Origin of the sequence: Nonomuraea cavernae, assembly GCF_014646355.1 — a bacterium.
GTDB classification, from domain to species: domain Bacteria; phylum Actinomycetota; class Actinomycetes; order Streptosporangiales; family Streptosporangiaceae; genus Nonomuraea; species Nonomuraea cavernae.
This window is the reverse complement of sequence record NZ_BMNH01000013.1, coordinates 111,551-205,469: the sequence shown is the minus strand read 5'-3', so window position 1 is coordinate 205,469 and position 93,919 is coordinate 111,551. Positions and strand designations below refer to the sequence as shown.

Annotated in this window: 94 protein-coding genes and 1 tRNA gene (1 of these 95 only partly in view); 54 read left to right on the top strand and 41 right to left on the bottom strand. The window is 71.3% G+C overall.

All coding sequences use genetic code 11. The features are described from left to right. Nucleotides 1-66: 66 nt before the first annotated feature. Together IEY82_RS21955 and IEY82_RS21950 are read right to left on the bottom strand one after the other, a co-directional pair. On the bottom strand, nt 67-837 hold the full coding sequence (locus IEY82_RS21955) for a hypothetical protein (protein ID WP_189126053.1): 771 nt from the start codon (nt 835-837) through the stop codon (nt 67-69). 11 nt (nt 838-848) lie between these two features. Continuing rightward, nucleotides 849-1,103 carry a helix-turn-helix domain-containing protein gene (locus IEY82_RS21950; protein ID WP_189126052.1) on the bottom strand — a complete coding sequence of 85 codons (255 nt, stop codon included), beginning with the start codon at nt 1,101-1,103 and terminating at the stop codon, nt 849-851. 98 nt (nt 1,104-1,201) lie between these two features. Between IEY82_RS21950 and IEY82_RS21945 the strand changes: the two genes are divergently transcribed. Together IEY82_RS21945 and IEY82_RS21940 are read left to right on the top strand one after the other, a co-directional pair. Continuing rightward, on the top strand, nt 1,202-2,317 hold the full coding sequence (locus IEY82_RS21945) for a helix-turn-helix domain-containing protein (protein ID WP_189126051.1): 1,116 nt from the start codon (nt 1,202-1,204) through the stop codon (nt 2,315-2,317). Continuing rightward, nucleotides 2,314-3,975 carry a tyrosine-type recombinase/integrase gene (locus IEY82_RS21940; RefSeq protein ID WP_189126050.1) on the top strand — a complete coding sequence of 554 codons (1,662 nt, stop codon included), beginning with the start codon at nt 2,314-2,316 and terminating at the stop codon, nt 3,973-3,975. Before IEY82_RS21945 ends, IEY82_RS21940 begins: the two co-directional genes overlap by 4 nt. Here the strand turns inward: IEY82_RS21940 and IEY82_RS21935 are convergent. Next, nucleotides 3,973-4,046: transfer RNA gene (locus IEY82_RS21935), tRNA-Ile, on the bottom strand. The genes IEY82_RS21940 and IEY82_RS21935 overlap by 3 nt on opposite strands. A 195-nt stretch (nt 4,047-4,241) precedes the next feature. Here IEY82_RS21935 and IEY82_RS21930 point away from each other — a divergent pair. Beyond that, nucleotides 4,242-4,769 (top strand): histidine phosphatase family protein, encoded by a 528-nt coding sequence (locus tag IEY82_RS21930; RefSeq protein WP_189126049.1) that lies wholly within the window; start codon nt 4,242-4,244, stop codon nt 4,767-4,769. 112 nt (nt 4,770-4,881) lie between these two features. Here the strand turns inward: IEY82_RS21930 and IEY82_RS21925 are convergent, their stop codons facing one another. Both IEY82_RS21925 and IEY82_RS21920 read right to left on the bottom strand, forming a co-directional pair. Further along, complete coding sequence (locus tag IEY82_RS21925) at nt 4,882-6,321, bottom strand: S1 family peptidase (RefSeq protein ID WP_225263540.1); 1,440 nt, start codon at nt 6,319-6,321, stop codon at nt 4,882-4,884. A gap of 85 nt (nt 6,322-6,406) precedes the next feature. After that, nucleotides 6,407-7,342, bottom strand: a complete 936-nt coding sequence (locus tag IEY82_RS21920; protein ID WP_189126048.1) for a LysR family transcriptional regulator — start codon at nt 7,340-7,342, stop codon at nt 6,407-6,409. Nucleotides 7,343-7,439: 97 nt separating this feature from the next. Between IEY82_RS21920 and IEY82_RS21915 the strand changes: the two genes are divergently transcribed. Further along, nucleotides 7,440-7,664, top strand: coding sequence for a DUF6158 family protein (locus tag IEY82_RS21915; RefSeq protein ID WP_189126047.1), 225 nt, complete (start codon nt 7,440-7,442; stop codon nt 7,662-7,664). Further along, the gene (locus IEY82_RS21910) at nt 7,664-7,909 is read left to right on the top strand and encodes an IclR family transcriptional regulator (protein ID WP_189126046.1); all 246 of its coding nucleotides are present in this window, start codon (nt 7,664-7,666) and stop codon (nt 7,907-7,909) included. Before IEY82_RS21915 ends, IEY82_RS21910 begins: the two co-directional genes overlap by 1 nt. Nucleotides 7,910-7,919: 10 nt before the next feature. Here IEY82_RS21910 and IEY82_RS21905 read toward each other — a convergent pair whose 3' ends face one another. After that, a complete protein-coding gene (locus IEY82_RS21905) occupies nt 7,920-8,852 on the bottom strand; it encodes an NADP-dependent oxidoreductase (protein WP_189126045.1) in 933 nt (310 codons plus the stop codon). A gap of 91 nt (nt 8,853-8,943) precedes the next feature. On the opposite strand from IEY82_RS21905, the gene IEY82_RS21900 reads away from it, so the two are divergent. Next, nucleotides 8,944-9,363 carry a winged helix-turn-helix transcriptional regulator gene (locus IEY82_RS21900; protein ID WP_189126044.1) on the top strand — a complete coding sequence of 140 codons (420 nt, stop codon included), beginning with the start codon at nt 8,944-8,946 and terminating at the stop codon, nt 9,361-9,363. A 74-nt stretch (nt 9,364-9,437) separates the two neighbouring features. On the opposite strand, the gene IEY82_RS21895 is transcribed toward IEY82_RS21900, so the two are convergent. Then, nucleotides 9,438-9,887 (bottom strand): DUF3592 domain-containing protein, encoded by a 450-nt coding sequence (locus IEY82_RS21895; protein WP_189126043.1) that lies wholly within the window; start codon nt 9,885-9,887, stop codon nt 9,438-9,440. Between the two features lie 331 nt (nt 9,888-10,218). Between IEY82_RS21895 and IEY82_RS21890 the strand changes: the two genes are divergently transcribed. After that, nucleotides 10,219-10,998, top strand: coding sequence for a putative hydro-lyase (locus tag IEY82_RS21890; RefSeq protein WP_225263542.1), 780 nt, complete (start codon nt 10,219-10,221; stop codon nt 10,996-10,998). On the opposite strand, the gene IEY82_RS21885 is transcribed toward IEY82_RS21890, so the two are convergent. Next, nucleotides 10,995-11,555, bottom strand: coding sequence for a P-loop nucleotide/nucleoside kinase family protein (locus tag IEY82_RS21885; RefSeq protein WP_189126042.1), 561 nt, complete (start codon nt 11,553-11,555; stop codon nt 10,995-10,997). The two genes, IEY82_RS21890 and IEY82_RS21885, sit on opposite strands and share 4 nt — an antisense overlap. 532 nt (nt 11,556-12,087) lie before the next feature. Further along, nucleotides 12,088-13,005: a phosphotriesterase family protein gene (locus tag IEY82_RS21880; RefSeq protein WP_308015997.1), complete on the bottom strand. Its 918-nt coding sequence runs from the start codon at nt 13,003-13,005 to the stop codon at nt 12,088-12,090. A gap of 139 nt (nt 13,006-13,144) precedes the next feature. Here IEY82_RS21880 and IEY82_RS21875 point away from each other — a divergent pair, with 139 nt between their 5' ends. Next, a complete protein-coding gene (locus IEY82_RS21875) occupies nt 13,145-13,609 on the top strand; it encodes a TIGR02611 family protein (RefSeq protein WP_189126041.1) in 465 nt (154 codons plus the stop codon). Between the two features lie 48 nt (nt 13,610-13,657). After that, nucleotides 13,658-14,566 carry a TolB-like translocation protein gene (locus IEY82_RS21870; RefSeq protein ID WP_189126040.1) on the top strand — a complete coding sequence of 303 codons (909 nt, stop codon included), beginning with the start codon at nt 13,658-13,660 and terminating at the stop codon, nt 14,564-14,566. 61 nt (nt 14,567-14,627) lie between these two features. Here the strand turns inward: IEY82_RS21870 and IEY82_RS21865 are convergent, their stop codons facing one another. Beyond that, a complete protein-coding gene (locus tag IEY82_RS21865; protein ID WP_189126039.1) occupies nt 14,628-14,948 on the bottom strand; it encodes a GroES family chaperonin in 321 nt (106 codons plus the stop codon). 96 nt (nt 14,949-15,044) lie between these two features. Between IEY82_RS21865 and IEY82_RS21860 the strand changes: the two genes are divergently transcribed. Next, complete coding sequence (locus IEY82_RS21860) at nt 15,045-16,298, top strand: ArgE/DapE family deacylase (RefSeq protein ID WP_189126038.1); 1,254 nt, start codon at nt 15,045-15,047, stop codon at nt 16,296-16,298. A gap of 12 nt (nt 16,299-16,310) precedes the next feature. Here IEY82_RS21860 and IEY82_RS21855 read toward each other — a convergent pair whose 3' ends face one another. Genes IEY82_RS21855 through IEY82_RS21845 form a run of 3 tightly spaced genes read right to left on the bottom strand, consistent with a single transcriptional unit; the run spans nt 16,311 to nt 19,263 of the window. Next, a complete protein-coding gene (locus tag IEY82_RS21855) occupies nt 16,311-17,138 on the bottom strand; it encodes an ABC transporter ATP-binding protein (RefSeq protein ID WP_189126037.1) in 828 nt (275 codons plus the stop codon). Continuing rightward, nucleotides 17,138-18,187 carry a FecCD family ABC transporter permease gene (locus tag IEY82_RS21850; protein ID WP_189126036.1) on the bottom strand — a complete coding sequence of 350 codons (1,050 nt, stop codon included), beginning with the start codon at nt 18,185-18,187 and terminating at the stop codon, nt 17,138-17,140. The genes IEY82_RS21855 and IEY82_RS21850 overlap by 1 nt, the downstream gene beginning before the upstream one ends. Continuing rightward, nucleotides 18,184-19,263, bottom strand: a complete 1,080-nt coding sequence (locus tag IEY82_RS21845; RefSeq protein WP_225263544.1) for a FecCD family ABC transporter permease — start codon at nt 19,261-19,263, stop codon at nt 18,184-18,186. The genes IEY82_RS21850 and IEY82_RS21845 overlap by 4 nt, the downstream gene beginning before the upstream one ends. A gap of 85 nt (nt 19,264-19,348) precedes the next feature. Here IEY82_RS21845 and IEY82_RS21840 point away from each other — a divergent pair, with 85 nt between their 5' ends. Beyond that, a complete protein-coding gene (locus IEY82_RS21840) occupies nt 19,349-20,362 on the top strand; it encodes an ABC transporter substrate-binding protein (RefSeq protein WP_189126035.1) in 1,014 nt (337 codons plus the stop codon). Here IEY82_RS21840 and IEY82_RS21835 read toward each other — a convergent pair. Then, nucleotides 20,346-22,754 carry a helicase-associated domain-containing protein gene (locus IEY82_RS21835; RefSeq protein ID WP_189126034.1) on the bottom strand — a complete coding sequence of 803 codons (2,409 nt, stop codon included), beginning with the start codon at nt 22,752-22,754 and terminating at the stop codon, nt 20,346-20,348. The genes IEY82_RS21840 and IEY82_RS21835 overlap by 17 nt on opposite strands. Before the next feature lie 76 nt (nt 22,755-22,830). Beyond that, complete coding sequence (locus IEY82_RS21830) at nt 22,831-23,334, bottom strand: ATP-binding protein (RefSeq protein WP_189126033.1); 504 nt, start codon at nt 23,332-23,334, stop codon at nt 22,831-22,833. A 177-nt stretch (nt 23,335-23,511) separates the two neighbouring features. Here IEY82_RS21830 and IEY82_RS21825 point away from each other — a divergent pair, with 177 nt between their 5' ends. The 3 genes from IEY82_RS21825 (at nt 23,512) to IEY82_RS21815 (ending at nt 24,970) form a co-directional block, all read left to right on the top strand. Continuing rightward, nucleotides 23,512-24,378 carry a Sco1979 family transcriptional regulator gene (locus IEY82_RS21825; protein ID WP_494862704.1) on the top strand — a complete coding sequence of 289 codons (867 nt, stop codon included), beginning with the start codon at nt 23,512-23,514 and terminating at the stop codon, nt 24,376-24,378. Continuing rightward, complete coding sequence (locus tag IEY82_RS21820; RefSeq protein ID WP_189126032.1) at nt 24,379-24,615, top strand: DUF397 domain-containing protein; 237 nt, start codon at nt 24,379-24,381, stop codon at nt 24,613-24,615. 88 nt (nt 24,616-24,703) lie between these two features. Further along, the gene (locus IEY82_RS21815) at nt 24,704-24,970 is read left to right on the top strand and encodes a hypothetical protein (RefSeq protein ID WP_189126031.1); all 267 of its coding nucleotides are present in this window, start codon (nt 24,704-24,706) and stop codon (nt 24,968-24,970) included. Between the two features lie 58 nt (nt 24,971-25,028). On the opposite strand, the gene IEY82_RS21810 is transcribed toward IEY82_RS21815, so the two are convergent. The 6 genes from IEY82_RS21810 to IEY82_RS21790 all read right to left on the bottom strand — a co-directional run bounded on the left by IEY82_RS21810 (nt 25,029) and on the right by IEY82_RS21790 (nt 30,675). Continuing rightward, the gene (locus IEY82_RS21810) at nt 25,029-25,619 is read right to left on the bottom strand and encodes a histidine phosphatase family protein (protein WP_189126030.1); all 591 of its coding nucleotides are present in this window, start codon (nt 25,617-25,619) and stop codon (nt 25,029-25,031) included. Between the two features lie 323 nt (nt 25,620-25,942). Then, entirely contained in the window at nt 25,943-26,602 is a 660-nt protein-coding gene (locus tag IEY82_RS21805; protein WP_189126029.1) for a M15 family metallopeptidase, read from the bottom strand. 100 nt (nt 26,603-26,702) lie between these two features. After that, a complete protein-coding gene (locus IEY82_RS39275; RefSeq protein ID WP_225263546.1) occupies nt 26,703-27,188 on the bottom strand; it encodes a tetratricopeptide repeat protein in 486 nt (161 codons plus the stop codon). After that, complete coding sequence (locus IEY82_RS21800) at nt 27,151-29,703, bottom strand: AfsR/SARP family transcriptional regulator (protein WP_225263548.1); 2,553 nt, start codon at nt 29,701-29,703, stop codon at nt 27,151-27,153. The genes IEY82_RS39275 and IEY82_RS21800 overlap by 38 nt, the downstream gene beginning before the upstream one ends. Further along, nucleotides 29,667-30,047 carry a hypothetical protein gene (locus tag IEY82_RS21795; protein WP_189126028.1) on the bottom strand — a complete coding sequence of 127 codons (381 nt, stop codon included), beginning with the start codon at nt 30,045-30,047 and terminating at the stop codon, nt 29,667-29,669. Before IEY82_RS21795 ends, IEY82_RS21800 begins: the two co-directional genes overlap by 37 nt. Before the next feature lie 370 nt (nt 30,048-30,417). Beyond that, nucleotides 30,418-30,675 (bottom strand): hypothetical protein, encoded by a 258-nt coding sequence (locus IEY82_RS21790; RefSeq protein WP_189126027.1) that lies wholly within the window; start codon nt 30,673-30,675, stop codon nt 30,418-30,420. Nucleotides 30,676-31,044: 369 nt separating this feature from the next. On the opposite strand from IEY82_RS21790, the gene IEY82_RS21785 reads away from it, so the two are divergent. From IEY82_RS21785 to IEY82_RS21735, 11 genes are all read left to right on the top strand, one after another. Beyond that, nucleotides 31,045-32,019: an ABC transporter substrate-binding protein gene (locus IEY82_RS21785; protein ID WP_189126026.1), complete on the top strand. Its 975-nt coding sequence runs from the start codon at nt 31,045-31,047 to the stop codon at nt 32,017-32,019. 104 nt (nt 32,020-32,123) lie between these two features. Further along, complete coding sequence (locus IEY82_RS21780; RefSeq protein ID WP_225263595.1) at nt 32,124-33,110, top strand: FecCD family ABC transporter permease; 987 nt, start codon at nt 32,124-32,126, stop codon at nt 33,108-33,110. Beyond that, a complete protein-coding gene (locus IEY82_RS21775) occupies nt 33,107-33,880 on the top strand; it encodes an ABC transporter ATP-binding protein (protein ID WP_189126024.1) in 774 nt (257 codons plus the stop codon). Before IEY82_RS21780 ends, IEY82_RS21775 begins: the two co-directional genes overlap by 4 nt. Continuing rightward, nucleotides 33,877-34,548: an adenosylcobinamide amidohydrolase gene (locus IEY82_RS21770; RefSeq protein WP_189126023.1), complete on the top strand. Its 672-nt coding sequence runs from the start codon at nt 33,877-33,879 to the stop codon at nt 34,546-34,548. The genes IEY82_RS21775 and IEY82_RS21770 overlap by 4 nt, the downstream gene beginning before the upstream one ends. Before the next feature lie 3 nt (nt 34,549-34,551). After that, on the top strand, nt 34,552-35,178 hold the full coding sequence (locus IEY82_RS21765) for a Uma2 family endonuclease (RefSeq protein ID WP_189126022.1): 627 nt from the start codon (nt 34,552-34,554) through the stop codon (nt 35,176-35,178). Nucleotides 35,179-35,505: 327 nt separating this feature from the next. After that, nucleotides 35,506-36,996 (top strand): hypothetical protein, encoded by a 1,491-nt coding sequence (locus tag IEY82_RS21760; RefSeq protein ID WP_189126021.1) that lies wholly within the window; start codon nt 35,506-35,508, stop codon nt 36,994-36,996. Further along, entirely contained in the window at nt 36,996-38,507 is a 1,512-nt protein-coding gene (locus IEY82_RS21755; RefSeq protein WP_189126020.1) for a serine/threonine protein kinase, read from the top strand. The genes IEY82_RS21760 and IEY82_RS21755 overlap by 1 nt, the downstream gene beginning before the upstream one ends. A 70-nt stretch (nt 38,508-38,577) precedes the next feature. Beyond that, the gene (locus IEY82_RS21750; protein WP_189126019.1) at nt 38,578-39,234 is read left to right on the top strand and encodes a response regulator; all 657 of its coding nucleotides are present in this window, start codon (nt 38,578-38,580) and stop codon (nt 39,232-39,234) included. A gap of 87 nt (nt 39,235-39,321) precedes the next feature. Beyond that, nucleotides 39,322-41,382 carry a DUF6421 family protein gene (locus IEY82_RS21745; protein WP_189126018.1) on the top strand — a complete coding sequence of 687 codons (2,061 nt, stop codon included), beginning with the start codon at nt 39,322-39,324 and terminating at the stop codon, nt 41,380-41,382. Further along, nucleotides 41,379-42,008, top strand: a complete 630-nt coding sequence (locus IEY82_RS21740; protein WP_189126017.1) for an SDR family NAD(P)-dependent oxidoreductase — start codon at nt 41,379-41,381, stop codon at nt 42,006-42,008. Before IEY82_RS21745 ends, IEY82_RS21740 begins: the two co-directional genes overlap by 4 nt. Then, nucleotides 42,005-43,051, top strand: a complete 1,047-nt coding sequence (locus IEY82_RS21735; protein WP_189126016.1) for a threonine aldolase family protein — start codon at nt 42,005-42,007, stop codon at nt 43,049-43,051. The genes IEY82_RS21740 and IEY82_RS21735 overlap by 4 nt, the downstream gene beginning before the upstream one ends. Here the strand turns inward: IEY82_RS21735 and IEY82_RS21730 are convergent. Further along, complete coding sequence (locus IEY82_RS21730; protein WP_189126015.1) at nt 43,048-44,469, bottom strand: phytoene desaturase family protein; 1,422 nt, start codon at nt 44,467-44,469, stop codon at nt 43,048-43,050. The two genes, IEY82_RS21735 and IEY82_RS21730, sit on opposite strands and share 4 nt — an antisense overlap. Nucleotides 44,470-44,471: 2 nt before the next feature. Continuing rightward, the gene (locus IEY82_RS21725) at nt 44,472-45,092 is read right to left on the bottom strand and encodes a DUF305 domain-containing protein (RefSeq protein WP_189126014.1); all 621 of its coding nucleotides are present in this window, start codon (nt 45,090-45,092) and stop codon (nt 44,472-44,474) included. Between the two features lie 122 nt (nt 45,093-45,214). Here IEY82_RS21725 and IEY82_RS21720 point away from each other — a divergent pair, with 122 nt between their 5' ends. Continuing rightward, nucleotides 45,215-45,916: a thioredoxin-like domain-containing protein gene (locus IEY82_RS21720; protein WP_189126013.1), complete on the top strand. Its 702-nt coding sequence runs from the start codon at nt 45,215-45,217 to the stop codon at nt 45,914-45,916. A gap of 129 nt (nt 45,917-46,045) precedes the next feature. Here the strand turns inward: IEY82_RS21720 and IEY82_RS21715 are convergent, their stop codons facing one another. Then, nucleotides 46,046-46,774, bottom strand: a complete 729-nt coding sequence (locus IEY82_RS21715; protein ID WP_189126012.1) for an aspartate/glutamate racemase family protein — start codon at nt 46,772-46,774, stop codon at nt 46,046-46,048. Nucleotides 46,775-46,837: 63 nt separating this feature from the next. Here IEY82_RS21715 and IEY82_RS21710 point away from each other — a divergent pair, with 63 nt between their 5' ends. After that, on the top strand, nt 46,838-47,470 hold the full coding sequence (locus tag IEY82_RS21710) for a helix-turn-helix domain-containing protein (RefSeq protein ID WP_189126011.1): 633 nt from the start codon (nt 46,838-46,840) through the stop codon (nt 47,468-47,470). 7 nt (nt 47,471-47,477) lie between these two features. On the opposite strand, the gene ald is transcribed toward IEY82_RS21710, so the two are convergent. Continuing rightward, on the bottom strand, nt 47,478-48,593 hold the full coding sequence (gene ald / locus IEY82_RS21705) for an alanine dehydrogenase (protein ID WP_189126010.1): 1,116 nt from the start codon (nt 48,591-48,593) through the stop codon (nt 47,478-47,480). A gap of 170 nt (nt 48,594-48,763) precedes the next feature. Between ald and IEY82_RS21700 the strand changes: the two genes are divergently transcribed. Next, the gene (locus tag IEY82_RS21700) at nt 48,764-49,693 is read left to right on the top strand and encodes an excalibur calcium-binding domain-containing protein (RefSeq protein ID WP_189126009.1); all 930 of its coding nucleotides are present in this window, start codon (nt 48,764-48,766) and stop codon (nt 49,691-49,693) included. A gap of 3 nt (nt 49,694-49,696) precedes the next feature. Here the strand turns inward: IEY82_RS21700 and IEY82_RS21695 are convergent, their stop codons facing one another. The 3 genes from IEY82_RS21695 to IEY82_RS21685 are packed head-to-tail and all read right to left on the bottom strand — an operon-like array spanning nt 49,697 to nt 53,543. Beyond that, entirely contained in the window at nt 49,697-51,082 is a 1,386-nt protein-coding gene (locus IEY82_RS21695; RefSeq protein WP_189126008.1) for an NCS2 family permease, read from the bottom strand. Nucleotides 51,083-51,135: 53 nt separating this feature from the next. After that, on the bottom strand, nt 51,136-51,369 hold the full coding sequence (locus IEY82_RS21690) for an EF-hand domain-containing protein (RefSeq protein WP_189126007.1): 234 nt from the start codon (nt 51,367-51,369) through the stop codon (nt 51,136-51,138). Between the two features lie 17 nt (nt 51,370-51,386). Continuing rightward, a complete protein-coding gene (locus IEY82_RS21685; protein ID WP_189126006.1) occupies nt 51,387-53,543 on the bottom strand; it encodes a molybdopterin cofactor-binding domain-containing protein in 2,157 nt (718 codons plus the stop codon). Between the two features lie 94 nt (nt 53,544-53,637). Between IEY82_RS21685 and IEY82_RS21680 the strand changes: the two genes are divergently transcribed. The 5 genes from IEY82_RS21680 (at nt 53,638) to IEY82_RS21660 (ending at nt 59,957) form a co-directional block, all read left to right on the top strand. Next, nucleotides 53,638-55,119 carry a PucR family transcriptional regulator gene (locus IEY82_RS21680; protein ID WP_189126005.1) on the top strand — a complete coding sequence of 494 codons (1,482 nt, stop codon included), beginning with the start codon at nt 53,638-53,640 and terminating at the stop codon, nt 55,117-55,119. 317 nt (nt 55,120-55,436) lie between these two features. Then, nucleotides 55,437-56,720 carry a helix-turn-helix domain-containing protein gene (locus IEY82_RS21675; RefSeq protein ID WP_189126004.1) on the top strand — a complete coding sequence of 428 codons (1,284 nt, stop codon included), beginning with the start codon at nt 55,437-55,439 and terminating at the stop codon, nt 56,718-56,720. A gap of 44 nt (nt 56,721-56,764) precedes the next feature. Beyond that, on the top strand, nt 56,765-57,388 hold the full coding sequence (locus IEY82_RS21670; RefSeq protein ID WP_189126003.1) for a copper resistance CopC family protein: 624 nt from the start codon (nt 56,765-56,767) through the stop codon (nt 57,386-57,388). Continuing rightward, on the top strand, nt 57,385-59,361 hold the full coding sequence (locus IEY82_RS21665) for a bifunctional copper resistance protein CopD/cytochrome c oxidase assembly protein (RefSeq protein WP_225263550.1): 1,977 nt from the start codon (nt 57,385-57,387) through the stop codon (nt 59,359-59,361). Before IEY82_RS21670 ends, IEY82_RS21665 begins: the two co-directional genes overlap by 4 nt. A gap of 203 nt (nt 59,362-59,564) precedes the next feature. Beyond that, entirely contained in the window at nt 59,565-59,957 is a 393-nt protein-coding gene (locus tag IEY82_RS21660; protein ID WP_189126002.1) for a sensor histidine kinase, read from the top strand. Here the strand turns inward: IEY82_RS21660 and map are convergent. Then, nucleotides 59,944-60,792, bottom strand: a complete 849-nt coding sequence (map, locus tag IEY82_RS21655) for a type I methionyl aminopeptidase (protein ID WP_189126001.1) — start codon at nt 60,790-60,792, stop codon at nt 59,944-59,946. The genes IEY82_RS21660 and map overlap by 14 nt on opposite strands. Before the next feature lie 23 nt (nt 60,793-60,815). Between map and IEY82_RS21650 the strand changes: the two genes are divergently transcribed. Beyond that, nucleotides 60,816-61,001 (top strand): hypothetical protein, encoded by a 186-nt coding sequence (locus IEY82_RS21650; protein ID WP_189126000.1) that lies wholly within the window; start codon nt 60,816-60,818, stop codon nt 60,999-61,001. Nucleotides 61,002-61,026: 25 nt separating this feature from the next. Here IEY82_RS21650 and IEY82_RS21645 read toward each other — a convergent pair whose 3' ends face one another. Further along, nucleotides 61,027-61,278, bottom strand: a complete 252-nt coding sequence (locus IEY82_RS21645) for a CBU_0592 family membrane protein (protein ID WP_189125999.1) — start codon at nt 61,276-61,278, stop codon at nt 61,027-61,029. A gap of 73 nt (nt 61,279-61,351) precedes the next feature. Between IEY82_RS21645 and IEY82_RS21640 the strand changes: the two genes are divergently transcribed. Continuing rightward, on the top strand, nt 61,352-62,293 hold the full coding sequence (locus IEY82_RS21640) for a LysR family transcriptional regulator (protein ID WP_189125998.1): 942 nt from the start codon (nt 61,352-61,354) through the stop codon (nt 62,291-62,293). A gap of 14 nt (nt 62,294-62,307) precedes the next feature. Here the strand turns inward: IEY82_RS21640 and IEY82_RS21635 are convergent, their stop codons facing one another. Further along, complete coding sequence (locus IEY82_RS21635) at nt 62,308-62,886, bottom strand: hypothetical protein (RefSeq protein ID WP_189125997.1); 579 nt, start codon at nt 62,884-62,886, stop codon at nt 62,308-62,310. A 225-nt stretch (nt 62,887-63,111) separates the two neighbouring features. Between IEY82_RS21635 and npdG the strand changes: the two genes are divergently transcribed. Both npdG and lgt read left to right on the top strand, forming a co-directional pair. Further along, nucleotides 63,112-63,765: an NADPH-dependent F420 reductase gene (npdG, locus tag IEY82_RS21630; protein WP_189125996.1), complete on the top strand. Its 654-nt coding sequence runs from the start codon at nt 63,112-63,114 to the stop codon at nt 63,763-63,765. Nucleotides 63,766-63,856: 91 nt separating this feature from the next. Beyond that, nucleotides 63,857-64,735, top strand: coding sequence for a prolipoprotein diacylglyceryl transferase (lgt, locus tag IEY82_RS21625; RefSeq protein WP_189125995.1), 879 nt, complete (start codon nt 63,857-63,859; stop codon nt 64,733-64,735). 109 nt (nt 64,736-64,844) lie between these two features. Here the strand turns inward: lgt and IEY82_RS21620 are convergent, their stop codons facing one another. Beyond that, nucleotides 64,845-65,531 carry an alpha/beta fold hydrolase gene (locus IEY82_RS21620; RefSeq protein ID WP_189125994.1) on the bottom strand — a complete coding sequence of 229 codons (687 nt, stop codon included), beginning with the start codon at nt 65,529-65,531 and terminating at the stop codon, nt 64,845-64,847. Nucleotides 65,532-65,713: 182 nt separating this feature from the next. Between IEY82_RS21620 and IEY82_RS21615 the strand changes: the two genes are divergently transcribed. Both IEY82_RS21615 and IEY82_RS21610 read left to right on the top strand, forming a co-directional pair. After that, nucleotides 65,714-66,886, top strand: a complete 1,173-nt coding sequence (locus tag IEY82_RS21615) for a trans-sulfuration enzyme family protein (protein ID WP_189125993.1) — start codon at nt 65,714-65,716, stop codon at nt 66,884-66,886. A gap of 69 nt (nt 66,887-66,955) precedes the next feature. Continuing rightward, complete coding sequence (locus IEY82_RS21610; RefSeq protein WP_225263552.1) at nt 66,956-67,645, top strand: pyridoxal-phosphate dependent enzyme; 690 nt, start codon at nt 66,956-66,958, stop codon at nt 67,643-67,645. Between the two features lie 48 nt (nt 67,646-67,693). Here the strand turns inward: IEY82_RS21610 and panB are convergent, their stop codons facing one another. Continuing rightward, on the bottom strand, nt 67,694-68,524 hold the full coding sequence (panB, locus tag IEY82_RS21605) for a 3-methyl-2-oxobutanoate hydroxymethyltransferase (protein WP_189125992.1): 831 nt from the start codon (nt 68,522-68,524) through the stop codon (nt 67,694-67,696). Nucleotides 68,525-68,659: 135 nt separating this feature from the next. On the opposite strand from panB, the gene IEY82_RS21600 reads away from it, so the two are divergent. From IEY82_RS21600 to IEY82_RS21575, 6 genes are all read left to right on the top strand, one after another. Further along, complete coding sequence (locus IEY82_RS21600) at nt 68,660-69,874, top strand: MFS transporter (RefSeq protein ID WP_189125991.1); 1,215 nt, start codon at nt 68,660-68,662, stop codon at nt 69,872-69,874. 93 nt (nt 69,875-69,967) lie between these two features. Continuing rightward, complete coding sequence (locus tag IEY82_RS21595) at nt 69,968-71,536, top strand: MFS transporter (protein WP_189125990.1); 1,569 nt, start codon at nt 69,968-69,970, stop codon at nt 71,534-71,536. Nucleotides 71,537-71,543: 7 nt separating this feature from the next. Further along, on the top strand, nt 71,544-72,146 hold the full coding sequence (locus IEY82_RS21590; protein ID WP_189125989.1) for a TetR/AcrR family transcriptional regulator: 603 nt from the start codon (nt 71,544-71,546) through the stop codon (nt 72,144-72,146). Between the two features lie 124 nt (nt 72,147-72,270). Continuing rightward, nucleotides 72,271-74,373 (top strand): right-handed parallel beta-helix repeat-containing protein, encoded by a 2,103-nt coding sequence (locus tag IEY82_RS21585; protein WP_189125988.1) that lies wholly within the window; start codon nt 72,271-72,273, stop codon nt 74,371-74,373. 92 nt (nt 74,374-74,465) lie between these two features. After that, nucleotides 74,466-74,849 (top strand): cupredoxin domain-containing protein, encoded by a 384-nt coding sequence (locus IEY82_RS21580; RefSeq protein WP_189125987.1) that lies wholly within the window; start codon nt 74,466-74,468, stop codon nt 74,847-74,849. Then, nucleotides 74,846-76,078: a hypothetical protein gene (locus IEY82_RS21575; RefSeq protein WP_189125986.1), complete on the top strand. Its 1,233-nt coding sequence runs from the start codon at nt 74,846-74,848 to the stop codon at nt 76,076-76,078. Before IEY82_RS21580 ends, IEY82_RS21575 begins: the two co-directional genes overlap by 4 nt. 69 nt (nt 76,079-76,147) lie before the next feature. Here the strand turns inward: IEY82_RS21575 and IEY82_RS21570 are convergent, their stop codons facing one another. From IEY82_RS21570 to IEY82_RS21560, 3 genes are all read right to left on the bottom strand, one after another. After that, complete coding sequence (locus IEY82_RS21570) at nt 76,148-77,920, bottom strand: NAD+ synthase (RefSeq protein ID WP_189125985.1); 1,773 nt, start codon at nt 77,918-77,920, stop codon at nt 76,148-76,150. 52 nt (nt 77,921-77,972) lie between these two features. Further along, nucleotides 77,973-79,424 (bottom strand): BTAD domain-containing putative transcriptional regulator, encoded by a 1,452-nt coding sequence (locus tag IEY82_RS40165; protein WP_189125984.1) that lies wholly within the window; start codon nt 79,422-79,424, stop codon nt 77,973-77,975. 202 nt (nt 79,425-79,626) lie between these two features. Beyond that, on the bottom strand, nt 79,627-80,823 hold the full coding sequence (locus IEY82_RS21560) for an MDR family MFS transporter (protein ID WP_189125983.1): 1,197 nt from the start codon (nt 80,821-80,823) through the stop codon (nt 79,627-79,629). A gap of 63 nt (nt 80,824-80,886) precedes the next feature. On the opposite strand from IEY82_RS21560, the gene IEY82_RS21555 reads away from it, so the two are divergent. Next, nucleotides 80,887-81,846 carry a DUF5937 family protein gene (locus IEY82_RS21555; protein ID WP_225263554.1) on the top strand — a complete coding sequence of 320 codons (960 nt, stop codon included), beginning with the start codon at nt 80,887-80,889 and terminating at the stop codon, nt 81,844-81,846. A gap of 27 nt (nt 81,847-81,873) precedes the next feature. Here the strand turns inward: IEY82_RS21555 and IEY82_RS21550 are convergent, their stop codons facing one another. Next, the gene (locus IEY82_RS21550) at nt 81,874-82,836 is read right to left on the bottom strand and encodes a terpene synthase family protein (RefSeq protein ID WP_225263556.1); all 963 of its coding nucleotides are present in this window, start codon (nt 82,834-82,836) and stop codon (nt 81,874-81,876) included. Between the two features lie 8 nt (nt 82,837-82,844). Next, entirely contained in the window at nt 82,845-83,390 is a 546-nt protein-coding gene (locus IEY82_RS21545) for an EF-hand domain-containing protein (RefSeq protein ID WP_189125981.1), read from the bottom strand. Between the two features lie 152 nt (nt 83,391-83,542). Here IEY82_RS21545 and IEY82_RS21540 point away from each other — a divergent pair, with 152 nt between their 5' ends. Beyond that, nucleotides 83,543-84,904 carry a glutamine synthetase family protein gene (locus IEY82_RS21540; protein ID WP_189125980.1) on the top strand — a complete coding sequence of 454 codons (1,362 nt, stop codon included), beginning with the start codon at nt 83,543-83,545 and terminating at the stop codon, nt 84,902-84,904. 17 nt (nt 84,905-84,921) lie between these two features. On the opposite strand, the gene IEY82_RS21535 is transcribed toward IEY82_RS21540, so the two are convergent. Next, nucleotides 84,922-86,247, bottom strand: a complete 1,326-nt coding sequence (locus IEY82_RS21535; protein WP_189125979.1) for a WXG100-like domain-containing protein — start codon at nt 86,245-86,247, stop codon at nt 84,922-84,924. Between the two features lie 3 nt (nt 86,248-86,250). Beyond that, nucleotides 86,251-86,580 (bottom strand): hypothetical protein, encoded by a 330-nt coding sequence (locus IEY82_RS21530; protein WP_189125978.1) that lies wholly within the window; start codon nt 86,578-86,580, stop codon nt 86,251-86,253. 313 nt (nt 86,581-86,893) lie between these two features. Here IEY82_RS21530 and IEY82_RS21525 point away from each other — a divergent pair, with 313 nt between their 5' ends. From IEY82_RS21525 to IEY82_RS21495, 7 genes are all read left to right on the top strand, one after another. After that, on the top strand, nt 86,894-87,463 hold the full coding sequence (locus IEY82_RS21525; RefSeq protein ID WP_189125977.1) for a hypothetical protein: 570 nt from the start codon (nt 86,894-86,896) through the stop codon (nt 87,461-87,463). A gap of 6 nt (nt 87,464-87,469) precedes the next feature. Continuing rightward, complete coding sequence (locus IEY82_RS21520) at nt 87,470-88,684, top strand: SRPBCC family protein (protein WP_189125976.1); 1,215 nt, start codon at nt 87,470-87,472, stop codon at nt 88,682-88,684. A gap of 42 nt (nt 88,685-88,726) precedes the next feature. Continuing rightward, nucleotides 88,727-90,172 carry a hypothetical protein gene (locus IEY82_RS21515; RefSeq protein WP_189125975.1) on the top strand — a complete coding sequence of 482 codons (1,446 nt, stop codon included), beginning with the start codon at nt 88,727-88,729 and terminating at the stop codon, nt 90,170-90,172. A gap of 11 nt (nt 90,173-90,183) precedes the next feature. Beyond that, nucleotides 90,184-90,441: a hypothetical protein gene (locus tag IEY82_RS21510; RefSeq protein WP_189125974.1), complete on the top strand. Its 258-nt coding sequence runs from the start codon at nt 90,184-90,186 to the stop codon at nt 90,439-90,441. A 313-nt stretch (nt 90,442-90,754) separates the two neighbouring features. Beyond that, complete coding sequence (locus IEY82_RS21505) at nt 90,755-91,468, top strand: PaaI family thioesterase (protein WP_189125973.1); 714 nt, start codon at nt 90,755-90,757, stop codon at nt 91,466-91,468. Between the two features lie 179 nt (nt 91,469-91,647). Then, the gene (locus IEY82_RS21500; RefSeq protein WP_189126064.1) at nt 91,648-92,505 is read left to right on the top strand and encodes an acyl-CoA desaturase; all 858 of its coding nucleotides are present in this window, start codon (nt 91,648-91,650) and stop codon (nt 92,503-92,505) included. Nucleotides 92,506-92,688: 183 nt separating this feature from the next. Next, nucleotides 92,689-93,372 (top strand): type 1 glutamine amidotransferase, encoded by a 684-nt coding sequence (locus IEY82_RS21495; protein WP_189125972.1) that lies wholly within the window; start codon nt 92,689-92,691, stop codon nt 93,370-93,372. A gap of 68 nt (nt 93,373-93,440) precedes the next feature. Here IEY82_RS21495 and IEY82_RS21490 read toward each other — a convergent pair whose 3' ends face one another. Beyond that, on the bottom strand, nt 93,441-93,919 hold the final stretch of the coding sequence (locus tag IEY82_RS21490; RefSeq protein WP_189125971.1) for a hypothetical protein. 481 nt of this gene lie beyond the right edge of the window; only the last 479 of its 960 coding nucleotides appear in the window; the start codon falls outside the window, past its right edge; its stop codon occupies nt 93,441-93,443.

Sequence of the window (93,919 nt, the reverse complement as noted above, 5' to 3'; positions counted from 1 at the left end):
GCAATTCGGGAGAGTACTGCCTCGGCTTCTTCGCCACTACCTTGCCTTCCGGGTGTCACGTAAACCCTACTTGGGTCCGTGTCCGGAAAGATCGGGGCACCCCACGGGCATGAGGTTCGCCACGATCGCCTTGGCGTGGTCGCGGCCGGCCTGGTCACGGTCGGCGACGATGGAGATGTCGGCCCCGTGGAAGTAGCGCGCGAAGTCCGGTTGCCACTTTCCGGCGCCCATGGCGTTGCAGGTGGCGGTGATGCCGGGGTGGGCGCGGAGGGCTTCGACGTCCTTCTCGCCTTCGGTAATCATCACGACCCGGGATTCGCGGACTGCGGTGATGACTTCGGGCAGGTGGTAGGGGACCAGGCGTACGGCCATCGTGCCGTCCTGGCCGTATAAGCTCCAGCGTCGGCCGGTGCGCTTGCTGAGGTCGGGCCTCCACTGGCGGAAGCCCTGGCAGCCGTTGCCTTTGCGGTCGCATCGGGCGACGCCGTACAGGATGGTGCCCTGCTCGTCCCGGTAGAGGTAGTCGGCCACCCGATGGTGGCCGCAGGGCATCCAGTGATCTGGGCGGTGCCGCTGGGACGGCGGGGTGTGCGGAGAGCCGGGCCAGAGGGCGGACATGGGGAGCCCGAGAGCTTGCATGACATCCTCGGTAGGGCATCGGGGCCCGCCGTGGCAGGTGATCATGACGACGCCCGTGCTGGTGACGCCGACCGACAGCGATGGGTGCCGGTCGTCGTGCGCGGGACAGATGGCGCTCTTTTGAGTGGCGGTGCCGCGCGGGGCGTGGCCGGTCCTGGCGTAGAGCGCTTGCAGGATCAGGGCGAACGGGGTGGTCATCAGGTGACCTGTCAGGACGCGAGGTCGGTGGCCTGGGCGGTCGGCGCGGGCGTAAGCGCGGGGTCGTCGATGTCGAGACAGCGCAGAAGGGCGGCGCGGCCGACGCGGTAGGTGTGGCCGACTCTGAGGACGGGGCAGGGGAACTGGCCGCTGCGGGCGAGTTCGTGGGCTTTGGTCCTGCCGATGCCGAATGCTCGTGCGGCGGTGACGAGATCAACGGTGACGGGCAGGGCGAGCAGTTCCGCGGTGGTCAGGGCTTGGGCCATGAGGGCGTGCCTTTCTGAGGGGGTCCGCCCGGACCATGTCGAGGGCGCCGAGCGGTTCATCACAAATGGGATTAGATTTCGCTCGCGATCAGGATGGCATGGACGATGACAGATCATCAACCCTAGAATTGGCAGTGTTCCATCCCGTCGGGATGAAGTGGGCGATGTCAAGGAGTGACGCAATGTCGGCGGCCGAGAAGCGACACCAACCCGACCACGGCAGCCTGGGTGCTCGCGGTCTCAGCGAGGAGAACGTCGCCCTGCGGATCGCCTGGGAGATGCGCCGACGCGGCTGGTCACAGGAACGCATGGCCCAGGAACTCACCAACGCAGGGTGTCCGACGCACCAGTCCGCCATCTCCAAGATCGTCAACCCCAAGCCCGACGGCAGCCGCCGTGCCATCAGCGTGGACGAGGCCATCACCCTGGCCCGCGTATTCGGCATCGCCCTCGAAGAACTCCCGCTCCCCCTGGACGACGCCGAAGGCCGGGACCTGCACGACCTGACTCGAACGGTCACCCATGAAGGCAGGAACGCCAAAGATCAGTACGCTCACTTCCTCCTCGCCTGGGCCCGCCTGCGCCACCGCTTCGGCCGGGAGAAGAGCAGGACGGCATACGAAGGTTTCCTGGCGCAGAGGAAGGTCGACGCCGCCACTGCCGGACAGGCGATCTCCTTCTGGATGGATGCCGACTCCTGGCGGGAGGCGACGGTCGGGTACGACACGCTGCAGCGGATCTTGCGGGCCATGGGTGAGGGCCGCGATCTGACCCCGCCGGGAGAAGATTCCCGCTGGCGCCACAGCGTCGTGGCCGACCTTGTCCGCCTGCGCGAACTGTTCGCCACGAAGATCCCGGGCGCTCCGGTACGGGTGGTGCCGGACCTCATCTACCACGTCGCCGAGGTGCTGGTGCGAGCTGGGATGCATGAGGCCGCCATCGGTGTCATCGACGCCTACGATCGCGGCACCGCCCACCCCACCGACGCGGTGGTGGAGGAGATCGACCGCAGACTTCAGCAGATCAGTGACCGGGAGCCGGAGGATCGCCTGGATCATCTGGAGAACCTGGCCGCCCGGATAGCCCTGCACGAGCGCGGCCGCGACCCCCGGCAGCCACTCCAGGAACGGGCCGCCGAGCTGGGAGTGAGCATCGAGGACTACCAGGAAGCCAGGAAGGTCGCAGGCATGCACCGCGAAACCGGAATGAGGTGAGCCATACGTTGACTGGTAACGGATACAAACGATGTAAGTGCCGAGAGAACGGCCGTGAGCTCGGCGCCAAGTGCCCGAAACTGCGCCGGAAGGGCGGCACGTGGAATCCCCATCACGGCACCTGGCACGGCAAGGAAGAGCTGCCGGCCGGGCCTGATGGCAAGCGCGTTTACCTGAGGCTGGGCGGTTTCAGGAGTGAGACCGAGTTGTCCGCCTTCTATCAGCAGGCGGGGCGCTTGCTCGACATCCCGGACCCGGGACCGGAGGGGCACGAGGCGCGGATGGAGATCCTGGAGGTGATCAAGGAGGCGCACCAGAAGCACACACCGCTACCAGCGCATGAGGAACTGCATCGCAAGTACCGGACAGGCCAGCCACTACAGGCGATGACCTTCGGTGAGTACTGGCAGCAGTGGAAGGAACGGCGAGAGCGCCTGAAAGACATCCGTGAGAGCACCCTGCTCGGCTATGTCTCTCACTACGAGACGCATATCCGAGAGGTGCTTGAAAAGGTGCGGATGGACAAGGTGTTCGTGCCGACCGTTGAGCGAGTGTTCACCCGGATCGACGAGAAGAACACCGCGTTGTTGGCTGCTCGAACGTCCGACGATCCAGCGGTGCGCGCTTCGGTACGCGGAAAACGGATCACCGGACCGGTGACCAAGCAGCGGGTTCGCGCGACGATCCGGACGGTGCTCGCGTCGGCTGAGCGAGAGCACGTTGTCTCCTTCAACGCCGCGGCGCTCGTGAAGCTGGACCCTGGCAGGAAGGCGAAAGGGGTGATATGGACAGGTGCCCGGGTGAAGGCGTTCGACGCGGGCTACGAGGAGCGGCTGGCAACAGAGCGTGCGGCGAAGTTCCGGCCGAAGAAGCGGCTGGAGAGGTTCAAGATCTGGCTGGCGACGCCGCGCCCTTCCCCTGTGATGGTTTGGACGCCCGCTCAGCTGGGCGCTTTTCTGGACCACGCAACTACCGACCGGCTGTACGCGCTCTACCACTTGATCGCTTTCCGAGGCCTACGCCGCGGCGAGGCGTGCGGCGCACGATGGGTCGATTGTGAGCTGGACGAGGGCACTCTGGCGGTGTCCACGCAGTTGACGAATGTCGGTAAGAAGGTGCGGGAGGGCGCGCCGAAAACGGAGGCGTCTGATGCGATCATCGCTCTTGACCGGGGCACGCTGAGGATCCTGCTCGCGCACCGTGAACGTCAGCTTCAAGAGAGGGCGGCGTTCGGGGCGTCCTGGATCGACACCGGGCGGATGTTCACCTGGGAAGACGGCTCGGAGCTGAAGCCGGATTGGGTCAGTGAGCATTTCGAGCGGCTGGCGTTCGCGGCCGGGCTACCCCCCATTCGGCTGCACGACCTACGGCATGGAGCGGCCACGCTGTCGCTGGCGGCGGGAAACGACATGAAGACGACGTCGTCGATGCTGCGCCACTCCAGTCAGTCGATCACTTCCGATATCTACACGTCAGTGCTCCCGGAAATAGCGCACGCGGCCGCGGAGGCTAGTGCGGCTCTGGTGCCTCGCAGAGCGGTTGCGGAGGAGGTGTCCGCGACTGGCGGTCTCCCCTCGGTCTCCCAAGCGGCTCCTGCCCGCCCCGAGGCTTCACACGGATCAAGTGACACCATGGATGACCTGGGGATTCAGAAGTAGGGCGGGTGGGACTTGAACCCACGACCCACGGATTATGAGTCCGATGCTCTGACCGGCTGAGCTACCGCCCCTGGATTCAGTTGTCCCCCGCGCGCCGGGATCACCCGCGCGCTTCCGCGCACGCTAAAGGCTAAAGCATGGGACCCCCGCTCGCCGCCAGCCGCGTGGAAGGCGCCCGCACATCATTCCATGCCCGGGCGAGTAGATCGAGCGTTCGGGTCGTACGCTCTGCGCGTACGCCGTGAGCGGCTGGGTAGCGTCGGGGGATGTCCGTGAGACTGATCTACGAAACGCATTCCATCACCGTGGACAACGAGACCGGCATCGCCACGGGATGGCTGCCCGGCGAACTGTCCAGGGCGGGCCGGGGGCTGGCGGCCGAGTTGGGGGCGCGGCGGCGCGACGTGGACGTCGTCTACGCCTCCGATCTGCGCCGGGCCGTGGAGACCGCGGAGATCGCCTTCGGCGACAGCAAGGAGATCAGGCTCGACCAGCGCCTCAGGGAGTGCGACTACGGCATCTACAACGGCCGTCCGGTGAGCGAGGTGGCGATGTTGCGCGCCAGGCACATCGACACGCCCTGGCCGGGCGGGCAGAGCTACCGGCACGTCGTGGCCGAGACGGCGGCGTTCCTGGAGGACGTGATGAAGGAATGGCAGGAGTGCACGGTGCTGGTCATCGCGCACTCGGCCAACCGGTGGGCACTGCGCAACCTGCTCGAAGGAGTGCCGCTGGAGGATCAGGTCGACGCGCCTTTCGACTGGCGGCCCGGCTGGGAGTACATCCTGGCTTGACGAGGCCGAAGAGGAGAGCGGAGAGCCGCGAGGCCAGGGAAAGCGTGGCGCGGCCGGGAGGCGGGGGTGGACTCCCGCCTCCCGGCCGCCGTCGAAGGTGGTCAGAGCACGGTCACGGGCGGTTGACGCCCAGGGTGTAGGAGCCGGAGCCGCTGTAGGCGTGGACGCGGTAGCGGTAGTAGCCCGCGGTCCCGCTGTAGCTGATCGTCTCGTCGGGGTTGGCGGTGATGCCCTGCGCGACGACCGACCAGGAGGAGCCGTTCCACTTCTGCAGGTACAGGTCGAAGTCGGTGCCGTTGGGGCCGTCCAGGCAGCCGGCGTGCGTGCCGGAGGTCGTGGACTGGTAGTAGGAGCCGTTCGGCTGGTAGACGCTCTGGCCGGAGGTCAGCGAGCCGCTGTAGGTGGAGCTGTAGCCCTGGCAGCCGGTCGGGGGCTCCTGGCCGCCGCTGGTGACCAGGGTGAGGCCACCCGCGGAGAGGATCTCGCCCACCGGCTGGAAGTACGTGGTGCCGCCGCTGGTGCAGTTGCCGGAGCCGCCGGAGGTCATGCCCTGGGCCTGGTCGCCGGAGATGAACGAGCCGCCGGAGTCGCCGCCCTCGGCGCACACGTTGGTCCGGGTGAGGCCGGAGACGGTGCCTTCGGGGTAGTTGACGGTGGAGTTGAGCGCCTGGACGGTGCCGCAGTGCCACTGGGTGGTGGAGCCGGAGCGGCAGATGGAGCCGCCGGGCTGGGTGACGGCGGAGCCACGGACCGGCAGGATGCCCGAGCCGTAGGCGTTCACCACGCCGGGGGCGGTCCAGTTGGCGTTGGTCGAGATCCAGGAGTAGTCGTTGCCGGGGAACGACGAGATCTGGAACGACCCTTGCGCGACCTGGTTGTAGCCCGTCGTGGCGTTGCCGACGTTGCCGCAGTGGCCGGCGCTGGTGTAGCCGAGCTGGGTGCCGCGCCTGGCGGCGAAGCCGACGGAGCAGCGGTAGCCGAGCGCCGAGTTGTAGTAGGCGTCGCCGCCGCGGATGTCGTAGAAGAGGCGTGGCCGCTCTGCCGACTGCTCGACCTTCACGGCCGCGGCGTCCACGCCGCTGGCCTCGACCCATGTGCGGGCGGCTTCGAGATCGGCGGCCCAGGCGATGACGGCGTTGTCCTGGGGTGAGATGGACCAGGCGTGCACCGAGGAGGGGGCCGCCGCGCGGTCCAGGCCGTCCTTGACGGCGGTGAGCTGCGCCATCGTACGGGCGAGGACCCTGGCCTGGGCGCCCGAGCGGGTGATGGCGGCCTTGTCGGTGGCGTCGACGGTGGCCACGACGAACACGCTCTCCGGGCCTTCGTACCAGGCGCCGGCGTAGCGGTCGCCGAGCTGCTTGCGCAGGCCGGGGGCGGCGTTGTTGCCACGGGCCTCGTTGGCGAGGCGGTTGACGGCCTGTTCCTTGCTGATGCCGAGGTCACGCTGGAGGGAGTCGATCATCCCTGACGGCGGCTTGGCGGCGACGGCGGGGGTGGGCGTCATGACTAACGCGCCGATCGCGATGGCGATCAGCGCTGGGGTTCGGAGCATCCCTGTCTCCTTGTGGCTGGGGGTGCCGTCAACGTAACGGCGGCCAGGGGGCGCGAGGAGATACCACTTCGCCCCTATCGCGGTGCTATGGGGTGGTGGTGCCGAAGCCGGGATTGCGCACCAGCCAGTCCCGGTAGACGGGGCTTCGCCGTACGGACTCGGCGTGGGCTCGTTTGGCCTGGGAGACGACCCAGGGGCCGTCGGGGGTGGACGGGTGCCGGCCGAGCAGGTGCCGCCAGCGCAGCGGCGCGCCCGCGAACGGCACCATCACCAGCCCCGGCGCGGGCTGGTGGGTGGCCTGGCAGAGCACCACGGCGCGGCCGACCTGGGCGAGGTGCCCGCAGGTCGCGACGTCCGTCTCGTAGATCGTTCCGGGGGTGAAGCCGGCCCGTGCGCAGGCCATCGCGAAGCAGTCGGTGAAGCAGCCGTCGGCCGGTGTGACCGCCCACTGCTCGTCGGCCAGGTCGGCCAGCTCCAGCTCCTTCTCCTTGGCGCCCGGGTGGGTCTCGCCGACGAGGGCGAAGACGGGGTCGAGGCTGATCGTCTCCCACAGCAGCGTGCCGGTGGGGAGGCCGCTGTCGCCGCAGGCGTCGGTCAGCACGTAGTCGAGGCGGCCCAGCTCGGCCATGGCGGTGAGCTCGTGGGAGGACCAGCTCGTGTAGGTGGTGACCGGCCGCTCGGCGGCGAGCCGGTGGACGAGGCCGCCGAGGATCGGGCCGTTGGTGGCGCCGATGCGGAAGCCGGGGGTGGGGGAGTGGGCGAAGCGTACGGCCTCGTTCTGGAGTTCCTGGGCCGCGGGCAGGAGCACCCGGGCCCTGGCGAGCACCAGTTCGCCGAGCCGGGTCGGTCTGGCGCCGTGCCGATCGCGTTCGAACAGGGCGCCGCCGAGCACCCTCTCGATGCGCTTGAGCTGTGCGGTCAGGGCCGGCTGGGCCAACCCGAGGAGGGACGCGGCCTTGCTCACACTTCCCGCGTCCGCGACCGCGCGGACGATCCTGAGGTGCCTGAGCTCGAGGTCCATAACGGGAAGGTAAGGCGGCCATCTCCACTCGACAATGGTCTTATGTCAGGAAATATGACAGATATTGTCGAGGGTCTTCTGGGGTAGGGGCTACCTCATGACGACGATGGGCATCGACCCCAGGGAACTCCCTGACGACGACCTCATGCGCGAGCTGCGGCAACTCCATATGACGCGTACCGACACCCTGCTGCACGGCTCCGACGACGCGCTCGCGACGCACACCTTGCGGACGAACGAGCTCGAAGGCGAATATCTGCGCCGCAACCCTGAGCGTGACGTGGATCCCGGCAGGCTCAGGGAGGGAGCGAGGCAGCGGTGATGACCGACCACCATGAGGTGCACGATGTGCAGGCACTGTCCGACGTGGACATCCATGTGTACGAGGCGCTCGCCTCGCTGGCCGTGGAAGGTCGCGGCGCCGGGCTCGGCGAGCTGGTCCACTCGACCGGCCTGACCGAGGACGAGGTACGGCGGAGCCTGGCCACGCTGACCGACCAGGGCCATGTGCTGCCCAAGGGAGACGGGTTCACGCTCGGGCCGCACACGTTCGAGGTCGAGTACTGACGGCGGGACGTCAGACCTCCAGCACCAGCTTGCCCACGAAGTCGCCGCTCTCCATCAGCACATGCGCCTTGGCCGCGTCGGCCAGCGGGAAGACCCGGTCCACGTGGGCGGCCAGCTTCCCGGAGGCGACGAGCGAGGCCACCTGCTCCAGCGCGGCGTGGTCCGGTTCGACGGCGAAGTGGCCCCACCGGAGGCCCGATCGCTGGTATTCCTCGACGGCCTCGGCGTACATGCCCGCGCCCCCGATGAAGGCGCCGCCGGGACGCAGCACCCTCAGCGACCTGTGGGGGTAGTCCCGGCCCACCATGTCGAGCACGACGTCGACGTCCGAGACCACCTCCGCGAAGTCCACGCTGGTGTAGTCGATCATCTCGTCCGCGCCCAGGCTCCGTACGAAGTCGTGCTTGGACGCCCTGGCGGTGCCGATCACGTAGGCACCGCGCAGCTTCGCGAGCTGGACGGCCAGGTGCCCGACGCCGCCCGCCGCGCCGTGGACGAGCACCCGGTGCCCCGGCAGGACCTCGGCGATGTCCTCGAACGCCTGCCACGCGCTCAGCGCCGACATCGGCAGCGCCGCGGCCTGAACGTGATCGACGCCGGCCGGCTTGCGGGCCAGCTGGCGCGGCCGGGCCACGACGTACTCGGCGTAGGCCCCGGCCGGGTCCGGGAAGTTCAGCATGCCGAACACCTCGTCACCCGGCCTGAACCGGCCGACGTGCTGCCCGGCCTCCTCCACCACCCCGGACACGTCCCAGCCGAGGATCAGCGGGGGCTCGGTGTAGTGGGGCGGGAAGGGCGTGCGCCGGATCCGCCAGTCAGGCGGGTTGACGCCCGCGGCCCGCACCCGGACCAGCACCTCATGCCTCTGGGGTGTGGGCCGTTCGACCTCCGCGAGCTCAAGCACGTCGGGCTCGCCGAAGGCCTGCTGAATGATCGCACGCATACGACATCTCCTTGTTTCGTTGGATGTCGCAATGCTGGCGGGGGCTGGTATCGCTTGGAAAGAAGGCACCTTTCTGGTACTCAGGTACCTGATGGATACCAACTTCCCGGATCTCCGGCAGTACGGCGGGGCCAACGCGTTCTTCGAGGCGTGCAAGCCCCGCATCGTGTTCGACATCTTCACCAACAAGTGGACCGGGCTGGCCATCGGCGCGCTGCTCGGCGGCCCCCGCCGGTTCAACGAACTGCGCAGGATGCTCGACGGCATCACCCAGAAGATGCTGTCGCAGACCCTCCGCGCGCTCGAACGCGACGGGCTGGCGACCCGCACCGTCTACCCGACGATCCCGCCCCGGGTCGACTACGAGCTCACGGACCTGGGCAGGAGCGCCACCGTCATGCTCGGCGTGATCGCCGGATGGTCGGGCGAGCACGCCGACGAGGTGATCGCCGCCAGGCGGGCCTACGACGAGCGGGCCGCCAAGCCGGTGGAGCCCGTCAGATCCGGCTGAACCTGGCCCGGTGTGGGCGTTCGCGCGTGACGTCGCTTCCTTGAGAAGAGACGTGTGCCTACGTCCTCACGATTTCATCCGGACCAGCGAAACAATCGGGGACCTTGGCGCCACATGGCAATCGCCAGAGGAACGAGCAGAAGGATCGCGGCGGCTCCTAGCCAATGCGTGGCATGGACGAACTTCACGCGCCTGTCCAGCACTTCGCCCTCCGGGTCGGTTGGACCGTAGAGCACCGGCCGAGAATCCCCTATCACTGGGGGGCCGTCCCAACGGTGAGCACCGACCCTCGTATCGATCCTGATGCCGTCGCGCGTGGTGAAGGTGACTTCGGCTTCATACGGGCTTCCACGTCTAGAACGATGCACGTCGGTGACCGTCGCCGTAGCCGGAATGCCGTGTGCCTGTAATCGTGCGACTCGCCTGACGTCATCTATCGTCGCGATCGTGATGACGACAGCCGCCAGCATCATCAGGATCGCGGCCTCGCCGTGAAAGGAGGACAGCCGATCCCACGCCGACAACCGGGCATAAGAAGGAGAATCGACCGGTGCGGAATCATCTGGTATTCCAGGCTGATGGAAAGGTCTCCGTCTGCGCTTCCTGCGGCCCATCTCGGCCCCCATCCCCGTCCTGCTGGAATCAACGATGTGCCAGGGCGCAAGAGTTCCCAACGGAAGTCACACTTCGAGCATGCTCCAATTCGAGCCGAGTGTTTTCTCTTCGATTTTCCAGAGGCGAGTTCGACCCGTTCGGCGACCGGCGTGCCGAGGGAGACGCGACCCACCAGGTAAGTCGCCCTCACGGTGACCTCTCGCGCCTGGCGCGATTTCAGTCCTGACGTACTGTCGAAGGGTGGATGTCGCAGACCTGACCCCCGCGCAGGCGCGCAGGCGCTTCCGTGAGGGTGAGAGAGTGCCGACCGCGGGCTGGTGCAGGGGCTGGACACAGGCCAACCTGATCGCCGTGCCCAGACAGCTCGGCTACGAGCTGCTGCTGTTCGCCCACCGCAACGCACGCGCCTGCCCGCTGCTCGACGTGGGCGAGCCGGGGGCGTGGAGCACCGGCCTGTTCACCGGCGACCTGCGCACCGACCTGCCCGGTTACCGGCTCTACCGTGACGGGCGGCCGGTCGCCGACCTCGGCGACGTGGTGGAGGAGTGGCGCGAGGACCTGGTGCCGTTCCTCATCGGCTGCAGCTTCACCTTCGAGCGGGCGCTGCTCGACGCGGGCGTGCCGGTCCGTCATCTGGAGCTGGGGACGAACGTGCCGATGTACCGGACGAACGTCCCGTGCGAGCCGACCACGACCCTGTCGGGGCCGCTCGTCGTGTCGATGCGGCCGGTCCCCGAGACGCTGGTCGAGACCGCGATCGAGGTCAGCGGCCGCTACCCGCTGGTGCACGGCGCGCCCGTGCACATCGGCGACCCGGCCGCGCTCGGCATCGCCGACCTGGCCCGGCCCGACTTCGGCGACCCCGTCGAGGTGCGGCCGGGGGAGGTGCCGCTGTTCTGGGCGTGCGGGGTGACGCCGCAGGCCGTGATCATGGCGAGCGGCGTCGACTACGCGATCGGCCACCTGCCGGGTCACATGGCGATCCTCGACGTGCGCGACGAGAGATACCGGGTGGGTTAGGTCAGCCCCGCCGCCGTGAGCTGCTCGTCCAGCGGCGCCGCCCCGCGCCGCCCGTCGATCTCCAGATGGGGTACGGCCGGCGGCTCGTCCACCCGGATCGCCTTCAGGAACTCCCCGAACGCCGCCAGTTTGCCCGTGTCACGCTCGAACCCCCTGGCGATCAGCCGCTCGCGCAGCGTCGGGCCGTCGGAACGGACCCACACCAGGTGAACCGGCGCGCCGCCCAGTTCCTCGACCCACCGCCGCCAGGCGTCCACCGAGTGGACCTGGCCGGTGAACGGGCCGTCCAGCATGACCGGGCAGCCGTGCTGCCGGATCTGCCTGGCGGTCCGGGTGAGCCCGGCGTACTCGTACCGCTTGACGTGCTCGTCGTACCACGGCCCCTCGCGCTCGCCGGGCGGGCGGCCGTGGCCCCGCAGCACCGCCGCCACGAAGTCGCCGTACACGGTGTCCTTGTCGAGCAGGGCGGGCACCGGCAGGAGGCGGGTGAGCAGCGCGGCCGCGACCGTGGACTTGCCCGCCCCCGGCGGCCCGCTGATCACCCAGACAGCGCTCATGCGATCAGTGTGCCCGCTCGCCTCCACGCGCCGCGCACCACACGGGGATGAGCAGGGCAACCCGCACTGTGCCGGCAAGTGAAAGCTTCAGCTACGGCGACCAGCCCCTCGAAGACGGAAACGGGCGCTTCAGCATCGGCGAGAAGACAAAAGAAGGACCCCAGCCAGCACTACGGCGACCAAGCAGCACAGGCCGGACACCGTGAAGCGGAGGCGGGTGGGCGTTCCGGCCGACTTAAGACCGTGCCAGGTACCCCCGCGCCCGAAACAACGCCGAAGGCGAACATCACCAGACCCCGGGCAATCGCGGTCGGCCGGAACGCCCACCCGCCTCCGCGGGCCCAACAGGAACCCAGGTTTGGGCACGAACGGGAACCCAGGTTCGGGCACGAACGGGAACCCAGGTTCGGGCACGAACGGGAACCCAGGTTCGGGCACGAACAGGAACCCAGCTCCTGAAGGGGCACCCCTTGGCCATGGGGACGGAGCTGGGGCTCGATCCTCAACAGTGGGGACGGAGGCCGGGGCTCGATCAGACGGAGACGCCGGTGAGCCAGCGCAGCGGGTTGTCGCGGGTGACGACGCGGATGGTGTCCTCGTCGACGCCGACCTCCCGCAGGCGCGGCAGCAGCGCGTGGAAGAGCTGCGCGTACCCCGGCCCGCCGTACTTCTGGGTCTGCGCAACCCGGCTGAGCCCGGTGCCGACCAGCAGGCGCTCGGTGTGCCCGTCCTCGATGAGGCCGAGCGCGATCCGGGCGGCCTCGTCGGGGCCGGCGCCGAGGGTGGTCAGGCTCACGTAGGCGCCCGACTCGGCGATCTTGCGGGCCGCGGGCAGGTCGGGGCCGGTGTGGCGGACGCTGACGCGCGAGGCGGGCAGGCCCTGGGCGAGCAGGATCTCCAGCAGGCCCAGGCTGTCCTGGCCGTGGGTGGCGACCGGCAGCCGGGTGGCGAGGGAGGCGCGGGCGGCGGCGATCAGGGCGTTCTCCTCGGCGGGGGTGGCGCGGGCGCCCCAGCAGCCGACCTCGCCGATCACGCCGGGGAACACCCCGGTGCCGTCGATGCCGTCGAGGATGTCGGTCAGCAACCGCCCGGTGAGCGTCTCCACGTCGGTGTGGCCGGTCCGCGTGAACGGCTCGGCGAACAGACCGGTCGCGGCGATGACCGGCACCCGGCTGCTGGCCGCGATGCGGGCCAGGGTGTCGGGGTCCCGGCCCATGCCGATGCAGGTCAGGTCGACGATCAGGTTGAGCTGGTCGGACTGGCGCAGGTCCCGCAGCTCCGCGATGACGGTGTGCTCCTCGTCGAGCCACCGGTACGGGTCGGAGTCGATGCCGACCGCCCACCGCATGTCGTCGCGCAGGTGCTCATGGGGAAGAACGGCACCGGTGATGGCGGCCGCGCGGATGGGGCCGGTGACGGTGCGTAGCATGACCTCGGGCATATCAGACATTAACTGACGATTGCCGGAAGCCAGTGGTTCGGGGCGGATATTTTACTATTGACTGGTTTTCGAGTCATTGCCCTGGGTTGCGACTGACTGTTGTCCGGCTCGTCGTATCCTGGGGACACACCGACCGTCCGGGGGGACAGTGCCGATCCATGACTCCGACACCGGGGACTCCGATGTGGTCAAGGACGAGGCCGCACGCCGCTCCGCCATGCCCGCACGTCGTCACGGGCTGCACGGCTGGCTGGACGGCATCAGGTCCAACCGCACGGGCGCACTCACACTCAAGATCATAATCGGCGTGATCGGCGGTGTCATGGTGGTCGGGGGGCTCATCATGGTGCCCTTCCCCGGCCCCGGCTGGCTGGTCGTGTTCGCCGGCCTGGCGGTGCTGGCCACGGAGTTCCACTGGGCGCGCCGGTTGCTCGAGTTCGGCAAGCGGGTGCTGCACGCCTGGACCGAGTGGTACAAGAAGCAGGGCTGGACGGTCCGCGTCATCGTGCTGGTCATCACGGCCGCGGCGGCGACCACGATCGTCTACCTGGGCTGCAAGACGGTCGGGATCGACCTGGTGATGCTGGCCAACACGTTCATCACCCATACCTGATCACTATGACCGGCGGCCTTCGCCGGTGCCCGCGCCTATTCTGCGGGCGTGCTCGCCCAAATCGCCATCGCGCTGTCCCTGACGCTGCTCGCCCCGGCCGCCCCGGTGCCGCTCCCCGGCGTGGGGGTGAGCTACACCGAGAAGACCGGTGATCCCGTACGGCTCAGCGCGTACGGACTCGGCACGAGGAGCACCTACCTGCGGGCCAGGACCGGAGCCACGTTCACCCGGCAGCCCGCCCTGGCCGAGGCCGCGGTCTCACCCGACGGGCGCACGGTCGCCGGAGTGCCCGGCAGCTATCGGGCCGGCTACGACGCGCTCCTGCTCACCGACCGGGCCACCGGCGCGACCCGGCGGGTCCGCACCGTGGCCAAGCCGCTGACCGCCTCCTACGTCTCCTGGACCCGCGACAGCGGGCAGGTCGTGCTGACCGTCGAGCGGAAGGTCTCCGGCCGGTGGCAGGCGACCGGATTCACCGTGGTGAACGTGGCGGCGGGCACCGCCCGCACCGTGCGGCTGTCCGGCCTCGACCGCCGGGCGACCTTCTGGTGGAGCCCGGATGGCAAGCTGGTCGCGCGCCACAACGGCGGCCTGCGCATCCACCGCGTCACCGACGGCGCGGTCGTCGGCACCCATCCCGCGATCGGCCTGCCGACCGGCCCGGAGGACTCCTACTCGCCGTCGGGCAGGCGGCTGGCCGTGTGGTGCCCCGCGCGCTTCAGGGAAGGGCTGTGCCTGGCGGACCCGGCCACCGGCCGGATCGCGCGGCGGGTCGCCGCGCAGCCGGTGGCGTTGTTCGGCTGGTGGGACGAGAACCACGTCATCGCGGTCGTGACCGACCGGAGCGACTACCGGCTGGCGGTGCTCGGCCTGGACGGCAAGGTCACGCGGGTGCTCGCCCCGATCCCGCGCCGGACGTGGACGGCGAACCTCTGGCTGGGCTTCACACGCTCCTGAACATCAGGTCCTGAACATCAGGTCCTGAACATCAGGTCCTGAACGACACGGGTCCTGAACGTCACAGGTAGAGGCCGGTGCCGTGGTCGGTCTCCTGCGTGGCCACCGCGTGCAGGTCGCGCTCGCGCATCACGAGGTAGACCTGCGCGTGCAGCTCCACCTCGAACTGCTCCTCGGGGTTGAGCAGCACCTTGTCGCCGACCTTGACCGAGCGCACGTTGGACCCGACGCCGCGGACCTCGCCCCAGGCCAGCCGGTTGGCGAGCTTGACCGTGGCGGGAATGACGATCCCGGATCCGCTCCGCCGCTCCTCGGACGCCTGGTCCAGCTTGATCATGACCCTGTCGTGCAGCATCTGAATCTCGAACTTGGGCTCTAGCACGGGCCAAGTTTACGTTCCGTGAGAGGGCCTCCCGACGCGCACCGGTGTCGCAAAGCACACTTACCACCAGGTTCGGGACATGAGAAGGTGTGCTCCATGCATGAGGTGGAAGCCCGCGTCCTCAACGCCATCGACGACTCCGACACCGTCAACCTGCTGGCCGAGACGGTCAAAGTGCCCAGCGTCACCGGCACCGACGCCGAGTCGGAGCTTCAGCACACCTTCGCCCGCCTGCTGACCGAGGCCGATCTGGACGTGGACGTCTGGAAGCTCGACCTCGACGAGCTGAGAGCCCGCGACGGTTTCCCCGGCACCGAGGCGCCCAGAGCCGAGGGCTACGGCGTGGTGGGCGTCAGCGAGGGCGAGGGGGTCCCGGCGCTGGCGCTGCAGGGGCACGTCGACGTCGTGCCGACCGGCGACCTGGCCAAGTGGGAGGGCAGCGACCCGTTCGCCGCCAGGATCATCGGCGACACCCTGCACGGCCGGGGCGCCTGCGACATGAAGGCCGGGCTGGTGGCCAACCTGGCCGTGATCCGGGCGATCCGGAAGGCGGGCGTGCGGCTGGCCAGGCCGCTGGCCCTGCACTGCGTGGTCAGCGAGGAGGACGGCGGGCTCGGGGCGTTCGCCACGCTCGCCAGGGGACACACCGCGCAGGCCGCCGTCATCACCGAGCCGACCAGCGGGGCCGTCATCACGGCCAACGCGGGGGCGCTGACGTTCCGGCTGGAGATCTCCGGGCGGGCCGCGCACGGCGCCACCAGGTACGAGGGGGTCAACGCCATCGAGGTGTTCTGGCCCGTGTTCGAGGCGATCCGGCGGCTGGAGGCCGAACGCAACCGTGACGTTCCGGCCGCCTTCGCCGCCAACCCGCTGCCGTACCCGATCGAGGTCGGCACCGTGCGGGCGGGCGACTGGGCGAGCACCGTGCCCGACCTGCTCGTCGCCGAGGGGCGGCTGGGCGTCCGGCTCGACGAGGACCCGGCCGAGGCGCGGGCGGCGTTCGAGGAGGCGGTGCTCGGCGCGGCCGGCCCGTGGCTGCGCGAGAACCCGCCGGTCGTCACCTGGCCGGGCGGCCAGTTCGCCAGCGGGCGGCTGCCGGAGGCGCATCCGCTGCTCGGCGAGGTCGTCCGGGCGGTCGCCGACACCTCGGGTGGGTCGCCGAGGGAGACGGCCGCGCCGTACGGGAGCGATCTGCGCCTCTACGCGGCGGGCGGCATCCCGACATTGCACTACGGGCCCGGCGACGTACGGTTCGCGCACGCCCCCCGGGAGCAGGTGTCGCTGGCCGAGCTGCGCGACGTCACCCGAGCGCTGGCCGTGCTCGTGGTGCGCCGGTGCGGGACCCTCTGACGGGTACGCCGGTCAGGACGCGACCCTCACCCGGCGGCGCGACTCGGGGACGATGAGCGGGGTGCCGGTCTGCGGGTCGGGGATGATCTCGCAACGCAGGTCGAAGACCTGGCGCACCAGCTCCGGCGTGACGATGCCCGACGGGTCGCCCTGCGCGACGATGCGGCCCTCGCGCATGACGATCAGGTGGGTGGCGTAGCGGCACGCCTGGTTGAGGTCGTGCAGCACGGCCACCATCGTCCGGCCCGTCTCGTGCAGCTCGGCGCACAGGTCGAGCACCTCGATCTGGTGGGCGATGTCGAGGAACGTCGTCGGCTCGTCCAGCAGCAGGATGGACGTCTCCTGGGCGAGCGCCATCGCCAGCCACACCCGCTGCCGCTGTCCGCCCGACAGCTCGTCCACGATCCGGTCGGCCAGCACGGCCACGTCGGTGGCGCGCATCGCCTCGGCCACGGCCGTCTCGTCCGCCCGCGACCACTGCCGCATCAGCCGCTGGTGCGGGTAGCGGCCGCGCCCCACCAGGTCGGCCACGGTGATGCCGTCGGGCACGATCGAGCTCTGCGGCAGCAGTCCGAGCCGGCGCGCGACCTCCTTCGACGGCAGCGAGGTGATCAGGCCGCCGTCCAGGTGCACGGCGCCCTTCCTGGGCCGCAGCATCCGGGCCAGGGCGCGCAGCAGCGTGGACTTGCCGCACGCGTTGGGGCCGATGATCACGGTGAACGACGAGTCGGGAATCGCCACGTCCAGGTGCTCGGCCACGACGCGCTGGTCGTAGGCGAGGGTCAGGCCGGCGCCGGACAGGCGCGTGGCCGAGGGGACGGCGAGCTCGGAACGGGCCATCAGTGGCGGTCCTTTCGCAGCAGCAGGGCGAGGTACGTGCCGCCGATCGCGGCGGTGAGCACGCCGACGGGCAGTTGGGCGGGGGCGATCACGCGCTGGGCGGCCAGGTCGGCGGCCGTCAGCAGGACGGCGCCGACGAGCGCCGAGGAGGCCATGGTGACGCCGGGGGAGCGGGTCAGGCGCCGGGCCAGCTGGGGAGCGGCCAGCGCGACGAAGGCGACCGGGCCCGCGGCGGCCGTGGCCACGCCGCACAGCAGCACCCCGGCCACGATGGCCACCGCCCGCACGGCCTCCACCCGGATGCCCATGGCGCGGGCGGAGTCGTCGCCCATCTCGATCATCCGCAGCGGCCTGGACACGTACGCGCAGGCGGGCAGCAGCACGGCCAGCGCCACGGTCAGCGGCAGGACGTAGGACCAGTCGCGCCCGCCGAGGCTGCCGGTGAGCCAGGCGCCGGCGGTCGCGGCGTCGTTGATGTTGGCCCTGGTCAGCAGGTAGTTGTTGGTGGCGATGAGCAGCGCGTTGGCGCCGATGCCGACGAGCACCAGCCGGTAGCCCTGCACGCCGCGCCGGAACGCCGCCAGGTAGACCAGCAGCGCGGTCACCACGCAGCCGGTCATCGAGCCGGCGGCGATCTGCGCGGCGGAGCCGCCGGAGACCACGACGAGGATGCCGCCGGTGGAGGCCCCGGCGGAGAAGCCGATGAAGTCGGGGCTGCCGAGCGGGTTCCTGGTCAGGCTCTGGAAGATCGCACCGCTGAGCCCGAACGCCGCGCCGACCAGCAGGCCGGTGAGGACCCTGGGGGCGCGCAGCTTGTTCACGATGAGTTCGGCGACGGGCGGGCCGTCGCCGAACAGCGCGGCCAGCACGTCGGGCACGGGCACGGTGAACTCGCCGGTCGAGATGGCCAGCACGGCCACGGCGAACGCGGTCAGCACGAGCAGCACCCAGACGAGCAGGGCACGGGGCGCGACCCGCAGCGACCAGTCGCCCAGGCGGACGGCCCGGGGCCGCCCGGACACCGGCGGGACGGGAGGACGCGCGGTCATAGGGCGGCCAGCCTTCTGCGCCGGGCCAGCAGGATGAAGATCGGGGCGCCGACCATCGCGCACATGATGCCCACCTGCACCTCGCCGGGCCGGGCGATGAGCCGCCCGGCCACGTCGGCGGCCAGCAGCAGCACCGGCGCGGCGAGCGCCGAGTAGGGCAGCACCCACCGCTGGTCCTGGCCGACCAGGGCGCGCACCGCGTGGGGGACGGCGAGGCCCACGAACCACAGCGGCCCGGCGGCGGCCGTGGCCGCTCCGCACAGCAGCGTGACCGCGACCCCGGTGAGGACCCGGGTGCGGGTGACGGCCACGCCGAGCGCCTTGCCCGCGTCGTCGCCCAGCGACAGCATGTTGAGCGGCCTGGCCAGCAGCAGCCCCAGCACGATGCCGGCGGCCATGAAGGGTGCCAGCCGCACCAGCACGTCGGCGCTCTGCGCGGCCAGCGAGCCGGTCAGCCAGAACCTCATCCGGTCGAACGTCTGCGGGTCCATGCGCAGGACCGCCGAGGACACGGCGGTGAAGACCATGCCCACCGCGACGCCCGCGAGCGTCAGCCGTACCGGACCGGCGCCCGAGCGGCCGGCGGCGCCCAGCGAGTAGACGATGACGGACGCCAGCGCGGCCCCGCCGAAGGCGAACCAGACGTAGACGGCCGGGTCGGTCAGCCCGAGCAGCGCCAGCGCGAACGTGACGCCCACCGCGGCGCCCTCGTTGATGCCCAGCAGCCCGGGGTCGGCCAGCGGGTTGCGGGTCAGGCTCTGCATGAGCGCTCCGGCCAGCCCGAGCGAGGCCCCGACCCCGATGCCGAGCAGGGTGCGGGGGATGCGCAGCTCGCGGATCACGGTGTGGTCGCTGGACCCGTCGGGCGAGGTCAGCGCGTCGATCACCACGGACAGGGGGACCGACCGGGCTCCCAGCGCGACGCTGGCCATCGCCATGAGCACCAGCAGGCCGAGGGCGACCACGAGCCCGCCGGCCAGCGCCGCCGAGCGCCCGCGGCGCGGTGCCGCCGCCTCGCGCTCGTCGGCGGTCCGGGCCGCCGGGGCGGCCGGCTCCGTATCCTCAGCCGGGCGCACCCGACCCCCTTCCCTAGCGGTCAAATTAAGGCAAGGCTAATCTAAAGCCTTGATAGCAAGGCAAGCCTAACCTTAGGAGCTGTAGATGTCGCGACCAGGACTGGCGCGTAGGGGATTTCTGACGGCCGCGGGTGTCGCGGCGGCACTGGCGCTGGCCGCCTGCGGATCGGGCTCCGGGAGCGAGGCCACAGGTGACACGCCCGCCTCACAGCCGGCCTCCGCGTCCACCTCCTGGACGTTCACCGACGACCGCGGCCAGAAGCTGGAGCAGCCCAAGGCGCCCACGAAGATCGTCGCCCAGGTCAGCTCCGCCGCCGCGCTGTGGGACTTCGGGGTCCGCCCGGTCGCGGTGTTCGGCCCGCACAAGCTGTCGGACGGCAGCAAGGACCCGCAGGTGGGCAACGTCGACATCACCAAGGTCACCGGCCTCGGCAACGTGTGGGACGAGTTCAACGTGGAGCAGTACATCGCGCTCCAGCCCGACCTGCTGGTCAGCAGCATGTACGAGAAGGGCACCCTCTGGTACGTCCCGGAGAAGTCCAAGGCCACGATCGAGCAGGTCGCCCCGACCGCCGGCATCATGCTGACCGGCCAGACCGCCACACAGGTGATCGGCAGGTACGAGGAGCTCGCCAAGTCGCTCGGCGCCGACATGCAGGGCGTGCCCGAGGCCAAGGCCCGCCTTGAGGCCGCGACCAAGGAACTGGCCCAGTTCAAGGACCTCAAGATCCTCATGATGTCCGGCGGCGCCGACCAGATGTGGGTCGTCAACCCGCCGGAGTACCCGGACATCCGTCTTCTCACCGACAACGGGCTGAACGTCATCACGCCGTCCAAGGTGGACGACGGCGGCTTCTTCCAGACCCTGAGCTGGGAGAACGCCGACATGTACGAGGCCGACGTGATCCTCTACGACACCCGCACCCAGGCGCTCAAGCCCGCGGAGATGATGAAGAAGCCGACCTTCGCCAAGCTGCCCGCGGTCAAGGCCGGCCAGCTCTACCCGTGGAAGGCCGAGGCGCCCTTCAGCTACCAGGGCTACGCCGACTTCGTCGAGCAGCTCGTGGCCGACCTGAAGAAGGCTAGTAAGCTCCCCTGACCTCGATGATCTCGGCCAGGGGAAACTCCAGGTAGTCGCCCGCCTCCTCGCACCAGGCGTCGAGGGCGCCGTCCTTGAGCTCCCCGTGGCTGATCGTGGCGGTCAGTCCGTCGGTCAGCGTGATGCCCGCGCGGACACCGCGGTCGACGACGAAGCCGAGCAGCGACTGCTGCGCGGTCGGCAGCCGGGTCGCCATCCGGCCGATGACGGCCCAGGTGCGGCCGCTGTGCTCGGCCGCCTTGCCGGCGGCGACCAGGCGGCGGGCGTGCTCGTGCGGGTCGGGGGCCGGATCGGCGATCACGTGCCGCAGCGCCTCGTGGTCGGCGAAGTCGGCCAGCTCGGCCACCTGCCCGCCGGGCAGCAGGATGAGCTTGCCGTTCGGCGCCTCCTCGACGCGGGTGCGGCGGATCGCGATCTCGCCCGTGTCGGCGACCGGCACCGGCGAGTAGCCGTTGTCGCGCAGCGCCGCCAGGGTGCGCTCGGCGGTCGCCGAGCTCACCAGCACCGTGGGCGCGAGCAGCCGCAGGCCGAGCCGGGTCAGCCGCCGGTGACCGGCGATCTCGGCCAGCAGCGTGGGGTCGGAGGCCTGGACCACGCAGCCCACCGTGGTCACCGTGACCTCGCCGTGCCGGCGGGCCACGTCGCGCACCATGTACTCGAGCGGCTGCGGGATCGCGCCCACCGCGGCCAGCTCCTCCAGCAGCTCTCCGGCCTCGTGGCCGTGGTCGAGGGCGCCGCGCACGCTCTCGGTGGTGAACCTCCACACCGAGGCCGCGCCGCGCGACTCGCGCTCGGCCACCCGGTCGAGCAGCGCCGCCAGCTCCGTCGACGGCGGGCCCGTCACCACGGCGGTCAGGTCGGGGCCGAACAGCGCGCTGCGGCGCACGCTGGCCAGCGCCCGGGTCGACGCCTCCACCAGCAGCGGATCGTGCTCGACCAGCGGCACCGAGGCGTCGTTCTCGTCGCCCGCGCTGGCGGCCAGCCCGGCGAGCGCCCGCCCGAGGTCGGTCAGCGAGTCGTTGGCCAGCAGCCCGAGCAGGCGGGCCTCGTCGAGCACCGCCGAGGCGCAGGTGGCCAGCAGGGCCTGGTCGAGCAGCGGGGCCTGCCAGTGCACGTCGCGGACGAGCCCGGCCCGGTCGGCGAAGGCCGTGCCGGCCGGCAGCTGGGCGAGCGTGGTCAGCACGGCCCGGCGGATCCGGGCCACGGCGGCGCCCGCCTGGTCGTCGCCCAGCACGGTGCCGTACTTGCCGTCGATCCGGCGCAGCGACGAGCGCTCCATGCGCCACCAGGCCGACAGCAGCACCCGCAGCCGCGCCGAGCCCTCGTCGAGCCGCCAGCGGTCGAAGCGCTCGGTCGGCACCATGCCACCGGACTTCTCGTCGAGGGCGAGCAGCCGGGCCACCGCGCAGATCTCCAGCAGCAGCCGGGTCTCGTCCTCGTCGCAGCCGGTCTCCTTGGCGATGCGGCGCACCTCGCGCACCCCCACACCGCCGGTCTTGAGCAGCGGCAGCGGCGCCTTGGAGGTGTTGTCGAGCAGCGCCGCGCACCGCTCGACCACGTGCGGCGCCGCCAGCGTCATCAGGTGGTCGACCTCTTCGGGGTCGATCGGGATGGTGGCGACCTCGGGGGCCTCGGGAGTGAACGGCGGATGGTAGCCGGGCCCGCGCAGGCAGAGCGCGACCTCGCGCGGCATCTCGGCCACATGCCAGCTGGGCCGGTAGAGCAGGCCGTGGTCGGCCGACCACTTCTCGGCCGTGCCCGGTGTCACGAACCGGCCGCCGTCGACGTCGCGGACGGGACCGTCCCAGGCGAAACCGTCGAGCAGCTCGCGGGTGCCCTCGGGGGCGTGGCTCAGCAGCGCGGCCAGCCGCTCGGGATCGCCGAGCACCTCGCTCACCCGGGCGATCGTGCGGCGCTTGTTGCCGGGAGGGGCCAGGCCGAGGTTGCGGGCCAGCATGCGGAGGGTGTCGGTGCTGATCGTCCAGGAGTTGAGGTAGTGGTCGAGCGGCTCGCCCAGGCCGAGCGGCGCGGCCCACCAGCGCGACACCGCCTCGGCCAGGCGCACCGCGCCCTCGGCGTCGGGCCAGGCGAGCGCGTGGTCGTAGAGGCGCGCGAGCCAGGGGGTCACCTCTTCGACGGGCACGCCGAGGAAGGCCGCCAGCCGTTCGGGGGTGGCGTGGCGCACGACCAGGCAGGCCTGCGCCAGCTCCAGGCAGGGGAGTGGCAGCCCGCGCAGGGCCTCCATCACGGCGAAGCCGTTGCCCAGCCGCTGGGCGAGGGTGTCGAGCCGCCGCGGCCACGGCGCCGCGATGGCGTCGGGCCGGTTGGCCAGGATGCGGCCGAGCCCGTCTTCGTCAAGTGTTCGCAGCCAGCCGAGCAGGTGATCATCCATCGGTCAGCACTCTCAGGGGTCGCACGCGGGACTCACCGTGAGCCATAGCCAACCACGGTAATGCAGATCACCTCTGTCAGCAGAGGACTGCCCAGACGATCTTTCCCTGAGGTGCGAGCGCGGACCAGCCCCACCGGCGGCTGACCGACTCGACGATGTGCAGCCCGAGGCCGCCGGTGTCGAGCGGGCCCGGATAGCGCAGCACCGGGACCGAGGACGCGGGATCGGTGAACGCGCTGGTGACGAGCGTGCCGCGGCGTACAAGCGACATGTGCACGGGACGCGCGCCGGGAGGCTCGGACTCGCGCAGCCCGTGGCGCAGGGCGTTGGTCGCGAGCTCGGAGACCACCAGCTCCATGGTGTCGGTGAGCTCCTCGAGTTTCCAGCCGGCCAGCGCGGCGGTCGCGAAGCAGCGGGCGGCGTGCACGGAGGAGGGCGTGGGCGGCAGGACGAACGTGGCGCTGGCGGACGGGCCGGGGACCAGTAAGTCGCGCGCCGCCTCGGGCCACCAGCCGACAGGGGGCCACCAGTCGAACGTGGTCCAGTGGCCGGGCGCCAGGGTGGATTGCACGGTGATCATTCTGCGACAAACTCTCGTGCAGGTGCAAGGGCGAATGCACGTGCAGCCGGTCCTTGCAGGCGCTACGGTTGCCATCAAATGGTCAAAGTGCGGGAAAGGGGATCTTGTCTACGGCTGATGATCTTTCGGCCGTGAAGTGACAGACTGTGTGTCAAGGAAACAACCAAGGAGCAGCGCGTGTCCCTCGATCCGCCCGGTTCTGGTTCGACCGTGAGGCGCATCATGCTCGGCGCCAGCCTTCGGCGTCTGCGTGAGGCCAGCGAGCTCACCCGCGACCAGGCCGGATTCCACATCCGGGCATCCGAGTCCAAGATCAGCCGGATGGAGCTCGGTCGGGTCGGGTTCAAGACACGTGACGTGGAAGACCTGCTCACCCTGTACGGCGTCGTCGACGATGCCGAGCGCCGTGCCCTGCTGGAAATGGTCCGCGAGGCCAACACCCCCGGGTGGTGGCACAAGTACTCGGCCGTGCTCCCCTCGTGGTTCACCACGTACGTGGGGCTGGAGGAGGCCGCGAACGTGATCCGCACCTACGAGGTGCAGTTCGTTCCCGGTCTGCTGCAGACGGCGGCCTACGCGCGGGCGGTCTACCAACTCGGCAACCCTGATGCCTCCCCTGAGGAGATCGAGCGCCGCGTGCATCTGCGCATGCAGCGGCAAGAACGCTTCACGCAGAAGGACGGCCCGCGGTTGTGGGCGGTCATCGACGAGGCGACCCTCAAGCGGACCATCGGCGGGCGGGAGGTCATGTCCGAGCAGCTCCAGCATCTGCTGGAAGTCGCTGCCCTTCCCAATATCACCGTTCAGGTGATGCCCTTCAGGTTCGGCATGCACGCCGCTGAAGGGGGCGCGTTCAGCATCTTGCGGTTTCCCGAGTCCGATTTGTCGGACGTTGTCTACGTTGAGCAGCTCTGGGGTGCCCTGTATCTGGATAAGCGTGAGGACATCGACCCGTACCTCACGGCTATGGAGCAGTTATGCGTGGAGAGCACCACGCCAGGGGGCACCGTCGAGCTCATCGGCGGTCTTCTCAGAAAGATGTAGATGAAGCAGACCTACAACGGCATGCCCGCGGCCGACCTGAAGCAGGTCGCCTGGCGCAAGAGCCGCTACAGCAACTCTCAGGGCAACTGCGTGGAGCTCGCGAAGCTCCCTGATGGCGGGATCGCGGTGCGCAACTCGCGCTTCCCCGACGGCCCCGCGCTGATCTACACCCGTGACGAGATCCGGGCCCTGGTGCTCGGAGTGAAGGACGGAGAGTTCGACGGTCTCCTTGTGTAACGACGAGTTAACCTCCGGCGTGCCCGCTTAACGGGGGCGTGCCGGAGGTGTAACTCCCCGGTCTCGCCGTCCGGCCATGATCGGCTTCATGCTCGACCAGATGACGCTCTATCCGATCGCCGACGACGTGCTCTTCGCGCCCGGCGGCAAGGTCGTGATCCGCACCTACGGCGTCGCGCCCGCGGCCTCCGGGGGCTCCACCGACTCGGTCGCCTACCGTACGTGGGTGACCGGTGTCCTTGACCAGCCGCGCTACTGGCACTGGGGTCACTTCGAGGACGCCGCCTCCGGGCACCGCCGGGTGCTGGAGTGGCTCACCGGAAGGGGCCCGCGGCCCGTCCAGGCGCTCATCTGATCCCTGTCATGCCGAGATGGGGGGGCGAGCCGGGCCCCGCACGAGCCGGCGCTGCGCGTCAAGGGTGGCTGACCGGCGCGTTCCAGGTCACGATGACCGGCTCGGCGTGCTCGAAGCCGAGCCGCGAGTAGGTGCCGGTCTCCAGCTTGAAGAAGCGGCCCTCCTCGGGCGGCAGGCCTAGCCAGCGCGCCGCGATCACCCGCAGCAGGTGGCCGTGCGCCACCAGCGCCACCCGGCCCGGCGCCCGCCGCGCCCGCGCGATCACCCGGTCGGCCCGGGCCCCGACCTGGGCGGCGCTCTCGCCGGGATGCTCGGCGTCGCCGGGCGGCACGCCGTCACGCCACAGGTACCAGCCGGGGCGCGTCTCGCGGATCCCGGGCGTGGTCAGCCCCTCGTGGCCGCCGTAGTCCCACTCCCACAGGTCGGCGTCGACCTCGTACCCCGGGAATCCGGCCAGCTCCGCCGTACGGCGGGCGCGCGACGCGGGGGAGGACAGCACGAGATCGAACGCGCACTCCTTGACCAGCGGCGCGAGCGCCCGTGCCTGGTCCTCGCCGCGGGCGGTCAGCGGGACGTCGGTGCGGCCGGTGTGCCTGCCCGTCCGGCTCCACTCGGTCTCGCCGTGCCTCAGCAGCAACATCTCGTCCATGCCCTCCATCATCGGGCACGGCCGCCGCCCGGAGCCGGGCGGCCGCGTGGTCCTGGCGGCGGCCCGGAGCCGCGCGGCCCCCCGTGAGGCGTTAACCGGGGATGACGCCGGCGTCGGACAAGAGGGCCAGGCCGAGGCCGGTGCACAGCCACGCCACGGGCCATGCCTTCTGACTGAGGGCGACAGTCACACCGGCCAGGAGCGCTACCACGGCCGCGACGAGGAGAGGGGTCATAGCGGACGTTCCTGCCCGCGAAAACGGGTTCTACAGTGCCGCCTGGAAGAATTTCCGGCCGAGCCCCGGGATCTCCTCGGCGGCGGGCTCAGCGGGCGGGACCGGCGCTCATGCCGTAGCGGGCGTAACGCGCGCCCGTGGTGAACGCCCAGTAGCGGTCGCCGTAGGACCAGTGCCACCACTCGGTCGGGTAGTTGACGAACCCGGCGGACGTCATGGCCGCACCGAGGATGTCGCGGTTGCGGCGGGCCTCGGCGGAGATACCGGGGAAGGCGGTGTAGCACGCCTCGTCGCTCTCCGGCGGGGTGGCGTTGACCTCCGTGCCCATCGGGAGCTCGACGCCCGAGGCGGTGCACAGGGTCAGGTCCACCGCGCCGCCGGAGACGTGCGGGGCCACTTCGGGCGGCGAGACGTACCTGCTGGCCTCCAGGTGGGCCCGTTGCTCGTCCCAGTCCGGGTGGGCCGCCCGGTGCGCGGCCACGGAGCCGGCGAAGTAGTGGTGCTGCAGGGCGGCCGGGCGGAATCCCTCCACCACCATCAGGCGCAGTCGACGGGGCAGCCGGGTCTGCGCGGCGACCAGGCGATCGGCCACGCTCAGCCGGACGCGCGCGTACGCGCCTTCGGGATCGGCGAGACGCCGGTCGACCTGAAGGGACTCCAGAGCACGCAGATCCACCAAGGGTTCGTCGCACTCCTTCACCGGCACCTCCGCGATCCGCGCGTCGGACAGGAGCACGATCTCCGGCATACGGGCCTCCGTGATGTCTCATGGCGTTCCATCTGAGGACGCCGACGCCACATGATGCACCGCGCCGCTCCAAAGGCGCTGTAACCGCGCTGCAGGAGTCTCACCCGCCGAGCTCGCGCGCCTCACGGGCCTCGTGCAGCCGGAAGATCTCCATCGCCTCGTCCAAGGTCGTCTTGGCGGCGGCGTCCTCGCCGAGCGCCTTGTGCACCAGGGCCAGGTCGCGCAGCGTACGGGCGCGGAACAGGGCGGTGCGCAGCGTCTCCCACAACTCCAGCGACTCCCCGAGGCGGCTCCTGGCCTGGTAGAGCCGCCCCTCGGCCAGGTCGAGCTCGCCGAGCACGCGCAGGGTGCACGCCTCGCCCCAGCGGTCGTCGAGTGTCCGGCACACGGCGAGCGCCTCCTCCAGGGCCCGGCGTGCCGTGTCGAACCGGCCGAGCCGCACCCACGTCTTGCCAAGGGCACGCATGCAGTACGCCTCGATCAGCCGGTCGCCCAGATCGCGGGAGATGGCCAGCGCGCGCTCACAGTGCTCCTCCGCACGCGCCAGCTCACCCTGGGCCCGGTGGTACAGGGACAGCGAGCGCAAGGGCCAGCCCCTCGCCGCGGCGGTTGCCCGCCTCCTGGTACAACGACAGCGCGGCGTCCAGGTCGGCCCGGCAGGCCGGGTAGTCGCCGCGCTCCAGATGCACGCTGCCGGTCAGCCGCCTGACGTGGGCCAGGGCCGCCGGGTCGGCCAGGCCCGTCCACAGCGCGCTCGCCCGGTCCAGGAAGTGCAGCGCCTCGGGCAGGTAACCCTGCTCCCGGCAGGCGGCGCCGAGGGTGGCGAGCGTGGTGGCCTCGCCGCGGGCGTCCCGCGCGGAGCGGAACAGGGACAGCGCCTGGCCCAGGTACTCGCGGGACTCGGCGTAACGGTCACGTTCGTAGTGCAGGTGGCCGAGGCCGGCGAGCAGGGTCGCCTCACCCGGCGCGTTGTCCATGCGCCGGGCCACCGCCAGCGCCGCCTCGTGCGTACGGTGCCAGGTGGCGAACGGGTTGTCGAAGACGTACCGGCTGCCCTCGAAGGCCACCGAGGACAGCGCGGAGGCCAGCCCCACGGCGATGTCGTCGAGATCCATGGCCGCCGCCAGCTCCACCGCGACGATCAGCGACTCCTCCTCGCCGCGGAACCAGCCGTGCGGATCGGCCAGCGCCATCCGCGCCACCTCCGGGTCCACCGGCCGCGAGAGGCCGACGGTGGCGCGCATCGGGATCCAGCCGCTGGGCAACGCCTCGCTGAGTCGTTCGAGCAACCACAACCACCCGCCGAGCACCCGGCGCACCATCGCCGCGCGCTCCGCCTCCGGTTCCTCTCCGTGCGCGCGTTCCCGGGCGAACAGCCGGATCAGGTCGTGCAGCCGGTAGCGGGCCCGGCCGGTCGCGTCGGCGTCCACCACGCCGGCGAGGGAGACGTCCACGAGTTGATCCAGCACCTGCTCGGCCTCGTCCAGGCCGGACTCCATGGCCGCCGCCGCCACCCACACCGGGATGTACGGCAGGCCGAGCAGGCCCAGGCGGCGCAGCGTGGCCCGCGTCTCGGGCGGCAGCAGGTCGTAACTGAGGGCGATGCCGGCCCGGACCTCCTGGTCTCCGGCGGCCAGCTCGTCCAGCCTGCCCTGCTCGTCGGCCAGCCGGTCGGCCAGCCGGGCCACCGGCCAGTGGCGGCGGGACGCCAGCCGCGCCCCGGCGATGCGCAACGCGAGCGGCAGGCCACCGCACTGCCGTACGATGCGCGCCGCCGCGTCCGGGTCGGCGGCGACGCGCTCCGGCCCGGCCACCCGCCCGAGGAGGTGAAGAGCGGCATGGTCGGACAACAGGCCCAGGTCCAGCACCGACGCGCCGGCCAGGCCGGTCAGCCGGTTGCGGGAGGTGACGATCACCCCGCAGCCAGGGGCGCCCGGCAGCAGCGGCCGGACCTGCCGTTCGGCGGCGGCGTCCTCCAGCACGATCAGCTTGCGCCGGCCGGCCAGCAGGGTGCGGTAGCGGGCGGCGCACTCCTCCAGCGTGCCGGGCGGCAACGCGCCGGGCTCCAGATCGCGTAACAGCCGGCCGAGCACCTCCTGCGGGGTGGCGGGCACCTCCGTGGTGCCGCGCAGTTCGACGTGCAGCTGCCCGTCGGGGTAGTGCTCCGCGATCTCGTGCGAGACGCGCAGTGCCAGGGCCGACTTGCCGACGCCGCCCGGCCCGAAGATCACGCAGATCGGCATGCTGTCCTGCCCGGTGAGCCGGTCGCGCAGTTCGGCGAGCTCCTCCTCTCGGGCGGTGAAGTCGGGGGGCGGCCCGGGCAACTGCCGGGGCGGGGCGGCCTTCACCACGCGCAGCAGCGCGGGATCGGAGCGCAGGATGGCCTCGTGTACGCGGCGCAGCTCCGGCCCCGGTTCGATGCCCAGTTCCTCGACCAGCACCTGTCGGCCCCGCTGGTAGGCAGTGAGCGCGTCCGCCTGCCGCCCGGCCCGATAGAGCAGGACCATGAGGTCGCGGCGCAGCCGCTCGCGCGCCGGATGGGCCGTGACGAGCTCGCTGAGCTCGTCGATCAGGCCGTCGTCCTCACCCGCCGCCAGATCGGCCGCGATCCGCTCCTCGAGCGCCGCCAGCCGCAGCTCCTCCAGCCTGGCCGACTCCGCGCGCAGGTAGACGTCGCCGATCCCGCCCAGGGCCGGGCCTCGCCACAGCGCCAGGGCCGTACGGAACGAGCGCGCCGCCTCCTGGTGGCTGCCGTCGCGCGCCGCCCGCCGGCCCTCGTCGACGAGCCGCTCGAAGACGTCCTTGTCCAGGCTGTCCGGCGGGATCTCGGCGGCGTAGCCCAGCCGGTGCGAGACGATGACCTCCGGCAGGCCCGCGTCGGCGAACGCGCGGCGCAGTGAGGCGACATAGGTCTGCAGCACCCCGCGCGCGCTGGCCGGCGGCGCGTCCTGCCAGATCGCCTCGATGAGCCGCTCGACGGTGATCACCCGGCCGGAGGTCAGGAGCAGGGTGGCGAACAGCACCCGTGGTTTGGTTCCCCCGAGCGGGACCTGATGGCCGTCGCTCAGCAGCTCGATCGGACCCAGGAGCCGTAACTGCATCTTGTTCTCCTAAGGGATCGGCCGATCGTCGCGGCCGGCGGCGGCATCGGCATCGGCGTCAGCATCGGCATCGGCGTCAGCATCGGCGGCGGCGCGGCCCACACGGGCGCGGGCGACGTCGCCGCCCGGCATCTCCCCGGCACCCGAGCCGCCGTCAGGCACACTCTGATGAACGCGGAGAATACGGCGGAGAAGAACACGGCGGAGAAGAACACGGCGGAGAAGAACACGGAGAGCAGCAGTGGAATGACGAGGCGCGAGTTGTGGCGCGGCGATTCGACGCGGCGGCCGCATTCCTCCTCACGGATTTGTGGCGTCGCTTTATGCGGGACGACGGGGCGCACACGGTCTCCGGGCTCCGCGGGAAACCGTGGTCGATCTCGCCTCAGGTCAGGGCCGATTGCCCGATCCCGAGGATCGCGGTCACATTCGGGGGGTCGCTCCTTTGTGGAGGCATGATGACACTCCGTATAAGTTTCTCCAGCAAGATTCTCCGACGTCGTTGGCTTTCGACGATAACGACAAATGATCAGTCGTCAAGGAATCTCCGCACAGTTTTTCAGCTTCCGTGACGAGGCATGAGGTTCTCGGTCAGGCCGGCCACCGGCGGTCACCTACGCCGTGACCGGTGGGCGCCTCCGGCGGGCACAACACGAAGGACCCCGGGTGCTCCCGGGGTCCTTTCGCGGTTCGCCGACCGTGACGGTGCGTCCGTCAGCGGACGGTGGCGGATGGGGGTGAGGGTTTTGATGTCGTTGCCGTTGCCGTTGCCGTCGTGGGGGTTGGTGGCGACTCGTGGTTGCGGGCCGCGTTGTTGAGCTGGCCCTGGGCCACGGAGACGATGGTGGAATGGCTGACCGCCGCGGCGGGCGCGGAGGAGACCATCACGCCGCCCAGCGAGACGACGGCCACGGCGAGGCTCAGGCGCAGGACGCGTGATAGGCGCGAGACGGAGCCCATGGGAAGGTGCATGGCCCGGAAGTCTCCTCCGGGCTGATCCAAAAGCGCCCCAATCCCGCTTCAGACCGATGTCGACCAGCGCTTGCTCCAGAGCGCAGCACAGGACCACGGCTGCCGGTGGAGCGGTGAGAGCGGCCTGACCCGCCGGCCCGACCACGGGATACGTCAGTGAAGGCGGCCCTTGACTTCAGGTGGATGCGGAGGATTGATAGCGTTTGTCCGACGCGCAGTGTTGCAGCGAAGTCCGGTGCGAATCCGGCGCTGTCCCGCAACTGTCATAGCCAGGTCGCCTGCCTCTGCGCTGACGTCAACCCTCGTGGAAAAGGGTGATCCGTCGCATTCCGCGGGTCTCTCGGTTCCGACAGTGTGAAAGGACTTCTCGTGAGGCCCGTACGTACGGCCTTCGCGGGCGCGCTGCTGGGAACGCTCGTCCTGACCGGATGTGGTCAGAGCGGCACGACAGCCAGCACGTCCGCGGCCCCCGCCGCATCCCCCACCACCACCGCCACCACGGGCACCGACACCACGGGCACCGGATTCCCGGTCACCGTCGAGGCCGCCAACGGCAAGGTCACCATCGAGCGCCGGCCCGAGCGGATCATCTCCCTCTCGGCCGTCCACACCGAGACACTCTTCGCGATCGGCGCCGGCCCCCAGGTGATCGCCGTCGACGACCAGTCGAACCACCCGCCGCAGGCCCCGAAGACCGCCCTGTCCGGCTACAAGCCGAACGTCGAGGCGATCGTCGCCGAGAAGCCCGACCTGGTCATCCTCTCCGACGACCTCGAACAGATCGTCGCCCAGCTCGGCAAGGTGAACGTGCCGGTGCTGCTGGAGACGGCCCCGGCCGACCTCGACGCCGCCTACGACCAGATGACCGACCTCGGCGCCGCCACCGGCAACCAGGACCGGGCCGGCGAGCTCGTGACCGGCATGAAGGCGTCACTGGCCAAGCTGGCCGCCGAGACGCCCAAGGACCACGAGCTCACCTACTACCACGAGCTCGACCAGACGCCCTACGCCGTGACGTCCACCACCTTCATCGGCCAGATCTACGGCATCTTCGGCCTCACCAACATCGCCGACAAGGCCCCGGACCCGGCGGGCGGCTATCCCAAGCTGTCAGCCGAGTTCGTCGCCGAGGCCGATCCCGACCTGATCTTCCTGGCCGACGTCAAGTGCTGCGGGCAGAGCAAGGCGACGCTGGCCGAGCGGCCGGGCTGGAAGGGACTGTCCGCCATCAGGAACGACCAGGTGGTGCAGCTCGACGACGACATCGCCTCCCGCTGGGGGCCGCGCGTCGTGGACTTCGCCGAGACGGTCGGCGCCGCGGTCGCCAAGGCGGCCGGCCGCTAGTGCTCTCCAGCCGCTCGCCCCTGGCCCGGCCCGGCTCGCGGGCGGGCGCGGAACACGGGCCCCTCCAGGCCCGCCCGTCCCGCGCCCGTCCGCTCCAGGTCGCCGTGGCGCTCGTCGTGCTGGCCGGCGCCATGCTGGCCGGCCTGCTCGGCGGCGCCGCCGACATCTCACCGTGGCAGGTGGTCCTGCAGGCGCTCGACTGGCTGCCGTTCGTGACGGTCGACTCCGGCCTGACCCCCGTCGAGCAGGGACTCCTGTACGAGCTCCGCCTGCCCAGAGTGCTCGTCGCGGCCGTGGTGGGCGGGCTGCTGGCCATCGCCGGGGCCGGCTACCAGGGCGTGTTCCGCAACCCGCTGGCCGACCCGTACCTGCTGGGCGCCGCGGCCGGCGCCGGACTGGCCGCGACCGTGGTGATCGTGTTGCTGCCCGGCCTGCCCGGCGGCGTCCCGGTGGCCGCCTTCGCGGGCGCGGTCGGCGGCGTCTTCCTGGCGTACCTCCTGGGCAACACCGCCGGCCGGGCGGGCGGCACGGCGACGCTCGTGCTGGCCGGGGTGGCGGTCACCTCGTTCCTGACCGCGATCCAGACGTTCGTCCAGCAACTGAAGGTCGAGGAACTGCAGCGGATCTACTCCTGGATCCTGGGCGACGTCGGCGGCGGGTGGGACCAGCTCTGGACGGTCCTGCCGTACGCCGCCGTGTCCTCCGTGCTGCTGATCCTGCACGGCCGCCTGCTCGACGTGCTGTCCGTCGGCGACGAGGAGGCCACCGGCCTGGGCCTGCGGGCGGGCGCGGTGCGGCTGGCGGTCCTGCTGGCCGCCTCGCTGGCCACCGCGGCGGCCGTCGCCGCCAGCGGCCTGATCGGCTTCGTCGGCATCGTCATCCCGCACGCGGTCAGGCGGCTCGCGGGCGGCTCGTACCGCATCGTGCTGCCGCTCTCGCTGATCGGCGGCGCCGCCTTCCTGGTGCTCGCCGACCTGCTGGCGCGCACCGTCATGGCCCCCGCCGAGCTGCCCATCGGGGTCGTCACCATGTTCGTCGGCGCGCCGTTCTTCGTCGCCGTGCTGCGGATGACCCGGCAGGCCGCCACGTGATCGAGACGACCTCCCTGTCCGTACGGCTCGGCGAGCGCGAGGTGCTCACCGAGGTCGGCCTCCGCGTCCGGCGCGGCGAGTGGCTGGCCGTCATCGGCCCGAACGGCGCCGGCAAATCCACCCTGGTCAAGGCCGTCATGGGCCTGGTCGCCCACCGGGGCGAGGTGACGCTCGACGGCCGCCCCGCCGCCGCGCTGCGGCCCAGGGACCGGGCCCGCCTGGTCGCCTACGCGCCCCAGAGCCCGGCGCTGCCGCCCGACATGACGGTGTTCGACTACGCCCTGCTGGGCCGCACTCCGTATGTCTCCCACTTCGGCAGGGAGAGCCGCCACGACCGGGACATCACCGCGTCGGTGCTCGACCGGCTCGACCTGACCGGCTTCGCGGCCCGCCGGGTGGGCGAGCTTTCCGGCGGGGAGCGGCAGCGCGTGGTGCTGGCCAGGGCGCTCGCCCAGCAGGCGCTCGTACTCCTGCTCGACGAGCCCACCACCGCCCTGGATCTCGGCCACCAGCAGCAGGTGCTCGATCTGGTCGACCGGCTGCGCCTGGCCGACGGCCTCACCGTCGTCACCACACTGCACGACCTGACCCTCGCCGGCCTGTACGCCGACACCCTGCTGCTGCTCGCCCGGGGCCGCGCGGTGGCCGCCGGCAAGCCCGCCCACGTGCTCACCGAGGAACTCGTCGGCACGCACTTCGACGCGCACGTGAAGATCGAGCCGGGCCCGGACGGGCGTCCCGTCGTCCATCTCGTCAGAGGAGGAACGTGAAACTCACCTACCGGGTCGAAGAGGGCGCGCGGCTGGGATCGCTGCTGTGGGAGTTAGGGCCTGGCCGGCGGGCGATCTCCTCGGCCGTGCTCGGCGGCGGCATCGGCCCCCGCTCCTGGGTGCTGAACGCGCAGGTCGTGGCCGGCTACGCGCGGACGGACCCGGTCGAGCACCTGGCCGGGCTGGCGCCTCCGGGTGAAGGGGTGGGGATGATGACGGCCGCCTCCGTGGACCGGTACGTGACCGCCGAGGACGGGGGCGTGCGGGCCGTCGCCACCGTCGGGCTGCGCGTGCCGACGTGGGCCGCCGCACCCGAAGGCGCCGCCGACCCGGAGCTGGCCCCGATGCTGGGCGTCGCCCCGCCCGTGGGCACGATCAACATCATGGCCACGCTGCCGGTGGCGATGACCGACGCCGCGCTGGTCAACGCCGTCATGACGGTGACGGAGGCCAAGACCCAGGCGCTGGCCGAGGCGGGCTTCGCCGGCACGGGGACCGCCTCCGACGCGGTCTGCGTCGTCGTATCGGCCGGCGGCACCGAGGAGCTGTTCGCGGGCCCCCGCTCGACCTGGGGCGCCCGGCTCGCCCGCGCGGTCCACGCCGCCGTCCGCCGCGGCGCCGAAGAGTGGCGGCCCTATGACAGAGAGTCAGGGAATGTGGGGAAGTAGCATGTGCGCAAGGGCGTGATCCGTGACGATGGGTGGGTGACCGCATTGGCGACGACCGAACCGACGACTGGGCGCACGGTCCTTCCTGGCGTGCCACCCTTCTCTGTCGACGACCTGCTCAAGTTCCCCGATGACGGGAATCGCTATGAGCTCTTCAACGGGAGCCTACTGGTGAGCCCTGCCCCCACCCCCCTACACCAGCGTGTCATCACGCGTGCCTTGATCATGTTGGAGAATGCCAGCCCTCCGGATCTGGAGGCGCTGACCACCATCAACCTGCGGGTCAGCGACAAGGACTTCTATATTCCCGATCTCGCGGTCGTGCCGGTCACCTCGGTGGAGGCGGTGCGGCTCATGTTCTCGCCCGCTGACATCCGGCTCGCGGTGGAAGTGGTCAGTCCGAGCACGCAGGCGCGCGACCGGCTCCTCAAGACGGAGGCGTACGCGGCGGCGGGCATTCCGGTCTACTGGCGCATCGAGTTGGCCGAAGGCCCCACCGTCTACGTCTACGAGCTCGACGGCGAGACCTACCGGCCGCCCGCCGCTTACAAGGCAGGGAGCGTCGTCACCCTGCGCGAGCCGTACCCCGTCAGCTTCGACCCCGCCGACCTGATCGAGCGTCGCGACTGATCGAGCGTCGCGTTGAGCGAGCCGTCCCGGTGAGATCCCCGCGGCGTGGGCGACCCTGGTGACGAGCCCGGGGATCAAGTTTTCCGAGCACCCGCGTAACACCGGTGACGATTTCCGCGATGGGGTCTAGTGGGGGTGCTCAATCTCTTCGTCGCCGAGCCGGTCCGGCGCGGAGCCATTCCGGCGGACGTGCCGAGGCCGTCGACGCCGATCGCGTGGCCCGTCTGTGAACGTCAGGTGCTGAGCAAGCGCTTGTCTAGCGTTCATCTATTGACTTACGGCAGGTGATTGGGACCCTGAATCTATCCCTCGGAAAGAGGAGCGGAGATGGCGCGTCTCACAGCTCTGGCCGGCGGTGCCGCGGTGGCACTCGTGCTGCTCGCCCTGCCCGTGGCGGCGCACGAGCACCCCAGCGGCATCACCGATCTGGTGACTCCGGCCGTGGTGCGCGTCGAGGCCACCGCGCACGTCGAGATCACCCTGCTCGACCACATAGGTGACCTGGTGCACGTGGAACGGTCCTACGACGTGCCCATCGGCGTGGGCACGGGCACCGTGGTCAGCCCCGAGGGAGCGATCGTCACACTCACCCGGGTCGTCAAGAACGAACAGGACGTGGCCGTCTACGCGGCCAACCGGATCTTCGCCGAGCACCACGACGTGAAGATCCCGGCCGACTTCGAGCGGCACAAGCTCAAGGACGACCTGCTCGACAAGCACCTGCGGCAGTGCTACCCGCCCAAGTCGGCCAAGGCCACCTGCATCTTCGAGGTCAGCACCGACATCACGGTCTTCCCCAACGTCTCGCCGGCCGACCCCAAGGGACTCAAGGCCGAGCTCGTCAAGGCCGGGCCCCGGCCCGACAGCCCCGCCGTGCTGACGACGTCGGGCCGGGTCATCGGCAGCGTCGGCCTGCCCACGGCCCCGCTCGCCGACAAGGTGCCCGACCAGCAGGGCTCGCCCACGAACATCGCGGGCTTCATCGGCAGGCCCGGCCCTGAGGTCAAGGAGACCGTCGAGATCGCCCACCTCGGCAAGGGCGGCGGCGCCGGTGAGAAGGGCAGGCAGTTCGCCGACCCCGACAAGAAGGTGGACGAGCCGGTCAAGCTGGGCGGCCTGGCCGACCGCGGCCTGCGCGGGGCGCCGGTCATCGGCGACAAGGACGGCCACATCATCGGCATGCTCATCGGCGGCGGCAAGGACGCCAGGATGATCGGCGTCAGGGAGATCAACGCGGCTCTGACCAAGGCCGGGGTGACGCCGCGCAGAGGCCCGATCGACACCGCCTTCGAGGCGGCGCTGACCCGCTACCACACCAAGTACTACACCGAGGCCGCGCCGGGCTTCCAGCGCGTGCTGGAGCTCTATCCCGGCAATGTGGTGGCCGCCACGCTGCTGAAGGACTCACTGGCCAAGCGGGGCGGCCCCGAGGATCAGGGCACGAAGAAGGCGGCGGCGCCGGTGAGCCGGTCCACGCCGCTGTGGCCGTTCATCGTGGTGGCCGGCGTGCTGTTCATGGCGGCGGGCGCCGGGGCGTTCGTGCTGTGGCGGCGCCGCGCGCCCGAGGAGCCGCCGCCCGACCTGCCGCCGCCGGCCGGCCAGCGTCAACCGCCGCTCGACGAGGGGTCCAACCAGACCGTGGTCGTGCGCAGGTCGCAGCCCTTCGCGATCATCCCCCAGCAGAAGCAGGTGCTCACCACGCAGGACCCGCCCGTCAAGTCCCAGGATCCGTCCGTCAAGTACTGCACGGCGTGCGGGATGCGGCTGGGGCACGCGCACCGGTTCTGCGGCTACTGCGGTAACCCCAGCGAGACGTGATGCAATTGAACGACAGATCCCTCATCGGCCAGGAGGTGGCCGGATATTACATCGAGGACATCGTCGGCAAGGGCGGCATGGCCGTCGTCTACCTGGCGCTCGATCCGAGGCTGAGCCGCCGCGTCGCGCTCAAGATCCTCAATCCGGTGCTCAGCGTCGACGACCGCTTCCGGCAGAGGTTCATCCTGGAGTCCAGGACGGTCGCCAGCATCGAGCACCCCAACATCATCCCGATCTACGAGGCCAACGCCGACGCCGACGGCGTGCTGTACATCTCGATGCGCTACGTCGACGGGCTCGACCTGCGCCGCCTCATCTACGACCGGGGGCCGCTGCCGATCGCGCAGGCCAACCAGATCTTCGTCCAGGTCGCCGCCGCGCTCGACGCGGCGCACGCGCACGACCTGATCCACCGCGACGTGAAGCCGGCCAACATCCTGCTGGCCGGCGATCACGTCTACCTGACCGACTTCGGCATCACCAAGCACCGCACGTCCATCTCCGGGCTGACGCAGACCGACCAGTTCATCGGCACACCGCGCTACATGTCGCCCGAGCAGATCAACAAGGAGCACATCGACGGCAGGTGCGACCAGTACGCGCTGGCCTGCGTGGTCTACGAGGCGCTGTCCGGGCGGCTGCCCTTTCAGCGCGACAACGACATCGCGCTGCTCTGGGCGCACCTGGCCGAGCAGCCCACGCCGCTGTCGCAGGTGCGGCCGGAGCTGCCGGCCGACGTCGACGTGGTGATGAACCGCGCGCTGGCCAAGTCGCCGGAGGAGCGCTACCCGAGCTGCGCCGAGTTCGTCACCGCGCTGCGCGACGCCATCAGCGGCCACCCGGCCGCGCCGCCGCCCACTCAGCTCTCCGGGGTGCGGCACCGCCGCCCGGCGCGCCCCGGCCGGCCAGGGCGGCTGCCGATCATCGCCGCCACGATCACCGCGGCGGTCGCGGCGCTGGCCCTGGTCGTGCTCCTGGTCATGACCCAGCGGGGTGATGCCTGGACCCGCTACCAGAGCACGCCGGCCGCGCCGCTGTCGTTCGAGCATCCGGCCGGCTGGAGTGTGCGGACCCACGGCGACCTCTTCGCGGTGGCCTCGCCGCACGTCGCCGAGTTCGAGACGTTGTTCGTGTCCGGCGCGGGCGCCGACTGGACCCCGGTGGTGCCGATCATCACCGACGACCCCGACGGCGCCGTCGGCGTCTACGTCCAGCTCTCCGAGACGCTCAGCACCACCGCCACCGACGTCCAGATGCGGGCGACCCTGGAGGGCCTGCTGCCCGGCAAGATCGACGTGAGCGGCCCGGTCACCGAGCAGGCGGGCACCAGCCCGGCCACCCGCTACACCGGCTCGCTGACCGACCGCAACAGCGGCGTGCGGCTCGGTTTCGTCACCTACATCGTCGACCGCCGGCCCGAGCCGATGATGCTGCTGATGTACTTCTGCGCCAAGAACAGCTGCGACGACGCCACCCAGGCCCGCATCAGGCAGAGCGTCCGGCTGTCATGAGCTTGTAACTGACTTGTGTACGGCTTGACCTGGGTGTTCAAAGGCGGGGGGCGCGGTTTAGCCTCCGGATGTGAGCATTCGAATCGTCATCGTCGACGACCAGGCGATGGTCAGGGCCGGGCTGCGCATGATCGTGGAGAGCGAGCCGGGCATGGAGGTCGTCGGCGAGGCGGCCGACGGGCGCGACGCCATCGCGGTCGCCAGGCGGACCCGGCCCGACATCGTGTTGATGGACATCTCGATGCCGCGGCTCGACGGGCTGTCGGCGGCCAGGGAGCTCCTCGACGCGCCGTCGCCGCCCAAGGTCATCACGCTGACCACGTTCGACAGCGACGAGAATCTCTACGCGGCGCTGCGCGCCGGCACCAGCGGCTTCCTGCTCAAGGTGTCGCCGCCCGAGCAGCTCATCGAGGCGATCCGGGTCGTGCACGCCGGTGACGCGCTGCTCGACCCGGCGGTCACCAGCCGGGTGATCGCCACGTTCGCGGGCCGGGCCGAGCCCAAGCCGTCGCCCAGGCTGGACGGGCTGACGCCACGCGAGCTGGAGGTGCTCCAGATGCTGGCGCGCGGCATCACCAACGCCGAGATCGCCCAGGAGTTGTACGTGGGGGAGGCCACGGTCAAGACGCACGTGGCGCGGGTGCTGATGAAGCTCGGGCTGCGTGACCGGGCCCAGGCGGTCGTGTTCGCGTACGAGACGGGCGTGGTGCGGCCGGGCGCTGCCTGAATCTCACCATTCGGGAGGGTTTGGTAGAGCATAGGTGCTCTCTGTGTATATTTTCCGTTGTAGGGCGGAAGATACAGGAGATATTTCATGCAGGCTTTCCCCAGGGTGCTGTTCGACGAGGCCCACAGCGAGTCGTGGACCATCCGGCGAGAGGTGGCCGAGACCATCAGTCCCGCCCACCCCGACGACAACAGCTATGCCCGCGCGGCGGCGGCGCTGCGGCACCTGGGGCACACCGTGACGGCCCGGACCGAGGGTGAGCTTTCGGCGGAGGCGCTCCAGGACCAGGACGTGCTGGTCATCGCGCACCCCTCGGGCGAGCGCTGGGAGCGCACCACCGGTTCTGGCAGCCCGGTCCTGTCCGCCGCCGAGCTCGACGCCGTCGAGGCGTTCGTGGCCGAGGGCGGCGGGCTCGTCGTGCTGGCCGAGGAGGAGCAGGACAAGTACGGCAACAACCTGGCCGAGCTGCTGGCCCGGTTCGGCGTCGGCATCGAGCACACCACCGCGCGCGACCCCGCGCACGCCCACCGTGACGTCGCCACCTGGGTGCTGGCCGAGCGAGCCACCACCGACGGCCTCCTCGCGGGCGTCAGAACGGCCTGCTTCTACCGCGCGGGCGTGCTCGTGCCAGGTGCGGACGCCACCGTCCTGTTCGCCACCTCGCCGGCCGCCGCCCCCGCCGCCGCCCCGCTGGCCGTCGCCCTGCGCCACGGCCGGGGCCGCGTCGTCGTGTTCGCCGACTCCGACCTGTTCGGCGACGACTCGATCGACGACTACGACCACCGCAGGCTCTGGGGCAACGTCGTCACCTGGGCGGCCCGCGTGCCCGCCGCCACCGCCTCCGGGGATCGCGACGACACCAAGGCCGCGCTGTTCGCCGGGCTCGCCGCCGCTGTCGAGGAACTGCGGCCGCTCCAGGTCAAGGACGGCTCGGTGCCCGAGCACAAGGAGCGGGGCAAGGAACTGGTCGCGGCCGTCGCCGCCCGCGTGGGCGAGCTGGCGCCGTACTTCCCGCACGACGCCGCCTACCTCCAGGCCGTCCAGGACGACCTCGCCAGGTGGTCGGAGCAGGATCTGGGCGTCCCCGACTTCCTCGACTCGCTGGAGCTGTTCCACCCCGACACCCAGCGCGTCGACGGACTGGAGCACCTCGTGGTGTTCCCCATGTACACCCAGAACGGCAACGCCGACCGCAACCTCGAGGCCGTCTGGCTGCGCACCATCTGGCCCGGGTGGCTGGCCCGGCTGGAGGCGAACGGCTACGACAACCCGATGTTCGTGCCCGTCGCGTTCGAGGCGTTCACCGCCGGCTACGACACCCACTCGGCCGTGCTCTTCCCCGAGACGGTGGCCGTACGGCGGACTCCCGAGCGGTTCACCTGGGGCGCGATCTTCGCCGACCGTGAGGCCGCCAGGTTCCGGCGGGTGTCCCGGGCCGCCACCGAGACGCTCAGGCTGGACCTGCCGCCGGACGCGGCCAGGCTGCTCGACTCCCAGCAGCTCGCCCAGGACACCTACGTCATGTGGGACCTGATTCATGACCGCACGCACAGCCATGGCGACCTGCCGTTCGACCCGTTCATGATCAAGCAGCGGATGCCGTACTGGCTCTACTCCCTGGAGGAGCTGCGCTGCGACCTGACCGCGTTCGGCGAGGCCGTGCGGCTGGAGGAGCAGGGCGTGCCGCACGCCCGTTACGTCCAGCACGCCATCCTGTTCGACCGGCTCTTCCGGTTCCCGATCACCGGCGAGCGGGTGCGCAACTACGACGGGCTCGGCGGCCAGCTGCTCTTCGCCTACCTGCACCGCAACGACATCGTCCGGTGGACCGACAACCGGCTCACGATCGACTGGGAGCGGGTCGCCGGCGGGGTGGCCGACCTGCGAGGCGAGGTGGAGAAGCTCTACCGCGACAGCATCGACCGGTCCAAGCTGGCCCACTGGCTGGCCGCCTACGAGCTGGTCAGCGCCTACGTCGAGCCGCATCCGGCCTCCACCTGGGCCAAGGGCGTCGAGGCGCTGCCCGAGGAGCAGAAGGCCAAGGTCGACGCGGTGCTGCCGGATGAGTTCCCCCTCAGCATGTTCTACGAGGCGCTGCGCCGTAAGCTGACGGACGTGGTCGAATCGACTAAGGGGATCCGGGGATGATCATTCTGGTAACCGGCGCTGCGGGCCCCACAGGTCAGGCAGTGTCCGAATATTTCCGCAAAAACGGTGACACCGTGATCTCCGTCGACAAGGACGACGTCGACCTGCTCGACCGCGAGGCCGTGCTCGACCTGGCGGCCCGCGTCGAACGCGAGCACGGCGGCGTCGACGGCGTGGTGCACCTGGTCGGCGGCTGGCGCGGCTCCGGCAGCTTCGCCGAGACCCGGCTGGAGGACTGGAACGACCTGCACGACCTGCTGATCCGTACCCTCCAGCACGTGTCGCTGGCCTTCGAGCCGCTGCTGCGCAGGAGCCGGGACGGCCGGTTCGTGATCGTCTCGGCCAAGGCCGCCGGGCACCCCACCGCCGGGGGCGCCGCCTACGCCGCCGCCAAGGCCGCCGCCGAGGCGTGGACCCTCTCCCTGGCCGACGCGCTGCGCGGCACCGGCTCCGCCGCCGTCATCCTCGTCGTCAAGGCCCTGGTCAACGACGCCATGCGGGCGGCCAAGCCCGAGGCGAAGTTCGCCGGTTTCACCGACGTGACCGACCTGGCCCGGGCCATCGGCGGGCTCTACGACCGGCCCGCCGCCGACCTCAACGGCACGCGATTGGACCTCACCCAGTGACTCCCCGGCACGACCCCCTGCTCAAGGCGTTCGCCAGCGACAACTACGCCGGGGTGCACCCCGACATCCTGCGGGCCATCGCCGACGCCAACGGCGGCCACCAGATCGCCTACGGCGACGACGTCTACACCGAAGCGCTGCGCGAGGTCTTCCAGCGTCACTTCGGCGAGCAGGCGCAGGCCTGGCCGGTGTTCAACGGCACCGCCGCCAACGTCGTATCGCTGCGCGCGATGACCGCCCAGTGGGAGGCGGTCATCTGCGCGGAGACCGCCCACATCAACACCGACGAGGGCGGCGCCCCCGAGGTGGTGGGCGGCATCAAACTGCTGCCCGTGCCCACGCCCGACGGCAAGCTCACGCCCGAGCTGATCGACCGCCAGGCGTGGGGCTTCGGCGACGTGCACCGGGCCCAGCCGCGCGTCGTGTCCATCTCCAACACCACCGAGCTCGGCACCGTCTACACGCCCGAGGAGATGGCCGCGATCTGCGCCCACGCGCACGAGCGCGGCCTGCTCGTCCACCTCGACGGCTCGCGGCTGACCAACGCCGCCGCCGCCCTCGACGTCCCGATGCGGGCGCTCACCACCGACGCGGGCGTCGACGTGCTCTCCTTCGGCGGCACGAAGATCGGCATGCTGTACGGCGAGGCCGTCGTGGTGCTCAACCCGTCGGCGGCCACCGGGATCGACTACCTCCGCAAGACGTTCATGCAGCTGTCGTCGAAGATGAGGTTCGTGTCGGCCCAGTTCGAGGCGCTGCTCTCCGGTGACCTGTGGCTGCGCAACGCCCGGCAGGCCAACGCGATGGGGCGGCGGCTGGCCGAGGTGGTGCGCGACCTTCCCGGGGTCGAGGTGCCGCGGCCGGTCGAGGCCAACGCGGTCTTCGCCGTCCTGCCCAAGGACGTCACCGAGCGGCTGCAGAAGCGCTTCCGCTTCTACACCTGGAACGAGGCGACGGGCGAGGTGCGGTGGATGTGCGCGTTCGACACCACCGAGGCCGACGTGGACGCGTTCGCCGCGGCGATCGCCGAGGAGCTGGCCTAACCGCGGGTGGCGAGGCGGGCGGCCTGCCAGCCGCCCATCCCGTGCACCGCGCCCCCCGGCGGCGTCGAGGCCGAGCAGAGGAAGACGCCGGGCAGCGGGGTGCGCCAGGGCGCCGGCGACCAGACCGGGCGGTTGACGAACTGACGCAGGCCGGCCAGCCCGCCCCCGATGTCGCCGCCCACCAGGTTGGGGTTCCACGCCTCCAGGTCGGCCGGGCCCATCGCGTGGCGGGCCAGCACCCGGTCGCGGAAGCCGGGCGCGTAGCGCTCGATCTGCGCCTCGATCGCCCCCGTCATGTCCACGGGGGAGCCGTTCGGGACGTGGCAGTAGGCCCACAGCGTGTGGCCGCCCCGCGTCGGATCGGCCGCGTAGGGCTGGGTGAGCAGGACGTACGGCCGGGGCGAGTGACGCCCGGCGGCCACCTCGGCCTCGCTCAGCGCGATCTCCTCCAGGGTGCCGCCCAGATGGACGGTCCCCGCCGCGGCGACGGCCGGATCGCGCCACGGCACCGGCCCGTCGAGCGCCCAGTCGAGCTTGAACACCCCCGGCCCGTACCGGTAGCGCTCCAGCCGGCGACGGTAACGCGCGGGCAGCTCGGCCATCTCCAGGAACCGCCGGGGGGTCACGTCCAGCACGATCGTCTCGGCGCCCAGCCCGGTGAGCTCGTCGAGGCGCCGCACCCGGTGGCCGGTGACCGCCTCGCCGCCCAGCTCCCGCAGCCTGGCCACCAGGGCGTCGGCCAGGACCTGCGAGCCGCCCTTCACCAGCGGCCAGCCGACCAGGTGGGCCAGCGACGCCAGCAGCAGGCCGTACCCGGTGGTGATGGGGGAGCGCAGGTCGAGCACGGAATGCGCGGCCATGCCGGCGAACACCGCGCGGCCCTCGACCGTGCGCAGGGCCCGCCGGGCGAACGTCGTGGCCGGCAGCGCCGCCGCGACTCCGAACCTCGCCGCGGCCGCGAACGCGCGCGGATCCGGCCGCCACGGCCCTAGCGGCTTCACCAGCAGGTCGACCAGCGGGAACCCGGCCCGCGCCGCCGCCCCGGCGGTCGCGTCCCAGACCGCGCCGTCGGCGCCGAGCCCCTCACGCGTGCGGCCGGCGTCGCGGTGCACGAGCACGGCCGGCCGGTCGTCGAGCGGATGCGCGGCCGCCACGCCGGGATGGACGAACTCGACCTGCCCCGGCCCGCGCCCTTCCAGTCCGAGCCCGCGCATCGCGGGCGAGGCGAGCGCCATCGCCATCACGGTCGCGCCGAGATCGTGCACCCGGCCGGGCAGCGTCAGCTCCGCCGACCGCAGCCCGCCGCCGAACCGTTCGGCCGCCTCCAGCAGCAGCACCCGGCGTCCGGCGCGGGCCAGCTCGATCGCCGCGACCAGCCCGTTGGGGCCCGATCCCACGACGACCGCGTCGACGCTCACGACTACGGCTGCGCGCCCCGATGCCCGAGCATGTCGGTCATCAGCTTGATCTCGCCGCTCTGCCCCTTGACGATCTTCTGGGCCATGTTGACCACCTCGTCGCGGTCGGACAGCTTCAGCAGGCCCTCGGCCATCCGCACCCCGCCCTCGTGGTGGCGGATCATCAGCTGCAGGAAGAGCACCTCGGCCTCGGTGCCCTGCAGCTCCTTGAGCTTGGCCAGCTCCGCGGCGCCGGCCATGCCCGGCATCACACCGGGCTCGGCGGCCTCGGTCGTCGCGGCGCCGTGGCCGTGGCCGTGCATCCAGGCCATCGGCCGCAGGTCGGTCGACAGGCCGAGCCCCCACTGCTCCAGCCAGCCGATGAACATGCCGCGCTGCGTGGACTGCGTGGTGATGATGTCGAAGGCCAGGTTGCGGATCTCCTTGGACTGCGTCTTGTCCCTGATGATGAACGACATGTCGACGGCCTGCGCGTGGTGGACGCTCATGTCGCGGGCGAACCCGGCCTCGGCGGAGGTCTCGGCCGGGTCCGCGCCTCGGCCGAGCACGAACAGGAGGACCGCCGCGCCGGCGATCAGCACGGCGCCGGCGATGAGCAGTGGGTTCTTCGCGGGATTACGCATGGCGAGTCCAGCCTATCCATCTCGTACGAGAAGGGAGGAACGATCGCTTTCGACCGCCTTATTCTCCGCATACGCCCGGAGGGCATAGGGTGACCCGAGATTGGCAGGCTGATGGAGGAACGATGAAGGAGAAGGCGCAGGCGCGGCGGGAGCATCTGCAGCGGATGCGGGCCGAGCAGCAGCGCAAGGAGCGTCGCACCGCGTTCCTCATGTGGGGGTCCGGGGGCGCCGTCATCGTGTTGCTCGTCGGTCTGGTCGGTTTCTACCTGGTCAAGCAGTCTCGGGAGACGTCGCTCGACGCGGTGGCCAACTACTCCTACGAGTCCGCGCAGCACGTGTGGAAGCCGGTCTCCTACAAGGAGTCGCCGCCCGTCGGCGGTGAGCACAGCAACTACTGGCAGCAGTGCGACATCTATGCCAAGCCGATCCACAGCGAGCACGGGGTGCATTCCCTGGAGCACGGCGCCATCTGGATCACCTACCGGCCCGACCTGCCCAAGGCGCAGGTCGACAAGCTGACCGAGGTGGCCACCTCGACCGGCCAGCAGGAATACATGCTGATGAGTCCCTTCCCGGACCTGCCGGCGCCGATCGTGGCCTCCTCCTGGGGACACCAGCTCAAGCTGGACAGCCCTGACGACCCCAAGCTGGCCGCCTTCATCAAGAAGTTCCAGAACGGCAAGGACACCCCGGAGCCCGGCGCCACCTGTGGTGGGCCCGACGCCATCACCACCACGGCCGACGTGGCTCCGCTGCCGCCCGAGCCGCAGGGACAGACGCCGATGGAGACGCTCTCGCCGAGCGCCAGCCCCACCGGCCAGTGACGACCGGCCGGTGACGACCGGCCGGTGACGACCGGCCGGTGACGACCGGCCGGTGACGACCGGCCAGTGACGACCGGCCAGTGACGGCCGCCCGCCCCGGCAGGTTCTGACCCGGGGCGGCGTCGCCGGTCAGCCGGCCACCGGGCCGCCGCGCCACGTGGGCGGCGGCCGGTCGCCCACGGCGACGTCGTAGGCCGCGCGGGCCAGCAGCCGGGTCGAGTCGAGCGTGGGCAGGGGAGAGACCTCCGGGGTCACCAGGAGCGGGATCTCGGTGCACACCAGCGCGACCGCGTCGCAGCCCCGCCCGGCCAGTCGTTCGACGACGCGCACGTACTCCCGCCTGGACTCGTCGGTGAAGACGCCGTTCACCAGCTCCTCGAAGATGATCCTGTTGACCAGGTCGCGGTCGGCCGGGTCCGGCACCTCGGTGGCGATGCCACGGGCGGCCATCGCGCGGGGGTAGACGGGGCCGTCCATGAGGTACGTCGTGCCGAGGACGCCGACCCGCCGGCGGCCGTCGGCTGCGGCCTGCTCGGCGACGACCTCGGCCAGGTGCAGGCCGGGCAGCGCGAGCTCCGGGCCGGGGTGTTCGAGGGCCAGGTGCGCGGTGTTGTCGGGGCAGGCGAAGAAGCCGGCACCCGCCCGGGCCAGCCGGTCGACGCTGGTCGACAGCGTGGCCCTGATCGAGGCGTGATCGCCCGCCTCCCACGCGGGCATGCTGCGGCCGAAGGCGATGTAGTCGAGGGTCACGTCGGGGTGCTCGTGGCGGCCGGTCCGCCGGAACCCCTCCTGGCAGTAGGCGAGGAAGCAGAGCGCCGCGCCCTCCGTGCTGTGGGCGAGGATGCCGAGGTGTCCCATGATTGTCTCCGGATCGGCTCAAGGGTTCGTTGGGGCGAACGTCCGCGCACTAGGCTGAACGCGATGGACGGTGTTCGTCAAGCCGAACAGATCGACTTCTGGAGCGAACAGGTGAGAACCGGTTCCGCGAGCGAGGGCGTGCGGGCGCCCTCCGACCTCATCGGGCTGATCGCCGGGGCGATCCGGCGCGAGCGCGCCCGCGCCGGGCTGTCGCTGACCGAGCTGGCCAGGCGGGCGGGGCTGGCCAAGTCCACCCTCTCCCAACTCGAATCCGGCACCGGCAATCCCAGCGTGGAGACGCTGTGGGCGCTCGGCTCCGCGCTCGGCGTGCCGTTCAGCGCGCTGGTCGATCCGCCGCGGCCGGACGTCCGGGTGATCCGGGCCGGCGATGGGCCGGTCGCCCACTCCGAGCAGGCCGGCTACGCGGCCACGCTGCTCGCCTCCTGCCCGCCCAACGCCCGGCGCGACATCTACCGGATCGTGGCCCAGCCGGGCCGGGCCCAGCTCTCGGCCGCCCACCCGCCGGGCACCAGCGAGCACGTGGTGCTGAGCAGCGGCCGGGCGCTGGCGGGCCCGGCCGAGGAGCCGGCCGAGCTCGGGCCCGGCGACTACGTCCGCTATCCCGGCGACACCCCGCACATCTTCCAGGCCCTGCGGGCCGACACCACGGCGGTGTTCGTGATGGAGCACCTCTGAGCGGGCGCTATTCGAGGACGTCCTCCAGCGGTATGGACTCCAGCCGGTGCGCCTCGGCGACCGGCCTGCTCGTCAGGCGTCCCTCGTGGGTGCTCAGGCCGAGCGACAGGGCCCGATCTTGGCGCATCGCGTCCCTCCAGCCCAGGTCGGCGATGGCCAGCGCGTACGGGAGCGTCACGTTCGTGAGCGCGTACGTCGAGGTGTGCGGCACGGCGCCGGGCATGTTGGCCACGCAGTAGAAGATCGAGTCGTGCACCGGGTAGGTCGGCTCGGCGTGCGTCGTCGGGCGTGAGTCCTCGAAGCAGCCGCCCTGGTCGATCGAGATGTCCACCAGCACCGAGCCCGGCCTCATCCGGCTGACCAGCTCGCTGGAGACCAGCCGAGGCGCCCGCGCGCCGGGGATGAGCACCGCGCCGATCACCAGGTCGGCGCTCAGGACCGCCAGCTCGATCTCCAGCGAGTTGGAGGCCACGGTCTGGCAGTGGCCCTGGTAGATCATGTCCGCCTGGCGCAGCTTGTCGATGTTCCGGTCGAGCAGCAGCACCTCGGCCTGCATGCCGAGCGCGATGGCCGCCGCGTTCATGCCCGACACGCCGGCCCCGATCACCACCACGCGAGCCGCGTGCACCCCGGACACGCCGCCCATCAGCACGCCCCTGCCGTCCTGCGAGCGCATCAGATGGTAGGCCCCGACCTGTGGCGCGAGCCGGCCGGCGACCTCCGACATGGGCGCCAGCAGGGGCAGCGCGCCATCGGGGGTCTGTACGGTCTCGTAGGCGACTCCGGTGACGCCCGCGTTGAGCATCGCCATGGTGCACGCCCGTGAGGCGGCCAGATGGAGGTAGGTGAACAGCACCTGCCCCTTGCGCATCCGGTGATACTCCTCGGCCACCGGCTCCTTCACCTTCAGGACCAGATCGCCCTCGGCCCACACCTCGTCCGCCTCGCCGACCATGGTCGCGCCGACCGCCTCGAAGTCGGCGTCGGGCAGCGCCGAGCCGACGCCCGCCCCGCGCTCGACGAGGACCTGGTGGCCGTGCCGGATGAACTCGTGCGCACCCGCCGGGGTGAGCGCGACGCGATACTCGTTGTCCTTGATCTCGCGGGGAACGCCGACCTTCATGGGGCCACTTCCGTTTCACCGGGCGCCGGTGACTGCCGTCGCCCTGTCCTCGTTCCTCAGTTCCGCCGCCTGTCACGAGAGAATTGAGGATTGTTCTGCTGATTACCTGGGTTCTGCCCGTCCTCGATAAGCTCACCCGCAGCCCGAACCTCAGGATGGTGTCGTCAAGGATGGACAGCCCGGGAGAGAGCCCCTCCGCGGTCAGGGAAGAGCCGCAGGCCAGCCGAGTGACCACCATCGTGCTGATCGTCTCGCTCGTCCTGGTCGTGCTCCTGGCCGGTGTGGCCGGCACCGTGGCCGTGCTGATGACCAAGAGTCCCGACGCCCCGTTCCTCGGGGGCACGCCGCCGCGCCGGCTGGCCACGCCCATCCACTTCGCCCCGGTCCGCGAGACCAAGGCGGCTCCGTGCCCCGGCGTCCAGGCCGTGCTCGACGAACGGCAGACCACCTGCTACCTGTTGGAGGACGGGGTCACGGTCAACGCCGTGCAGCGGATCGCCCCGGTGCGCGAGAAGGACGGCACCTACTCGGTCCGCGTCGCGATCGCCCCCGCCTTCCGCGACAAGGTGGCCGAGCTCATCGACGAGCTGGTGACCGACCAGCGTCAGGTCGCCGTCGTGCTGGTGCCCGCGACCGTGGTGGCGGCGCCCATCGTCACCCAGAGCATGGACGGCGACAGTCTGAGCATCGCCGGGTTCACCAAGGAGGAGGCCGACGCGATCGCCGCCCGCCTCCTGGGCGACCCGGCGGGCGCGGGCACTCCCGGCCCGAACCCATCCGACCTGGGCAACCCCGACCCCGGTCCCCCGAACACGGGCGACCCCGGCACGGGTGTCCCCAACACGGGCGTCCCCGGCACGGGCGATCCCGGTACGGGCGTCCCCAACACCGGCGTGCCTGACACGAGCCTGCCCGTCTCGACGGGCCCGGCCGCCCTGGAGACCGGTGACCGCCCCACGCGCGACCGCCGCTACGCCAGCTGCAAGGAGGCCGTGGCGGCCGGCGACGGCCCCTACACCAAGGGCGTCCACCCCGAATACGCCTGGTACGTCGACGTCGACGGCAACGGCGTGGCCTGCAACACCCCCGACATCCGCTAGCACTCAGCCGAAGAGGTTCTGCAGCGCGGAGATCCCGAAGTACGCGAGGAAGACCAGCGACACGACCCAGAGCAGCCACGGGATCTGGGCGCGCTTGCCCCGCGCCGCCTTGATGAGCGTGTACGTGATCACCCCGGCCCCCACCCCGTTGGTGATCGAGTACGTGAACGGCATCAGCGCGATCGTCAGGAACGCCGGCACCGCCAGTTCCAGGTCCTCCCACGGCACGTTGCGGCTCTGCGTCATCATCAGCGCCCCGACGAGCACCAGCGCCGGGGCGGCGGCCGCGGCGGGCACCACGGCCGCCAGCGGCGTGAAGAGCAGCGTGAGACCGAGCAGCGCGCCCGTCACGACGGAGGCCAGCCCGGTGCGCGCCCCTTCGCCGACGCCCGCCGCCGACTCCACGAACACCGTGTTGGCCGACGCGCTCGTCACCCCGCCGACGACGCCCGCGACGCCGTCCACGGTGAGGATGCGGCCCAGCCTCGGCACCCGGCCGCGTTCGTCGACCAGCCCGGCCTCGTCGCTGACGCCGATGATCGTGCCCATGGCGTCGAAGAACCCGGACAGCACCAGGGTGAACAGCACCACGGTGGCCGTCAGCGCGCCGGCCCGGGCGAACCCGCCGAACACGTCCACCTGCCCCACCAGCCCGAAGTCCGGCGCGGCGACCAGCGACTCCGGCATCCGCGGCGTCACCACGCCCCACGCCCCGGGCGCGATGGTGGCCAGCGAGTTCACCGCCACGGCCACCACGGTGGTCACCGCGATGCTGATCAGGATGGCCGCCGGGACCCTGCGCGCGTACAGGACGATCATCAGGAGCAGGCCGAAGCAGAAGACGGCGACCGGCCAGCCCGTGAGGTGCCCGGTCGCGCCGAGCTGCACCGGAGTGCCCGTCCCCGTGGTGACGAACCCGGCGTCGACCAGCCCGACCAGCGCGATGAACATCCCGATCCCGACGCTGATGGCATGCTTCAGCGCCAGCGGGATCGCGTTCATGATCAGAGTGCGCAGGCCGGTCACGGCGAGCACGATGATGACCACGCCTTCGAGCACGACCAGGCCCATCGCCTGCGGCCAGGTCATGTGCGGGGCGGCCTGGTAGGCGACGAGGGCGTTCAGCCCCAGCCCGGCCGCCAGGCCGAACGGCGCGTTGCCGGCGAACGCCATCAGCAGCGTGCTGACGGCCGCGGCCAGGGCCGTCGACGTGGTCAGCTGCGCGATGGTGAGCCGGGCGCCGGTGACGTCCTGCGCGCCGGCCAGGATGATCGGGTTGAGCAGGATGATGTAGGCCATCGCCATGAAGGTGGTGACCCCGCCACGCATCTCGCGGCCGGCGTCGCTTCCCCGCCCGGACAGCTCGAAGAGCTTGTCGAGCACAGCCATCCCCCCTCATGATCAGGGGGAATCGCGGCAAACCTACCCGGCGGGAGAGATGATCACGCTTTCTCGTGCTTGCCGCCGCCCACCAGGGCGGCGAACTCCTCCAGCCCGATCTGGCCGTCGCCGTCGCGGTCGGCCGAGGCGATGAACGCCTCGATCTCCTCGCTGGTGGCGCCCTGGGCGCCCAGCGCCAGGTTGACCTGCCTGATCTCGGCGGCCGTCAGCAGGCCGTCGCCGTCGCTGTCGAACCGCTCGAACTCCGCCTTGGCCGCTTCACGCGCGTCCGTCATCGGAACCTCCCCGTCTGTCAAACCAGGGCGATATCTTCCGGTCTGATGGGAACGCGCGTCAACTCGCGGCCCGTAGCCGCCCGCACCGCCGCCGCGATGGCGGGCGTGGACGACAGCGTGGGCGGCTCGCCCGCCCCGCGCAGTCCGTACGGCGCGGCGGGGTCGGGATTCTCCAGGATCGTGGTCACCATCGGCGGCATGTCGAGGATGGTGGGGATCAGGTAGTCGGTGAACGACGGGTTCAGCACCTGTCCGTCGCGCAGCCGGATCTCCTCCATCAGCGCCAGCCCGAGCCCCTGCGCGGACCCGCCGTGGATCTGGCCCTCCAGCGCCTGCGGGTTCAGGATCCGGCCCACGTCCTGGACGGCGGCCAGCTCGACCACCTTCACCAGGCCCAGCTCCACGTCCACGTCCACCACGGCCCGGTGCACGCACAGCGCCAGCTGGGTGTGCGAGTCGCCCTGCCCCGTCTCGGGATGCAGCGGGTAGGTGGGCCGGTGACGGTACTCCCGCGTCTCCTCGATCGGCCCGAACCTCTCCAGCGCCTCCCGGGCGGCCAACCCGTCGAACCGAGCCCGTACGGCTTCGCAGGCCGCCTTCACCGCGCCACCGGTGACATAGGACTGCCGGGAGGCCGAGGACGAGCCCGCCGAGCCGACCGCCGTGTCGGCCGTGGCCACGGTCACGTTCTGGACGCCCAGCTCGGTGCGGGCGATCTGGGCCTGGACGGTCACCAGGCCCTGCCCGACCTCGGCCGCCGCGGTGTGCACGGTGACGTGCGGCTCGCCGCCGACCAGCTCGGCCCGCACCCTGGCCGTCGAGTAGTCGTCGAAGCCCTCGGAGAAGCAGATGTTCTTGATGCCCACGCCGTAGCCGACGCCACGCCGTACGGACTCGCCGTGGGTGGTCTGCGAGACGCCGCCCGGCAGCGCGCGCAGGTCGGCGGCGGCCGGGCCGGGCAGCGGCATCGCCTCCAGCTCGCGCAGCATCTCGGCGAGCGGCGCGGGCGAGTCGATCACCTGGCCGGTGATCAGCGCCGACCCCTGCGACACGGCGTTGCGCACCCGGATCTCGACCGGCGACAGCCCGCACGCCTCGGCCAGGCGGTCCATCTGCGACTCGTAGGCGTAGCAGGCCTGCACCGCGCCGAACCCGCGCATCGCCCCGCACGGCGGGTTGTTGGTGTAGACGCCGGTCGCCACGACCCGCACGTTCGGCACCTCGTACGGCCCCACGCCCAGCGAGGCGGCGTTGCCGACGACCGCCGGCGAGGAGGAGCAGTAGGCGCCGCCGTCGAGCAGGATGTCGGCCTTGACGTACACGAGCCGGCCGTCACGGGTGGCGCCGTGCTCGTAGCGCATCCAGGCGGGATGGCGGTGCACGTGACCGAAGAAGGACTCCTCGCGGCCGTACACGATCTTCACGGGGCGGTTCAGCCGCAACGCCAGCATGCAGGCGTGCACCTGCATCGACAGGTCCTCCCGGGCCCCGAAGGCGCCGCCCACCCCGGAGAGCGTCAGCCGTACCTTCTCCCGCGGCAGGCCGAGGCACGGCGCGAGCTGGTCGCGGTCCACGTGCAGCCACTGGGTGGCGATGTAGAGGTCGACGCCGCCGTCCTCGGCCGGGACCGCCAGCCCCGACTCCGGCCCCAGGAACGCCTGGTCCTGCATGCCGACCTCGTACTCGCCGGTCACCACGACGTCGGCCTCGAACGTGCCGCCGACCACGACCGGCTGCCGCCTGACGAAGCTCGTGGCCGCGCGCGGGTCGGTCACCGCCTCGCGCGGCTCGTAGTCCACCACGATCGCCGCCGCGGCCCGGCGCGCGGTCTCCGGATGCTCGGCCGCCACCAGAGCCACCGGTTCGCCTTGGTAGCGCACCTGGTCGACGGCCAGCACCGGCTGGTCCTTCAGCTCCAGGCCGTAGTGCTTCTCGCCCGGCACGTCCTCGTGGGTGAGCACGGCGAGCACGCCGGGCATCGCCAGCGCGGGCCCGACGTCGATCGACCGGATCCACGCCGAGGCGTGCGGGCTGCGCAGCGTCACGCCCCACACCATGCCGTCGAGCCACAGGTCGGAGGCGTAGGCGAACTCGCCCGTCACCTTGAGCGTGGCGTCGGGCCGCCGCGCGCTCGCGCCGACGTCCTGCCGCGTCACACCCGCCGTTTCGGTCATTATCCGAGTAGAGCACCGGCGGGGCCGGTCAGCCTATGCGCGGGACGTGAAATCGGAGTCAGCACTTGACGGGATGCCTTGTATATTCCTCCAAGTGCGCATAAGGGACCTGCTGGCCGTCGACGGGCTGAGTCTCACGCTGCTCACCGGTGACCCCGGCCGCGAGTTCCACACCGTGCACATCACCGACCTGCCCGAGCCCGGACGCTACCTGTCGGGCGGCGAGCTGGTGCTCACCGGGCTCATGTGGCGGCACACCCCCGCCGACTCCGCCCGGTTCGTGGCCGCGCTGGTCGAGGCCGGGGTGTCCGCGCTCGGCGCGGGCCGCGCCCGGCTGGGCCACATCCCGGCCGACGTGGTCGCGGCCTGCGAGGAGGCCGGGCTGCCGCTGCTCGACGTGCCCACCGAGGTCTCCTTCCGGGCGATCGCCGAGCGCGTCGCGTCCCGCCTGCCCGGCGACATGCGCGCCGCGCTCGGCCGCCACCGCAGGCTGGTGGCCGCCGTCGCCGAGGGCGCCGGCCTGCCCGATCTGTTCGAGCTGACCGCCGCCGAACTCGGCGTCACGGGCGCGGTGCTCTCCGCGTCCGGCGAGGTGATCGTCGGCTCCGTGGACGATCCGGTACGGCTCGCGCGGGCCTACCTGACCGCCGCCCGGCTGCCCTGCCCGGCCGGCCGCCACACGGTCTTCGACGTGGGCAGCGGACACCGGGCGGCGGGCTGGCTGCTGGCCTGCGACGGTGACCTGATGGACCGGCCCGACCTCGGCTACGAGCTGGCCGCCTGCGTGGCCCTCGAACGCAGCCGGATGGAGGAGGGCCGCCGGGTCGAGCGGCGGCTGACCGAGCAGCTCGTCAGGGCCGCCCTGGCCGGCGCCGACCCGGCCGAACTCAACGCGGGGCTGCGCACCTGCGGCATCGACGCCGCGGAGCCGTACGCGGTGGCGCACCTCACCGTGCCGCAGCCGGACGCGCGACGCGGGCCCGGCCCGGCGGCGCTGGGCGGGCCGGTGCTGGAGGAGCTCCTGGGCCGCGAGGTCGTCGCGGCGGCGCACGCGGACGGCGCGGTGGCGCTGGTGCCGCTGCGCGGCACGACCGTCGCCGGGCTGGCGCAGCGGCTGCGCCGCGGCGTGGAGGTCCTGGCGGCCCTGCCCGACGGCCACGTCTGCGTCGGGCTGAGCGGCGAGCTGTCCGGCGCGGCGGCCGTCAAGGGCGGCGTCGAGGAGGCCGGTCACGCCAGGAGGCTGGCCGAGGCCCGCTCGGGCGGCGTGGTGACCAGCGACGAGATCTACACGCACGCGCTCCTGCTGGCCACGGTGCCGGGCGACGTGCGGCGGTCGTTCGCCGGACGCCTGCTGGGGCCGCTGGCCGACTATGACCGGCTGCACCAGTCGGAGCTGGTGCGGACCCTGGGCACCTTCCTCGACTGCGCCGGGTCGTGGCACGCGTGCGCCGAGCGGTTGCACGTGCACGTCAACACGGTCCGCTATCGGATCAGGAGGGTCGAGGAGCTCACCGGCAGGGATCTGTCAGCGATGGCGGACAGAGTGGACTTCTTCCTCGCGCTGCGGGCGGGCTGATCGGGAGAAACCCGAACAGCGCCCCCCACCCCGCAGGCCGCGGTGTGTGCGGCACCAGGCATGGACCTTCATGGTGGGGGACGTCGTCGGCCGTCAGTGCGGACGGCTCGGGCTAGCAGCAGGAGGGGACTTCGAATTGTGCCGATATCGCAGGCGCGACAGGAGACGAGTCGGCCATCGCGGTCGTAGCATTGCTTCCTACGGCCACCACGGCCGTGAGAAACGTGCCTACTACGGACAGGGCAATGCGCGTGCGCATGGGGGTTCTCCCTCGCCTATGTGTTGTTCGGACGTAATCATCTCAGGGAGTAGCAGCTGTGACTACATCTGACCTGGTCGGACTCCGCATCAAGACAGTGAGGCGGCAGCGCGGGCTGTCGCAGGCGCAGCTCGCACACCCAGAGTTGTCGGACAGCTACGTCTCCTTGATCGAGAGTGGCAAGCGTACCCCGACTCCGGCCGTCCTGGAGTTGCTGGCTCAGAAGCTCGACTGTTCGCTCTCCTATCTCCTCAACGGAGTCACCGCCGAGCAGCTGGAGGACATCGAGCTCGCGCTCGGTTACGCGAGGCTCGCCCTCGAGAACGGTGAGGTGCGGGAGGCCCGCACCCGCTTCGGTGAGCTGCTGGCGAACAACAACCTGACAGGTCTCACGTCGCTCCGTCAAGACACCGAATTCGGCCTGGCGCTGGCCATGGAGGCCTGCGGCGAGCTCGACGAGGCGATCGACGTCCTCAACAGGCTGCGGGCCGAGGAGCTCGGCGCGGAGCGCCACATCGACGTCGCGATCGCCCTGTGCCGCGTCTACCGGCAGAGCGACCGGCTGAGCGAGGCGGTCAAGGTCGGCGAGGCGATCCTCGGCGGTTCGTCGCGGCCGGCCTGGTCCGACGGGCTGATGGAGCTCGGCGCGACCCTGCTCATCGCCTACCTGCACAGCGGCGACCTGCTGCGCGCCCGCCAGTTCGCCGCCGAGCTGCTCAACGCGGCGGAGATGCTCAACACCCCCCGCTCGATCGTCGCGGCCTGCTGGAACGCCGCCGTCGTGGCCGAGAGCACCGGCCACGGTGAGGAGTCGCTGAGCTTCGCCGAGCGCGCACTGGCCATCCAGTCGGAGAACGGCCAGCCGCGCAGTCTCGCCCGCACCCGTGTGGCGTACGCCACCCTGAAGCTCCGGGTCCGCCCCGACTCCGTCGACGAGGTCCGCACCGTGCTGCTGCGCACCGAGCAGGAGCTGGCGCAGACGTCGGCGAGCACCCTCGACCGGGCCAACACCCAGGTCGAGCTCGCCCGCATCGAGATCATGGCGGGCAACCTCGAGCGGGCGATCGCCCACGGCCGCGCCGGGCAGGAGCTGCTGCCGACCACCGCCCGCGCCCTGGAGGCCGAGGCCCACCTGCTGCTGAGCCGCGCCCACGGCGGCCTCGGCGACCTCGCCTCCGCCGAGCGCGAGCTGGCCGCGGTGCGTGAGTGGCTCACGCCGCTGCCCGACTCCCGCCGCGCGGCCGGCACCTGGTACGCCGCGGCCGAGACGATGGAGCAGCTGGGCGACACCCACGGCGCGGTGGAGGGATACCAGCGGGCCCTGGCCTGCGCCGGTCTGTGACTGAGTCCCGGACCGTGGGGCGGCGTCGGTAGCCTGGGGATGCCATGAAGAGAACCCTGCTCACGTCCCTCACCGCGATCCTCGCCGCCCTGCTCGTGATCGGCGCCGCCGTGCCCGCCCTGGCACACGACGCGCTCAAGCGCAGCGACCCGGCCAAGGGCGCGACGGTCAAGAAGATCGACGAGGTCACGCTCGAGTTCACCGCGAAGGTCCGCATGCCGTTCGTCATCGTCCGTGCCGCGGACGGCGCCGAGCACCAGCTCGGCGCCCCCACGGCCGACGGCCCGGTGGTGACGCAGCGGCTCGGCGGCACCCTGCCCGACGGCGCCTACACGATCGCCTACCGCGTCGTCTCCTCCGACGGTCACCCGGTGGAGGGCGAGATCCCGTTCACCGTCAAGGGCGCGCCGCCGACCGCCGAGCCGACCGCCGAGCCGTCCGCGGCGCCGTCCGCGTCGGCTGAGCCGACCGCCGGATCCGCGGCCGAGCCCACCGCCGCCCCCACCGCCGAGCAGACGGCAGGACAGGTGTCGCAGCCGGACGCCACGCAGGCGGCGTCCCAGGAGGAATCCTCGGTCGCGTTCCCCGTCTGGCTGCTCGTCGTCGTCGGGGCGCTGGCCGGCATCGGGGTCGGGTTCCTGCTCAGCATGCGCAAGAAGAAGCCGTGACGAGGGCCGCGCGTCTGGCGGTCGTCGCGTCCGCCGCGTCCGTCGCCGGACTGGTGATCGCCATGATCGTGGGAGGCGCGGCCTTCCCCCGGATCATCGCCGGGCTGCCCGACGCCGGCGTGATCACCCGGTGGGGGCTGCCGCTGTCCAAGCTCGCCATGGACGTGGCGGGCGTCCTCACCGTCGGCCTGCTGCTGACGGCCACCATGCTGCTGCCCAACGACAAGGGCGTGCTCGGCCGCGACGCGCTGCGCGACGTGCAGGCCGCCTCGTGGACCGCGGTGGCCTGGGGCGCCGCGGCCTTCCTCACGCTGCTGTTCGGCGTGGCCGACTCGTGGGGCCGGCCGGTCACCCAGGTGCTCACCGGCAACTACCTGACCAGCTACGCCACCCAGACCAGCCAGGGCATCGCGCTCACGCTCGTGGTGCTGTTCGCGATGGCGATCGCGCTGTTCTCGCGCGGGGCCATCACCGCGGGGGCGTCGGCCGCCCTGCTGGTGCTGGCGCTGGTGACGCTGCTGCCGCCGGCGCTCACCGGCCACTCCGCCTCCTCGCCCAACCACGACCTGGCCGTCTCCGGCCTGTCGCTGCACCTGCTCTCGCTCGCCCTGTGGGTGGGCGGGCTCGTCGTCGTCGCGCTGCACGCCGTGCGCGGCCTGCCTCGGCTCGACATCGCCGCCGCCAGGTTCTCCAGGCTCGCCCTGTGGTGCTACGTCGGCGTCGGCCTGTCCGGCGTGTTCAGCGTCATCGCGCGGCTGGCCAACGTCTCCGACCTCTGGACGTCGTCCTACGGCCTGCTGGTCGTGGCGAAGATCGTCGCGTTCGTGCTGCTCGGCTACGTGGGCTGGTGGCACCGGCAGCGCACGCTGGTGAGCCTCGGCGAGGGGCGGCCCCACGCGTTCACCCGGCTGGCGGGCGGCGAGACGCTGCTCATGCTCGCCACCATGGGCCTGGCCGTCGCGCTCTCGCGCACCGCGCCGCCGCCGGTCATCCTGCCCGCCGACCGCGCCTTCGACCTGCTCGGCTTCCCGATGCCGCCGCCGATCACGGTGGGCAACGTCCTCTCGCTCTGGTGGCTCGACCTGTTCTTCGCGCTGGTCGCCGCCGCGCTGGCCGGCCTGTACGGCGCCGGGGTGGTCAGGCTGCTCAGGCGTGGCGACTCCTGGCCGTGGGGACGCACCGTGTCGTGGTTCGCCGGTGTGGCGATCCTGGTCTTCGCCACCCAGAGCGGCCTGGCCCGCTACGCCAAGGTCATGTTCGACGTGCACATGATCGAGCACATGACGCTGTCCATGATCGTGCCGATCTTCCTGGTGCTCGGCGGGCCCGTCACGCTCGCCCTGCGCGCGATCCGGCCGGCCGTCAGGCGGGGCGACCGCGGGCCGCGCGAGTGGCTGACGACCATCCTGCACAGCCGGGTCGTCCGGGTCCTCGCCCATCCGGCCATCGCCACCGCCCTCTTCATCGTCTCGACCTACGCGCTCTACTTCACGCCGTTGTTCGCCTCGGCCATGGAGGAGCACCTCGGGCACATCTGGATGACCCTGCACTTCCTGATCAGCGGGTCGCTGTTCTTCTGGGTCATCATCGGGGTCGACCCGGCGCCGCACCGCCTGCCGTACGTCGGCAAGCTCCTGACGCTGTTCGTGACCATGCCGTTCCACGCGTTCTTCGGGGTGGCGCTGATGATGACGGGCACCCTGATCGCGTCCGGCTGGTACGAACAACTGGGCCGCACCTGGGGAGAGTCGCTGCTCCAGGAGCAGCAGAACGGCGGGGCGATCGCCTGGGGGTTCGGTGAGATACCGACGCTCATCGTGCTGCTGACCATCGCCGTCCAGTGGTACAAGGACGAGGACCGACAGGCCCGCCGGGCCGACCGGCGGGCCGACCGCAGCGGCGCGGGTGACCCCGAGCTCGACTCCTACAACGCCTACCTCGCCCGCCTCAACCGTGCCGACAAGGGCGAGTAACCGGATGGCAAGGGCCACATAACCGGAGGCAACACGGCTCCGAGCAGCCGGGTAGCCTTGCCTGAAGGGGAGACGGGCATCACTTCCACAGCTGGACGCGCAGTTCACCGGGGGATCGCGCGCCGCGCGGAAACGCGGGCTGCGGGGGGCCGGCGATGCTCGGGTGCTCAGGAAGGCGAGTTGAGTTGTCCAAAGAGACACGCATGCGTGGGGGACGAAGCCTGGCCGAGGCGCTCGAATGCGATGTGACGGAGTGGTCCGAGCGCACCGGCATCCGTGTGGAGAGGTGGGCGCTGCCCGCCACCGACGTGCCGTCGCGCATCGCGCAGGCGGTGCTGACCGCCATCCGCGAGGCGCTGGCCAACGTCGAGGCGCACAGCGGCGCCGAGGTGGTGTCGATCGCGGTGACCATCGGCGGTAGCGGCCTGCGCATGACGGTGAGCGATCACGGCGCCGGGTTCGACCCGGGCAGGGCCGGGGGGCGGGGCATCGCGCGGATGCGGGCCGCCTTCACCGACGTCGGCGGCAACCTGTCGGTCAACAGTGTGCCGGGTGAGGGCACCACGGTCACCGGCGCGGTGCCTAAGGCAAGGTGAGGATCTCGCTGCCGGTCTCGGTCACCATGATCGTGTGCTCGAACTGCGCCGTGCGCTTGCGGTCCCTGGTCACCGCGGTCCACTTGTCGGGCCAGATGTCGTAGTCGATCGTGCCCAGCGTCAGCATCGGCTCGATGGTGAAGGTCATGCCCGGCACCAGCTCCACCCGCAGCGACGGGTCGTCGTAGTGGGGCACCATCAGACCGGAGTGGAACGTCGTGCCGATGCCGTGACCGGTGAAGTCGCGCACCACTCCATAGCCGAATCTCTTGGCGTAGGCCTCGATGACCCGCCCCACCACGTTGAGCTGCCGGCCCGGCGCCACCGCCTTGATCGCCCGCATCATGGCCTCGCGGGTGCGCTCGACCAGCAGCCGCGACTCCTCGTCGACCTCGCCCACCAGGAACGTGGCGTCGGTGTCGCCGTGGACGCCGCCGATGAACGCGGTGATGTCGACGTTGACGATGTCGCCCTCGCGCAGCACGGTGTCGTCGGGGATGCCGTGGCAGATCACCTCGTTGATCGAGGTGCACAGGGACTTGGGATAGCCCTTGTAGCCGAGCGTGCTCGGGTAGGCGCCGTGGCCGATGAGGAACTCGTGGCCGACGCGGTCGAGCTCGTCGGTGGTGACACCCGGCTGGACGTGCTTGCCCACCTCTTCGAGGGCCTGCGCGGCGATCCGGCCCGCCACGCGCATCCGCTCGATCGTCTCCGGGGTCTTGACGTCGGACTCGCCGGTCTTGGGGCGCTTCTTGCCGACGTACTCCGGCCGCTCGATGTGGGCGGGAACCTTCCGGATGGGCGAAACTCGCCCTGGCTGGAGCAGTGTCGTCATGAAACACGAGTCTACGGGGCAGAATGAGCCTCGTGAGCGATGGCCAGTGGTGGTTCTGTCTCAAGCACATGCGGGTCGAGCCCGAAAAGGGCTGCCCCAACAAGGACCGGATGGGTCCCTACGCGAGCGAACAGGAGGCCGCCGGCGCGCTGCAGCGCGCCGCCGACCGCAACAAGGCATGGGATGAGGCCGACCAGGACGACGACTGACCTCCGATCCCGGCCGGCTCGGCGATCACCGGGCGGTGGTGATCCGGACGAGCTTGACCAGGGCGACCACGCCGATCGCGGCCCACACCAGGTTGAGACCGGCCGACGGCCAGGCGTCGTTGTAGGCGCTGTTGACCATCAGGGTGATCGAGCCGACCACGTTGATGACCTGGTAGGCCACGCTGTCTCCGGACAGCCGCGAGGTCGAGATGAGGCCGTAGCCGAGCACGAGCAGGCCCGCGCCGAGCCAGCCGAGAGCGTCGAGGAGAAGATCCATGAGGGCCATTGTCCGAACCGGATGATCTGAAGCGCAATTAAAGAAATCTGCATGAGGGCGTAAGCTCTCCTGCATGGAGATCGACCCCCGGCGATTACGGGTGCTGCACGAGGTCGCCCGCCGAGGCGGAGTGATGCGGGCCGCCGAAGCCCTCTACCTGACCCCCTCGGCCGTCTCGCAGCAGCTCGCCCAGCTTGAGCGCGAGGTCGGGCTGGCGCTCATCGACCGCTCCCAGCGCCGCGTCTCCCTCACCCCGGCCGGCCGGGTGCTCGCCGGCTACGCCGAACGGGTCGAGGACGAGCTGGCCGAGGCGCGTCGCGAGCTCACCCGCTTCACTGAACGGCTGGCGGGCCCGGTGCGGATCGCCGCCTTCCCCACGGTGATCAAGCACATGCTGGTGCCGGCCATGCGTGACCTGGCCGCCCGCCATCCCCAGATCGTCCCGATCATCCACGAGGTGTACGGTCCGCCCGCGCTGCAGGAGCTGAGACTCGGCGCCGTCGACGTGCTGATCACCGAGCAGGACATGAGCCTGCCCGTGCTCGCCCAGCCGTCGCTGGCCACCCACGCCTTCTACGTCGACGAGTACCGCATCGTGATGCCTCCGGACTGGCCCGACCCGCCCCGTTCGGTCGCCGACCTGGCGGAGGTGCCGTGGGTGGCCGGCGAGCCCGGCCAGGCGAGCGGGCAGGCGCTGGACCGCCTGGCCGGGCTGCACGGCTTCGAGCCGCGCAAGGTGCACGTCATCACGGACTTCGGGCCCACGCTGGCGCTGGTGGCGGCCGGGCACGGGGTGGCGATCGTGCCCGCGCTGGCCCTGCTCGACGTGCCCGAGGGTGAGGTGCGGGTCAGCGATCTGCGCGACGTGGGGTCACGGCGGCTGGACGCCGTCACGCGGATCAGCCGCACCCGGTCGGGGCAGCCCGACCCCGTGCAGGCGGTCGTGATCAGCGCGATCGAGGACGCCACGGCGGCCCTCGACGCCACCCTGGTCGGCCACCTCCAGCCGCTCTGACCTCGTCGCCGGGGTCAGTCGTTGACGTGCGGACCGCTGACCTTCTCCAGCAGGCGGGCCAGTCGCTCACGCAGGCCGGGACGCCGGGGCTGCTCACCGGCGGCGGCGCTGACCAGGTGCTGGGCGCCGTCGAAGGTGACGGGCCCGCGCGCCGGCACGGCGATCGCGTCGTGGGCCAGCCCGGCCAGCTCGCCGTCGGCGCCCTCTAGCGCCAGGATGGTGGCCCCCGTACGGCGGGCGTCGTCGACGCGTTCGAGCAGCGGCACCGGAGCCTGGCGCTCGGTCACCACGAACAGCGTCTCGCCCCGCCCGGCCCGGTGGATGCGGTCGAGCCCGATCCGCAGGTGGGCAGGCGCGTCGGCGGGCGGAGCCCAGCGCACGAGCGTGGGAGTGAGCTGCGTCAGGCCCGACAGCCTCGCCTCGTCGTCGAGATGGGCGGTCAGGTGCCAGGGCTCCTCGTCGGGCGTGCCCACGAGCAGCAGGCCGCCCGGTGATCGCGTGGCCCGCAGTGCCAGGCCGAACTCCCGGGTGCGCTCGATCCAGCCCGTCTCGGCGAGAAGGTCTCGGAGCAGGGCCACCGATGCAGGGTCCATCAGACCATCGTGCACGACGGGCCCCGGCCGCGCCGACCGGTTGGCGACGTCCGGCGGCTCGTGCCGCGCCGGTGTCACCACCCGCTGGACGTCGCTCCCGGCGCCGGACCACGTCACGGGCGTCGTCGAGGGGGCCCGCCGGATCCGGCGCACCCTGCCCGAGCAGGGGAGTCAGGTGGGGGTGGCCCGAGGGTGGCTTTGAGGGGGGATGGCATGATGCCGCCTATGACTGACGTGAGCGGACTTTCCATCGGCATCCTCGGCGGCACCGGCGACCAGGGGAAGGGGCTGGCGCGGCGGTTCGCGCTGGCGAGGCATCCGGTGCTGATCGGATCGCGCAGCGCCGGGCGGGCGCAGGAGGCGGCCGACTCGATCGGGCACGGCGCGCGCGGCGCGGAGAACGCGGTGGTCGCCACCGAGGCGGACGTCGTGATCGTGGCGGTGCCGTACGACGGGCACAAGGCCCTGCTGGAGTCGCTGCGCGCCGAACTGGCCGGGAAGATCGTCATCGACTGCGTCAACCCGCTCGGCTTCGACAAGAAGGGCGCCTTCGCGCTGCCGGTCGAGGAGGGCAGCGCCGCCCAGCAGGCCGCCGCCGTGCTGCCGGACAGCCGGGTGGTGGCCGCGTTCCACCACGTGTCCGCCGTGGTGCTGATGGACCCCGCGGTGGACAAGGTGGACCTCGACGTGCTGGTGCTCGGCGAGGACCGGGAGGCCACCGACCTGGTGCAGGCGCTGGCGGCGGTCATCCCCGGGGTGCGGGGCGTCTACGGTGGCCGGCTGCGCAACGCCGCCCAGGTCGAGGCGCTGACGGCCAACCTCATCTCGATCAACCGCCGCTACAAGGCGCACGCCGGCATCCGCGTCACCGACATCTGAGCGGACGGTCGCAGCCGCCCGGCGGGCCGCGTCACGCACGATCAGGTCACAGACGCTGCCAAGTGAGGTCGGATCCACTAGCGTCGCCGCCATGCCCCTCGCGTTGATTCCCAGCCCTTCCGTGGGGGTCTGGCATCTCGGATTCATCCCGATCCGGGCCTACGCGTTGTGCTTCATCGTCGGAATCGTCTTCGGCGTCTGGCTGAGCGAGCGCCGCTGGCGCGCTCGGGGCGGCGAGAAAGGCACGATCAGCGACATCGCGGTTCCCGGGGTGATCTTCGGCCTGATCGGCGCCCGTCTCTACCACGTCGTCGTCGACTGGCAGACCTACTTCGGCCCACGTGCGATCAAGGAGCCCTACCAGGCGCTGTTCATCTGGGAGGGCGGGCTCAGCATCTGGGGCGCGGTCGCTCTGGGTGGCGTGGGCGTGTGGCTGGCCTGCCGCCGCCGGGGGCTGTCCCTCAGTGCCGTGGCCGACACGGTCGCGCCCGGCATCGCGTTCGGGCAGGCGATCGCCCGCTGGGGCAACTGGTTCAACCAGGAGCTGTACGGCGGTCCGACCACCTTGCCGTGGGGCCTGGAGATCGACCAGGCGCACGGAGGCGAGCCGGGCGTGCTCTACCACCCGACGTTCCTGTACGAGTCGCTGTGGAACGTGGCGCTCGGTTTCGGGCTGATCCTGGCCGGCAGGCGGCTCACGCTGCGACATGGCCGCCTGTTCGCCCTCTACGTCGCCGGCTATACGCTGGGGCGGTTCTGGATCGAGGGGCTGCGGATCGACCCGGTCGGCGGAGTGGACCACGCGGTGACGTTGCTGGGGCTGCGGATCAACCAGTGGACCTCGATCGTGCTGTTCGTCGGCGCGCTGGTCTATCTCTGGGCGACGCGTGACAAGGACACCGAGGAGATCCTGGTGCCGGCCTCGCCCCAGCAGGACGCCGGCACGTCCCGACCTCGTCCGCCTGAATGACCGTCATGCCGTCGGTTTCGCGGTCGTACAGCTGATTCATGGCGGGTCGGCTCTTCCGGACCGGGTGAGCCGGACGATCCTCGACGAGCCGATGCCGTTCCACCGGAAGTCACGACGTGCGCGAGAGCTTCAGCAGCGCGTCGGCCACTCCCTCCGGATCGACGACCTGGTGCAGGTGCCGGCCGGGCGTGCGCAGCACGGGCCAGCCGCGCCGCGCCGCCTCCTCCGCCACCTTGTCGTATGGCGGGCCGTACCAGAGGCAGGCGCACCTGACCGTGTCCCACCCGGCGGGGACCGGGATGGACTGGGTGTAGGCGGCGAGCGGCAGGCGGGGCTGCTCCTCGACCACCCGCGCCCGCGTCGCCGGATCGGGCAGCAGGGCCGTGACGTCCTCCTCGCTCCACCAGTCGGTCCAGCGCGGCAGCACCCCGGACTCGTCGGCCAGCTCGCGCAGGAACGGGAGGAACGCCTCATCGGCCACCCGGACCAGCCCCTCGGCCGGCGGTAGGTGCGCGTCGGCGAACAGGCACGACACCACCCGCTCGCCCAGCCCCTCACGCACCACCGGGAGGTACAGGCCGGCGTTGCTGTGCCCGGCCAGCACGATCGCCGTTTCGGGCGTCGCCGCGCGCACCGCCTCCACCACCCGCGGCCAGTAGGGAGGCCCACCCTGGGCCACACCGGTCAGATCGGGCACCACGGCCGCGTGCCCACGGCGCTCCAGCGCGCGGGCCACCGGCTCCCACGTCGACGGGCCCACGGACAGGCTGTGCACGAGCACGAACGTCGCCTTCATACCTCCAGCCTCGCGCAGTCGCCCGGTCGCCGGGAGCGTTGTCAGCTCTCGGCGGACGTCGGAGAGCAGCGTGTGCCGGTAGGCGGGTCGCCGCGTCCGGGCGCCCGGCGGCAGGGCGGGTCGAGCATTCTTTGTGTCCGCAAAATCTGACATAGGGGCTTTCAGGGGACATCCTTGAGGTTATGAGTGAACTCCATCCGGAAACGCGCGCCGTCCACCTGCCACAGCCGCCGATCGAGGGCAGCCGCCCGATCGCGGTGCCGATCTACCAGACGTCCGGATTCGTGTTCGACGACCCCGCCGTGATGGCGGACGCCATGGGCCGCCCCGACGGCCCGTTCGTCTACGGCCGCTACACCAACCCCACCGTCCGCTCGCTGGAGACGGCGATCGCCGATCTCGAAGGCGGGGTCGCGGCCGTCGCCACCGGCTCCGGCATGGGCGCGATCAACGCCGTGCTGCTCGGCCTGCTCCAGCCGGGCGACCACCTCATCGCGCAGCGGGCGCTGTACGGCGGGACGGCCGCGATGATCAAGGAGCTGGCCGGCAGGTTCGGCATCACGGTCGACTACGTGCCCGAAGACGATCCCGCGGCCCTGCGCGACGCCGTGCGGCCCGAGACCAGGCTCGTCTACCTGGAGACCATCGCCAACCCGATCGCCCAGGTCGCCGACCTGCCGGGGATGTGCGCGGCCGCGCGCGAGGCGGGCATCGTGTCGGTCGTGGACAACACGTTCGCCTCGCCCGTGCTCTGCCGGCCGATCGAGCACGGCGCGGACATCGTGGTGCACTCCACGACCAAGTACCTGTCCGGGCACACCGACGTGCTCGGCGGCATCGCCGTCTTCGCCGGCGACGAGCTGTACCGCAAGGTCTGGCACTTCGCGATCGAGCTGGGCGTCACGGCGGATCCGTTCGCGTCCTGGCTCACGCTGCGCGGCCTGCAGACCCTGGGGCTGCGGATGGAACGGCACTGCTCGAACGCCCGCCTGATCGCCACCCGGCTGTCCGGGCATCCCGCCGTGAGCGCGGTGCACTGGCCCGGCCTGCCCTCGCATCCGTCGTACGAGCTGGCCGGCAAGCTGCTGCCCGACTTCGGCGGCGTGTTCTCCTTCGACCTGGCCGGCGGCCGGGCGGCGGGGGAGAGGTTCATGGCCGCGGTACGCCTGGCACTCCTGGCCCCCTCGCTGGGCGGGGTGGAAACGCTCGTCCTGCACCCGGCGACCACGTCCCACCGGTCGCTCAGTGTCGAGGAACTGGCCCGGCACGGCATCGGCGAGGGCACCGTGCGCGTCGCGGTGGGCATCGAGCACCCCGAGGACCTCTGGGCCGACATCGAGCAGGCGTTGACATAGGCAGTGGGTGTTCCACCGGCGCGACGAGGCGCGGATGGCCGAACTCAAACGGGCGATCGAGGAGGAGCTGTGACGTCGGTGACGTACGAGGACGTGGTGGGGGCGGCCGGGCGGATCGCCGGTCACGTGCTGCGCACGCCGGTGCTCGAGGTCGCGCCTGGCCTGTTCCTCAAGCTGGAGCTGCTCCAGCACTCCGGATCGTTCAAGGTGCGCGGGGCGTTCAACCGGATCCTGTCCGCCGGTCGGTTGCCGCACGCCTACGACCAGCCCGAGGTGATTGCCGGGCAGGGCACGACCGGGCTGGAGCTGGTGGAGCAGACCGGCGGAGTGGACACCGTCCTGGTGGCCGTGGGCGGTGGCGGGTTCGTCGCCGGCATCACCCTCGGCGTGCGCGGCTCGGCGACGCGGGTCGTGGCCGTCGAACCGGCGCTGATCCCGACCCTGCACGACGCGCTGAAGGCGGGGCGGCCGGTGCCCGTCCCGGTCAGCGGGGTCGCGGCCGACGCCCTCGGCGCCACCCGGCTGGGCGGGCTGGCCTTCGACGTCTGCTCCCGGGCGGGGGTGAGCAGCGTGCTCGTGCCCGACGAGGCGATCGTGGCGGCCCGCCGTACGCTGTGGGAACGGCACCGTGTGGCGGCCGAGCACGCGGGCGCGACCGCCTACGCCGCGCTGCTGTCGGGCGCGTACGTCCCCGCCCCCGGTGAGCGGGTCGCGGTCCTGGTGTGCGGGTCCAACACCGACCCGGCCACCCTGGCCTGACCGGCCGCGCGCGCTTCGCGGGGGCGCGAACGTACCACTAGTGCGCGGTCAATCGTAGGTGTGCTCCCGGGCGGGGAAGGCGCCGGAGCCGACGTCGGCGGCGAAGGCGCGGGCGGCCCGGTCCAGCTCCTCGCCCAGCGCCGAGTAGCGCTTGACGAACCTCGCCGGGCGTGGGGTCAGGCCCATGAGGTCCTGCCAGACCAGCACCTGCGCGTCGGTGCCGGCGCCGGCGCCGATGCCGACGGTGGGGATCGACAGGGACTCCGTGACCCGTTCGGCCAGGTCGGCGGGCACGCACTCCAGCACCACCGCGAACGCCCCGGCCCGCTCCAGGTCCTTGGCGTCCTTCATGAGCTCGTCGCCCGACTCGCCGCGGCCCTGGACCCGGTAGCCGCCGAGCGTGTTGACCGACTGCGGGGTCAGGCCGAGGTGCGCCATGACCGGCACCCCCGCCGCGACCAGCGCTTCGACCTGGGGCACCACGCGGCGGCCGCCCTCCAGTTTGATCGCGTGCGCGCCCGCCTCCTTCATGAAGCGGGCGGCCGTCTCCAGGGCCTGCGCCGGTGACGACTGGTAGGAACCGAACGGCAGGTCGGCCACCACGAGGGCGCGCGAGGAGCCCCGCACCACGGCCGCCGTGAGCGGGAGCAGGTCGTCGACGGTGACGGGCACCGTCGACTCGTAGCCGTAGACGACCATCGCGGCGGAGTCGCCGACCAGCAGGACGGGGATGCCCGCCTGGTCGAACACGCGGGCCGTCATCGCGTCGTACGCCGTCAGCATGGGCCATCTCTCGCCGCGTGCCTTGGCCGCCGCGATGTCGCGCACGGTGAGTCTGCGACCGCCGGCGCCGCCGTACAGCGTGGTGGAAGAGGACATGGGTGGACCCTCCAGAGAAAGTCTCGAGGCGCCCCTGTGGCGTCCCCGGACCTCTCCGATGATGCCACCCGCGAAAACCGATGGCGAAACTGTCGGTACGCCTTGCCAGAATGGCTGCGGAGGTAAGCAATCATCATGGCAATCGAGCCTTACCGGCGCCTGTTCAGGCTGCCCGGCGTCCGGACCCTGCTCCTGGTGGGCCTGCTCGCGCGGGTCCCGGCCACCGCGACGGGCATGGCGTTGACGCTGCACGTCGCCCACGGCATGGGGCTCGGCTTCGGCCGGGCCGGGCTGGTCACCATGGCCAGCACGATCGGCATGGCCGTCGGCTCGCCGCTGTCGGGCAGGCTCGTCGACCGGCACGGGCTGCGGCCGGTGCTGGTCGTCACCACCGGGGCGCAGGCGGCGTTCTGGTCCTGCGCCTGGGCGCTGCCGTTCCCGGTGCTGGTCGGCGCGGCGGCGGTGGCCGGGCTGCTGGTGCTGCCGGTGTTCGGCGTGATCAGGCAGTGCCTGGCCGCCGTGGTGCCCCCGGAGCAGCGCCGGATGGGCTTCTCGCTCGACTCGATGCTGGTCGAGATCTCCTATATGACCGGCCCGGCGCTGGCCGTGGCCGGGGTGACCATGCTGGGCGGCGGGCCGACGATGATGATCATCGCGGTCGGCCTGACCGGCTCCGGCCTGACGCTGATCCTGCTCGACCCGCCGATCCGTTCGGCCGAGGAGCTCGACGAGCCCGTGGCGCGGGTGCCGCGACGGCGGTGGCTCACGCCGGGCATGGTCGCGCTGCTCGGCACCGCGGCCGCGGCCACGTTCGTGCTCACCGCGACCGAGCTGGCCCTGGTCGGCACCATGGAGCACACCGGGCAGACGGCGTGGATCGGGCTCGCCGTGGCCATCTGGTGCCTCTACTCCCTGCTCGGCGGCTTCGTCTACGGCGGGCTGAGCCGTGGGTTCTCGCCCCTGCTGCTCATCGGGCTCATGGGCGCGCTGACCGTGCCCGTGGGGCTGGCGGGCGGCGACTGGCGATGGCTGGTCCTCGCCCTGCTGCCGGCCGGGCTGCTCTGCGCCCCCGCCCTGTCCTCCACGGTCGAGGGGGTCAGCCGCTGGGTGCCCTCGGGGGCCCGGGGCGAGGCGATGGGCCTGCACGGCACCGCCCTGCTGATCGGTGGTGCGGCCTCCGCGCCCGTCGCCGGGGCGATCATCGACGCGCACGGCGCCACCTGGGCCTTCGTCATGGCCGGGCTGGTGGGGGTGTTCATGGTGGTGCTCGCGTTGCCGTTCTGGCGGCGGCGCCCCGGAGTGGCCGGGGCCGTCATGGAGCCGAGCCTGGAGTCCGCCGCGGCACACTGACCCGCCATTTCGAAACGGTACTGTTGCGTATCGAAATGGGTTACGATACGGTTCTGTTGCGAAACTCGACCGTATCGAAATTAGGATGTGCTCATGGACGCGACGCAGGACCGGCTGGACCAGGGCCATCCACGGAGATGGGCGATTCTCGGCGTGCTGGTGTTCAGCCTGCTGGCGGTGGTGCTCGACAACACGATCCTCAACGTGGCGATGAAGACCATCGCCGACCCGGTCGAGGGCCTGGGCGCGACGCAGAGCGAGCTGGAATGGGCGATCAACTCCTACACGCTGGTGTTCGCCGGGCTGCTGTTCACCTTCGGCGTGATCGGTGACCGCACCGGGCGCAAGCGGATGCTCTTCATCGGCATGCTGTTGTTCGGGCTGGCCTCGCTGATCAGCGCCTACTCCCAGGATCCGACGCAGCTGATCCTGGCCAGGGCGGCGATGGGCATCGGCGGCGCCGCCATCATGCCGGCCACGCTGGCCATCATCTCCAACATCTTCCCGCCCGGCGAGCGGGGCAAGGCGATCGGCGTCTGGGCCGGCGGCGTGGGGCTGGCGATCGCGATCGGCCCCATCACGGGCGGGTTGCTGATCGAGCGCTTCTGGTGGGGCTCGATCTTCCTGGTCAACGTGCCGATCGTGGTGGTCAGCATGATCCTCATCGCCAGGGTGGTGCCCGAGTCGCGTGACCCCAAGCCGTCCAGGCTCGACCCGGTCGGCGTGCTGCTCTCCATCGTCGGTCTGGTCGCCGTGGTCTACGGCATCATCCGCGGCGGCGAGCTGGCCACCGTGACCAGCCCCGAGGTCTACGGGCCGGCGTTGTTCGGGGCGGCCGTGCTGGCGGTGTTCGTCTGGTGGGAGCGGCGCAGCGACCATCCGGCCTTCGACGTGCGCAACTTCACCAACCCGAGGTTCAGCACGGCCATCGGCATGGTCGGCATCGTGTTCTTCGCGATGATGGGCGGGATGTTCTTCCTCACCTTCTACCTGCAGATCGTGCTCGGCTACAGCCCGATCCAGGCGGGGGCGCTGATGATCCCGTTCGCGGCGGCGCAGCTCATCTTCGCGCCGCTCAGCCAGCGGGTGAACGAGCGGTTCGGGGCCAAGCTGGCGTCCACCGTGAGCATGATCGTGATCACCCTGGCGCTGGGCAGCTACGCGTTCCTCGACCAGCACACGCCGATCGTCCTGATCGAGGTCATCTTCTTCGTCCAAGGCGCCGCGATGGCCAACATCATGCCGCCCGCCACCACCGCGATCATGGAGTCGCTCCCCAGGGAGAAGGCCGGCGTCGGCTCGGCCATGAGCAACACCGTCCGCCAGGTCGCGGGCGCGCTCGGCGTGGCCGTGCTCGGCTCGGTCCTGTCCTCCAGCTACCGGGGCGAGATCGCCCCCGCCCTGACCGCGCTGCCGCCCGGCGCCCGGCACGCCGCCGGAGAGTCGATCATGGCCACGGCGGGTGTCGCCGAGAGCCTGGGCGCGCAGGGGCAGGCCCTGATGCAGCCCGCGTTCGCCGCGTTCATCGGCGGCATGCACGTCACGGCCCTGGTGTCGGCCGTGTTCACCCTCCTCGGCGCCGCTGTGGTGGCGAAGTGGATGCCGGGCAAGGCCCGTCCGGTCCAGCAGGCGCGAACGAAGGAAACAGCGGCGGTAGGGTGAGGCCCCGATGACGATTCAGGAACCGGCGACGGCCCGCCCGGCGGGCCGCCCGCGCAGCGAGAAGGCCGAAAAGGCGATCATCGACGCCACCCTCGACCTGATCGGCGAGGGCACGGGCCTCGTCGAGCTGTCCATCGAGGCGATCGCGTCCCGGGCCGGCGTCGGCAAGACGACCATCTACCGGCGCTGGTCCAACAAGGAGGACCTGGTGGCCGACGCGCTGGCCACGCTCCAGGCCCCGCTGCCGCGGCTCGCCGGGGTCTCGGTGCGCGACGACCTGATCGTCCTGCTCGACTCGATGCGCAGCGAGGCGGGCCAGGTCCGCACCCGGTGCGTGATGAACATCGCCTTCAGCGAGTCCGACCGCTACCCGCGGCTGATGGAGCGGTTCGTCGACATCGCGGTCGAGCCCCGCAGGCAGGCGATGCGCGAGGTGATCCGGCGCGGCATCGCCTCCGGTGAGCTGCGGCCGGACATCGAGGTGGAGATGAGCATGGCCATCCTGTCGGGGGCGATGATCTGGCATCACAAGTGGGGCCCCGCCGACGGCCTCCCCGCCGACCTCGCCGAGCGGATCGTCGACCACCTGCTGCCCGGCCTGGCCGCCTGAGCTCCCTCTTCGGCACCGTCCGGCCGCCCGTTCAGGCGGGGTTCGTCGCGATCTTGTGAAGATCTGTGCGGGTGGCCGTCAGAGACCTAGGCAAGAACGTGAGCTTTGTTCTAATCTCGCGCCCATGCCCTCCTTACGCAGGATCGCGATCGTCGTAGCCCTGGTGTTCGGTCAGCTGCTGGCCGCCGGCGCGGCGCTTGCGCACGAGGAACGGCCGGTCACGCTGCCGGACGGCACGGGCAGCGTGCCGGTGCTGCGCACCTCGGAGCCCGACCTGCTGGTGTGCAAGACCGGCAAGGCCGACTTCGAACGGCGGATCGCCGGTTTCCCCGCCGCCCTCAAGGAGCGCAACCGCACCCTCTTCGAGCGGTGCCGGCGCGACGGCTTCCGGCACCTCCAGGAAGCCGTCGACCAGGTGAACAAGCCCGGGATGACGATCGCGATCCTGCCCGGCCTCTACAGCGAGGAGCCCAGCCGGCCCGCCCCCACCGGAGACTGCGCCAACCTCCAGGCCCGCTGGTCCGACTGGGGCTACCAGATCCTCAGCTTCGAACAACAGCAGCAGTGCCCCCACAACCAGAACCTGGTGGCCATCCTCGGCAAGCGCGACCTGCAGATCGAGGGCACCGGTGCGAACCCGCTCGACGTGGTCATCGACGCCGAATACCACAAGCTCAACGCCATCCGGGCGGACCGTACGGACGGCATCTACTTCCGCAACTTCACCGCCCAGCGCACCACCTTCAACTCCCTGTACGTCCTGGAGACCGACGGGTTCGTCATCGACCAGGTCCTCACCCGGTGGAACGACGAGTACGGCTTCCTGACCTTCGCCAGCGACCACGGCCTCTACACCGACTGCGAGTCGTACGGGAACGGCGACGGCGGCCTCTACCCGGGCAGCGCGTCCAACATCAACGACGGCCGCGGCCACGACGTCCCCCGCTACGCCATCGAGATCCGCCGCTGCAAGAGCCACCACAACGCGCTCGGCTACTCGGGCACCGCCGGCGACTCGATGTGGGTCCACGACAACGAGTTCTACGACAACTCGGTCGGCGCCACCATGGACAGCCTCTGGCCCGACCACCCAGGACTGCCGCAGAACCACGCCAAGTTCGAGAACAACAAGATCTACGACAACAACGTGGACTACTACCGGTACATCCGCGACGGCACGTGCGCCAAGCCCCCGGCCCAGCGCGGCTACGAGAAGGGCGTGGTCTGCCCGCAGGTGGGCGTCCCGACGGGCACCGGGGTGCTCGTCGCGGGCGGCAACTACAACGTGTTCAAGAACAACCAGGTCTGGGGGCACCGGCGCGCGGCGTTCCAGCTGTTCGGTGTGCCGGCGTTCGTCCGGGGCGAGACAGAGCTGGCCAAGCAGACCGACACGTCCAACTTCAACCGCTACGAGGGCAACGTCTTCGGCGTCAGCCCGACGGGGGAGCGGCGGCCCAACGGGCTCGACGTGTGGTGGGACGGGCAGGGCACCGGCAACTGCTGGCAGGGCGACACCGGCGGGTCCACCCCCGCCGTGCTCCCGATGTGCGCGGCACAGGCGCCGGCCCTGTCCGGCGGGTCCAGCCGCTGGGTGGCCGAGCCCGTCAAGGTCGTCAAGCTGTACCTGTGCGCCGACTACAGTGCCTCGGAGGCGCGGCTGCCCGCCGGCTGCGACTGGTTCGGCGCGTCCGGACTCGGCAAGCTGGAGACCCAGCTCGCGCTCGGCGGTTCGCTCGTGCTCGCGCTGCTCGCCGTCCTGTTCTGCATCCGGTCGGGCCGCCCGGCTCGCCGCCAGGCCGGCGACCCCTCGGACGACGGCGGGACCCCGAAGACGGGCGCGGCCTCCGGGCGCGCGTACCGGCTCGTCATGGCCGGCGCCGTCGCCGGGCTGATCGGCCTGGCGCTCGACGTGGTCGCGGCGGCGGCCGAGAACACCCTGCTCGCGGCCGTGGCGCTGCTGCTCATGGCCGCCTGGTGGATCTGCCTGGGGGCCGCGCTGCGGGTGGGACGGCCGGTGTTCGGCTGGTTCACCATCGTCCTCGGCTGCCTGGCCGTGGCCGACGCCTACGACCGGATGGTGCAGCTGATCCCGCTGATCCCGCTGGGGCCGGGCTGGATCCGGGGGCTGCTCACCGGTGTGTGGGTGCTGTGCGCCGTCGTCGTCCTCGCCCCGCGCCGCCGCCCGGCCGCCGAACCGGCCCCGGCCGAAGCCCAGGTCCCCGCGTGATCGCTCAGGCCGGGGCGTCCGCAACGGGTGTGGCCCGCCTGATCGCTCAGACCGAGGCGTCCGCGGCGCGCCGGCGAGGCCGGAGCGCTCGCGTGACAGGAGCGGTCGCCGTGGCGGCGCTCCTGGTGGCGGGATGCGGGCCGATGTCGCGGACCCACCGCGACCCCGGCAACAGCCACGAGGTGGTCACGTCGGCGCCCGCTCCCGCGCCCGGCGAGGCGCACGCGGAGATCCGCGTCCAGGGCGGCCGGGTCAGCCCGCCGTCCGGCTGGCTGGAGGCCCGGCGCGGCCAGCCCGTGCGCATCACCGTGACCAGTGACGTCGCCGACGAGCTGCACGTGCACGGCTACGACGTCGAGGCCGAGCTGCCGCCGGGCGTGCCGGTCACCGTACGGTTCCCCGCCGAACTCACCGGGGTCTTCGAGGTGGAGACCCACGAGAGCAAGCTGGTCCTGACCCAGCTGGCGGTGCGATGACCGGCTCGCTGGACGGGGTGCTGGCGCACGGGATCGGCACGCGGAGCGACCTGCCCATCCCCGCGTTCTACGCCTACGCGGGGGCCTTCGCGGCGCTCGTCGTGTCGTTCCTGGCGCTCGGCCTGCTGTGGGCCGACTCCCGGTTCAGCGGTGACCGGGCGGGGCGCGTGGTGGCGCTCCGGCTGCCCGCCCGGCCGGCGCGCGTGCTGACCCTGCTGGCCGTCGTCTACACCGCGGGGCTGCTGCTGTTCGGCCCCGATACTGACAACCCGGCGCCGTACCTCGTGTACGTGCTGTTCTGGGTCGGGCTGGTGCCCGCGTCGCTGCTGTTCGGGCCGGTGTGGCGGACGCTGAACCCGTTCCGCCTGCTGCCCGACCGGCCGCGCCGCGCCCTGCCGTCGCGGCTCGGCTACTGGCCGGCCGGCGCCGGCCTGCTGGCCTTCACCTGGATGGAGCTCGTCGCCCCCGAGCCCGCCGCGCCCCTCACCCTCCTGATCTTCTTCATCCTGTACGCCGCCACGCAGCTGACCGGCACCCTCGTGTACGGCCACGCCTGGCTGGAGCGCGGCGACCCGTTTGAGGCGTACTCGACGCTGATCGGCCACCTGTCACCACTCGGCAGGCGGGCCGACGGCAGGCGCGTGCTGCGCAACCCGTTCGACGGCCTGGACGCCATCGCGCCCGCGCCCGGCCTGGTGGCCACGGTCTGCGTGCTGCTCGGCAGCACCGGTTACGACGGCTTCTCCACGGCCCCGGCCTGGGTGGACGCGCTCCAGTCGGGCCCGCTGGGCCGCACGGGGCTCGGCACGCTGGGCCTGCTCGCGGCCATCGCCGGCGTGGCCGCGCTCTACGCCGCCTGCCTGGGCGTGGCCGGGCTGATCGGCGGCGCGCGCGGCCTCGCGCCGAGGTTCGCCCACTCGCTGATCCCGATCGCGATCGGCTACCTGATCGCCCACTACTTCTCGCTGCTGGTCATCGAGGGCCAGCGCGCGGTCATCCTGACCCTGGGCCTCGACGCCGAGGTCGCCCAGGACGTCGTCGGCCCCGGGACGATCGCCACGGTGCAGGTGCTGGCCATCGTGGCCGGGCACGTGGCCGGTGTGGTCGCGGCGCACGACCGTTCCGTCCGCCTGCTGCCCCCGGCCAGGGCCGTCGCGGGACAGATCCCGCTCTTCGTCCTGATGGTCTGCTACACCCTCGGCGGCCTCACGCTCCTCTTCGCCGCCTGACCGGACCACCGGAACTCCATCCATCGCCATCGTGCCAGTGCCGATCACTCGAAGCGTGCCCAGCACCAGCTAGGAAGGGAGTTCGCGCCACCTGTTGGTGATGGGCAGGCGGCGGTCGCGGCCGAAGTTCTTCGGGGTGATCTTCGGACCCGGCGGATACTGCCGGCGCTTGTACTCGGCCAGGTCCACCAGCCGGATGACCCGGGTCACCAGGTCGGGGTCGTGACCCGCCGTGATCAGCTCGTGCGAGCCCATGTCCTTCTCGACGTAGTCGTCCAGCAGCCGGTCGAGCACCTCGTAGGGCGGCAGCGAGTCGGTGTCGCGCTGGTCGGGACGGAGTTCGGCGCTCGGCTCCTTGGTGATCGAGTTGTCCGGGATGGGCTGCTCGGCCCGGAGCAGGAAGGACGGGTCGGTGTGCTCGTTGCGCCACCTGGCCAGCTCCCACACCATCGTCTTCGGCACGTCCTTGATCGGCGCGAAGCCGCCGGCCGAGTCGCCGTAGAGGGTCGAGTAGCCGGTCGCCAGCTCGCTCTTGTTGCCCGTGGTCAGCACCAGGTGGCCGTGCTCGTTGGACAGCCCCATCAGGATCATGCCGCGCACGCGGGCCTGGAGGTTCTCGGCGGCCAGCCCGGACAGGCCGATCTCCTTCTCGAACGCGGTGACGATCTCCGCGATCGGCACGACCTGGGAGTGGAGGCCCTGCCTGTCGACCAGCTCCTCGGCGTCGCTCACCGAGTGGTCGGAGGAGTAGCGCGACGGCATCAGCACCACGTGCACCCGGTCGGGGCCGATCGCGTCGGCGGCGATCGTCGCGGTGAGCGCCGAGTCGATGCCGCCCGACAGGCCGAGGATCACCGACTGGAAGCCGTTCTTGGCCGCGTAGTCGCGTACGGCCAGCACCAGCGCCGAGTAGACCTCCGCGTGCGTGTCCAGGCGCTCGGCCGGCGAGGGCGGCTCGGGAGTGTAGGGCTCGACGGGCGCGTCGGACAGCACCACGCGGTCCACGGTGATCGTGGTGCCGTCGCCGGCGTCGTACGGGTACGCGCCGGGCTCGGCGTCCGAGACCGGCAGGTCGAGGTCGACGGTGAGCAGCTCCTCGCGGAACTGCGCCGCCCGGGCGACCGGCCGGCCCGCCGCGTCCACCACGACGGAGTCGCCGTCGAAGACCAGTTCGTCCTGCGCGCCGACCTGGTTGACGTAGACGAGCGCGCAGCCCGCCTCACGCGCCCTGCGCGCGCACAGCTCCAGCCGTACGTCGTCCTTCTCCTTCTCGTACGGCGAGGCGTTCGGCACCACCAGCAGCCCGGCGCCGGCCCGCCCGACGACGGCCACCGGCCCGCCGTCCTGCCAGAGGTCCTCGCAGACGGCGATGGCGACGTCCACCCCGTGCAGCCGGAAGATCGGCAGCCGGTCGCCGCGCACGAAGTAGCGGTACTCGTCGAAAACGCCGTAGTTGGGCAGGTGGTGCTTGGCCGTGCGGAGGATCACCTCGCCCCGGTGGAGGACCGCGGCCGCGTCGAGCGGCGCGCCCTTGGGCCGGCCGACGCGCGGCGCGAGGCCGGCCCGGTCGACGTAGCCGACCACCACCGGAAGCTCGCCCAGCCCTTCGTCCCGCAGCCGGACCGCCGTCTCCTCAAGGGTCCTGATGCTCGCGTCCACGAAGGAGGTGCGCAGCACGAGGTCCTCCGCCGGGTAGCCGGTGAGGAACATCTCGGTGAACACCACCAGATGCGCGCCCCGGTCGGCGGCATCGCGGGTCCAGGCGACCAGTTTGCCGGCGTTGCCGGCGAGGTCGCCTACGGTCGGGTTCGTCTGGGCGAGGGCGATCCGCAGTTGTGCCACGCGACAAGACTAGTACGACCTGATTTTTATCGTTCAAGCGGCGAAAAGTGTGCTATTTCACGGCCACGGCTCCGGGAGTGACCAGGCCGGACTCGTAGGCGGCCACGACCAGCTGGGCCCGCTCGAACAGGCCGAGGTGGTCGAGCAGCGCCGCCACCTCCTCCGAGACGACCGGCTCCGTGAGGCAGAGGGTCTGCGCGATCTGCCGGTTCGTCAGGCCGCGGGCGACGAGTTTGAGCACGTCGATGCGCTCGTCGGAGAGCCCCGCGAGCTGCGGGGGAGAGGCCGGGTCGGTCCGGCCCGCGAACCCCGCGATGAGCCTCGTGGTGACCGCCTGGTCGATCAGCGCGTCGCCGGCGGCCGCGGCCCTGATGGCGGCCACGAGCTGCTCGGGAGGCGAGGTCTTGAGCACGAAGCCGCTCACCCCGGCCCGCAGCGCCGCGTAGAGGTTCTCGTCGCTGCCGAACGTGGTCATCATGATCACCTTGGGCGGGTGGTCGTCGGCCAGGATCCGGCGGGCCGCGGCCAGGCCGTCCAGGTGCGGCATCTGGATGTCGAGCAGCACCACGTCGGGCCGGAACTCCCGCACCGCCGCGATCGCCTGCTCGCCGTCGGCCGCCTCGCCGACCGGCTCCAGCCCCGGCTCACCGCTCAGCACGGCCTGGAGCCCGGCTCGTACCAGGGCCTGGTCGTCAGCCACCAGCACCCGCAGGACCTCCACCGGGCTCTCCACGGGAGGCGGGCTCGGCGGCGCGGGGATGTCCTCCACGCGCTGGGCCAGCATGTCGCTCTCCAGCCGCTGCAGCCCGCTGGTCAGATCCAGCCCCAGCTCGTCGCGCCAGACGGCGCGGGCCCGGCGCAGCGCGCCGAGCGCGTCACCCTGGCGGCCGGTCCGGTAGAGGCCCAGCGCGAGCAGTCGCCAGGCCTCCTCACGCAGGGGATAGGCCGAGGCGTGCGCCTCCAGGTCGGCCACCAGCGCCGTCGCCCGCCCGAGCGCCAGCCCGGCGTCGGCCCGCCGTTCGACGGCGACCAGTCGCAGCTCCTCCAGCCGGCCCGCCTCCGTGGACGCCCACGTCAGGTCGGCGAACTCGGCCAGCGCGGGCCCGCGCCACAGCCCGAGCGCGGTGTCCATGGCCTCCCACACCATCGCGGGCGGGCCGTCGGACTGCACGAGGCTCTCGAACCGCCACGCGTCGACCTGCTCGGCCGAGGCGCGCAGCGCGTAGCCGGGCGCGGCCGACACCAGCACCTCGGCCTCCTCGCGCGGCGCCCGGCCGGGTTCGAGCGCCCGGCGCAGCCGCGAGACGTAGCCCTGGATGGTCGACAGCGCCTGGGCCGGCGGGGAGCCGGGCCAGAGCTCGTCGATGAGAGTGGTGACGGGCACGGCCCGGCCACCGGCGACGAGCAGGCGCGCGAGCACCGCTCGTTGCCGCTGGCCGCCGAGTTCGAGCGGGGCCCCGTCGGCCCAGGCTTGGAACGGTCCCAGCGCGGTGAAGGTCAGCATGGCAGGATCCAGGGTAAAGCCGAACGGCGTTCGCGGCATATGGCGCTTTTCTACAGCGGCAGGTCCGTGTGGACGGCGGTTCCTCCTCCTGGAGCCGGTCGCTGCCGCCAAAGTCGCCGCCAGAGTCGCCGCCAGAGTCACCGCCGATGTCGCCGCCGACGCTGCCCGCCGACGTCGCCGCCGACGACGGATCAACGCCTGGTCAGCGCCGCCTGATCGCCGGCCCGAGCGCGAGCATGCCCACGGCCGAGACCAGGCCCACTCCGCCGGTCGTGAGCCAGAGCGCCGACGGGGCGATCTCGAGGAGCGCGCCGCCGAGCAGCGGCGCCAGCACCGCGGCCGCCGACCAGGCGAACCCGAACAGCCCCGAGTAACGTCCGCGCAGGTGAGGCGGGGCCAGCGTGGCGACGATCGTGCCCGCGATCCCGGCCGTGACGATCTCGCCCGCCGTCCACACGGCGATGGTGACGGCCAGCCAGCCTGTCGTGGTGACGAACGCGGTCAGCGCGAAGCCCACACCCATGACGGCCAGCCCCAGCGCGAACGTCCTGGACGGATCGAGGCGGCCCAGCCACCCCGACACCAGCGGCTGCACGATGACGATGAGCACGCCGTTCAACGCCATGGCCATGCCGAACTGCTCGGTCGACAGCCCCACCACCGAGGTCATCGCCACGGGCAGCATGGTGAACGTCTGCGAGTAGAGCAGCGCGTTGCCCAGCACGACCGCGGTGAAGCCGAGCATCAGCCGGTCGCGCAGCACCACGCCGAACCCCCCGCCCGTCTCCTGCCGGTCGGCGGGCCTGGTCTCCGGGACCGCCCGCCAGACCAGCACGGCGAAGATCACGCAGCAGGCGGCGTCGATCCAGAACAGCCAGCCGAACCCCAGCCGGGCCAGCCAGCCGCCCGCCGTCATGCCGACGGCGTACCCGAGGTTGATCGCCCAGAACAGCAGCCCGTAGGCGCGCGGCCGCTCCGCCGGCGAGACGAGATCGGCGACCAGCGCGTTGGACGCGGGCCGGTAGGCGTCGATCACCAGGCCCAGCGCGAACATGGCCGCCAGGATCGCCGGCAGCGAGGTGCTGTAGCCGAGCGCGAGCATCGTGACGGCGGTGGCCAGCATGCCGCCCGCCAGCGTGGCCCGGCGGCCGATCCGGTCGGTGAGCACCCCCGCCAGCAGTTGGGAGAGCAGCGACCCCGCGCCGAACACCGCCATCACCGCGCCCACCGCCGCCAGCGGCAGCCCGCGCGCCTGGGTCAGGTAGACGCCGGTGAACGGCATCACCATGGTGCCCAGTCGGTTGACCAGCGTGCCGCTCCACAGCGCCCAGAACGGGCGCGGCAGCCCGCCCAGCCGGGACTGCAGGAAACCGGGCTTCTCGCGGATAGTCGTCGTCACGGGGACAAGGGTGAGCCGCTCGGTCCTGGCCCGCGAACGATTTAGTGCACACTAAAACGTGTGGTGATCTGGACGTTGAGACCGGAGGACGTGGCCCGGATCAGGTTCGCGTTCTCGCCGATGTGGGAGCTGGTGGCCAGCCTCCGCACGCTGCGCGACCCCGCCCGGCAGGCCATCCACCTGCCGTGGATCACCGGCGTGCGGGGTCACCTGGCCGGGCTCGACCTGGCCGAGTTGTTCGCGCTCGTCCCGCCGTCCGGCTACCTGGCCGACTTCCTCACCCCGCCGCCCGACACGCCCTACCCCGACTTCGCCGCCGAGCTCGACCGGGTCCGCCGTACACCGCCCGATGTGGCCGCGTACGAGGCCGGCCTGGTCGAGGGCGCCGACCCCGCCGTGATCGGGCGGTTCAGGGACGACCCGGAGGCCGGCGTGGCCAGAGTGGCCGGCGCGCTGGAGGCGTACTGGGCGGCGTGCTTCGCGGAGTACTGGCCGCGTGTGCGCGCGTTGCTGGAACGCGACGTGCTGCGCAGGTCGCGGCAGCTGGCCCACGGCGGGGCACGGGAGCTGTTCGCCGCGCTCGACCCGGCAGTGGTGTGGACCGGGGAGCGGCTGCTCGTCGATCGGCCGTGGTGCGAGCCGGCCGGACTGCACGGCGACGGGCTGGTGCTGGTGCCGAGCGCGTTCTACTGGCCGGCGGTGGCGGTCATGTCGGCCCCGTACCAGTCGATGCTCGTCTATCCGGTGCTCGGCGTCGGCGGACTCTGGGAGGACGGGCCGCCACCCGCGCCGGGCGCGCTGGCGGCCCTCATCGGCCGGAGCAGGGCGCGGATCCTGCTCGCGCTGGCCGAGCCGAGCACCACCTCCGCCCTGGCCCATCGGATGGCCGTCACCCCCGGGGCGGTCAGCCAGCATCTGCGCGTGCTCAGCGGCAGCGGGCTCACCGTGGGGATGCGGATCGGCAAGGAGGTCGTCTACCGGCGCACCGCCACGGGCGACGCGCTCGCCGCGGGCCCGTCCTGACGCCCGGCCCTGAGCCGCGCGCCCGTCTCAGGCATACCTGGCGGACTCCATCAGCCAGTCGAGGTGCGCCCGCGGCGCGGCCAGGTAGGCACAGGCCACCTTGCTGACGTCCCTGGCCGTACGCGGCCCGAACGCGTCGAGCGGCAGCCGCCCGGCCGCCTCGCGCATGTCGCCGCAGCGCTCGACGATCCGGTCGAGCACCCAGGCGACGGCCTGCCGCTGGTTCAGGCCCAGCTCGTGCATGGCGATCACGACCAGGTTGTGCCCGTCGCCGGCCTCCTTCGGCCGCGAGGCCACGTCGTTGCACCACGCCGTGACGTCGTTGCAGGCGTCGACCAGCTCGCGCCACGGCTCGCAGCCGTGCAGCCAGGGCGGCACCTCGACCCGCAGGCACGGCTCGACCAGGTCGTACAGGTAGGGGCCGACGGTGGCCCGGCGCAGCGCCGGATACTGCTGCAGCGTCGGGATCCGGCCGGCCGCGCGGTTGGCCGCCTCCAGCCGGCAGGCGTCGTGCTGGCGCTGCAGGTTGACCGCGAACCTGGCCCGCCACAGGTCGCTCATCCGGGCGCTCGTCACCCGCCACAGATCGGCGAACGCGGCCTCCAGCGGATGCGACGAGGCGCCGGCCAGCATGCCCTGGAAGATCTCCAACCGGCCCTGTCCCTCGTCCATCTCGTCGTCCAGATGGAACAGCCACGTCAGCCACTGCGCGAACAGGGCCGCCGCGGCCGCGTCGAATCCGGCGAACGCCCGCCCGGCGATGCGGTGGAAGCCCACCCCCGGATCGGCCCGCAGCCCCGTACGGCGCGCCCAGTCGATCACGGCCGCCTCGATCGCGTAGACGGCCGGGTGCATGCGGCACGGGGCGGCCAGCGCCGGCACCCGCTCGGTGAGCGGCAGCAGCGCCCAGGCCGCCGGGCCGCCACTGCGCGGCGCCGGCGGTTTCCAGTGCAGCACGGACCGCAGCGCGGTCCTCACGGAGGTGATCACGTCGGTGCTCATAGCGGACCGAAGAGCCAGTTGCCCGCCGCGCCGGGGTCGTCGCTCACGTAGAACTGCCGGGCCGCGAGGACCAGCTCGTCCACGGTGAGCACGCCCCTGCCCGCCCGGTCGAGCCGGTCGAACGCCTCGTCCACGTCGTCGTAGGCGGTGCCGTACGCGCTCAGCAGCATGCGGAACTCCCGCGGCCCGACCATCCCGTCGCCGTCGCCGTCGCAGAGCTCGGCCACCGCCTCCATGGCCGGACGGAACACCGGGTCGTAGCGGTCGCCTGAGATGAACGCCTTGTCCATGCCGACGCGGAACTCCTCCCGTGAGATGCGGGAGTAGCCGTCGCGGCCGAGGGTCTCCATCAGGGCCGACCAGATCGCGTCGAACCCGCCGACGAGGCTGCTGCCGATCACCGAGGTGGGCGACTCGCCGAACCCCACCACGATGCGGGCGGCCAGCCCCAGTAGGTCCTCCCGCTCGATGACGCCTTTACCACCCGCGTCGATGTGGTCGAAGGCCCGATCGAGCTTGTGATTGAGCAGGTCCGTAGCCACCCATTGCCTCCCCCGAGACTGACTGCTTGATCACAGTAGGTCGGGCCGGACGGTTTGTCAGCGAGGCTCGCACCGGCACCCCCCGTAACCTGTGCGAAACACGGACACGGCATGCTGATAGGAGACCAGCACTGTATTCACAAGGGGACGCCTTGGATCGCCAGCAGGAGTTCGTGCTCCGCACGCTCGAGGAACGCGACATCCGGTTCATCCGGCTCTGGTTCACCGACGTGCTCGGCTTCCTCAAGTCGGTCGCGATCGCGCCGGCCGAGCTCGAGGGAGCCTTCGCCGAGGGCATCGGCTTCGACGGCTCGGCGATCGAGGGATTCGCCCGGGTCTACGAGGCCGACATGCTGGCCAAGCCCGACCCGGCGACCTTCCAGATCCTGCCGTGGCGCAGCGAGACGCCCGGTGCCGGGCGCATCTTCTGCGACATCCTGATGCCCGACGGCTCCCCGTCGCACGCCGACCCGCGCTGGGTGCTCAAGCGCGCCCTGGCCAAGTGCGCCGACATGGGCTTCACCTTCTACACCCACCCCGAGGTCGAGTTCTTCCTGCTGAAGAACCGTCCCGAGCCGGGCCAGCGGCCGGAGCCCATCGACTCCGGCGGCTACTTCGACCACACCCCGCACAGCTCCGGTCACGACTTCCGGCGCCAGGCGATCATGATGCTGGAGTCGATGGGCATCTCGGTCGAGTACAGCCACCATGAGGGCGCGCCCGGCCAGCAGGAGATCGACCTGCGCTACGCCGACGCGCTGACCACGGCCGACAACATCATGACCTTCCGCCTGGTCATGAAGGAGGTCGCGCTGGAGCAGGGCATCTGGGCGTCGTTCATGCCCAAGCCGTTCACCGAGCACCCCGGCTCCGGCATGCACACGCACATGTCGCTCTTCGAGGGCGACCGCAACGCCTTCTACGAGGCCGGGGCCGACTACCAGCTGTCCAAGACCGGGCGTTCGTTCATCGCGGGCCTGCTCAGGCACGCCGCCGAGATCACGGCCATCACCAACCAGTGGGTCAACTCCTACAAGCGGCTGTGGGGCGGGGCCGAGGCCATCGCCGGCCAGGGCGGTGAGGCGCCGTCCTACGTGTGCTGGGGCCACAACAACCGCTCCGCGCTCGTACGCGTCCCCATGTACAAGCCACACAAGGGCGGCTCGACCCGGATCGAGTTCCGGTCGCTCGACTCCGCCTGCAACCCCTACCTGTCCTTCGCGCTGATCCTGGCGGCCGGGCTCAAGGGCATCGAGCAGGGCTACGAGCTCCCGCCGGCCGCCGAGGACAACGTCTGGACCCTGACCAGCGCCGAGCGGCGGGCCCTCGGCATCCAGCCGCTGCCGGGCTCACTGGACGAGGCCATCGCGGTGATGGAACGCAGTGAGCTGGTGGCCGAGACGCTGGGTGAGCACGTCTTCGACTTCTTCCTGCGCAACAAGCGGGCGGAGTGGCGCGAGTACCAGCGCCACGTCACCGAGTACGAACTGGGCCGCTACCTGCCGGTGCTGTAGGCGGGGGGGCCGGCGACTCAGGGGATCGTCCAGGTCACGGTCCGCGTCAACGCGCCATGGGAGCGGTAGGACCTGGCCCACCCGAGGGTTTCGAAGCGTCCGTTGTCGTCGTCGGCTGCTCCGGTGGCGGCATCGGTCTCTCCCTTGTTGAAGTTGTACCGCTCTTCGGCGTGGATGGTGATGGTCATCGTCGCCTGGTTGCCGCTGACCTTGACATCGGCGTTGCCCCACTGCACGTGTCCACCGAGCGTCTTATCCCAGTTTTCCGTTTCGGCGGCTGTGTGAAGCACTCCACCCGTCATCTGGAAGTCGGTGCGTCCACTTTCTCGGTAGAGGCGCACGGCCTCGTCCTTCGCGGTTTGGATCCCTTGATCGACCTTTTCCCGGATCCCCCTGTCCTCGGTGTAGGCCCGTTCGTAGTCGATCTCGAAATCGGTGCCGGAGCCCGCCGCGTAGTGCTCGTAGGCGGCGAGCCCGTCCTTGAGATCGGGACGGATCAACTGGGCGCCGCGTAACCTCGCCCGCCAGGCGTACCAGCTCAGGTAGTCGCCTGGAGTCGGCTTCACATCAGGGTCATACGGGAAGTGATGGTCATAGCCGAACACCTGAGGCTGTCCACTGCCGAAGCGGTAGCCTTCTCCGCCGGGAATGCCGTCTCTGGGGCCCATCGGGGGAGGCGAATGCTGGGCCGGGGCTTCTGCGACCAGCAGCGCTGAGGTCGCCAGCAAGCTTGTGCGCACAAGCTTGCTCCGGTTCGGCACGCTGACGAAGGTGGGGGCTTTGGCGCCGAGTATGCGGCGCAGGCGGGTCTCCACCGCGCGGATCAGCTTCCGGCCGAAGGCCTGTTCGAGCCTGCGGCGCAGGGTCGCCACCGCCTTCCTGGCGAACGCGCGCAGGACGGTGATGGTGCCCCGGGCCTTGATGGCCGCGAGGCCGCCGGAGACCACCGCCGCGCTCGCCGCCCAGACCAGCGCGAAGAGCACGTAGGTCGCGAGCACTAGGAGAACGCCCTTGAGGATCTCGACGATCCTGGCGAACAGGTCATGGCCGTCGGCCAGGGCGTGCAGGGAGGCCGCGAGGCTCTTCAGGTGGCCGGCCTGGTCGCCCTCATCCTGGTAGTCGGCCCAGTAGGCGTTGAGCTCGTCGATGTGGTCACCGGAGTTGTTCGTGGCGGCGTGCTTGATGGCGCCGTCAGCCGCCGGGTTGACCTCGTTCGTGAGGGAGGTGGCGCAGGTCCGGAGGGCGGCCCCGCACGCTCGGAGGTGGTCCTCGTCCTCTTGTGGCCATTCCACGCCGAGCAGGCTGAAGGGTGACTGCAAGTGGGCCGGAAGGGTCAGTGCCATCGGTCAGAGCGAGGGAACGTCGGGCGCCGCCCTGGGCGGGTCGACGATGGCCTGGGCGTCGAGCTCGCTTTTGTGAAGGGTGTGAGCCATCGTCTGGATGCCCTCGCCGGTCAGTTGGAGGTTGCCGTGCAGCCGCTCACAGGCCTGCTGGAGCAGATCGATGATCCCGTCCATGGCCGTCCCGGTGACACTGCCCGCCCATGCCGTCTCACCAGTGCCATGTACGACCGCGAACGCGGCTTGGGTGCGCCGCTGGAACTCTGCTGAGACGTCCATCAGGTGCCGCCCCGCCTCCTCCAAGGGCCCGTGGTCGAATCGTAGGACGGTGCTCATCGTTCAGCTCCCACGGTGGTATCCCATGTTGATCATCGACCTTAGCGGCCATGCACGGTTTTATCGAGACTCGCGGAATTCGAGCACCAAGACGGCTCGGACAGGACGTGGGCGCGATGGGATGGCCTGCGCGGGGCCGTCGTCTCCGGGTAGCCGCCAGGCAGGATATTGGCCCGTTTTGTGTGCTTATGCGTTTTTTGTCCGGTTAGCTGGGCACGGCGAACTTGGACGAGGAACGTGAGCATCTGTCGACGATCGGGTGGCTCTCGTGGGTCACCCTCCAAGGACGGTAACCATGAAATGTGGGGCAAAGGTGGCGTTGGCCGTCGCCGCGGGATACTTCTTCGGGCGCCGCCGCAAGCTGCGTGCGGCGGCCACCCTGGCCGTGGCCGGCGTGGCCGGCGGGCTGAAGGCACACAAGGGCGAATTGCTGCAGAAGGGGCTGCAGGCACTCGGGTCGCCTGAGCTGAACCAGGCCGCCGACCGCATTCGCGGTGACCTGACGGAGGCGGGCAAGGCCGCGGCCGTGGCTGTGACGAGCAAGCAGATCAACGCGCTCAGCGACATGATCCACCAACGGGCCGAGGGGCTGCGGCAGGTCGCCGAGCCTGCCGGGAAGGCTGCCGAGACGGCGGGGAAGGCTGCCGAGACGGCGACTGAAACGGTTTCGAAGGCACCTGGGGCCGGCTCGAAGGCGTCCGAATCCGGTGAGGCCGGCGAATCCGGTGAGGCCGGTGAGACCGGCCAGAGCGGCGAGACTGGCGAGCCCAAGGCGGCCGAGGCCGCCGATCAGGGCGAGCGTCAGGAAAAGGGCCAGGAGGGCGAGGCTCAGCCGAAGGAGGAGTCCGTTCCCTCTCAGCGTGGCGCTCCGGTATCGAGGTGATCCCTGATGACACAGGAATCGAAGGAGCCGCAGGGCGTCGTCGGGGCGCTCCCTCTGGATCGGCTGTCGAAGGAATGCCGGGGCCTCGCGGGGGCCATCGGAGCGAAGATGCTGGGCTCGGTGACTGACAAGGTCACAGGGGTTACCGGCAGGCTGACCAACTACGCCGAACGCGGCGATGATCCCGGCGCGAGCACTGCCCCGAAGGGTGCGGAGGCGTCCGAGGAGACCTCGGAAGCGCCGGAGGGGAGCGCCTCCGAGGGGCCGGGAAGTTCCGGCGGGCCGGGAAGGAACGCCGAGGAGTCGAAGGAGGACTCGCAGGGGCCGGGGGAGAACACGCCGGAAGAGGAGGGGAAGGGATCCTCCTCCAAGCCCGGTGTGCTGAGCCGGGCCGGGAAGGCGGTCAAGAAGGTCGTCGGCCGCGACGGCAAATCGGCAGGCCGAGCGGAAGGCGACAAGACCAGGGTGACGAACGTGGTCGAGTTCCTCGACGTCGGCGCCCCGATCAGCGTGGTCTACAACCAGTGGACGAATTTCGCGGACTTCCCGAGCTTCATGAAGAAGGTCGAGAACGTGAAGCAGGAGTCCGACGAGGAGCTGACGTGGAAGGCGCAGATCTTCTGGTCACACCGGACCTGGAAGTCGAAGATCATCGAACAGGTGCCCGACCAGCGGATCATCTGGCGCTCGGAAGGCGCGAAGGGATACGTCGACGGCGCGGTCACCTTTCATGAACTCACGCCCACCCTCACCCGGATCGTCCTCGTCCTGGAGTACAACGCGCAGGGGTTCTTCGAGAAGGTCGGGAACCTGTGGCGCGCACAGGGCCGGCGCGCGCGCCTGGAGTTCAAGCACTTCGGACGCCATGTCATGACGCAGGACCTGCTGCATCCCGAGGAGATCAAGGGCTGGCGCGGCGAGATCCACGACGGTCAGCTCGTCAAGGACCAGGACGGCGAAGCCGCGGACGCCGAGCGGCCCGAGGGTGAGTCGGAGGGCGAACGGTCCAAGGGAGAGCAGCCCGAGGGCGAACGGTCCGAAGGAGAGCGGCCTGAGGGAGAGCAGCCCGAGGGCGAACGGTCCGAAGGAGAGCGGCCTGAGGGAGAGCAGCCTGAGGGAGAGCGGCCTGAGCAGGAGGCGTCCCAGGAGGATCGGTCAGAAGACGAGCGCTCCGGCGAATCACAGCGCGAGGCGGAGCCCGCGGAATCCCAGTCCCGCTAGAGGCCTCCCGAGCCCATCCACGTTCGGGGAGAGGAACACGTCATGTCCGACGATCTGCCAGAGGCCGCCACGGATCTCTCAGGCCCTCCGGAGCAGCCGCCCGCGCGGACTGGCCGGCCGCAGCAGAACGGGCTCGCGGACCCGGACGTCCTGCTGCGAGTGCCCACGGTCAAGGTCGAGAAGATCAACCTGGAGGTGGAGGACCTCCGAGCGCGCGTCTCGCTCGAAGCGGACGTGCTCGATCTGCTGAGACTGCACGTCGGCGTGGACGTGACGTTGGGGCGGGTCAATCTCGAGATCGTCGGCGTGGAGGCCAAGGCGCTGCTGAAGGTACGGCTCGACAACGTCGCCCTGATCATCCGGGATGTGCTGAAGACGATCGACAACAATCCGCAGATGCTGAACAACCTCACCTCGGCGGTGGGGGCGGCCACCCGTGACGTCGGCGCCGGAGCCGGCCGGGCCGTCGGCGAGGTGGGGAGGAGCGCGGGTTCGGCGCTCCAGGGGACCGTCGAGTCCGTGGGTGACGCCGCCCGCGACGTCGTGGGGCAGGTGCCGGAGACCGCCCGCTCCGTCACCCAGACCGCCGGCGGCGCCGTCCACGACGCGTCGTCCACCCTTACGCCACCGCCGGCTCCGGTGTCCTCCGCGACCCCGCAGCCGGGAGCGGCCCAAGCGCCCGCCCCGCCGCCGTCCGCACCGGACGTTCAGGACGAGGCCGGTCGAGACCGGGGCGAGCGCGAGCCGTCCGGCCCTGAAGAACGCGAAACCGAACCCCCCTCCGAGGAGGCGGAGGCCCGCACCGAGCGCGGGGAGGAAGCGAAAGCGCCGACAGATGTCGAGGGCGGTGCGGAGGGTGAGGGAGAGCCCGGCGAGAAGAAGCCCACAGGCGAAGCGCCTCCCACAGCCGAGGATCACCCCGAAGCCCAGACCGAACACGACGAGGGTCGCGCCCAGGGCGAGGCCGAGGGTCCCGCCGAGGACGAGGCCGAGGACGAGGCCGAGGATCGACCCGAAAGCCGGGCGGAGCGTGACGAGAGCCAAGCCGAGGCTGAGGGCGGTGATGAGGACCGCGCCGAGGATAACGGCCAGGCTGAGGGTCGCCCCGAGGATAACGGCCAGGCTGAGGGTCGCCCCGAGGAGCAAGGCCAGGCTGAGGGCGGCGATGAAGGCCGCGCCGAGGACGAGGCCGAAGGGCACGCCGAGGGCGAGGCCGAGGGGCGTGACGAGGATCGTGCCCAGGATGGCGGGCCGGGGCGTGAAGGGGAGGCCGGTGAGGACGCCGGTGCCGGAGAGCGGGACGAGGGCGAGGAGGCCCGCGCAGCGGAGCGCGCGCAGGAAGGCGACGACGGCGGTGGCGAGGGGCGTGCGGGCCCCGAGGCAGGGGAACGGCAGGCGCTGGGGCCGGCGTTGAAGGGGCTGGGGAAGGCGGTCCGCAAGGCGGGCATGCGCCGGTTGCGGGACGTGACCGGCAGGAAGCGGTCCTGAGGGCAGCGCGGATGAGCGACAGGCGTCCCGACGCGTGGTTGACGGCGACCGCCGACATCGTGTTCGCCGCCACGGTACGAGCCGACCGGCTGCGGTTCGAGGAGGCGCCCGAGACGGCGGTCACGTACCAGGGCGAGCAGGAGTCGGGTGACGGCAGCCGCCGCGACGGACTGCCGGATCGCGTGGCGGAGCGAGAGGTCTACCGCGCGATCCGGGTCGACTACGTCATCGCGTCCAGGGCCCGGCCGCGGCGGGGCCGGAGCATCTAGAGACACTTCGAGGTCAGCCCGGTCGTCGGCAAGACCAACGGCGACCTCGGCCAGTGGTCGAGCGGCGGGGCGTCTCACGTGTGTGAGATCGGCACTTGTGTCCCCCAGGTCACATGCGTGCAATTAGAGTTCCGTATCTTACGGAAGCACGGCATGAAGCTGTGGCCGGTTTTAGGGCGTTGTGTCCCTGTGTCGGTCGATGTGAGGGCACCCTGGCGGACCTGGTCAAGTGGGGCTCAGGTAAAATCGGTCTGTTTTATTCCAAAATTGTGGTTCTTCGTCACCATGGGTGGCGAACAGAGGAGGGTGTGGCATGACGACGGCTGCCCTGCAGACCGTGTTGACCGTTCCCGAGCGTTTCCGGGGGCCGGATGGAGCCGCCAACGGCGGCTGGATAGCCGGGTCCATGGCCGACGCGCTCAACGGCAGCCGATCAGCCGTCGAGGTCACGCTCCACGCCCCCACCCCCTTGGAGACCGAGCTCCGCCTGGAGCACGTCGCCAACAGCGTCTCCCTGTCCGACGGCGACCGGCTGCTGGTCGAGGCCATCCCGGTGGCCGAGGACCTGACCGCTCCCAAGTTCGTCCCGTTCAACGACGCCGCCCGGGCCGAGGCGGGATTCGCCGGCCGGCACGGGCACGCGTTCCCCGACTGCTTCGCCTGCGGGCTGCGCGAGCCGGGCGACGGGCTGCGCGTCTTCCCCGGCCCGGTCGAGGGCACCGACCTGGTGGCCGCCGGCTGGCGGGTGCCGTTCACGGTGGCCGACGGGGACGGCGTGCCCGCCTCGATCATGGGCGCGGCGCTCGACTGCGTCACCGGCTGGGCCCACTTCCGGCCCGGTGAGTCCGCGCTGCTCGGGCGGCTGGCCGTGCAGATGCACCGGCGGGTGCACCCCGGCGGCGCGTACTCGATCGTGGCGCGCGCCACCGGCCGCGAGGGGCGCAAGCTGTTCGGCGAGAGCGCCGTCTACGAGGTCGACGGCACGCTCGTGGCCGCCGCGCGCGCGACCTGGATCGCGCCACGCTGAGCGCGCCCGGATCGCGCCACGCTGACCGCGACCGCCGTCTTTGCCGCGAGCTGACAAACTCGCGGTCGCGAATCGTGCGCGGAGCCCACAGCGCCGCGCCGTGGAGCTGACTAGCGTCAGCGCACGTGACCGTTTCCCGAGACCTCGCCGCCACGCCGGTGCCGTGGTTCGAGCGGGTCATGGTGGCGCTGTTCGTCGTCGTGCCGTTCCTGGCCGTGCTGGTGGCGGTGCCGTTCGCCTGGGGGTGGGGGGTGGGCTGGCGCGACCTGGCGATCGCGCTGGTCTTCTACCTGGTCACCGGGTTCGGCATCACGGTCGGCTACCACCGGCACTTCACCCACCGGTCGTTCGCCGCTCCGGCCTGGCTGCGGGTGGCGTTCGCGCTGGCCGGCGGGATGTCGCTGCAGGGGCCGGTGATCAGGTGGGTGGCCGACCACCGCAGGCACCACAAGTACGCCGACCGCGAGGGAGACCCGCACTCGCCGTGGCGCTACGGCACCGGCGTGGTCGCGCTGGCCAAGGGCCTGCTCCACGCGCACGTCGGCTGGCTGTTCCGGGCCGAGCGCACGTCGAGGCGGCGGTTCTGCCCTGACCTGCTGGAGGACCGGCCGATCAGGCTGCTCTCGCACGACCTCGCCTACGCGCCCGTCGTGCTGGCGAGCATGGCGCTGCCCGCACTGGCCGGTTGGGCGACCGGCGGCTCGTGGCTGACCGCGCTGTTCTGGGGCGGACTGGTACGCGTCTTCGTCCAGCACCACGTGACCTGGTCGATCAACTCGATCTGCCACACGTTCGGCACGGCGGAGTTCGCGGTCAGGGACCGCTCGCGCAACGTCTCCTGGCTGGCCGTTCTGTCGCTCGGCGAGTCATGGCACAACCTGCACCACGCCGACCCGACCTGCGCCCGGCACGGCGTGCTGCCCGGCCAGGTCGACCCCAGCGCCAGGCTGATCCGGCTGCTGGAGCGGCGCGGCTGGGCGACCGATGTCCGCTGGCCGCAGCCGGCCAGGCTGGACCGGCTCAGAGCCCTGACGTGAGCCGGTCGGCCGGGACGTGGCGCGCCCTCGGGCCCCGGTAGTCCTCCGGGGCGGACGTGGCCGCGCTCTTGGGCCTCGGTAGTCCTCCGGGGCGGACGTGGTGCGCCCTCCGGCCTCGATGCTCCTCCGGCGCCCGAAGTGACGTATGTCCATGACCGTGGGGTTGCATATAAATTGTCCGTTATGCGGATCACGGTCATCGAGCACGAGGCGGACACCGGGCTGGGGTACCTGGCCGACTGGCTGGGTACGGCCTGCGACGTCGTCCGGCCGTACCTTGGCGAGGAACCGCCCGCGCGGGCGGCCGACGGGCTGATCGTGCTCGGCGGCGAGGCCGCCGCCTGGGAGGACGAGGACTACCCCTGGCTGCCCGCCACCCGCGACCTGCTGCGAGACTCCGTCGCCGATGGCACGCCCACGCTGGCCATCTGCCTGGGGGCGCAGTTGATGACGCTGGCCTGCGGCGGGACCGTCGAGCGGGGCGGCGCCGGGCTGGAGGTCGGCCTGTGCGAGGTCTCCGCGCTGCCGGCCGCCGCCACCGACCCGCTGCTGTCCGGGATCGGCGTCGCCGTGGCGATCCAGTATCACCGCGACGCGATGACGCGGCTGCCCGAGGGGGCCGTGCCGCTGATGACCGGGGCCCTTTACCCCAACCAGGCCTACCGGCTCGGCGAGAGGGCCTGGGCGGTGCAGTTCCATCCCGAGACCACGCCCGAGATCTTCGCCTCGTGGACCGCGGCCTCGGGGCTCGACTCGGCCGAGCGGCTCAACGCCGAGGTCGAGGCGGGCGAGGACAAGCTGATCGCCACCTGGCGGCCGATGGCCGAGGCGTTCGCCGGCGTCGTCAGGGCCGCCGCCCAGGGCTGAGCCCGGCTGTCATGGTCGAGCCTCGCCGCCCGCCGCTGAGCCTCGCCGCCCACGGTTGAGCCGGCCGGTCACGTGTACTCGGCCCGCCACGAGACCCGCGCCCTGAGCTCGCTCTTGACGGAGAACACGCCGCCGCTGACCACGCCCACGGCGCGGCCCACCCGGCCCGGGCCCTTGGCGGGGGTCCAGCGGCCGTTCGGCTTCCGGTACTCGATCCGTACGCTGCCGGCACCGACCTTGGCGCCGGTGGACCGGTGGACCGTGCCGGTGTGCAGGAGGCACGCGACCGTGTTCCGGCCGCTCACCTGTGCGGTCGACCTGCTGGTGGCCGTGATGTCGGCGTCGATCCGGGGCCGGGAGAACGCGGCGACGGTGACCGGCACGCTCTGGCTGACCGCGGTCTCGCCGTCGCGGCCCCCGATCAGCTCGGCGCGCACCCGCCCGGTGGTCGGCGTGCTGATCTCCGCGCTGAAGAGGCCGGAACGCCATTCGGTGACCGCTTCACCGATCTCCTCCCAGACGACCGGCACCGCGGTGGCCGTTTCGC

Excerpts from the sequence above, each read along its gene's own strand:
- IEY82_RS21830 (WP_189126033.1), bottom strand. The coding sequence starts at position 23,334 with ATGATCACCGTGCAATCCACCCTGGCGCCCGGCCACTGGACCACGTTC.
- IEY82_RS21510 (WP_189125974.1), top strand. The coding sequence starts at position 90,184 with ATGAGCGACAGGCGTCCCGACGCGTGGTTGACGGCGACCGCCGACATC.
- IEY82_RS21585 (WP_189125988.1), top strand. The coding sequence starts at position 72,271 with ATGCCCTCCTTACGCAGGATCGCGATCGTCGTAGCCCTGGTGTTCGGT.
- IEY82_RS21535 (WP_189125979.1), bottom strand. The coding sequence starts at position 86,247 with ATGGCACTGACCCTTCCGGCCCACTTGCAGTCACCCTTCAGCCTGCTC.
- panB (WP_189125992.1), bottom strand. The coding sequence starts at position 68,524 with ATGTCCTCTTCCACCACGCTGTACGGCGGCGCCGGCGGTCGCAGACTC.
- IEY82_RS21575 (WP_189125986.1), top strand. The coding sequence starts at position 74,846 with ATGACCGGCTCGCTGGACGGGGTGCTGGCGCACGGGATCGGCACGCGG.
- IEY82_RS21595 (WP_189125990.1), top strand. The coding sequence starts at position 69,968 with ATGGACGCGACGCAGGACCGGCTGGACCAGGGCCATCCACGGAGATGG.
- IEY82_RS21670 (WP_189126003.1), top strand. The coding sequence starts at position 56,765 with ATGAAGAGAACCCTGCTCACGTCCCTCACCGCGATCCTCGCCGCCCTG.
- IEY82_RS21860 (WP_189126038.1), top strand. The coding sequence starts at position 15,045 with ATGCATGAGGTGGAAGCCCGCGTCCTCAACGCCATCGACGACTCCGAC.
- IEY82_RS21800 (WP_225263548.1), bottom strand. The coding sequence starts at position 29,703 with ATGCAGTTACGGCTCCTGGGTCCGATCGAGCTGCTGAGCGACGGCCAT.
- IEY82_RS21515 (WP_189125975.1), top strand. The coding sequence starts at position 88,727 with ATGTCCGACGATCTGCCAGAGGCCGCCACGGATCTCTCAGGCCCTCCG.
- IEY82_RS21945 (WP_189126051.1), top strand. The coding sequence starts at position 1,202 with ATGGACGATGACAGATCATCAACCCTAGAATTGGCAGTGTTCCATCCC.
- IEY82_RS21915 (WP_189126047.1), top strand. The coding sequence starts at position 7,440 with ATGACGACGATGGGCATCGACCCCAGGGAACTCCCTGACGACGACCTC.
- map (WP_189126001.1), bottom strand. The coding sequence starts at position 60,792 with ATGACGACACTGCTCCAGCCAGGGCGAGTTTCGCCCATCCGGAAGGTT.
- IEY82_RS21925 (WP_225263540.1), bottom strand. The coding sequence starts at position 6,321 with ATGCTCCGAACCCCAGCGCTGATCGCCATCGCGATCGGCGCGTTAGTC.
- IEY82_RS21500 (WP_189126064.1), top strand. The coding sequence starts at position 91,648 with ATGGTGGCGCTGTTCGTCGTCGTGCCGTTCCTGGCCGTGCTGGTGGCG.
- IEY82_RS21700 (WP_189126009.1), top strand. The coding sequence starts at position 48,764 with ATGGACAGCCCGGGAGAGAGCCCCTCCGCGGTCAGGGAAGAGCCGCAG.
- IEY82_RS21640 (WP_189125998.1), top strand. The coding sequence starts at position 61,352 with ATGGAGATCGACCCCCGGCGATTACGGGTGCTGCACGAGGTCGCCCGC.
- IEY82_RS21645 (WP_189125999.1), bottom strand. The coding sequence starts at position 61,278 with ATGGATCTTCTCCTCGACGCTCTCGGCTGGCTCGGCGCGGGCCTGCTC.
- IEY82_RS21650 (WP_189126000.1), top strand. The coding sequence starts at position 60,816 with ATGAGCCTCGTGAGCGATGGCCAGTGGTGGTTCTGTCTCAAGCACATG.
- IEY82_RS21755 (WP_189126020.1), top strand. The coding sequence starts at position 36,996 with ATGCAATTGAACGACAGATCCCTCATCGGCCAGGAGGTGGCCGGATAT.
- IEY82_RS21715 (WP_189126012.1), bottom strand. The coding sequence starts at position 46,774 with ATGGGACACCTCGGCATCCTCGCCCACAGCACGGAGGGCGCGGCGCTC.
- IEY82_RS21805 (WP_189126029.1), bottom strand. The coding sequence starts at position 26,602 with ATGCCGGAGATCGTGCTCCTGTCCGACGCGCGGATCGCGGAGGTGCCG.
- IEY82_RS21685 (WP_189126006.1), bottom strand. The coding sequence starts at position 53,543 with ATGACCGAAACGGCGGGTGTGACGCGGCAGGACGTCGGCGCGAGCGCG.
- IEY82_RS21505 (WP_189125973.1), top strand. The coding sequence starts at position 90,755 with ATGACGACGGCTGCCCTGCAGACCGTGTTGACCGTTCCCGAGCGTTTC.
- IEY82_RS21760 (WP_189126021.1), top strand. The coding sequence starts at position 35,506 with ATGGCGCGTCTCACAGCTCTGGCCGGCGGTGCCGCGGTGGCACTCGTG.
- IEY82_RS21885 (WP_189126042.1), bottom strand. The coding sequence starts at position 11,555 with ATGAGCGCTGTCTGGGTGATCAGCGGGCCGCCGGGGGCGGGCAAGTCC.
- IEY82_RS21835 (WP_189126034.1), bottom strand. The coding sequence starts at position 22,754 with ATGGATGATCACCTGCTCGGCTGGCTGCGAACACTTGACGAAGACGGG.
- IEY82_RS21950 (WP_189126052.1), bottom strand. The coding sequence starts at position 1,103 with ATGGCCCAAGCCCTGACCACCGCGGAACTGCTCGCCCTGCCCGTCACC.
- IEY82_RS21615 (WP_189125993.1), top strand. The coding sequence starts at position 65,714 with ATGAGTGAACTCCATCCGGAAACGCGCGCCGTCCACCTGCCACAGCCG.
- IEY82_RS21855 (WP_189126037.1), bottom strand. The coding sequence starts at position 17,138 with ATGGCCCGTTCCGAGCTCGCCGTCCCCTCGGCCACGCGCCTGTCCGGC.
- IEY82_RS21740 (WP_189126017.1), top strand. The coding sequence starts at position 41,379 with ATGATCATTCTGGTAACCGGCGCTGCGGGCCCCACAGGTCAGGCAGTG.
- IEY82_RS21720 (WP_189126013.1), top strand. The coding sequence starts at position 45,215 with ATGAAGGAGAAGGCGCAGGCGCGGCGGGAGCATCTGCAGCGGATGCGG.
- IEY82_RS21710 (WP_189126011.1), top strand. The coding sequence starts at position 46,838 with ATGGACGGTGTTCGTCAAGCCGAACAGATCGACTTCTGGAGCGAACAG.
- IEY82_RS21725 (WP_189126014.1), bottom strand. The coding sequence starts at position 45,092 with ATGCGTAATCCCGCGAAGAACCCACTGCTCATCGCCGGCGCCGTGCTG.
- IEY82_RS40165 (WP_189125984.1), bottom strand. The coding sequence starts at position 79,424 with ATGCTGACCTTCACCGCGCTGGGACCGTTCCAAGCCTGGGCCGACGGG.
- IEY82_RS21910 (WP_189126046.1), top strand. The coding sequence starts at position 7,664 with ATGACCGACCACCATGAGGTGCACGATGTGCAGGCACTGTCCGACGTG.
- IEY82_RS21840 (WP_189126035.1), top strand. The coding sequence starts at position 19,349 with ATGTCGCGACCAGGACTGGCGCGTAGGGGATTTCTGACGGCCGCGGGT.
- IEY82_RS21820 (WP_189126032.1), top strand. The coding sequence starts at position 24,379 with ATGAAGCAGACCTACAACGGCATGCCCGCGGCCGACCTGAAGCAGGTC.
- IEY82_RS21955 (WP_189126053.1), bottom strand. The coding sequence starts at position 837 with ATGACCACCCCGTTCGCCCTGATCCTGCAAGCGCTCTACGCCAGGACC.
- IEY82_RS21900 (WP_189126044.1), top strand. The coding sequence starts at position 8,944 with ATGGATACCAACTTCCCGGATCTCCGGCAGTACGGCGGGGCCAACGCG.
- IEY82_RS21920 (WP_189126048.1), bottom strand. The coding sequence starts at position 7,342 with ATGGACCTCGAGCTCAGGCACCTCAGGATCGTCCGCGCGGTCGCGGAC.
- IEY82_RS21810 (WP_189126030.1), bottom strand. The coding sequence starts at position 25,619 with ATGGACGAGATGTTGCTGCTGAGGCACGGCGAGACCGAGTGGAGCCGG.
- IEY82_RS21850 (WP_189126036.1), bottom strand. The coding sequence starts at position 18,187 with ATGACCGCGCGTCCTCCCGTCCCGCCGGTGTCCGGGCGGCCCCGGGCC.
- IEY82_RS21695 (WP_189126008.1), bottom strand. The coding sequence starts at position 51,082 with ATGGCTGTGCTCGACAAGCTCTTCGAGCTGTCCGGGCGGGGAAGCGAC.
- IEY82_RS21905 (WP_189126045.1), bottom strand. The coding sequence starts at position 8,852 with ATGCGTGCGATCATTCAGCAGGCCTTCGGCGAGCCCGACGTGCTTGAG.
- IEY82_RS21690 (WP_189126007.1), bottom strand. The coding sequence starts at position 51,369 with ATGACGGACGCGCGTGAAGCGGCCAAGGCGGAGTTCGAGCGGTTCGAC.
- IEY82_RS21815 (WP_189126031.1), top strand. The coding sequence starts at position 24,704 with ATGCTCGACCAGATGACGCTCTATCCGATCGCCGACGACGTGCTCTTC.
- IEY82_RS21660 (WP_189126002.1), top strand. The coding sequence starts at position 59,565 with ATGCGTGGGGGACGAAGCCTGGCCGAGGCGCTCGAATGCGATGTGACG.
- IEY82_RS21620 (WP_189125994.1), bottom strand. The coding sequence starts at position 65,531 with ATGAAGGCGACGTTCGTGCTCGTGCACAGCCTGTCCGTGGGCCCGTCG.
- IEY82_RS21635 (WP_189125997.1), bottom strand. The coding sequence starts at position 62,886 with ATGGACCCTGCATCGGTGGCCCTGCTCCGAGACCTTCTCGCCGAGACG.
- ald (WP_189126010.1), bottom strand. The coding sequence starts at position 48,593 with ATGAAGGTCGGCGTTCCCCGCGAGATCAAGGACAACGAGTATCGCGTC.
- IEY82_RS21520 (WP_189125976.1), top strand. The coding sequence starts at position 87,470 with ATGACACAGGAATCGAAGGAGCCGCAGGGCGTCGTCGGGGCGCTCCCT.
- IEY82_RS21790 (WP_189126027.1), bottom strand. The coding sequence starts at position 30,675 with ATGCACCTTCCCATGGGCTCCGTCTCGCGCCTATCACGCGTCCTGCGC.
- npdG (WP_189125996.1), top strand. The coding sequence starts at position 63,112 with ATGACTGACGTGAGCGGACTTTCCATCGGCATCCTCGGCGGCACCGGC.
- IEY82_RS21590 (WP_189125989.1), top strand. The coding sequence starts at position 71,544 with ATGACGATTCAGGAACCGGCGACGGCCCGCCCGGCGGGCCGCCCGCGC.
- IEY82_RS21745 (WP_189126018.1), top strand. The coding sequence starts at position 39,322 with ATGCAGGCTTTCCCCAGGGTGCTGTTCGACGAGGCCCACAGCGAGTCG.
- lgt (WP_189125995.1), top strand. The coding sequence starts at position 63,857 with ATGCCCCTCGCGTTGATTCCCAGCCCTTCCGTGGGGGTCTGGCATCTC.
- IEY82_RS21600 (WP_189125991.1), top strand. The coding sequence starts at position 68,660 with ATGGCAATCGAGCCTTACCGGCGCCTGTTCAGGCTGCCCGGCGTCCGG.
- IEY82_RS21880 (WP_308015997.1), bottom strand. The coding sequence starts at position 13,005 with ATGTCTGATATGCCCGAGGTCATGCTACGCACCGTCACCGGCCCCATC.
- IEY82_RS21495 (WP_189125972.1), top strand. The coding sequence starts at position 92,689 with ATGCGGATCACGGTCATCGAGCACGAGGCGGACACCGGGCTGGGGTAC.
- IEY82_RS21530 (WP_189125978.1), bottom strand. The coding sequence starts at position 86,580 with ATGAGCACCGTCCTACGATTCGACCACGGGCCCTTGGAGGAGGCGGGG.
- IEY82_RS21930 (WP_189126049.1), top strand. The coding sequence starts at position 4,242 with ATGTCCGTGAGACTGATCTACGAAACGCATTCCATCACCGTGGACAAC.